Below are 115343 nucleotides of genomic sequence, written 5' to 3'. Positions count from 1 at the left end.
CTTTGGTTACGAGGCCTAAGGTTCCCTCCGCGCCAATAAAAAGCTGGTCCAAAGCGTATCCTGTGTTGTTTTTCCTGAGCGAAGAAAGGCTATCATATATTTCCCCGTCAGGCAGGATAGCCTCTATACCTATTGTTAAGGCCCGTGTTGTGCCGTAGCGCACCACATGAACGCCGCCAGCGTTGGTTGATACAACACCGCCCGCGGTGCAGCTCCCCTCTGATGCCAGCGATAGCGGAAAAAGTCTGTTGGCGGCCTTTGCTGCATCTTGAATGGCCGCGACAGTACAGCCCGCATCTACTGTCACGGAATAGTCTGCAGCATCTACACGAATGTTACTGTTCATGCGCTTTGTGCTGATAAGCACCTCATCGCGCCCATTAAGGCCGGGCAGGCTACCCCCCACAACCCCGGTGTTGCCGCCTTGTGGAACCAAAGCAATTTTATGCTCGTTGCAGTAGCGAACAACCTGTGCAGCCTCTACCGTGCTATCGGGCATAACCATAAGGCTGGTTTGGCCAAAGTATTTGCCGCGCCACTCTTTTATGTGGGGGGCAATGTCCGTTGGGTCCGTGGTCGCGCCTTTTGGGCCGAGCATGGTTATAAGAGCTTCAATGTGGTGCTGTGCTGGCATACTCGTATATTTCTCTGTTTAGCCTTGTCTTGGTGCTGCTGCGCGTTTTAAACGGTCGTTAATGGCAATGCCAATGCCTTCATTCGGTATTGGGGCCACAGCAATGGTTCTGGCGCCTGTTTCATCTGCCTTGCGAAGAAACGAAAATAAATTATGGGCTGCTTCTGCAAGGCTACCCTTTTCACTGAGGTTCAATGTGCCACTATAATCGCCAAAGCCAATGAATATTTCATGATCATATGCGTTTGTTGCATTCAGCCGGACATTGGCAGTGGGCGCATAGTGGCTTGCCAGCTGGCCGGGAGCGGTTATCTGGATGGTTTCTCTGTCAAACACCGCATGCCCTGTGGCAGCGGTAATATCATCAGCAGTTACACTGCCGGGGCGCAGCAAGGTAATGCGGTTATCAAGAACGGATACAATTGTTGATTCGATACCAACATCAGTGGTGCCGCCGTCGATAATGAGGGCAATTCGGGTGCCGAGTGTTTGGGCAACATCCATCGCAGATGTAGGGGATAATTTGCCAGAAGGGTTAGCACTAGGTGCTGCAATTGGTCTGCCCAAGTGCTTGATAATAGAAAGGGTTACGGCGTTAGAGGGGCAGCGAACAGCAAGTGTCTTTAAACCAGCCGTAACGGAAAGTGGTATTTCTGCCGTTTCTTTTTTTGGTAACACTAAAGTTAACGGGCCGGGCCAGAAAACTTCCATCAGTTTTTGGGCAAACGGCGAGACAGAAACATATTCCTTAGCCATTGATATATTTGACACATGGCAAATCAGGGGGTTATTTGACGGCCTACCTTTTGTTGTATAAATATCCGCAACAGCACTACTATTTAAGGCATCTGCTGCTAGGCCGTATACAGTTTCAGTTGGCACAGCAATTAATTGCCCTATTTCAAGTGTGCGAACGGCAAGTGCAATGGCTTTTTCACTGTTTGCCGGAATAATAAGAGGTGTTGTCGCCATACACAATGTCTCACTTGAGGGATAATGACCATGCTGTGTACCACAAAGAATGGCCAGTTTGGTGTTTAAGTAGCTGATAAGCCAGCTTTTGCTAGCTGGCAATGCTTTAATGGGAAGTTATTTTTTTATGAATGAATATAAAGCGCCACTTGAAGAAATTACATTTGTCCTTGAAACAATGGCTGACATGAAAAACTGGGATCATACGCCAGGTTTTGAAGATGCAGGCGAAGATCTTGTTACCGCAGTGCTTGAGGAGGCGGGCAAGCTTGCGCGCGATATTATTGCGCCAACGAACCGTATTGGTGACCTTGAACCTCCCGTTTTAAAAGACGGTGTTGTTACAACACCTGATGCCTTTAAGCCTATGAATGCTGCCTTTGTTGAAGGTGGCTGGCCCACACTCGCGGCTGACCCAGAGTTTGGTGGTCAGGGTTTACCCTCTGTGCTGGCGACAGCGGTTACTGAAATGGTGACATCCTCCAACATGGCTTATAGCCTGCAACCTTTGTTAACCAGCGGTGCGATTGAAGCAATTAATGCCCACGGCACAGACGAACAACGCCGTACCTATTTGCCTAATATGATATCGGGTATCTGGTCTGGTGCAATGAACCTCACTGAACCGGGCGCAGGCTCCGATGTTGGTGCGCTCAGGGCAAAAGCTGAAAAACAGGCTGATGGTAGCTATAAAATAACGGGTCAGAAAATTTTTATCACATGGGGTGAGCATGATCTTTGTGATAACATCATTCACCTTGTGCTGGCGCGCCTGCCGGATGCCCCGGAAGGCACTAAGGGCATATCCATGTTTGTTGTGCCCAAGTTCCATGTGAATGAAGATGGTAGCCTCGGTGCCCGCAACGATCTCAGATGCGTTAGCCTTGAGCATAAGCTTGGCATTCATGCCAGCCCAACATGTGTGATGTCTTTTGGTGATGAAGGTAACTGTGTTGGGTATATTGTCGGCGAAGAAAATAAAGGCATGCGTAATATGTTCACGATGATGAACCATGCCCGTATTGGTGTGGGCCTAGAAGGGGTGGCAATTGCAGAACGGGCATATCAGCAAGCTGTATATTATGCAAAAGACCGGGTTCAGTCTGCGGCGATTGGGGCAAAGTCTCGCGCTTCTGTTGCCATTATTGAACACCCAGATGTTCGCCGCATGCTGCTTAGCATGCGTGCTACATGTGAAGCTGCCCGCGCAATTATTTACCGCAATGTTTGGGCGTTGGACCGTGCGCATAAAACAAGCGATATGGAAGTAAAGAAAGCTGCCCTCGGTGAAGCTGATTTATTAACGCCTATTTCAAAAGCTTACTCTACAGACATCGGTGTAGAAGCAGCTTCACTTGGTGTGCAAATTCACGGTGGTATGGGGTTCATTGAAGAAACCGGTGCAGCCCAACATTACCGTGATAGCCGTATTGCCCCCATTTATGAAGGTACAAATGGTATTCAGGCCCTTGACCTTGTTGGGCGCAAGTTAAACTCAGAGGGCGGCGTGCACTGGAAGGCTTTGATTGCAGAAATGCGCGAATTTACAGCCGGTATGGACCGGTCGATGGCAGGCTCAAAGCCCGTGCTGGAAGAGGGTATTAATGCACTCTCAGACGCCGCAGAAACTCTGTTTGCCAACGGATTTGACCGTATCGTGGATACTGCAGGTGCTGCTACGCCGTACCTTCGTTTGTTTGGCACTGTTCTGGGCGGCTATCTGCTTGCACGGCAGGCTGTAGAAGCAGAGAGAAGGTTAGCAGCAGATGACGGCAACCCGGCATTTCTAAAATCGAAAGTCACTGTTGCAAAATTCTTCATTGAACAATTGCTCCCGCAAGCCACATCATTACTAGGGCCAATCAAAGCGGGTGCGGCTGAATTAATGTCAATGGATGCGGATGACTTTATCCGTACATAAGGGCTTGTTGAAAGCCCATGAGGGATAAAATGAAAAAAATCTTAGCACCGGATCAGGAGAACCCTGTTCCGGAAAATACTGAAGTTTCCGATCATACGACAAGTTACTCCAAGGGTGATGAAAACCTAAGCTATATATTTAATAATGTTCCACAAGATATTGAAATAATTGAAGTATCAAGTGGTATATTATGGGCTAGAATACCCCTGCCGTGGACACTGGATCATATAAATGTTTACCTGCTTGATGAAGGCGATGGCTGGACAGTTATAGATACAGGCGCGCAGGGCAAGCGCGGCCGTGCCATGTGGCAAAGGCTTGAGAAAAAAGTGATGGGTGCTAAACCCATTCTAAATGTGGTTGCAACCCACATGCACCCTGATCATTTGGGCCTTGCAGGCTGGCTGGTTAAACGGCACGGCGCAAAATTCTATTGTACACTCGGTGAATATCTAATGGCTCAAACGCTGTGGCTGGGGGCAAAACCCCATATGCCACAGCATGATATGGATTTTCTGTTCAGGTCTGGCGTGAGCCGCAAATATGAAGAAATGATCCGCGCTGCAGGGTTTGGGCGGTTTAAAAAAGGTGTGCACAAACTGCCTGAATCTTTTCAGCGCATGGAAGAGGGCATGGTATTAACTTTTGGTGGCCGCAAGTGGTCTGTGGTTATTGGGCGCGGTCATTCGCCAGAACATGCCTGTTTGGTGTGTCTGGACGAGCCTTTAATGATTTCTGGCGACCAGATACTGCCTGATATTACATCCAATGTATCAGTTTATGCCCGCGAACCCTATGCAAACCCGCTTGCACATTGGATTTCAAGCCTTGATCGGATGAAAGGCCTAAAGGGGGATCCTGTGGTGTTGCCATCACACGGTAAGGTTTTTACCGGCCTGCAAAACCGGCTCGAGACACTTATCAGTGGCCATATACGTAAGCTTGGCGGCTTGCATGCTTACTGTGATAGCCCTGTAACAGCTGTGGAAACATTCCCGGCGCTTTATCGGCGCAAAATTTCAGGGATGGAATTTTTTATGGCGCTCGGCGAAGCATTGGCTCACATTCATTTACTGGAATCACTTGATTTAATGACACGCACCATAGACGGCGATGTCTATAAATTCCAAGCCAAAGGCGCTATTGATAGTGTTGATATAACGGCGGCTGTAGCAAAGCTGCCGGGTATTTCTTTGCCTGTTTTGGATGCTTTGGTCGCGGAATAGTCTTTACGAGGCGGTCAGCCGGTGCCATATAGTCAGGGAATTAAGATATTAACGGGGGATAACCATGGCGGATACCGGGCTGGACACAAAAGATATTGCAAACCTTAGCTTTGAAGAGGCTATGGCTGCCTTGGAGCAGGTTGTAGCAAAGCTTGAATCCGGCAACGCGCCTTTGGAAGATTCTATAAACCTTTATACTTACGGTACAAAACTAAAGGCACACTGCGAAGCCAAGCTAAAAGATGCACAGGCGAAAATTGAAAAAATTACGCTTGATGCAGCTGGTAATGCTACGGGCACTGAACCCCTTGATGTAGAATAGGCTATTTAATCTAATGGCTTCTGATTTAATGGATACCATGGCTGCAACCTCTGTGGCTATTGGGCAGGTGCTTGATAAGCTTTTGGTGGTTCCGGCTGGACCTGAAGCACGTGTTCAGGAAGCAATGCGGTATGCTGTTTTTAACGGCGGCAAGCGCCTTCGCCCCCTTCTTGTGCTAGCAAGCGCAGATTTGTTTGGTGTTGAACGTCAGCACGCCTTGCATGTTGGGGCAGCGCTTGAGTGTGTGCACTGTTATTCGCTTATTCATGATGATTTGCCCGCTATGGACGATGATGACATGCGGCGCGGCCAGCCAACGGTTCATAAAAAATTTGATGAAGCTACGGCTATCCTTGCGGGAGATGCCTTGCTTACCCTTGCTTTTGAAATATTGGCAAGTACAGATACACACCCAGACCCCTATGTAAGACTTGAGCTGGTAAAAAGCCTTGCTGTTGCATCTGGTGGCCACGGTATGGTAGGTGGCCAGATGATAGACTTGACGGCCGATGATTATGATCTTGATGAAAGAGCTATTTTTCGTCTGCAGTATATGAAAACCGGGGCTTTATTGTCATTCGCGGTTGAGGCTGGGGCCATTATGGCCCATGCAGGTAAAAAGGTGCGCGCATCCCTTGCTGGATATGCGCGCGATCTAGGGCTTGCGTACCAGATTGCAGATGACCTTCTCGATGCTTTAGGCGATGCTAACGTTGTGGGAAAAGCAACAGGTAAGGATGCTGACGCGGGCAAAGCAACCATCGTTGGCATACTAGGAATTGAGCGGGCGCAACAACAAGCGGCCATTCTATCACAGCAAGCAATTGACCATTTGGCAGATTTTGATAAAAAGGCCGCGCTTTTACGCGAAATAGCAGAGTTTGCTATAAATAGGCGTGCGTGAATGCTACTAATGGCTTAGGCATAGCGCATATAAAGGAATAAACTTGAGCGTACGTCCTGAAACACCCCTCCTTGATAAGGTGCCAACCCCCAAGGAATTGAGAGCTTTGCCAAAGTCTAAACTTCGGCAAGTGGCAGATGAACTGCGTTCTGAAGTGATTAGTGCTGCCTCTATCAGTGGCGGGCATTTTGGTGCGGGGCTTGGTGTGGTGGAACTGACGGTTGCCCTGCATTATGTTTTTAATACGCCAGACGACAGGCTTATTTGGGATGTGGGCCATCAGGCCTATCCCCATAAAATTTTAACCGGCAGGCGCGCAGGCATTCGAACCATTCGCCAAGGTGATGGCCTTGCACCCTTCACCAAGCGTACCGAAAGCGAATATGACCCGTTTGGCGCGGGGCATTCTTCCACGTCTATAAGTGCAGCACTGGGTATGGCCGTTGCCAATAAGCTGTCTGGCAAGAAGGGCCGCTCTATTGCTGTTATCGGTGACGGTGCCATGAGCGCAGGCATGGCCTATGAAGCCATGAATAATGCAAAGCAGGCTGGTAACAGATTGGTTGTTATCCTGAATGATAATGATATGTCTATTGCCCCTGCTGTTGGCGGTTTAAGCGCATATCTTGCCAAAATTATCAGTTCTGAAACATTCCTGAGCTTGCGCGGGTTTGGTAAAAAGATTGTTGAGTTGCTGCCAAGGCCTTTGGCTGAGCGGGCGCGTTTGTGGGAAGAAAGCGCGCGCGGCCTTGCTATTGGCGGCGGCACGTTGTTTGATGAGCTTGGTTTTTATTATGTTGGCCCTATTGACGGCCACAATATGGACCACCTGTTACCTGTGCTTGAAAATGTGCGTGATACAGAAGAAGGCCCCATTTTGGTGCATGTAGTAACAGAAAAGGGCCGGGGACACCCGTTCGATACACCAAATCAGGAAAAATACCATGCTGTCCCGCAGTTTGACCTGATCACAAAAGAACAGAAAAAGTCGAAGCCTGTCGCCCCTACATATACCAATGTGTTTGCTGAGAGCCTGATTGCGGAAGCAGAAAAGAACGATAAAATCATTGCAATTACAGCGGCGATGCCGTCTGGCACCGGGTTGGACAAGTTTGAAAAACGTTTTCCTGATCGCACATTTGATGTGGGTATTGCCGAGCAGCATGCAGTTACTTTTGCGGCGGGTCTTGCCGCTGAGGGCTATATTCCGTTTACTGCGATTTATTCAACCTTCCTACAGCGTGCTTACGACCAGATTGTGCATGATGTGGCCGTTCAAAGCTTACCGGTAAGATTTGCAATCGACCGTGCAGGTCTTGTTGGGGCTGATGGCCCAACACACGCGGGCAGCTTTGATATTACGTACCTTGCAAGCCTGCCAAACATGGTTGTTATGGCCGCTGCGGATGAGGCAGAACTAAAGCATATGGTGGCAACGGCTGTCAGCATTACCGACAGGCCGTCTGCTGTACGCTACCCTCGCGGGGAGGGTGTGGGTGTTGAGATGCCGGTAAAAGGCGAGATACTGCCGATTGGTAAAGGCCGGATTGTTAAAAAAGGTAAGTCTGTTGCTATTGTTTCTCTGGGATCGCGCCTTGCTGAGGCCCTGAAGGCCGCAGAGGAACTGGAAACCAAAGGGCTATCTACAACAGTTGCTGATGCGCGTTTTGCAAAGCCGGTTGACGAACAAATGCTGAAAGACTTAGCGGCAAGCCATGATCTTCTGATCACGATTGAAGAAGGCTCCATTGGTGGCTTTGGTGCCCATGTGATGGACTATCTGGCAGGCGAAGGCATTTTGGATGGCTCCCTTAAAGTTCGTGCGCTTAAATTGCCTGATGTATTTCAGGATCATGATAAGCCAGAAAAAATGTATGAAGAGGCAGGACTGAATGCGTCTGGCATTGTGGCGGCTGTGCTAAAGGCGCTGGGCCGGAATGATCTGGGCCAATCTGTAACAACGCGCACATTATAGGCTGGGCACCCTTATGGCAGCCAAAATACGGGCAGATGTAGCACTTGTTGATCGCGGCCTTGTGGAATCGCGTGCCAAAGCGCAAGCGCTTATAATGGCGGGTGTTGTGTTTTCTGGTGAAAGCAAAATTACGAAGGCAGGCCAGCAGGTTAAGGATGAAGACCCGCTTGACGTGCGCGGTAAAGACCACGACTGGGTTAGCCGTGGCGGCTTAAAACTGGAAAAAGGTTTGGCGCATTTCGGTGTTATCCCCACAGGCTATACAGCGATTGATGTCGGTGCATCCACGGGCGGCTTTACGGATGTGCTACTTACAAACGGGGCCGCACATGTTTATGCGGTTGATGTGGGGCGCGGCCAGCTTGCATGGAAGCTGAGGGGCGATGAACGGGTTACTGTGCTGGAAAAAACCAATGCCCGCTATTTGACAGAGGCTGAAATTCCGGTGCCGGTTGATATGGTTGTGTGTGATGCTAGCTTTATCTCGCTCAAAACCGTATTGCCTGCTGCTCTTGGTTTTGTAAAGCCCGGCGGGTGCCTTATAGCGCTTATCAAGCCGCAGTTTGAGGTTGGCAAGGATAATGTGGGCAAGGGCGGTGTGGTGCGTGATCCCGCGCTGCACAAAGCTGTTTGCGGCGATATTGGCGACTGGTTGAACAGCCTTGATGGCTGGCAGGCTGTTGGTATAACCGAAAGCCCGATAAAAGGACCGGAAGGCAATATAGAATTCCTTATATACGGTACAAAAACTGGCGGTATCAGTGGCTGAAATAATTGAGCTTGAAATTATCTCGCTTGGGGCGCAGGGCGACGGTGTTGGCACACACGGTGATGTGCCAGTATTTGTGCCGCACACTGTGCCGGGCGACAGGGTGAAAGCCGTTGTTCGTGAAACCCGCAAAAACGGCATATACACTGATCTTAGCGAGGTTATATCGACAGGAAATAACCGCCGCACACCTGCTTGCACACATTTTGGCACATGCGGCGGTTGCCAACTTCAATATGTTGCGGATGATTATTACCGTAGTTGGCTGGTGGAACGTGCCCAAACGGCGCTTGCACACCACGGGTTTGATAGCGCCCTGATACAGCCTGCACACATTAGCCCGCCTGCAAGCCGTAGGCGTGTTGCCCTTAAGGCACTTAAAACTATTAGCGGTGTTGTGCTTGGGTTTAATGAGCAAAAAAGCCATCAGATTGTTGATTTGAAAGAATGCCCTGTTAGTCATCCTGATTTAACAAAACTTTTTGCGCCGCTGCGCACAATTCTGGGGGCAGTCTTACCGCAGCGTATGCAGGCAGAGGTGCACCTGACTTTAACCGCAAGCGGCGTTGATATGCTGGTTGAGGCTGCAATTAACCTTTCACTGGAAGCCCGTGAAAGCTTGGTTGGTTTTGCCAATGACCATGACCTGGCAAGTTTGCATTTTCGGGATGAAGGCTTTCTTGACCCAGTGGCGATCCGCTGTGAACCAGTGATGGACTTTGCTGGCGTTAAAGTAAGCCTGACACCTGCAAGCTTTATTCAGGCGACGGCAGAAGGCGAGGCCACGCTTGTTGCTGAAGTGCTGGCTGCAACAGAGGAGCACAAGCGCGTTGCAGACTTGTTTGCTGGCATGGGCACCTTTACCTTTCCTTTGGCGCGTCGCCACCAAGTGCTGGCGGTTGAGGGGGCAAAAGCGCCGCTTGATGCTTTAAAAGCCGCGGCCGACTTTGCTACAGGCCTGAAACAGATTATACCACTGCACCGCGACCTTTTTAGGCGACCAATGACAGCAAAAGAGTTAACGGCCTTTGATGCTGTGGTATTTGACCCACCGCGCGCTGGCGCAAAAGAGCAGGTGGCAGAAATAGCCCTCTCTGATGTTAAAACCGTGGTGGGTGTTAGCTGCAACCCTAACACCTTTGGCCGCGATGCCCGCATGCTGGCAGACGGCGGGTACACATTGACACGTGTGGTGCCTGTGGACCAGTTCCTGTGGTCGCCGCACCTAGAACTGGTGGGTGTGTTTAGAAAAGCCTGATTTTTTCATTTGGCCAAGCTATGCTACATTAGCCTATCTTAAAAAGAGGAGGTTAGCATGTTTGAAGGCTATCCACTGCTAAAACGTGTTGCTATGGGCAAACTTGTTGGCGCCTGTTTTGGGATTGCAGGCTTTTTTCTCATGCCGGTTTTGTGGCCTGATACGGGCATGATGATGCGCGTTGCCGTACTGCTGTGGTATATTACATTTGGTGCTGTTATTAGTCTGTTTGCACTCTTGACCTATAACCCAGTACTAAAGCTTAAGATGCCGTGGTGGTTTATTTGCAGCTTTACGGGCGCTTGGCTTGATCTGGTGCTGATGCTGTTTATTTACGGCGACCTGACAGCCATGTTGCAGGTGTGGCCGGGTGATGGCAGCGTGTGGGCATGCCCGTGGTGGTTTGTACTAGAAGGGGCACTGGTGGGCTTGGCTGTGGGCTTTTTTACCCACAACACATCACATCATGTGGTTGATGAAACTATATAAACCCTTTAAAAACTATAGGTTAGACCCAGACCTGCTTCAAAAATGTGATCTTTATTGATACCGGGGTTATCTGTAACGGTGGAACCAAGGAACTCTACCCCAGCAAGACCAACGAGCATCCACTGCTGAGCGAGTTGGTAGCGTGCCATAATATTTGTTTCAACAACCCAGGTATCGGAGTTTGGTGTATATACGGGCAGGATAGTTTTGTTATCCGAAATCATTTTAGCATTTTGTTCAGTTGTAACGCCCCATAGATAGTTGGTGAGCTTGCGGCTTTGCCATGCCACCTCAACAGACGGCGTAACCACCAGTTTACCAAATTGAATATCACGGCTGTATTCAGCGGAAACCTCAATGCCGTTACTTGTATCAGTGGCATCATGCAGAGCCATAAGCTCAAATTCGCCGAGGGCTGTTTCCAATTCGGCTATAATACCAATGTCAGCCGTTATCTTGTTGCGGCTTTCGCCGGGCAAGGTGCGCATGGCAGCAATTATGCTCACTTCAAGCTCAAGCTCGTCAGTGTCGCTATTGTCTTCGGTTGTTAGCCTATAACCAAGCATTGGGCCCTCAATAAAGAAGCGCTCCCCCCTGTAGGCGACAAAGGGAAAGGCTTCAAGTTCACTACCTTCTGCGGCAAAAGGGCTGGCTTCATACAAACCAATCGCACCAACAGACCATTTAGGTGCCGCATCCTGTGCTGCAAGCTCTGGCGCTTCACTTGCAAGAAAGGCAGCAGCGAGAAGGTGATGTGGTCGCATAAAGGTGTCTCCAGTTTGTGTATTTAAAGTATTCAAGTAGCAGAGTTTAAGGCCCAGTAAAATTATAAACATCATTAAGACATAAAGATGGCTTTACACTTTAGCATGCGTAAGGGTAATGCTGTTAACCATGAAATTAATTGATTATATAGTTATAGTTATTGCTGTTTTTGTGCTGTGGCTTTTAATGCGAAAGCCTGTGCGTGAAAACAGCTTGTGGCGTGCCACTGTCACGCCGCTTGCCTCCATTATTGGGAGTGGGTTCCTTATTGTGGCGCCCTTGCTTGCCGAGGTTGCTGGCAGTTTTGCGGCAAGTGCTATGGCGGGTATTATTGTGGTGGCATACGGGCTTGGTGCTGTTATTCGCTATAATATCAGGTATGCAGAACCCCTGATAAACGATGATGATGAACAGACTTTTGTGGAAAGGCTTGAGCACCTATCAAGGCTGGCGCTTGCTTTTGCCTATGTGATCTCTGTTACCTTTTACCTGCGCTTGCTGGCGTCGTTTGTGCTTGAAGGTGTGGGCATGCGAACAGAGCTGCTGGGGCAGGGTTTAACCACTGCGGTTTTGGTTTTCCTCGGTGTTGTTGGGGCGTTTCGCGGCCTTAAAATTATGGAACGGATGGAGGAATATGCCGTATCTATAAAGCTGGCGATAATTGCGGCGCTTGTTGTGGGGCTAGCATATTATGATGTTGGCAGCGGCTATGACTTGGGTAGCCTGAGCGCGGGGGACATGGGCTTGACCGAGCGCCTGCGCATGCTTGCAGGCATGCTACTGGTTGTGCAGGGCTTTGAGACATCACGCTACCTTGGGGCCACATACGGAACAGAAATGCGTGTTAAAAGTATGAGGTTTGCGCAGGGCTTGTCTGGCATTATTTATATTGCCTTTGTCGCGCTTGTTTTGCCCTTGTTGCAGTATGTTGCCACTGGGAACCCGGATGAAACCGCAATTATAGAGCTAACTGGTCGTGTGGCTGGTGCGCTTGCTGTTATGTTGATTATTGCGGCGATCATGAGCCAGTTCAGCGCGGCTGTGGCTGATACGATCGGCGCAGGCGGGCTGGTAGAGGAACAAACCAAGGGTAAGGTGAAAGCCCAGTACGCCTATATCGCTATTGTTGCGGTTAGTGTTGTGCTGGTATGGACAGTGGATATTTTCGCGATTGTTTCCTACGCATCCCGCGCCTTTGCGGCTTACTACCTGCTGCAAACCCTGATTGCGATTAAAGTCGCGAGCGTTAAAAGGCCAAGCACCCAGCGCCTTGTTGAGCTAACAGCACTGTCTTGCGCTGCAATGCTACTGCTGCTGATTACTATCTTCGCCATCCCTGCTGATTAGGTTTTGTGATTATTTTTTAAGTTCGTTATATGTGGCATTCATGGCTTCACTTAGAATCTGGTTTCTTTCGTCGCTTGGTTCCATTATGTGAAAATGATCTGCATATTCTTTAGCTGTGTCATACTTTTTGTCATGAAGTGCCAAGTGCGCTTGCAAGTATGTATTTTCAGCATTGAGGGTGCGAATTTTTTTCTGTTTACGAGCTAATTCTGAAATCAGTAATTGGACAAGGTAACTTTCCATATCCTCGGCGTCTTTTAAGAAAGGTTCTGAAGATTTATCGAGAAAATCTTTTAGATCATTATAATAATCTTTTGAAAGTTTAGAGTTGCTTTTCTCTAGAAAGGCCTCACTTCGCAAAAATTCTAGAACTGAGTCACCACAAAGATAGCTAAGCGCTTTATTTCTATTTCTTCCTTGTGGGCTTTTAGGAAGAAATGCCAATTGTCCACTGAATATAGATAGTTTAGAGATCTTTGGCTCTAGAAACGTATGTACTTGGTTTGGCCTGCGCGACAGGTATGCAACTTCTGCTTTAATCGGGGGTAAAATGTCGAACAAGTGAACTGCACTACCTTCACTCATAATCACTTTTTCTGCATTATAAAGTGTACTTAGTTGTTCTTTAATGCAGTGGTTTTCAGGGTAAAATGGTGTGTAGCCTTCTTTTTCTAAAAAAAATTCTAATTCTTTTTCTAAAGTAAGCCTACCTGAGCTTAAGTGACCTCGAAGAATACAGATTTTCTTTGGAGTGTTTTCCGAATGAAACGCTTTTTGGGTTATCAGCTTTGAAAGGAACGTTGAATACCAATGCTGTGTTTCTCCTCCCAAGTGTTTACCTTGCTCTCCTATGGTTAGCTCTTCCACGCAAGTAGGGTTATCAAGTATAAGCCAATGTTTTATCTGAAACAGTTCCATCAGCTCTATGAAAAAACTGGATGGTTTTATGTTCTTTCCATTGGTGATGAATAAAACCGTATGGTTACGATATTCTGTTTCCTAACACACCCATAATCTATGAACAAATTCTGCAATGAAATGCCCAAAATGTGGATGGTAGTGTCCTCCCCAGACATATTTACCTTTTAAGGTATGTGAGGGAGATTTGGCACCCTCTGCAGATATATCGGCAACCTTCTTGCCTCGGTGGTGTCTTGCAAACTTCGGGAAGTTTTCAGGATTAGCTAATCCGCCCGCAAATAAGGCTTTATTTTCTTTTTTGATAATTTTCCACGGAGCTAACTCAACATTAAGAAATGTTTCTAACTGCATGTTGCTTGCACCTATGGGTTAACCACACTGGGCTTTGTGCAGCATTTTATGGTCTGCGAGCACAAGGGCCATCATGGCTTCGGCAATGGGTACCGCGCGAATGCCAACACACGGATCGTGCCGGCCTTTGGTCATGATATCCACATTTTCGCCTTCGGCATTCATGCTTTTGCGCGGCGTTAAAATGCTGCTGGTGGGTTTTACGGCAAAGCGCACAACAACGGGTTGGCCGGTTGATATGCCGCCTAGTATGCCGCCTGCGTTATTCGATAGAAATTCTGGCTTGCCGTCTGGCCCTTTGCGCATTTCATCGGCGTTTTCCTCGCCCGTGAGGCAAGCGGCCTCAAAGCCCGCGCCAATTTCCACCCCTTTAACGGCATTAACGGTCATCATGGCGGCGGCTAGGTCACTGTCGAGCTTGCTATATATGGGTGCGCCCCAGCCTGCGGGAACGCCCTCGGCCACCACTTCAATGACGGCACCAATGCTGCTGCCGCTTTTGCGAATGGCGTCTAGTTCGGTTGCCCATGCTTCTGCGGTTACAGGGTCAGCACAGAAAAACGGGTTTTTCTTTACCTCAAGCCAGTCAAACCGACTGTAATCAATTTTATGAGCGCCCATTTGTACCATGCTGGCACGAATGGTAATGCCGTCCCCCAGTGTTTTGCGCGCCACAGCGCCAGCGGCTACGCGCGACGCGGTTTCCCGTGCGCTTGAGCGGCCACCACCGCGGTAATCGCGAATGCCGTATTTCGCCATATAGGTATAGTCAGCGTGACCGGGGCGGAAGCTTACGGCAATATCGCCGTAATCTTTTGAGCGCTGGTCCACATTCTCGATCATGAGCTGGATGGGGGTGCCGGTTGTTTTGCCTTCAAACACGCCAGACAGTATTTTAACCGTATCTGGTTCTTTGCGCTGTGTGGTGTATTTGCTGGTGCCGGGCTTACGCTCGTCCAAATACACTTGGATATCTGCTTCAGTGAGCGACAGGCGAGGCGGTACGCCGTCTACCGTACAGCCAAGGGCCGGGCCGTGGCTTTCACCCCATGTGGTGAAGCGGAACAGTTTTCCAAATGTATTATAGGACATAGTGTTTGCGTTTCCTAATCCAGAAGGCCGATATACTGCTTCATATGCTCTTCATTGTTGATCATGCAGGTGGTGTTAAAGCCTGCATCAACATAATGAATTTCACCTGTTACGCCAGATGACAGGTCAGACAGCAGGTAAAGACCAGAACCCGCTACATCATCCAGTGTGATGTTACGGCGCAGCGGTGCGTTTACCTCGTTATATTTCAAAAGCATGCGGAAATCCCCCACGCCAGAGGCTGCTAGTGTTTTCATCGGGCCTGCGGAAATAGCGTTCACACGAATACCTTTTTCGCCCAAGTCTTTTGCCATATAGCGCGTGCTGGCTTCAAGCGCAGCTTTTGCAACACCCATCACATTATAATGCGGGATCGCTTTATTAGCACCGTAATAGGTGAGGGTGATCATGCTACCGCCGGGGTTCATGATTTTCTCTAGACGCTGAGCAACAGCTACAAAACTGAAGGCAGAAATGTTCATGGTCATTAAGAAGTTGTCCATGCTGGTGTCAACATAGCGGCCGCGTAGCTCGTTTTTGTCAGAATAGCCAATGGCGTGAACAAAAAAGTCGATTGTATCCCATTTTGCTTTCAGTTTTTCATACATGGCATCAATGGAGGCTGGATCAGATACGTCACATTCTTCCACAAAATCAGAACCAACAGAGGCTGCGAGAGGGTCAACCCGTTTTTTCAGCGCATCACCCTGATACGTGAAAGCGATTTCCGCGCCTTGTTCAGCACAGGCTTTTGCAATGCCCCAAGCCATAGACCTATCATTGGCAACACCCATAATAAGTCCGCGTTTTCCTTGCATTAGTTTTGTCATAGTGGCCCCGTTTTTGTCGTTGAGCGATAACTGTTACACTGTTTTAAAAGTTGGCGCATCCTATAGCAAGTCTCGGGTACGTCAATCTGTCATATTTTCAGTGGTGCTATTTTAAGTTTTCTCATCTGTTTTAGTGATTTCTGCTTGCCGGGCTTCAGTATAGGCGGCATTGAGGGCGCCGCCCATCACAAAGCCAATCGCAACCATAAAGCAAAAAAGCTGAAGAATAACAACGCCTGCAAGCGAACCGTAGGTAACATCATAATTGCCTGCATATTTCAAATAGACAGACAGGCCTTTGGCAGTTGCGATCAAGACGGCAAGGCTTAAAAGCGTGCCGGGCAGGCGGTATGGCTTTTTAATGCGCCGGGGGGTGAGGGCAGCATAAACACTATAAAGGCCAAAAATAAGCAAAGCCGGGCTGATAAACAGATTTAAAAACTTCCAGATATTCTCGATATGCTCGGTATAAGATTCAGGAAACAGGCTTGCAAAGGCTTTTACAAGGGCAGGGCCAAGAACCAGCGTAGACATGGCTGCTATTACGGAAACACCGCCAATAACCACAACGCCGAGGCTTTCCAAGCGCCTGATCCACATGGCACGAGCATGCTCGCGGCCAAATGTTTTTATAAGCGCATTCCGGGATGCCTCAACGCCTGCCGCCGCTGTCCAGATCGCCAGCATGATCGAGCCGGTTAGAATTTCAGCGCCGGTGTTTTTAATAATGCCCTGAATAGGGCCGTCTATAACATTGGATACCTCTGGCGGTAGCAGCGAGAGCGCATAGGATATGGCTTCCAAGCCTTTATCTGTCTGGCCAAGGAAGCCAGATAAAGCAACCAGAAAAATAATAAAAGGAAACATGGAAAGCATGGCGAGGAATGCCATGTTACCTGCATCAGAAAAGGCGTCATTTCTCAGGAAAAGCACAAGTCCGCGCTGCCATATTTTGCCGTGGTGTAGGATTTTTTGCTTAAACATTGTCATAGGCGCTTAATTAAGTCCGGCTTTTTTCCTTATGGTATCCCCGCCTTTGGCTGGCCACTGTTTCATGAGCTTTTCAAGCTCTGGATCGCGGTCTTCCGGCAAAACAACCTTGAGGGTGACATACATATTGCCGTCTTCGGTATTTTTCTTTTTAACACCTTTACCTTTAAGGCGCAGGCGTTTACCAGATGAAGAGTTACGCGGAATACGGATTGTTAGCCTGCCGCTTGGGGTTGGCACCTGTATATCACCGCCGAGTACAGCTTCATCAAGCGAGATAGGAAGCTCAAGGTGAATATCATTACCTTCCCGGCGGTAATAGGGGTGTGGTGCCACACGTATTTCAATAAGGGCATCTCCTTTTGGGGAGCCACTAACACCGGGGCCGCCTTGGCCAGAAAGCCGGATAACCTGACCCGTGTGGATGCCTGCGGGTATTTTAATATCTACATTACGGGAATCGTTCAATTTCAGGCGGCGGGTGCTGCCTGTAATAGCTTCTTCAAAGCCAATGGTTATTTCATAGTTAATATCAAGGCCTTTGGGGCGAGCGGAGTTTGCATAGGGGTTTTGCGATTCTTGGTTCTTGCTACCCGGACCCCGGCTGTTAAAGCGGAAAAACTGTGAAAAAAGATCTTCGGCGTCTTCCATGCTGAAATCAGTTTGAGATGTCTGTGACCGAAATCCACCACCACCAAAGCCGCCGGGGCGCGCACCTCTGCCACCAAAGCCGCCAGCACCCATTGGCGGGCGCTCATTACCGTTTTCGTCCAGTTCGCCCCTGTCATATTTTTCGCGTTTTTCATCATCACCGAGAATATGATATGCGGCGGAAACTTCTTTGAAACGCTCTGCTGTTTTTTTATCGTCTTTGTTGTGATCAGGGTGATATTTTTTTGCAAGCGAGCGGTAAGCTGATTTTAGTTCAGCTTTCGTTGCAGTTTTATCAATGCCCAGTTTTTGATATAGATTTGTCATAAGTTTGCTTTGAACGACTATTGGATACTTGAAACGAGGTACCTGTTATATAAGAACTAATATCTGAATATAATATAGGAACAACCATCGATGGCACAATATTGTTCAGAAAACTATTAAGTAATTTTTATCACAAGCATTTTTATGTTTGCAAATAGGAGCGTCAAAGCAGTGACTTTAAAAACAGCGGCATTCAATATTCCTTTTCAGACAGTAGCGGAATGGTTGAAAGAAGCAGAAAAAACCGAGCCGAATGACCCAACCGCCATGGCCGTTGCAACCGTTGATGCAGACGGAGCCCCGAGTGTAAGAATGGTTTTACTGAAAGGCTGCGATGAAAACGGGCTTGTTTTTTACACAAACTTTGAAAGTCGTAAGGGGCGTGAATTGCTTCATACCCCGAAGGCAGCACTTTTGTTTCACTGGAAAAGCCTGCGGCGGCAGATTCGGGTGGAAGGCGCGATAGAGGTTGTGAGTGATGCAGAAGCTGATGCCTATTTTGCATCTCGCGCTAAAGCAAGCCAAATTGGTGCTTGGGCTTCTAAGCAGTCCCGCCCAATGGAGGGGCGGTTTGAGTTTGAAGCGGCGATTGCCAAATATACTGCCAAATTTGGTGCAGGCACTGTGCCACGACCTGACTACTGGTCAGGCTTTCGGCTTAAACCAACATATTTTGAGTTTTGGCGGGACCGGAAGTTTCGCCTTCATGAGCGCATGACTTATAGCCTGAATGATACAGGCTCATGGAATGTGTCAGAACTTTATCCTTAATTTTTTATTAATAAAATCAGGTGGATAGGATAAATATGTAAGAAAGTTGCAATGGAGTTGTCATAATTTGACCCTAAGGTAAGCACTAACCTTTTTGTAGCGTTTATGGTGCCTTTGCATAGGTGTTTCATGCAAAGTATCCTGAAAGGTAGTGTGCCTATGTCCGTTCGTCTTCGTATTATTTTTGGTTTTCTTGCGATTATTGCTATTTTGGGCGGTGTTAATATCACATCGGCTTTAAAACTGCGCAGTTTAACAAGCTCATCAGATCAGATTGTTAAAAAAACCGAAGTTGTCCGCCTTGTTAACAACTATACGACAAGCGTCTTGGCGCAGGCGCATTCGCTTCGGTCATTTGCATATTCAGGCCTTGATCTGGATAAGCAGCAGGTTGAACTAAGCCGTGAAAATGCATCGCTGTTGAAAGATCAGGTGGTTGAGGTGCTTATAGCGTCTGAAAATAAAGATCAGGCTGACAAGCTTACGGTGGCAGATGCTAAATTTGATGAAGTATTTACACGCATTGAAAACCGCCTTGGTAATGATAGCGATGCCTTGCAGGTTGTGCTTGTAGGGATTGGTAAACTAACGCAGTCCTCTGGTGCATTTACGGATGCGCTCCAAAAAATTGGTGGTGCTGCACACCATGATATTGGTAGTAAATTCCCGTCACTGGTAGAGCGTTTTACACAGTCAAGTATTGCTTATATAGCATCTGATAAACAATTGGATTTTAATGAAGCTATTGCTGCGGGGGAAGAAGTCGATGCGGCTATAGCGGCTGCAGGTGACTATTTTAAATCGCTTCCGCGCAAGGAAAGAACTGTTATTCGATATGTGCGCAGGGATGCAGATGTTATTAGACAAAGCTTGAGGCAGCGTAATGCTGTCTCTGTTGGGCTTAACGATGCAATGAATGAACTGGTTGTTGCAACCCGTGCCATTAATACACTTACTGACACGATAAGGCACCATACACGCAGCAGCCAGACTGACGCTTTATCACAGATGAATGGGAATGTTTCAGATACTATATCGTCCAGCTTTACCGGGCTGGCTATAGGCGGCATTCTTGCTATCATTCTTGCTTATATTATTGGTGTATCTATTGCGAAACCCCTTGCCCGCATCACGCAGTCCGTGGCGCAGCTTGCAAGTGGTGATAAGGATGTGATTATTCCCTACAGCGCAAGGCGAGATGAAATTGGCAAGCTGGCTTCAGCCGCCAATGTTTTTAAAGATAAAGCTTTTGAGCTTGAGATGCTGGCGCAAGAAAAGCTCAAGGCGGAACTGGAAGCTGCAGAAGCATTGCGGCACCGGGATGCAGAGCAGGCTGCTATTATAGAACAAAAGCGAAATGAAGAAATTGCGAACAGAGCGGCCCGGCGTGAAATTCGCCGCCGACAGCGTCTTGCTATGGCAGATGAGTTTGAACAAAGAGTTTCGGGGATTGTGCAGGCTGTTATGAGTGCAGCAAAGGAAGTGGGACAAGCTTCACGCTCTCTTGTTGCGAATACGGAGCAAACACAGTTTCAGGTTAAAAATACATATTCGACTACAACAGAGGCAACATCCAGCGTGAGCGCTGTCGCAGAATCGACAGAAGAACTCGCTGTTTCATTTGAATCTGTAAGTGACGAACTGTCAGTAAGTGCTACTGTGGCGGGAGATGCTGCTAAGGAAGCTGTGAAAACCACGGAAACTGTTGCTAGTCTTAATCAGGCGGCGCTGCAAATTGGCGAAATTGTAAAACTTATTAATGATATAGCAGAACAAACCAATCTGCTTGCTCTTAATGCAACGATTGAAGCAGCGAGAGCCGGGGATGCCGGTCGTGGTTTTGCGGTTGTTGCCTCTGAGGTAAAAAACCTTGCTGCACAATCAAGTAAAGCTACCGCGCAGATTGCAGGCTATGTTGACAAAATTCAGAATGTTTCTTCTGATGCTGGTAAGGCCATATCAAATATTAGCGCTATAATTACAAAAATGAATTCAGTTACGCAGTCGGTAGTTGCCGCCGTTAACCAGCAATCCTCAGCAACACAGGATATAGCAGCTAACATTCAACAGCTTGCAAGTGGTACAGAAATTATGCGGGAAAGTGTTGGTATAATGGGTGGTGCAGCAGAGGAAACACAGACTATGGCTGTGGGCCTGAAAGGATATGCTGATAGTCTAATGACCGAAGCAGAGGCCCTTGGGTCACAACTTGGTAGGTTTCTTGATGAAATTCGTAGTGATCGAGAAGACAGCACTCAAGAAGAGGACGGCCTGATAAAATATGAGAATGTTATTAGGTTAAAAACCGCATAATGAGTGCTGTAAGCCTATCTTTTTCTCTAGATATTTCCCCTGTTTTTTGACGATACCGTATCCCGGTCTATTATCTAGTAGGGTATACTTCCGGTTCTGGGCGCCCAAGCCTTAAGAATACAGAGTTATCAAGGGATGAGGAATGATGGATGAAGCGTCAGCGCAGGCTATACAAGTAATATTTGATAAACAAAAACACGCGTACCTGAAAGAAGGTGCCGTGAGCGCGGCTGTTAGAAAAGACAGACTGAAACGCGCTTTAAAATGCCTGATGGACTATAAAGAAGAGTATATCAGCCTGATTTCAGAAGATTTTGGTAACAGATCAGCGGATACCACGCTGTTTGCTGATATTGTGGCCAGCTGTAGTGCCCTTAAAGGCGCCATCAAGCATGTTGATAGCTGGATGAAACCATCTAAACGATCTTTGCAATTTCCGCTCGGGTTGCTGGGGGCTAAAGCTGAAGTTGTGCCGCAGCCAAAAGGGGTAGTTGGCCTTATTACGCCTTGGAACTTTCCGCTCACAATGGTGTTTGTGCCGCTTGCACAGATGCTTGCGGCAGGCAACAGGGTTATGATCAAGCCGTCAGAAGCTATTCCCAGAACGGCAGCTTTCCTGAAGGATGTATTTTCCAGGCATTTTGATGAAACTGAAGTTTATGTAGTAACAGGAGGTGTGGATACAAGCGAAGCATTTGCTCGCCAGCCATGGGACCATCTTATGTTCACTGGCGCTCCAGCTATTGGGAAGCTTGTTATGCGTGCAGCAAGTGAAAACCTAACGCCTGTTACCTTAGAACTTGGCGGGAAAAGCCCTGTTATTGTTGGCAAGTCTGCTGACTTGCACATGGTGGCTGAACGTGTTGCCACCATGAAACATTTGAATGCCGGGCAAATTTGCCTTGCCCCAGACTATTTGGCTATTGATGCCGGCAGGCAGGATGCTTTTGTGGCAGAATATACTAAGCAGGTACATAAGATGTACCCAAGAATGCTTTCAAACGATCAATATACATCAATCATTAGTAGCAGACACTATGATAGACTTGCTGGCTATATAGAGGATGCACGGGCAAAAGGCGCTGACGTGAGGATGATTAACCCGGCGTTAGAAGATTTTGAAGGGCAAAACAAATCGAACAAAATGCCGTCTGTGCTTGTTCTAAATCCAAGTGATGACATGAAGGTGATGCAGGAAGAGATTTTTGGGCCTATTCTTCCCGTGCGCACTTATGAAAAAGTTGAGGATGTGGTTGATTATATAAATGCGCGACCCCGTCCGCTGGCACTATATTATTTTGGGCATGATACTAAGGAGCAGAATACTATTCTGTCACGAACAACATCAGGTGGTGTGACTGTGAATGATGTTTTATGGCATGGGGCCCATGAAAGCCTGCCTTTCGGGGGCGTTGGTAATAGTGGGATGGGACACTATCATGGCTATGAAGGTTTTTTAGAATTTAGCCACCAAAAGTCTGTTCTAAGGCACCCAAAGCTAAGCATTGGCAAGCTTTTAGGCGTTGTTCCGCCTTATACGGACACGCTTCGTAAAAATATTAAAAGGCAAATAGGAAGCTAGGAAACTTTAGGGGAAAATAATGACTGGTTTTGGTTTTCTAAGTGTTGGATCACTTGTGGTTGAAGACGGTGCATCGGCGCGTATTGCCGAGATTGTAAGACAACGGTTTGTCATGCAGAAAGTTTTGCTAGTGACCGATGTGGGCCTCGTAAAGCTGGGTTTGGTAAAGCCTGTTGCTGCTGCATTGGAAGAAAAAGGCGTATCTGTTACTATATTTGATCAGGTTGAGGCAGACCCTAGTGAGATGATTGTTCAGCAAGCAATAACAGCGGCTAAAAGCTGTGCGGCTGATGTTATTATTGGTTTTGGTGGGGGAAGTTCACTTGATGTGGCAAAGCTGGTTGCCGTTTTGGCGCAGTCTGATCAAGACCTTGCTGATATATACGGGCTGGATAAAGTGCAGGCCCGTAAGGTGCCGCTTGTTCAAATCCCTACAACAGCGGGCACCGGGTCTGAGGTTACACCCATTTCTATTATAACGACTGCAAACGACACCAAAATGGGGGTCGTTGATAGGCATTTGTTAGCTGATATTGCTATTCTTGATGCGACTTTAACGACAGGCCTTCCCGCATCGATTACAGCAGCAACCGGCATTGATGCTATGGTTCATGCCATTGAGGCCTATACATCTGCCATTAAGAAAAACCCTATGTCTGATGCGCTTGCTTGTGGTGCCTTAAAGCTGTTGGGGGATAATATTGTACTGGCTTGCAAGGATGGCTCAAACCTTACCGCACGGCGCGCCATGTTAACGGGTGCCATGATGGCGGGCGTGGCTTTTACAAATGCCCCGGTTGGTGCTGTGCATGCCCTTGCATACCCGCTGGGCGGCAGGTTCCACATTCCACATGGGTTATCAAACGCGCTGGTTTTGCCGCATGTTTTACGGTTTAACGCCCTTGAAGCGGGCGATATGTATGCAGAGCTTTCAACTGTAATTGGGCTTTCTGGAAATACGAACGAGACAAAAACAGCGGCATTCATTGACTGGCTGGAGAGTATTGCAGACACCGTTGGTATTGAAAGGCAACTAAGGCAGATGCGTATTCAAGAAACAGATGTTGAAGGGCTGGCAGCTGATGCGATGCGGCAAACCCGGTTGCTTGTGAATAACCCACGAGAAGTAACACTGGCTGATGCACGGGCTATTTATGAGGCAGCATGGTAATGGGCGCGGCACAAAAACGACTATTATCAAGCTATCGTCACAGTGCAGAAATTCAGACGCGCTGGATGGATAATGACATTTACGGGCATGTCAATAATGTTGTGTATTATAGTTATTTTGATACGGCGGTTAACCGTTTTTTGATAGAAGGCGGTGTGCTTGATATTCATGAAGGCAAGGTTATCGGCCTTGTGGTTGAAACGGGCTGTCAATATTTTGCACCTGTTGAGTTCCCTAAAAAAATTCAGGCTGGCATTGGTGTTTCTCGCATAGGGAACTCAAGTGTGCGTTATGAGATTGGCCTTTTTGCAGAAGGGCAAAACGAGCCTGTAGCACAAGGTTTTTTTATTCATGTTTATGTGGACAAAGTGACACGTCGCCCCACTTCATTACCAGATGAGTTTCGCAGGCTTCTGGAAACCATAGAACTTGCATGGTGATACTGACTGGGGAGAGATCAGTGGACGTTAAAGATAAAATAATTGTGGTAACAGGTGCGGCCAGCGGTATTGGTACAGCGCTTTCAGAAATGTTTGTGGCGTCTGGCGCAAAGGCTATTGCTGTAGCCGACATTGATTTTGATGGAGCGCAAGCTGTTGCCCGGCGTATTGGCGACAAAGCAAAGGCCTATAAGCTTGATGTAACAGATGAAAAAGCTGTGCAAGGTATGGTGGGTGACTTTGAGGCAGCTTACGGTGATATTGATCTATATTGCTCTAATGCTGGTATTTTATTTACGGATGGACCTGACTGGACAACGATCAGCCAGACTAATGAGCAGTGGCAGAAGATATGGCAGGTTAATGTCTTTTCCCATGTGCTAGCATGCCGTGCTGTTCTCCCTAAAATGGTAGAGCGCAAAAGCGGCGGCTTTTTAATTACCGCGTCTGCCGCCGGCCTTCTAAGCCAGATTGGTGATACTTCTTATTCCACCACAAAACATGCAGCGGTTGGTTTTGCGGAAAGTCTGGCAATTACCCACGGGGATGATGGTATTTATGTTGGCTGTGTGTGCCCTCAAGCGGTGAAGTCAAAAATGACGGCTGGGGCAGGCGGCAAAAGCTCTGCCGCGGTAGACGGTGTTATGGAAGCAGATGAATTTGCCAGCCGCGTTCTTGCGCAAATGAGGGAAGGGCGGTTTATGATTAGACCCCACGCTTCTGTGGAACAGTATTTCCAGAATAAAGCTATGGATTATGACCGCTGGGTTGCGGGAATGCGTAAGTTACGTCGCATACAAATGGAAACCACAGGGCAGCCTATTTAGGAGTAAAAACATGGATTATACAAAATTACTGGATTTCACGGGGAAGGTTGTTTTTGTATCTGGCTCTTCCCGCGGTATTGGGGAAGCAATTGTACGGGCGTTTGCTGCAAACGGCGCCAGAGTTATTGTTTCATCGCGAGATCAGGAAGCCTGTGAAAAGGTTGCAGAAAGTATTCGAAACGATGGCGGTGATGCTGTAGCTAAAGCCGCCCACGCGGGCAAGATGCAAGATGTAACGGCTATATTTGAATGGATTAAAGCTGAATTTGGTAGTCTTGATGTGCTTGTTAACTGCGGCGGTACCAACCCTTTTTATGGGTTAGCGGGTGAAACGCCAGAGGCTGCCTTTGATAAAACAATTGATGTAAACCTTAAGGGGCCTTTTTACCTTTCGGCAGAAGCTGTGAAGCTTATGAAAGAGGCAGGTAAGGGGGCAATTGTGAATGTAGCCTCCATTGATGGAATCAGGCCCGGAAAACTTAGGGCAATATACTCTATGACAAAAGCCGCGCTTATCATGATGACAAAAGCATATGCACAGGAATATGGCCACAGCGGAATACGCGTTAATGCTATTTGTCCCGGGCTTGTGGAAACAAAAATGACCAAGGTGTTTACGGCTGATGAAAAGCAATTAAAAAGGATGACAGATACATTTCCTGTTCAGCGCTCAGGCCAGCCTCAAGATATGGTTGGCGGCGTGCTGTATCTGGCTTCAGATGCTGCAGACTATACAACCGGCACAACACTGGTTATGGACGGCGGCGTTACAATATAGGGGATGGTGGTGAGCGAAGAACTGAACAAAACGGTTAAGGTCCGTGAAGGTGAAGAACTTGATGCGAAGCAGATTGATACAATTCTAAAGGATCGTATCAGCGGGCTGGTGGGGACACCGGTTATTCGGCAGTTTGCTAGCGGTCATTCAAACCTTACATATTCCATTCAGTATAATGACCGTAATCTGGTGCTGCGCCGCCCACCCTTTGGCACGCGGCCAAAGTCTGGTCACAGCATGATCAGGGAATACCGGGTAATGAATGCGATTAAGCCTGCATTTCCCGCTGTGCCACACACCTATTTTCATATGACAGACGAAGAAAGCCCGCTTGGTGCAGAGTTCTATGTGATGGAGCAGGTAGAAGGCCGCAAGCTTGAGCGTGATATTCCCGCTGACTGGCACTTTGGTGCGGAAGAAGGCCGTAAATTGTGCCTATCCTTTTTTAACCGATTGATAGACCTGCATAAAGTTGATTTTAAAGCTATCGGGCTTGATGATTTTGGTAAGCCGGAGGGTTATGTTGAACGGCAGATTCTTGGCTGGAATAGCCGGTATGAACGTGCCGTAACCGACGATGTTGAGAGTTTTGAAGATGTGCGGAAATGGCTCGTTGAAAAGATGCCTTCTGGAGAGGTGGGGCATTCTATTTTACACGGTGATTACAGGTTGGACAATGTTATTTTATGTGAAAACAACCCCTTTGAAATAAAGGCTATTCTGGATTGGGAAATAAGCGCGCTTGGTGACCCCTTGATGGACCTAGGAAATACGCTGGCTTACTGGTCGCAGGACGGTGACCCGGAGGAGCTTATCAATATGCGTATGCAGCCATGCAATGCACCGGGTATGCTGCGGCGCGAGGAAATATGTGAGCTTTATGAAAAAGCGACAGGATATGACCTTAAAGGCTTTGCTTACTACCATGTTTACGGCGTTTTCCGGTTAGCCGTTATATTACAGCAAATCTATTACCGCTATTATCACGGGCAGACTAAAAACCCTGCCTTTGCAGCTTTTGGTAAACGAACCAATTTACTGGGTAATTATGCCCGTAGCCTAATTGAAAAATCAGATATCTAATTATTTTTCATAAAAATGTTCAATTGTCTGGATTTGTTTATAAAGTGCTAACGAACTATCCTGTACAAAGGGTGTATGACAGAACGTATCGCCTTTTCGCTAGCCCTTGACTTGCTCTTTAATGGGCAGGATATGGATTATTGCGAGCGCCCGATTAGCCTTTCAGTTTTTGAAACAATGGCTATGTTTCAGGATTTGAAAGAGCGATCCCAAATCGGGGTTATTGGCCCCGGTGGTGGCAGGCTTTTGAAAACGCTTCTTGAACGTGGCCATATTGTTGATGCCTATGAAGGGCGCGATGAGTGCACCAATCATATAAGGAAGCATTTCGGCGATATTGGTTCGCTTAAAATTTTGCCGGTAAGCCATTTGAATGAGCCAATAAGGCGCAGTAAAATGAGTTATTCAGCTTTGTTTTGTATGGATGACTTAAGAGCGTTCCGCGAACGGCAAGAATGGACTGCAGAAGTGCAGAGCATTATAAAACCGGGTGGGTATTTTGTATATTCCCAAGTTTCAAACAAGTTGCCTAAAAAAAGGAACACCCTTAGTAAATATTTTGAACATGTTGGTAATTATAATGTTTCGGAAGAAACAGCCCAGATGATCAGGGATAGCTATTTCAGTCTTGATGAGTGGGAACCCCAACACGATGAAAAGAAAATGGCCATGAAGACGCTTGATATGATTGAAGTGGCCTCTAACCTGCGCCGTAGTATTCGTAGTGGTGTTGAAATTCGCTATATGGTTTGGCGCAGGAATAAGACCTGAAGCGTCTTGTTAGGGTTTATTTTTTCAGCCTAAGCAGACACTCTTGTGATGTTGAAGCTAAAAGGGTGCCATTGGCCGCATAAAGCGCCCCACGAGCAAGCCCGCGCCCATGGCCAGACCAGTATCCTTCTGTTTGGTAATAAATCCACTCATCAACTCTGAAATTATCTTCATGGTACCACATGGTGTGGTCAAGACTTGCAACCGTTTTAAGCTTTGGGTCTAGCGGTGTCATGGCGTGAGGGCGAAGGCTACTGCTCAAGAATGCAAAGTCAGAGATATAAGCAAGTAACTGCGAGTGTAAATTTTGGTCGTCGCCTATTTTTTCTTTTAAGCGGAACCAGTAGCCCCCTGTGACCGGGTCTTTTGGCATGGGGTTGATAGGGTCTAGCCTGTCAATCGATCGCATTTCAAAGGGCATATACAGGTTTACTGGCGCTGTTTTGGTATAGGCCTCGAATAGTTTAGCATTATAGGCTTCGTCGTCATCGAGGTCTTCAGGTTTGGGCACCGATTTGGACATGTTGATCTGGTGAGAAAGGCCTTCTTCGCCGCTATGGTAGGATATGGCAATATTGAAAATGGCTTCACCGTTTTGAATGGCGACCACCCGGCGTGTTACAAAACTGCGGCCATCCCTAATGGGGTCAACATCGTAAATGATAGCCTGACCGGAAATGCCGGGGCGCAAAAAATAACAGTGCAGTGAATGGATTTTAAAGCTGGGGTCAACAGTGTGGTTAGCTGCTTCCATAGCCTGTGCCACAACATGCCCGCCAAATACATGGCTATTTGGCCATTCATTTGGGTGCCCACGAAAAAGGAGCGTGTCCAAGCGCTCCAGTTTCATTTTGGTAATTAGATTTTGTAGATAACTCATATACACCTTCAAAAGCGAAAACTGGAGTCTAGCCTGTCCATTTTACGCAGTAAAGCAGGCCAGACAAGGTTGTCGGCACCTTTAGCGCCTGCAACTACTCTAAGATCTCTAACGGCGTTGTCGACACTTTCTTTACTTGGCTGATAAAGTTTTTGCCCTGTTGACTGGCTTAATATCTGAATTCGGCAAGCTTTTTCAAGAAAGTACATTAACTCGAAAGCCTGCGGTATTGTAGATGCGGCTGTTAGGGTACCGTGATTGCGCAGAATTAAAGCATTTTTGCTTCCTATATCAGCTACAAGGCGCTGCTTTTCACCGTCATTGACAGCAAAGCCCTCATAGTCGTGGTAGGCAACAACAAGCCACGGCGGAATGGCTGACTGGCACATAGGTAAAAGGCCGTCTGCTTGATTGGAAACGGCAATACCATAATCCGTGTGCAGATGAATTATACAGTGCGCATCATCTCTTGCCTGATGGATAGCGCTGTGAATAACAAACCCAGCAGCATTTGGAAAGAGCGGTGTATCCATAAGTTTTTGGCCGTTTGTATCAACCTTTAACAAGGCAGAAGCTGTCATCTCTTCAAACATCACGCCAAGGGGGTTTATTAAAAACTGGTCTTCTGTGCCAGGTACGCGGGCTGATAGGTGTGTGTAAATAAGGTCATCCCAGCCAAAGTATGCACAGAGGCGGTATGCTGCGGCCAAATTTATCCGCGCTTCCCATTCTATATCCGAGACCTGATCTTTCAGTGATGGTATGTCTATTTTCCCCGTTTCCATTGCTTTCCCCTTTCGCTATTCAACATTTTCATAATCGCCATAATATTGGGCGAAACGTAAAAAATATACTTTCTATTCTTGACTTAGGGCGCTTGCGGACGATTTCACTCCTACAAGATAAAATCTTATAGGAATTGTGGATAAAATATGAGCGACTTGGAAAAATTCCGTAGTGAAACACGAGTATGGCTTGCAGAAAACTGCCCATCCTTGATGCGTACACCAATTCAGAATGATGCAGATACTTGCTGGGGCGGTAGAAAATTTGTTTTTCAGTCGGATGACCAAAAGCTGTGGTTAGAGCGTATGGGCGCAAAAGGCTGGACTGTTCCCACATGGCCAAAGGAATACGGCGGCGGCGGCCTAACAAAAGCTGAAGCTAAAGTTCTCTCGGAAGAAATGCAGCGTATTGGTGCCCGCTCACCACTCTCAAGTTTTGGTATATGGATGCTAGGGCCAGCATTGCTTGAATTTGGTACGGAAGAACAAAAGCTTGAGCATCTCCCGAAAATTGCGCGCGGGGAAATTCGCTGGTGCCAAGGCTATTCAGAACCAAACGCCGGGTCAGACCTTGCAAGTTTGGCGACAAAAGCTGAAGACAAGGGCGATCATTACTGTGTAACGGGCCAGAAAATATGGACCAGTTATGCAGATAAGGCAGATTGGATTTTTTGTCTGGTACGCACAGATTTTTCTGTCAGCAAGCATTTGGGCGTAAGCTTTGTCTTGTTTGACATGGAAAGCAAAGGCGTTTCTACCCGACCCATTACTTTGATCTCTGGTAATTCACCGTTCTGCGAAACCTTTTTCGATAGTGTGATGGTGCCCAAAGAAAACCGGGTGGGTGCAGAGGGTGCCGGCTGGACGATCGCTAAATACTTACTCACCCATGAACGTGCCTCTATTAGCGATATGTTTGGCACCGTATCCTTGAGTGACCTTGCTGTCGAAAAACGCGGCGTTGAAGGTGGTAGGCTTAAGGACGGCATGCTCAGGCACCAAATTGCCGAGCATGAAATAGACCGCGCTGCATTTCTTATAACGCTTGAGCGAGCCGCTGATGAAGCAAAAGCAGGCGCAAGTCTGGGCGCCTTTTCTTCTATGCTCAAATATTATGGAACAGAGCTAAATAAAGATAGAAACGAGCTGGTTTTAAAAGCTGCTGGCTCTGATGCGTTCGAGTGGGAAGGGCAGTTTTCCAACAATGGTGAACTGGCAAAAAGCTGGTTGCGCAGTAAAGGCAATTCTATTGAAGGCGGTACGTCAGAAGTGCAATTGAACATTATTTCCAAGCGTATTTTGGACCTGCCAGCTTAAGGGGTTGATAGATGGTATTATTATTAAACGAAGAACAACAGCTCCTTAAAGATTCTGCTGAAGGTTTTTTTGAAACGAAAGCACCGGTTTCAGAACTGCGCCGATTGCGCGATGATCGCAGTGAAACAGGCTATAACCCTGCTTTATGGCAGGAAATGGCAGAAATGGGCTTTGCCGGGCTATTGGTGGATGAAAACCACGGCGGGCTTTCTTTTGGGTATGTAGGGGCAGGTGTTCTTGCCGAAGAAATTGGTAAAAACCTCTCGGCGTCACCGTTTTTGGCAAGCGCGGTTATTGCTGCGCCGCTTATTTCCTTATTGGGAACAGACGATCAAAAAGAAACACTTTTACCGCTTTTGTCTGGCGGCGAAATAACAGCTACACTTGCTGTGGATGAAACAGGGCACCATAGCCCGGCATCTAGTACGCTGAAAGCTGAAGCTATAGCAGGTGGATATAAGCTATCTGGCATGAAAACATTTGTGCCAGAAGGTGCCACTGTAGATAAAATCATTGTACTAGCTCGCACACCTGACAAAAAGGGTAATGAGCATGGTGGCTTTAGCCTCTTCATAGTTGACCGTGGCACGAAGGGGCTCATTGTTGATCCTGTTGTTATGGCTGATAGCCGAGGATGGGCCAAACTTACATTTGAAGGTGTTGTGGTACAAGAAAGCGCTTTGCTGGGCAAAGAAGGCACAGCGCTTGATGCTTTGAACGTTATCCTGGAAAAAGCCAATGTAGTTATCGCAGCCGAACTGCTGGGCATTGCGCAGCACTGCCTTGATAAGACGGTCTCATACCTTAAAGAGCGCAAGCAGTTCGGTGTGCTTATCGGTAGCTTTCAGGGGCTTCAACACCGGGCAGCCAAACTTTTTAGTGAAATTGAAGTAACACGCTCCGCTATTTTAAAAGCATTACAGAGCTCTGACAGCCCGCAAGGCCCCGGTGCTCTTTCTAATATTGCAAAGGCACGTGCTTGCAAAACAGTTGAGCTTGCTACCAATGAGGCCATTCAGATGCATGGCGGTATTGGTATGACAGATGAATTTGACATGGGCTTTTATATCAAAAGGGCTCGGGTACTGCAAAACCTGTATGGGGATTATAATTACCATGCAGACCAGTTCGCCCGCAAAAGTGGTTATTAGAAAGGACAGGACTATGGATTTAGGGCTTTCAAAAAAGGCTGAAGAACTTCGGGGAAGGGTTCGCACCTTCATTGATACATATGTGGTTCCTGTTGAAGATGAATTTCATCATGAAGTTGGCAAGAATGGTAACCGCTGGGAATACACGGCTCGTATGACCGAAATTCTTGAAGGCTTGAAAAATCAGGCAAAAAAAGATGGTTTGTGGAATTTTTGGCTGACTGACTCTGACGCGGGCTTTGGCCTTAGTACTGTTGAGTATGCATATTTGGCAGAAGAAATGGGGCGCTCTCAGCTTGCCGCAGAATCGTTTAATTGTAGCGCGCCTGACACTGGTAATATGGAAGTGCTTGAACGTTACGGCACTCCTGAGCATAAAGAAAAATGGCTAAAGCCGCTTTTAAACGGTGAAATTCGCTCAGCTTACTTGATGACAGAACCCGATGTGGCGTCTTCTGACGCAACCAATTTGGAGATGAGCGCGGTACTGGACGGTGATCACTATATTCTAAACGGGGAAAAATACTGGGCATCAGGTGCAGGTGATCCACGCTGCAAAATCTATATTGTAATGGTTAAGACCGGCGATGAGAACACGCCGCGTAAAAACCTGCATAGCATGATTTTTGTGGAAGCTGGCGTGCCGGGTATTGAAGTACTGCGCCCCATGATGGTGTTTGGTCATGATGACGCCCCGCACGGTCATATGCACATTAGGTTCACAAATGTTAAAGTGCCGAAGGAAAACCTTATACTTGGTATTGGGCGGGGCTTTGAAGTGTCTCAAGGCAGGCTTGGGCCTGGCCGTATTCATCACTGCATGCGATCTATTGGTGCTGCTGAGCGTGCACTTGAATTACTGTGCCAGCGCGCTGTTACAAGGGAGGCTTTTGGTAGGCCGCTTGCGAAACTGGGCGCAAACTATGACATTATCGCCGAAGCACGTATCGAGATAGAAATGGCACGGTTGCTGTGTCTGAAAGCAGCTTACATGATGGACACGGTCGGCACACAGGCTGCGCAACCTTATATTTCGCAGATCAAGGTTGTTGCCCCGCGCATGGCGCTAAAGGTAATTGATGAGGCTATGCAGTTGCACGGTGGGCGTGGCATTAGTCAGGATTTCCCGCTTGCTGCTATGTGGCACGGTCAGCGCACACTTAGATTTGCTGACGGCCCAGATGCCGTTCACCGTATGGTTATCGCCCGTACAGAGCTTGCCAAATATCGTTCAAACAGCGTTTAGGATAGCTTTGTGGATATCAGTAAGCTTTTTGATGTCACAGGCAAGGTCGCACTCGTCACCGGGGGTGGGTCTGGTATTGGCACCATGGCGACAGAAGCGCTGGTGCGGGCAGGGTGCAAGGTTTACATCGCATCGCGCAGGCTGGCGAGCTGTGAAGCTGTTGCGGCGGAACTGAATGCGATTGGCCCCGGTCAGGTTATTGCATTGCAGGCAGACCTTATGACACCAACAGGTACAGACACGCTGGCTGCTGCCTTAAAAGAGCATGAAGACCATCTGAATATTCTTGTGAATAATTCAGGCATGGCTTGGGGGGCGCCTTTTGAGGAATTTCCTCGGCAGAAATGGGATGAGGTTCTAACGCTTAACGTGACAGCAATGGCAGACTTAACACGGCTGTTGCTGCCACTGTTAAAAAAAGCAGGCTCTGCAGAAGACCCGGCAAGGGTGATTAACCTTGGTTCTATTGCCGGAACGAGACCGCTCACGAACATGGCTTATAGCTACGGCGCGAGTAAGGCAGCTATTCACCATCTTACCCGCATGCTCGCGGCAGAACTTGGGAATGATCATATAACAGTGAATGCAATTGCACCGGGGCCTTTCCCCAGCCGCATGATGGCACATGTCACTGAAAATGAAACAAGACGTCAGGCAATGGAAGCCTATATTCCATTGCACAGGCTGGGCCAGCCAGAGGACATTGCTGGCATATTGCTTATGCTTACATCCCGTGCGGGCAGCTATATTACAGGCGGCATTATTCCCGTTGATGGCGGTATGTCTGCAACACCGTAACGAATCGAACGAATCGAATTTACTTTGATTCGAAATTTTAGCGTTTTTTTGAGTGCACTAGGTAAAATATAAAACTGGGAGCTGTGAGGCCAATGACAATAAAGGTCGATAAAACTGAAATAAATTCATATATTGGCAAAGAAACTGGTGTTTCTGATTGGTTTCATATTGATCAGGACCGCATCACCAAGTTTGCAGAGGTTACTGAAGATTATCAATTTATTCATGTTGACCCTGTCGCGGCTGCGGCAACGCCTTTTGGGTCAACGATTGCACACGGCTTTCTGACACTATCAATGCTTTCACACCTTGCAGCTGGTAGCAGTTTATATATCAATGGCACTGTAATGGGTATTAATTACGGCTGCGAAAAAATACGGTTTTTGGCGCCCGTTAAGGTGAACAGTGACATTCGTGCACGTGTTAAATTGCTCGCCGTAGATGAAAAACCCGGTAATCGCTTTTTGATGAAAAGCGAAATTACTATTGAAATTAAAGATGAAAAAACACCTGCATTGGTAGCCGAATGGCTAACGATGATGGTCGTTGAAGCATAAGATACAGTTTGGAGAAAATATAAATGAGCATTCGATATGATGATCAGGTAGCAATTGTAACGGGCGCTGGAGGCGGCCTGGGGCGTAGCCATGCTCTTGCTTTAGCGGCACGGGGCGCCAAAGTTTTGGTTAATGATTTGGGCGGCGATGTTCATGGTAGCGGAGCATCGTCAAGTGCAGCCCAAGCTGTTGTGAAAGAAATCATTGATGCGGGCGGTGAAGCCATTGCAAATGGTGCCAATGTTTGTGATGAAGCACAAGTGGCTGCCATGGTGAAACAGGCTATGGATACATGGGGTCGGGTTGATATTCTTATAAATAACGCTGGTGTACTGCGCGATAAAACCTTTGTTAAAATGGAAGCTGAAGACTTTAACTTTGTCTTGCAGGTGCATGTGATGGGGGCGGTCAACTGCACTAAGGCAGTGTGGGAAATTATGCGCGAGCAAAATTATGGCCGCATCGTTATGACCACATCTTCTTCAGGTCTGTATGGGAATTTTGGACAGTCAAATTACGGCGCGGCAAAAATGGCCCTTGTTGGTTTTATGAATACTCTGTGCCTTGAGGGTGCAAAATATAATATCCGTATAAACAGCCTAGCGCCTTTTGGCGCGACACGCATGACAGATGGTTTATTGCCAGAAGAAATTTTCAATATTTCAACACCGGAAGCTGTAACGGCAGGTTTGCTAACACTGTGCGATAAAGATAGCCCAAACCGGCTTATCTTGTGTGCTGGTGCGGGTGGATATTCAAAAACGGTTATTTATGAAACTGAAGGCATTTACCTAAAGCCGGAAGATCAAACACCCGAAAATGTTAGAGCGTCTTTTGGTGAGCTTTCAGATCCGGCTGATCAGCAAGAATATATTCAGGGCGGCCAGCAAGGCGCAAAATATGTTGGCAAGGCTGCAAAAGCCCTTGGCCTAAAACTTTAACAGGAGCAAAAATTATGCGTGAAGCAGTTATCGTATCCACGGCGCGTACCCCAATTGGGCGTGCCTATAAAGGCGCCTTCAATGCAACCCATGCACCGTCTCTAGGAGGGCATGCTATTGAACAGGCTGTAAAACGTGCAGGCATTGAGGGTGCTGAGGTTGAAGATGTGATTATGGGCTGTGCCTTAACCCAAGGTTCTGCCAGTATGAATATTGGCCGAATGGCTGCCCTTAAAGCGGGCCTGCCAGTTACTGTTTCTGGCATGACACTGGACCGCCAGTGCTCATCGGGCATGATGGCAATTGCAACCGCGGCTAAACAAATTATTAGTGATGGTATGGATGTTGCCGTTGGTGGCGGCCTTGATAGTATTTCACTTGTGCAAAATGAGCATATGAATAAGTTTCAGGTTGTAGACCCAAGCCTTGTTGCCATGCACAAGGATGTTTACATGCCTATGCTGCAAACTGCAGAAGTAGTAGCCAAACGCTATAATATTAGCCGGGATGTAATGGATGAATATAGCCTGCAATCACAGCAGCGAACTGCCGCCGCACAGCAGGCGGGCAAGTTTGATGATGAGATAGTGCCGCTTGCCACAAAAATGGCTGTTGTGAACAAGGAAACAAAGGAAATGACTTTCCATGATGTTACCCTTGAAAAAGACGAAGGCAACCGCCCTGAAACAACCCTTGAAGGCCTAAGCGGTTTAAGAACTGTAATTGAAGGCGGCACAATTACAGCAGGCAACGCTAGCCAGTTATCTGATGGTGCTTCAGCAGCAGTATTAATGGAAGCAAAGGTTGCTGAGCAAAAAGGCCTGGCACCTCTTGGTATATACCGTGGTATTGCGGTTGCAGGCCTAGAACCTGATGAAATGGGTATAGGGCCGGTTTATGCCATTCCAAAACTGTTGAAGAAAAATGGTTTGACCATGGACGATATTGGCCTTTGGGAATTGAACGAAGCCTTTGCTGTGCAGGTACTGTATTGCCGCGATAAATTGGGCATTCCAAATGACCTGCTGAATGTGAACGGCGGCGCAATTTCTATAGGGCATCCATACGGTATGTCTGGCGCCCGTATGGTGGGGCATGCTCTTATTGAAGGTAAACGACGCGGTGCAAAATATGTTGTTTGCACTATGTGTGTTGGCGGCGGTATGGGCGCAGCAGGCCTTTTCGAAGTCGTTTAATAGTGTTGAGAGCAGGTTATGATCCTGCTCTCATTTTATCTATAGGGGAAGATTATGAAAGCTGTACTGTGCCGCGAACTTGGAATGGCCGATAAATTAACGGTTGAAACTATTGATGCACCAAAGCTTGGTAAAGGCGAGGTTCTGATCGAGGTAAAAGCCGCTGGTTTAAACTTCCCTGACGTCTTGATTATTCAGGGAAAGTACCAGTTCAAGCCGGATATGCCATTTACGCCGGGCGGCGAGGGTGCTGGCGTTATTAAAGAACTTGGTGAAGGTGTAACCAATGTAAAGGTTGGTGATAAGGTTATTTTCACCAACCAGGTTGGCGGTTTTGCAGAACAAGCTGTTGCCAAGGCTGCTGTATTGATCCCTATGCCAGAAGGCATGCCTTTTGAAGTGGGTGCCGGTTTTACAATTACATATGCAACAAGCTATCACGCGCTTAAACAGCGGGCAAATTTGCAAAAAGGTGAAACAATACTGGTGCTTGGTGCAGCGGGCGGCGTTGGGCTGGCAACGGTTGAACTGGCAAAGGCTATGGGGGCAACAGTAATTGCGGCAGCCAGCAGCGATGAAAAACTGGAAGTCTGCAAAAAGGCTGGCGCAGATATGGTTATCAACTACACCACAGAAGACCTAAAAGAACGCATTGATGTGCTTACAGAAAGGCGCGGCCTTGATGTTGTGTATGATCCGGTTGGGGGCGACTATACAGAAGTTGCTCTTCGCCGTATGGCGCCGGGTGGGCGTTTGTTAGTTATTGGTTTTGCGGCCGGTGATATACCGCGTATACCGATTAATCTGTGTCTTCTGAAGCAGTGTTCAATTGTTGGTGTGTTTTGGGGGGCTTGGGCACGCGCAAACTCTGCGGGCCAAATCCAAAATATGCAGGAAATGTTTGGTATGTTTAAGTCTGGTATCATTAACCCATTGGTGAATGATGTATTTGCGCTTGATGATATAAAAGCTGCATATGATTGTCTCACAGAGCGTAAGGCAAAAGGCAAAGTTATTATTAAACCCTGATTAATTTCTAGACTGTTTAGTCTGGAAATGGATAGAGTATACGTAACCGTATTCTTCTTATAACACGTCGGGTATTTAATGAACGCACTTCGATTGATTGCAGGGAAAACTGCGCGAGCCAGAATTAAACAAGATGGTCTGACGCCAGAGATGATTAAGATGGTGCTGGGGGCTTCTGGCGGCCCTAAATGGCTTGTTCTTTTGGGTTTGGATAAGTTTGTTTTTGGGCACTGGCTTCATACCAGTACACATAAGATTGATTTAATTGGTTCCTCAATTGGTGCATGGCGTATGGCAAGTGCAGCACACCCTAATGCGCTCAAAACTATCGAAACATTTATAGGCCTTTATATGCAGTTTAGGTCTGAACATGCCGCTAATGCAGAGGTTTTGACCACAGCTTCCTATTCGTTTCTCCATAAACTCTATAGCCCAGCAGAAGCGACAAGACTTGTGATAAACCCTTTAAGAAACCTGAATATTGTAACCGCTAGAGTGAAGGGACTACGCGAAAATTCATCAAGATTTAAGGAAGCAGGGAGTATTATTGTATCTGCAGCTGCAAATTCACTAAGGCGTGATCATTTGGCAAAGTTTTATGAACGTGTGGTTTTTTATTCGGGGGAGCATGAGGCTTGCCCAGAAGCATGGAGTGGTTTTAGTCAGAGTAATGTTAAATTGAGCGGTGATATTTTAGCAGACGTATTAATGGCAAGTGGTTCTATTCCATTTGTGGGGGAGCCTGTTATCAACATTGAAGGTGCCCCAAAGGGTGTTTACCGTGATGGCGGTATTATCGATTATCACTTTGATACACCTTGGAATATTGATGATGGTATTATTCTGTATCCGCATTTTTATCCATACCTGATACCGGGTTGGTTTGATAAGCGAATAAAGTCACGAGTGGTTAAGGGTGCGGTTTGGGATAATATTCTACTTTTAGCTCCCAGTGAGGCTTTTATCCAGGCGCTTCCAAAAGGTAAAATCCCCGATAGGAATGATTTTATCTCTATGAATGATGCAGAAAGACTAAATTACTGGGCGGCAGTTACAAAGGAAAGCGAGCGATTGGCGGAAGAGTTTGCTGATTGTCTGGAAGAACCAGATAAACTTTATGCACGGCTTGAAATTGCACCTGCATAAGCATTGAAGATTAATGGGGAAGAAAATGGCAAATATTGAGTTTACAGCTGGCGATATGCTGGGCAAGCATATGGGAGATATTGTTAACAAAAGCGTTGCTGAATATGGTGATAGACCTGCATTTAGCTGTATTTTGCCGACTGGGCATTCAGCTACATTAAGTTACCGTGAACTGGGTGAGCTTTCTGACGCTGTTGCTGTTTACTTACGAGAAGAATTAAAGCTTGTACCTGATGATGTTGTTGCCATCCAATCTCCTAATGTTTTGGCATATCCTGTTTTGGCATTCGGCATTTTTAAGGCTGGATTAACCGTTACGAATGTTAACCCACTATATACCCCTGAAGAAACCAACCACCAGCTAAAGGATAGTGGGGCAAAAGTTTGGTTTATCATCGATGTATTTGGCAACAGGGTTGATGAATCTATTGTTGGAACTAAGGTTGAAAAGGTTTTTAAAATATCTTTGGTTGATTTCTTTCCGACGGTGCAGCGTGTTTTGCTTGGCTTTGCAATGAAACATATTAAAAAAATTGTGCCCGCCTTTACAGGCACTCTCGAAGGGACCATGCAGGATGTTATAAAAAAAGGCCGTGAGCTATTAACGACAGTAGCAGATATGAGCCTTTACACACAGCATGTTGGCTATGATACAATCGCGATTTATCAGTACACAGGGGGTACTACCGGAAGAAGTAAAGGCGCAGAGCTAACGCACGGAAATATTGTTGGTAATATATCGCAGTTCTCAAAACAGGGTAGTTTTGAAATTGAATCAAACGACATTTTATTGCTTATTTTACCCCTATATCATGTGTACGCATTGGCTGTCGGGGCGTTAAACAGCGTTACAAAAGGGCTTCATGTTGTTTTAGTTGCAGTCCCTAGGCCGCTCTCAAATTTAAAACCTGCCTTTGATAAGTTCGATATAACAATTATGCCGGGTGTGAATACATTGTATTTGGGGCTAATGCAGGAAAAGTGGTTCCTCGATAACCCGCCTAAAACATTACGGCTGTGTTCGTCTGGTGCTGCGCCGCTTCAGCCTGCTACGGCTAAGGCATGGGAAAGCCTGGTGGGCACTAAAATACGCGAAGGGTACGGACTTACTGAAAGTACCTGCGTTGTTTCGTCAACTCCGTTTAATGTAGAACCTAGGGCAGGCTCGTGTGGTTTACCGTTGCCGGGTACAGAGACACGCATAGTTGATAGTGAGGGCAACATAATGCCTACAGGGGAAGTCGGTGAGCTTCTTATTAAAGGACCGCAGATTATGAAAGGGTACTTGAATAATCCTGAGGCTACAAATGCAACAATCGTTGATGGTTGGCTTAAAACTGGTGATATCGCCAAGCTTGATGAAGATGGCTATATATATATCGTTGATCGATTGAAAGACATGGTGATTGTATCTGGTTTCAATGTGTACCCTGCTGATATTGAGGATATACTCACGCGCCATGATAAAATTGGTGATGCTGCTGTTGTTGGTGTCCCTGATGCCGAAACCGGAGAGCGTGTAATTGCCTACGTTGTTAGCAAAGACAAAGCTTTATCTGAGCAAGATATAATCGCATATTGTAAGCATCACCTGACCAGTTATAAGGTTCCAAAGACCATTGTTTTTCTGGATGAACTACCAAAATCGCCTGTCGGTAAAGTGTTGCGGCGTGAATTAAGGGACATGGCCTTAAAGTCTTTTTGCGGTACAAAATAGGACACACTATGGATTTGAATCTTGTGGGTAAACGCGTTCTTGTAACAGGTGGCACACGGGGGATCGGTGCTGCTATTGTGAAAACTTTCCTGATGGAAGGTGCTGACGTTGCCTTTTGTGCCAGAAATAGTGAGCAGGTTGACGCGGTTACAGCTACTTTACAGGTAGAAGGTTACACTGTTTACGGTGCAGTTTGCGATGTATCAGATACGCAAAGCTATATACACTGGATTGAGGAAGCCGTAGCAAAGTTAGGCGGCGTTGATATATTTGTTCCAAATGTTAGCGGCGGTGCCCATGCTGGCGATGAGGGCTGGAATAGCGCTTTTCAGATTGATTTGATGGGGGTTGTTAAGGGCTGCGAAACTATTTTACCGCATCTGGCAAGTAAAGGCGGATCAATTGTGGTTATTACCAGCATTGCAGGGTTGGAAGCGACAGGTGGGGTATCAGCTTATAATACAGTTAAGACGGGGCTAATTACTTACGCAAGCCAGCTTGGTGAAATGGTTGCAAGGCATAATGTCAGGGTAAACTGCGTGTCTCCCGGGCCCGTTTATGTTGAGGATGGCTTTTGGGGGCAGATAGAGAAAAATCAGTCCGACACATTCAAGGCAGTGTGTGCTGCTCACCCACTTGACAGAATGGCAACCACTCAAGAGGTTGCGAATGCAGTAGTTTTTCTAGCAAGTCCACTAGCGTCATGGGTTACACGCACAAATCTAATCGTTGATGGTGGCTTTACAAGGCGCGTTCAGTTTTAGTCATTTTGAAACATGCAGATAGTTTATATAGGCACCTGATTTTTAGGCCTTTATTGCTATGTTAAGATTTACGCGATAGGCTGCTTTCAGATTAGCTTTTATGGATAGTTTTCTATAGGTATGAGACATTTTCTAAGCACCATTCCTTGGATAACTGCTGTCGCTACGATGCTGGCGACCATGTTAATGTATTATCATATACATTCCACAGTACTCAGTTACATACCTGTTTTGTCTGTTGGCGTCATTGGTGGCCTTGTTGGTCTTGGAATACAATTCATTATTAAGTATTTCTGGATAAGGCCAGAGGCGATGTTTTTAGAGATAATTCGCGCTCATATTGAAGGTAAGCAAGATGATGAACTTTCAGTGGATGAAAGCGCCCTCCGAAATAGGCCTGATTTAATCTCTGCTGCAGAATTAGTGAGGAATGCTGTTTTAGAATCAGAAACCCTTCACATCAGGATTACGGGTTTAGAGAAAAACCTTCAGCAGGTTTTGCAAGATAAACGTAGAAACGAAGCAATTCTCAAAGAGCAGAGAGAAGCCTTTGCAAAACTTGCAAATGAATTATCAAAGGCACGTGATGCAGCAGAAACTGCAAATATTGCCAAGTCTGAGTTTCTTGCGACCATGAGCCATGAAATAAGAACGCCCCTTAACGGTGTTATAGGCATGATTGATTTGCTGATGGATACAGGGCTAGATGTTAGCCAACGCTATTTTGCAGAGACACTTCGACAATCAGGCCAAAGTTTGCTGGAAGTTATTAATGATATTCTTGATATTTCAAAACTTGAAGCGGGTAAGGTAGAGCTGGAACTACAATCAACGCGCTTAGGCTGGATTATGGCTGATACAGTGCGCTTTCTGGAGCCAAAAGCTAAAGAAAAAGGCCTTGATGTCACTTGGAATGCTGACCCGCAAATTCCGCTTGTTATTGTTTCTGATCCCACGCGTTTACGGCAAGTGCTGTTTAATCTTGTGGGTAATGCTATTAAATTCACAGAAAGTGGCGGGGTTAAGCTTCATGCTGAATATGTATCGCAGCATGGCAATGAGCACAAAATTAAAGTGTCGGTTAAAGATACAGGCATTGGTATATCAGAAGAAGCGCAGAATAAGCTATTTCAAAAGTTTTCACAGGCGGATGCCTCGACAACCAGACGTTTTGGTGGGACGGGGCTGGGGCTAGCCATATCCAAACAATTATGCCTATTACTTGGCGGTGAAATTGGTGTTGAAAGTGTTGAAGGCGAGGGGGCAACCTTCTGGTTTACCTTGACATGTACGGAAGGTACGGAAGCAGACCTACCAGAAGATAAAAATTTTGCACAATCATTATCTGCTGTGGGGGCAGTATCTACAGAATCTCTCAAGATACTGGTCGCAGATGATAATATTATAAACCAACGTATTCTTGCAAATATGCTGGGTAAATTAGGGCATGAGATTGAAGCAGTAGAAAATGGTGCCGAAGCTTGTATTAAGGCGGAGAGCGACCATTATGACCTTATTCTGATGGATGTGCATATGCCTGTTCTTGGTGGCATTGATGCAACTAAGTGGATAAGGGCAATTGACAACGATAAGGCTGACTTGCCTATCATTGGCTGCACTGCTGATGCGTTCCCCGAGCAGTTAGAAAAGTTCCGTGCTAGTGGCATGAATGATGTTGTGACAAAACCTATTAATAAGCGCGAATTATTATCGGTTATTAATAGGGTCCTTAAAAAAGAGATACACCAGTTTAATGAGGAAATGTCTGTACTGGAATCTATACCTGTGGAGCAGCAAAAAACAACGGAGATAAAGGCGAAGCCCAGTATGAAAACTAAAATGGCGCCTGAAAGTGATCCATTAGATTTGCTATTGGATGAACTTGGATAATAGTCGTCTACCTGAAGAGCTATGCTATGAAGAAGTTGGCATTGTCATCCAGACAATTATTATTAGGTTGATATCTCCGTTCAGGTTAGGAATAACCGCTTTTATATGACCATGTAATATACGGAGAAACTTATGCCTCGTTTAACCGGCGCTATTGCTGCAATCGGTAATACGCCTCTTATCAAGTTGAAGTACGCCTCTGAACTCACAGGCTGTACAATCCTTGGTAAGGCAGAGTATGCCAATCCAGGTGGGTCATTAAAAGACAGGCCAGCCCTTAATATTGTTGAAGAGGCTGAAAAGCGTGGTGATCTAGAGGGTGGCGGCCTTATAGTTGAAGGGACGGCGGGAAACACTGGTATTGGGTTAACCGTTGTTGCAAATGCCAAAGGCTACCGCACGCTTATTGTGATGCCAGAGACGCAGTCGCAAGAAAAAATTGATACTCTTCGTATTATGGGTGCAACGCTCAAGCTTGTTCCTGCCGCGCCTTATTCAAACCCTAATAATTTCCAGCATGTTGCAAAGCGGTTAGCTGAAGAACTTGCTGCAACAGAAAAACATGGTGTTATCTGGGCAAACCAATTTGATAATGTTGCCAATAGGGAAGCACATATTAAAACCACTGCATTAGAGATATGGCTACAAACAAATGGTAAAGTTGATGCCTTCATTACATCTGTTGGTTCTGGCGGTTCTCTTGTGGGTACAGCAATGGGGTTGAAGAAGTTTAACAGAGACATTGTTATTGGGCTTGCTGACCCGATGGGAGCATCAATGTATAGTTACTTTACATCAGGCACCTTACAATCAGAAGGTTCTTCTATCTCGGAAGGCATTGGTCAGTCTCGCATTACAGCTAATCTTGAGGATGCCCCGATTGATGAAGCATTTCAGGTTACGGATGAGGAAGCCTTGCCTCTTGCCTTTGATTTGCTGCGGAAAGAGGGCCTGTGTGTTGGTTCATCTACCGGTGTAAATCTGGCAGGTGCTATTCAACTTGCGAAAAAAATGGGACCAGGGAAAACCATTGTTACCCTTCTTTGTGATAGTGGCCTTCGGTACCAGTCAAAGCTTTTTAACCCTGAGTTCTTGAAAAGTAAAAACCTGCCTGTACCCGATTGGCTTTAAGCCTCAACGGCTAGGTTTTCGTTTCTCTGGTGCATGCAAGGGTAGGCGGGTACGTTTCAGTACAGACCGCAGCGCAAAGCTTGAATGAACACGGTCGACACCCGGTAACCGGGTGAGCTTGTTGTGGATGCGTTCATAATCAGGCGCATCTTTAACGACAACGCGCATCATATAGTCTACATCGCCGCTCATCAGGTAGCATTCCATAACTTCTGGAACTTCTGATACAGCAGCTTCAAATAAGCCGAGTTTTACTTCCTGTTGATGCTCAAGCGATACGCGCACAAACACCGTGCCGGGAAGCCCAATTTTGCCTGCGTCCACATGGGCAGCATAGTGGGTGATAACGCCTTTATCTTGCAGCGCCTTGACCCGGCGTAAGCATGCAGATTCAGATAATCCCACTTTAAGAGCAAGCTCCACATTAGAGAGCTTACCGTCAAGTTGCAGGGCTTCTATGATCGCATGATCAATCTTATCTAATTCAATCATTAGAATTTTCTTGCGTTATTTTGAATAATTTCCGCCTAAAGTTGCTTTAGGCTATCGACGAAAACATGTCTTTGCAAGGAAATTCTGAGGATTTTGTATTATAATGCGCGTGCGCTTGCCCCGTTTGGCAGACTTATAATTTTCAGGAGAGCGAAATGCTTGTTGGTGTTCCAAAAGAAATTAAAAACCGTGAATATCGTGTTGGTTTGACGCCAGCCTCAGTGAGAGAGCTGATAGTGAACGGCCATGACGTTATTGTTCAAAACAACGCCGGCTTTGAAATTGGTTTTACAAATGAAATGTATGTAGCCGCAGGTGCTACTATTATTGAAACTGCTGCAGATATATTTGCCAAAGCAGACATGATTGTAAAAGTTAAGGAGCCACAAGCCGTTGAATGTGCAATGCTGCGCCCGGGGCAAATTCTTTATACATACCTGCATTTGGCGCCAGACCCAGAACAGACACAAGCGCTTATTAAATCAGGCGCGGTCGCAATTGCCTATGAAACTGTAACTGATAACTTTGGCGGTCTGCCTCTATTGGCTCCAATGTCTGAAGTTGCGGGCAGAATGTCTATTCAGGCTGGTGCTCATGCACTTGAAATGAGCCAAGGGGGTCGTGGTATGCTTCTTGGCGGCGTGCCGGGCGTTGCACCAGCAAAAGTAACCGTTATCGGCGGCGGTGTTGTGGGCACAAATGCTGCTCGTATGGCTGTTGGTATGGGCGCTGATGTTACAATCCTTGATCGCTCTATTCGCCGTCTTCAACAGCTTGATGACATTTTTAAAGGCACTGTAAAAACAGTGTATTCCACACAAGATGCGGTAGAGGAAAACTGCCTTGCTTCTGATCTTGTTGTAGGCGCTGTATTGATACCGGGCGCTGCTGCGCCTAAATTGGTAACACGCGATATGATCTCTCGTATGATGCGTGGTAGTGTGCTTGTTGATGTGGCTATTGATCAGGGTGGTTGCTTTGAAACATCTAAAGCTACAACACACGAAAATCCAACATATATTGTTGATGAAGTTGTCCATTACTGTGTTGCAAACATGCCTGGCGGTGTTGCTCGGACATCCACGCTTGCTCTTAATAACGCCACTCTGCGTCATGCAGTTGCGATTGCCAACAAAGGCTGGAAGAAAGCCCTTGCAGACGATAAGCATCTGCTGGCTGGCCTGAATATATGTGAAGGTAAAGTTACGTACGAAGCGGTCGCACGGGACCAGAACCTTGCCTATGTATCAGCTGAATCGCTTGTAGCGGCATAAAGTTGTTTCATGTGGCGGCAGTTATGCTGCCACAAGCTCCAAACTGCCCCTTGCTTTTAGCGAGGGGCATTTTTTTACTCGGCTGCTGCTTTATCCATATTTGGTGAATGCCAACAAGCTAGTAAACGCTGTTTTTGTTCTGCGGCTTTTTGAATATTGCTATCTTTAACCGGCCCAAACCCACGTATCATATCTGGTGTTGCAGCTAGCTCAATGGCAAGAGAGAGTTTTTCTTTTGTGAGGTTGGCCACTATCCAGTTGATCATTTCTTCATATTCAGCGATTAGGGTTCTTTCCTGACGGCGTTCATGGGAATACCCAAAGGGGTCAAAAGCTGTGCCTCGCAGCCCCTTTAACTTTGACAAAATATTTAAAGCTGGGAATATCCATGCACCAAACTCGCGTTTTTGTGGGCGGCCTGTGGCTTTGTCTTTACCCGGGAAAATAGGTGGTGCCATGTGGATGGAAATGTTCATTTTCCCATGAAATTGGGCTTTTAATTTGCTCTTGAAATCTTTGCCACTATAGAGGCGGGCTACCTCATATTCATCTTTATATGACAATAACTTTGCATAATTTATAGCTACTGCTTTTGTAAGGGTAGTATCCCCATGATAAACAGCTTCTGCTTCACGGACATTACTGACAAGCGCCTGATATTTTTGAGCCAGTTTTGCATTTTGATAGGTAGTTAGGTGCTTGCTTCTATGGTCAATAACTTCTTCTAGTGTACGTGGTATAATAGGTTGTTCGGCGATGCTGCCTTTTAGCATTTTTATAACGGATGCTTCATCGTGTGCTGTCATTCTGCCCCAAAACAAGGTGCGTAAATTAATATCGATAGCGACGCCGTTTAAACGTATAGCCTCTTCTATTGATTCAAGAGAGAGGGGGATCAGGCCTTTTTGCCATGCATAGCCAAGCATAAATGTGTTTGTCGCAATAGAATCGCCCATTAAAGCGGCTGCTATTTCCTGTGCGGGGACCCTATAGCGGCTGTCATGCCTTGTAACAGCATCAAGCTGGCCTTCAATAGCAGCTTGTTTGAAATCGATATCCTGGTTTCTGACAAAATCGGCAATAGGCGTGAGGTTGGAATTAATAACCGCAGACGTTTTTTCTACATCCAGTATATTGGCGGCATCTTTGCTTGCAGCTACAATGCTGTCACACGCCAATAAAACATGCGCGCGGCCCGTAACAATACGGGATGATCTTAACCTGTCACTGCTTGATGATAGCCGGACGTGAGATAAAACTGAGCCACCTTTTTGGGCAAGGCCCATCATATCAAGTACAGAGCTTTCTTTACCATCAAGGTATGATGCCATACCGAGAATACTACCAATGGTCAAAACACCTGTGCCACCAATCCCGGTTACAAGGATATTATAATCATTATAAACTGGATCAAAAGCGGGGATACTGGGCTGTGGTAAATCGGGCAGTCCTAGGGTCTTAAGCTCACCAGTGCCAGCTTTTGATTTTCGTGGTGAGGCGCCGCCTCGCACACTGACAAATGAGGGGCAAAACCCTTTGATACAACTGTAATCTTTGTTGCATGAGGACTGGTTAATTCTGCGTTTGCGCCCAAGGGCAGTTTCCAAAGGTTCTATTGCAATACAGTTTGATTGCACGCTACAGTCGCCGCACCCTTCACACACGGCATCATTGATAAATATCCGGTGGTCAGGATCTGGCATCAAGCCACGTTTTCTGCGCCTTCGTTTTTCTGCTGCGCAGGTTTGGTCATAAATAATGGCTGTAACACCTTTAGTGTTTTTCAGTTCATTTTGCACCTGCATCAGCATGTCACGGTGATAAATATCTGTTTTTGCGGGAAGGTTAAGGAGGGTGTAATTAGCAGGCTTATCCGTGACCACTACAACCTTTGCTACACCTTCGGCTTTTAGCTGCGCACATATTTGTGGCACCGTTAAGTTGCCTTCAACATGCTGGCCGCCAGTCATGGCCACTGCATCATTAAAGAGAATTTTATATGTCATATTGACGTTGGCAATAACAGCCTGCCTGATAGCTAAAAGGCCTGAGTGCATGTAGGTGCCATCGCCCATGTTGGCAAATATATGCTTTTCTTTGGTGAAAGGCGCTTGACCGACCCACGGCACGCCTTCGCCGCCCATATGAGTGTATGTTTCGGTTGAGCGGTCCATGTTCATTGCCATAATGTGGCAGCCAATGCCTGCTGTTGCCCGGCTACCTTCGGGTACCTTTGTTGAGCTGTTATGAGGGCAGCCTGAACAAAAATATGGTACACGGTTAATGGCGGGCGTGTAGCCAATGGATGCGCGTTTGCGGTTCGAAAAATAATCGAGTTTTTTCTGTATATCAGCATTTTGATATAGTTTAGCCATGCGTGCAGCGATAGCCTGAGCAATCATACCGACATCAAGCTCGTTTTCAGGAGGGAGTAACCATTCATCATTTTCGTCATGTTTACCAACTACTGTTGGCCTGACATTTGGTTTCCAATTATAAAGTTGCCACCTTAGTTGGTGTTCTATCATTTCCCGCTTTTCTTCAACAACAAGAACTTCATCAAGCCCTTCACAAAAACGGCGTACGCCTTGTGGCTCAAGAGGCCATGGCATACCGACTTTATAGAGACGCAAGCCTATCTCCGTTGCAACCTCCCGAGTGATGCCCAGTTCATAAAGTGCTTGCCTGACATCCTGATATGATTTGCCGGATGTAATGATTCCGAACTTTGGTTTAGGGCAATCCCAAATTATTTGATCAATTTTGTTGGCACGTGCAAATGCCTGAGCCGCAAAACCTTTATAGCGCTGTAACCGCCAATCCTGTTCACGCCAGACATCAGGCCATCTAATATTAAGGCCTCCTTCAGGCATTTCAAAATCGGTTGGAATGATAATTTCGCGTTGTTCACAGGACAGGTCAACAGTGCAGGTTGTTTCTACTGTCTCACCTGTTGCCTTGAAGCCGACCCACGTGCCGGAATACCTGCTCATGGCAATACCGAGCAAGCCGTATTCAACAAACTCTTGCACCGAAGCCGGGTATAGTTCTGGCATAAAAGCAGCCATAAAATTGTGATCGGATTGATGAGGGATAGTGGACGATTTAGCGCCGTGATCATCGCCTGCAATACATAGAACACCACCATGTGGACTAGTGCCAGCAGCGTTGCCGTGCTTCACTACATCCATTGAACGATCAAGGCCGGGGTTCTTGCCGTACCATATCCCAAAAACACCATCATATAAGGCGTCTTTTTTGTTGATTTCCAGCATTTGTGTGCCCCAGACAGCGGTTGCTGCGAGATCCTCGTTTAATCCGGGCTCAAATTTTATACTGTTTTTTTCAAGTAATTTGCGTTGTTTATATAATTCGAGATCATACACCCCAAGAGGGGATCCTCTATAACCTGAGATAAACCCTGCCGTGTTTAAACCGTCTTTTTCATCGCGCCATTTTTGCACGATAGGCAGTCTGACAAGGGCGTGAATACCATTCATGAAGGTGTGACCTTCTTTTAAGGTATAACGGTCAGTAAGGGAGATTTTTTTTGTCATAAGATTTGTCTGCCTCATCTGTATAAGTTTATCAGCTCAGGGCTGATAATATGAGGTAAGATACACTAGTTTATCCAGCCTATCTGTTCTCATATGTGTAACACTTTTTTCGGATAAAGGGCACACCTAAAACGATCAGCTATTTGTCAGGTTATATTTTATACAAAGGGTAAAGTTAACGGGGATCGTATTGCTAGTATAGACTAAAGTTAAAGTGTGATTTCCCTCAAATTATTGTGTAGTGACAGTCTCTTGCTGGATTATGGCAATATTTTGTGGCAGATGAGTTTTATACGGCAGAATATCTTGGATACTGGGGCAATGGTTTCTGCAATAAATAAAAATATAGCGAGGTAACAGAGTGAATTCAGGAAGAGTGGTTTTTAGTATTATATTTTTGACATTGGCTGGAGCCTCGGCTTGGCTATTGCTGACGGATGTAAAAAAAGATGATGAAGGAGATAAGGTGCGGCCCGTTAGTGTTGTAACGGAACATGCCTCAGAGCGAAGCTTTTCTGATATTGTGCAGGCGATAGGAACGGCAAAAGCTGACGAATCTGTCACACTTACCTCTACTGTTGCAGACGTTATTGTGTCGGTTCATTTTCAGGACGGTGATATTGTTAAAAAGGGAGACTTGTTAGTTCAGCTTGAGAGTGCTGAGGAGGAGGCACAGTTTCAGGAGGCTGATGCCAATTTGCGTCAGGCAGAAAAGCAGTATGACCGCATTAATGATTTGGTGAAAACTGGTAATGCATCTAACGCAACACTTGATTCCGAAAAAAGGGGCCTTCAAGAGGCTCGTTACCGTGTTGCTGCCGCAAAAGCACGCTTAGATGACCTCTATATTACAGCTCCGTTTGATGGCCTTTTAGGTTTAAGGGAGGTAAGTGAAGGTAGTTATCTTTCTACCAGCACTAAAATTACAACAATTGATGCGATAGATACTATTAAGCTTGATTTTTATGTGCCCGAGCGTTTTGTGGCTACATTGGCTTCAGGGCAGAGTGTTGAGGCCACAGTTGAGGCCTATCCTGGCAAAATATTTAAGGGCATTGTTAAAACAGTCGATAGCAGAATAGACCCCGCTACGCGTTCCGTTTTGGTTCGTGCTGAAATTGACAATAGTCAACATACCCTCCGCCCAGGTATGTTGATGATGGTTGAGGTGACAAGTAGAAGCTGGAACGCGCTGTCTATTAGTGAAGAAGGAATAGTTCCTGCGAATAACAAGAATTATGTTTTTGTTATTGAAGATGGCATTGCTGTACGTAGGGAAGTAACAACAGGTATCCGGCGGCCTGGCTATGTTGAAATTACCAGTGGTGTAACGGCAGGTGACAAAGTGGTGGTTCAAGGAGCATTTCGTTTGGGCCGTATAGGGCAACCAGTACGCGAAGTTGAGCAAAAGCGTGCACCGATAAATGGTGATAAATCATGATTTTATCAGATATATCAGTTAAACGTCCGGTATTTGCTACAGTTATTAGTTTATTGCTTGTTGCCTTTGGGTTGATATCATTCTCTGATTTATCAGTGCGCGAGTTACCAGATGTTGACCCACCAATCGTAGGTATTAAAACCAATTATCCGGGGGCTAACGCTGCAATTGTTGAAACGCGGATTACGCAGATTATTGAGAGTGCGATCGCAGGTGTCGCAGGCATTAAAACCATTCAGTCAAGTAGTGAAGATGGTGAATCTAACATTAGCGTTGAGTTTGAACTTGAGCGAGATATTGATTCAGCGGCCAATGATATACGGGACCGCGTAAGCCGTGTTTTGAATAATTTACCTGAAGAATCTGAACCACCTGAAGTCTCAAAAGCGGATAATGATACTGAAGCGATAATCTGGTTTAACCTGACCAGCCCTTCAATGGATATTTTACAGTTAACAGATTATGCAGACAGAAATATTGTTGATCGTTTGTCTGTTGTTGACGGTGTATCGAACATTAAAATAGGTGGGCGCCAGCGTTATGCGCTGCGTATTCACTTGGACCGGCAAGCCATGGCTGCTCGGCAAATTACAGTTATTGATGTTGAAAATGCTTTAAGGCAAGAGAATGTTGAGCTGCCTGCAGGTAAAGTTGAATCTATCCAACGCGATACAATTGTTCGATTGAATAGAGAATATGAAAAGCCAGAAGATTTTAAAACGCTCGTTATCCGTGATGGTGGGCAGGGTGATCTGGTGCGACTTTCTGATATCGCTACGATTGAGATGGGTTCTGAGCGGGACAAGCGCTTTTTCCATGTAAACGGCGTAACGGCCATCGGGCTTGGTATTGTAAAGCAGTCAACAGCAAATACACTTTCTGTTGCAAATGGTGCTAAAGAAGAAGTTGAGCGTATTTTGGTAAACTTGCCAGAAAATATGTCTCTGGAGGTTGCGTTTGATTCCTCCATCTTTATTGAAGAAGCTATCTCGGAGGTTTATGTAACTCTGGGCATCGCTATGGGGCTTGTGATTTTAGTGCTCTATATGTTCTTGGGTAATATCCGAACAGTTTTAGTGCCTGCCGTTACAGTGCCTATTTGTATCATTGCAAGCTTTCTGGTTTTATCCTTAATGGGTGTAAGTATTAACCTGATTACGCTTTTGGGCCTTGTCATGTCTATTGGCCTTGTCGTTGATGATGCTATCGTAGTGTTAGAGAATATTTCACGACGTGTTGATCTTGGTGAACCGGGCTTGATTGCTGCATATCGTGGTTCTCGCCAGGTTGGTTTTGCTGTTATTGCCACAACGCTAGTGCTGATTGGTGTTTTTGTTCCGATTGTATTTTTGCCTGGCAATATTGGGCTGCTGTTTGGTGAGTTGGCGATAACAATGTCAGCCGCGGTTGGCTTCTCTAGCCTTATTGCGCTTACATTGACCCCAATGTTGTGTTCCAAGCTTGTACGTCGTCGTAATAAAAAAACTAAATTCTCTCATTTTCTCGATCGATCTTTTAAGCGGCTTGAAGCGAGTTATGGTGTGGCTATTGAATCATGCCTTAATAATAAAGCTCTTGTTATTTTGGCTTTTTGTACATGTTTTGCTCTTATTGCAGGCCTTATGCCGCGTATTCCAAACGAGCTTGCCCCTGCGGAAGACCGCAGTAATATTATGTTTAGGATTAAAGCCCCTGAAGGGTCGAGTTATCAATTTTTGGAAGAGCAGGCGTATCTTGTGGAGGAACAGCTTTTACCATATGTGAAAAAAGGCGATGAAATCGATCGTCTCCTTATTAGGGTTGATACGGGTGGTGGTTTTGGGTTTGTGACACTTGTTCCCTGGGGTGAAAGAGAACGAAGTGCCGAAGAAATTTTGAATGAAGTTAGGCCTAAGCTCATGCAAAATGTAACAGGCATGAATGTAATTCCCTTTATTCCTAAAGGCTTGTCATCGCGTTCTGGAGGTGGGGAAGACTTTAATATTGTGATTGGGGGTTCTACATACGAAGAGCTAAGCCGTTATAAGCAAGTAATTCTTGAACAAATTGCAGATTATCCTGGTCTTTTGAATGTTGACACTGATCTGGAAGAAAACCAGCCACAATATAGCGTGAAAATTGACAGGCCTCGTGCGGCAGATATGGGCGTTTCCATCCAGTCAATTGGTAGTACTCTTGAAACCATGATGGGAGGTAGAAAGGTAACAACCTTTGTACGCACCGGTGAAGAGTATGATGTTATTCTGCAGGCACAGATTTCTGACCGTCGGCAGCCGTTGGATATGGAAAATATCCACGTAAAGTCTAGCAGAACGGGAGAGTTGATACCGCTTTCTAACTTGGTTCGTGTTGATGCTGTTAGTGGAGCTGCTGAGCTTAACCGCTACAATCGGGTTAGGGCTTTGACCATTTCAGGTGTTGTGGCACCCGGTTATTCTATGGGTGAAGTAACAGACTATATGGAAAATACGATTAGGGAAGCTCTGCCTGATGTGATCAGTGTTGATTATAAAGGGGCTACTCTTGAGTTCAAGGAAGCTGGCAGCGATATATATTTTGTTTTCGTAATGGCCTTGCTCATTGTCTTTCTTGTTTTGGCGGCGCAGTTTGAAAGCTTCATTCACCCGTTTATTATCATGTTAACTGTGCCACTTGCTGTACTGGGTGGTTTAGTTGGTTTGTATCTATCGGGAAGCAGTATGAATATATATAGCCAGTTAGGGCTTATTATGTTGATTGGCCTTGCTGCTAAAAATGGCATTCTGATTGTCGAGTTTGCAAATCAAAAAAGAGATGAGGGCATGGTCATACGCGATGCCCTTATCGATGGTGCTAAAACACGCCTGCGCCCTATCATGATGACCGGGCTATCTACTGCCATGGGCGCGGTACCGCTTATGGTTGCTGCTGGGGCAGGGTCTGCCAGCCGCCAAACTATTGGGGTTGTGGTTTTCAGCGGCGTGATCGTGGCAACATTTTTTACGCTCTTTATCGTACCTGTTTTTTATGACCTGCTAGCAAAGTATACTAAAGCGCCAAGTCATGTGGCAGATCAACTTGATGAAATAGAGCGCAAAGAAAAAGCCGGTATTCCGGCAGAGTAGAGGCTAGCTCTAAAAGGCGCGATTTATATTTGACCACATAAAAATAGGCCCGAAATTACTTTCGGGCCTATTTAATTACTGGCACTGTTTGTTAAACGGTTTTGGCATAATCAACTTTAAAGCCACCTGCTTCAAGGGCTGTCACCAGTCGCATGGCGTGCTCTTGGTCTTTGGCTTCAATGACAAGCTCCATTTCTGTTTGTTTTAATGAAATTGCTCCAAATTCACGGTGATGGCGCATTTCAATAACATTGGCGCCGACAGTAGCCACAATAGCAGTCACTTTTGCGAGTGCACCAGGCTGGTCCATCATGGTGATCCTGAGCCTTGCTAGCCTGCCATCACGTGCCATACCGCGCATAATAGCGGAGGCAAGAAGCCTACTATCAATATTACCACCAGATAGTACCATGCCGACTTTTCGTCCTTCAAACTTTTCAGGGTATTGCATGACAGCACCCAGACTTATGGCACCTGCACCTTCCACAATAACCTTTTCAATCTCCATAATGGCAACAATTGCTGCCTCAATCTGACGTTCAGTAACTGTTACGATTTCATCAACCAATTCTTTGACAACAACACGGGTCTTTTCGCCTGGATTGTTGACGGCAATGCCTTCTGCAATACTGATATTGTTACCATCAAGCGAAAGCCCGTCGATAGTTTCCTTCATTGCAGGGAAGGCTTCTGTCTGAACGCCAACAATTCGAATATTAGGGTTTATAGATTTTGCAATAGTCGCAATACCCGATATAAGCCCACCGCCGCCAATTGGCACCACCAATGTGTCAAGGTCTGGCACATCTTCAAGCATTTCTAGGCCCACTGTGCCTTGACCGGCCATGACAAGAGTGTCATCAAAGGGGTGAATGAAGGTTAGGTTTTCAGTGTTTGCAAGCTCATAAGCGAATTTTGTAGCGGCTTCAAAGTCAGAGCCCTTTAAAACGACTCTTGCACCAAGTTCCTCTGTGCGTTTCACCTTATTAAAAGGGGTTCCTTCTGGCATAACGATAGTTGCGGGGATACCGAGCCTACCAGCATGGTAACTAATCCCTTGGGCATGGTTCCCTGCTGAAGCTGCAATAACACCCTTTGTGCCTTGAGGTAGAGATAACAGTCTATTGAGGGCACCGCGCTCTTTATAGGCTGCGGTAAACTGAAAAATTTCAAATTTAAGGTACAGATCGGCGCCAGTAATAGCGGACAATGTTTTAGAATGATTTGTAGGTGTGTGAATAACAGCACCTTTGATGCGTTCTGCAGCATTCCGAACATCTTGTGCTGATATGGGTAATAATTGTTCGTCCATTAACTGTACCTTGTAATATTATATCAAACGAGTAAGGCGGCTTTGTGCCATACTCGTTATGACAAGTCTACAGTTCCTGTCACTTTAGCTACATTTTTTCAGGAGCTCATCAATTGCTTTTTTACACTCAGGCTCTGTCATTAATGGCACATGCCCTTTGTCCGGTACGGTGACGGGGGTAAGATCAGGATGACGTTCTTCCATCTCTTTCAGTGTTTCAGCACTCAGAATGTCAGATAATGCACCTCTTAAAACCACGATAGGTACCATGGAAAGGGCATCAAAAAAGGGCCAAAGATCTGGTGAGGTCTGGTCTTTTGAACTTTCAAAGTTTTTACTAAGCGCGGGATCATATTCAATAATGGGCGTGCCATTTTCAATGTGGTAAAGTTTGTGTGTAAATTCTTCCCAGTTTGTATCTGTAAAGGTCGGATAAACACCGCGATTGGCAAATTTTACAGCGCGTACCGCTTCTTCCCATGTCTTAGGAGGTATGCCTTTGCCAACATATGACTTGATACGTGCGACACCAGTTTGGTCTATTTCAGGACCAATATCGTTTAATATGGCACCTTTGACACAGTCAGGCTTTACAGTTGCCATAAGCATTGTCATCATGCCACCGAGAGACGTGCCAAATGCTATAACCGTTTTAATGCCCAGATGTTCCAGTAGTGCCACCATGTCTGCAACATATACATCTGGCCTGTAGCGCTCTGGTTTTTGGTCCCATTCAGATTTACCTCGCCCTCGCTGTTCTACACAGATAACCCTGCACCTGTCGGCCATATAGGCGGCAATGTCAGCAAAATCTTTTGAATTACGTGTAAGGCCGGGCATGCAAAGCACCACAGGGCTTCCTGTGGCTACATGGTTATAATCACGGTAATACTGCTTTAAGCCATCAGGGTTAGTGAAAAAGCTATCCACATACTTGTTATAATGATCTGAATTAGTCAAAACTCATCTCTCCATATTGCGCTCGAAGATTTTTCTTTAAAACCTTACCATTTGGGTTTCGGGGTAGGACATCCGTGAATATAACATGGGTTATACGCTGTTGTTTCCCAAGTTTTTTGTTGGCCCAGTTTTTGATCTCATGGTCGCTTACTCTTGCTTGCGGCGATGTAACGATAATGGCAATGGGAGTTTCGCCCCACTTGGCGCTAAGTGCTCCTATAACTGCAACTTCACTGACTAAAGGGTGCTTTATAAGAACGGCTTCTATATCTTGCGGATAAATATTTTGCCCACCTGAGATAATCATGTCCTTTTTGCGGTCAACAATATAGAGAAAACCGTCAGCATCAAACGTGCCAATATCGCCTGTACGTAACCAGGCACGGCCTTCATTGTCGTACCACGCTGCTTCTGCTGTTATAGCCGGCTGGTTCAAGTATCCGGGCATAAGAATGCGCCCTCGCGCAACGATTTCACCCGGTTGCCCTTGTGGTGCTTCCTGATCATTATCTTGGATAAGCTTTATGTCAGTCCCTAAAATTGGTTTACCTACGGACGCCATGCGCTCTGCGGCGTCTTCAGGGTCGAGTGTGGTTATAACACCTTCGGTCAGGCCGTATAGTTCAATAATAACAGGGCCAAAACGGTTAAAGAGTATTTCTTTCAGGTCTGTATGAAGAGGTGACCCACAACTCATCACGGCTTGCAGGCTTGTCAGGTCATAGTTTGGACATGTTGGGGCCTCCATCAGGCGCTGAAACTGAATAGGAACCATCGATACATTTGTAATATGTTCATTTTGTATGGTTTCAAGAGTGTAAAGTGCTTCGAAAGCTTCATGCAGTACAAGTGTGCCACCCGTGAGCAAGGTACATAAAAAACTTACCCAACTGATATTGGAATAAAGCCCTATATTGATGAGGCTGATAGAGCTGCTATTATACCGAAGTGATAGAGCTAAGTCATATGCCCAATCTCTGCGACCAGCATGGGTGTGTACAATACCTTTGGGTTGACCGGTAGTGCCTGAGCTGTAAATAACATTTAAGATGTCGTTGTTTTTTAGTGCCACATCAGGTTTTGTCGCTGCATGCTGTTGTTTAAAAATCTCTAAGCCATCATCACTTGCGTTATGGCATTCAATTTGAAGCACACTAGGATGTGCACGATAAAATAAAGCTAATCTATGCTCTTGATCAGCTGTTGTAATAATAGCTTTCACATGAGCATCGCTTAACATTACGGCTATAGTGTCATCGCTAACGGAAAGGTTGATCGGAACACTCGCGGCACCAGCTTTCATAATTCCGATGATGACCTCAACCATTTGGCGGCCATTTTTCATAACGACGCCGACCATACTGCCACGACTGATACCACTTGCAATCAGGCCGTTGGCAATGCGATTTGTTGCATGATCAAGCTGTTGCCAGCTTAGTCGCTCATTACCAAAAATAAGGGCAGTCTTACTGGCTTTCCATTTACCGTGTAATGATATTATCTCAGGTATCAGGGGGGCACTTCTATCGAATACAGTCATTGCAAACACCCATAGCTCTGGACAGCAAAGGCTGCCTTTTTGGGGCAGCCTCCATCTGTCAGGGTATTAGAAGTTATATTTAAAGGTGGCCGTTACAGTGAGAGGTGGGCCATAAAAAGTTGTGATATTGTTTTCCAGCCCCAGAACTGTTGGCGGAAAATTATAACCAGCTGTTTTATAGCGTGTATCCAGCAGATTTTTAGCGTGAACACCAAACGACCAGACATTTTCTTCAGAGACATAAACGATACTGGCGTTTGTTATATCATAAGCTTTTTGGTCAATTTCTGGCAACGGCGTTTCAAACTGAACAACAGACCCCTTGTGTGACCAGTTAGCATTCAGGTTAAGGGTGCCTGAACCTGCGGGTGTGCTGTAGGTAAGGCCAACATAAGACATAAATTCAGGCGTGTTTTGCACGGCGCGTTGATCAGAAACATCAGCACCGTCCAATAACCACTCCTTGATATCTGCATCCAGCAGGTTAAGGGATGTTTGCAGGGTTAATTCCTCTGTGACAAGGAAGGTACCTTCAAACTCTATACCTTTGATAACAGCTTTCCCTGCGTTAGTAACAGTACCAACAAAGCTGTCATTCACGCCGTCATCGTCACTATCAACACCGAGAGAGCCTGGAATTTGCATATCTTTGTAATCACTATAGAAAACAGCGATATTTGTTCTTGCTCGGCCATCCATGAAGGTGGCTTTTACACCGGCTTCATAACTGTCGAGTGTTTCTGGTTTGAAACCATTTTCAACTTCGGGTGATGAAAAGTTAGCGCCGCGCGGGTCAAAACTGCCAGCCTTAAAGCCACGGCTGAATGATGCATAGGCAAGCGTATCATCATTAAGCTGGTAATCGAGAGCAATGCGCGGTGAAAAATCCTTAAAGGTTCTGGAATTTTGGTAATTGCTTGTTTCAGCAATAAGAATCGCATCTTGGTTCCCAAGGAAGGGTGACGCATTGCCAAAGTAGTTAGCCCTGAAAATGTCTGCGCTGCGTTTGTCATGTGTGTAGCGACCGCCCAGTGATAGGGACAGAGCATCTGTTATATCATAGGTTACATCTGCAAATAATGACCATGCCTTTGTATCAACAGTGCCGCCCGTGTAGGCTGCTAAGGGTAATCCGTAAAATATGCGGCCTGTTTGGCCAAGAACAACGTCAAAATCGTTCGCAGCAGATGCATCGAGATAGTATGCGCCCAGCACACCTTTCAACCGATCGCCTTCATAGAGCAGTTGAAGCTCTTGGCTGAACTGGCTGTTGTCGTAAATGGCAGGGGCGTCCATATCGTCAATGGGCAGGCTGTCAAAATCAATAACTGTTTCCGTATAGTCTTCACGGTAAGCTGTGATCGATTTAAGGGTGATATTTTCGTTTACAGACCATTCAATAGAGCCTTGAATGCCTTTTGCGGTTACTTCATTGTTGCCGTTAATACCGGCAGTTGAAGGTAGTTCACTTGCGCCAGCTTCAGTATCATATACATCCTCTAAAACTGGGTTGCCGCTGATCACTGCATCATAAACGCGGTGCCCAGAAACCGGGTTTGATGTATCTTTGGTATAATCGGCAGCAATGCGGATAAAGACATCTTCATTTGGCAGGATTTCGACGCTGGTGCGTGCTGCCATAATTTTTTTATTGTAGTGTTCATCGCTTGTCGTCAGGTTTTCACCAAAACCATCGCGGTTAAGAGAAGCAAAGGTACCGCCAATGCGGACCTTTTCACTTATGGGTGTTGACAACTGAACCACAGCATCCATCTGGTTATAGCTGCCATATGAAAGCTTTAGGCTAGCTTCGGTCTCATCCGATAGACGGCGTGTGACATATTTAATGGCACCCCCAACAGCGTTACGACCATATAAGGTTCCTTGTGGGCCACGTAAAATCTCAATACGTTCAATATCGTATATGTCAAGCAGGGCACCTTGTGGGCGAGCAAGATAAACGTCATCCATATATAGGGCTACGCCTTGTTCAAAACCTGCGAGAGGGTCTTGCTGGCCTACGCCGCGTATGAAAGCAGTTAGTGTTGAGTTTGTGGCACGAGATGGTTCAAGCGTTACACTGGGTGCGGACTGTGCCAAGTCTGTGATATCAGCAGCCCCTCGTAGTTCGAGAGCTTCGGCTGTGAATGCGGTAACAGCAATTGGAACATCTTGTAGGGATTCAGACCTGCGCCGCGCGGTAACTTGAATTTCTTCAAGCGCATATGGCTCATTGTCTGCAGCCAATACAGGCACAGTAAATGCGGTAGAAATAATTGTACCAGAAAGTAATGCTGCAAAAGCAGTTTGAGATAATTTCATGATATCCCTCCCCAGGAATCTATATGTGATAATGCTATCAGTAGTAAATTCAACGATCGTTGAAGTGTCAATGATAAAATTCATTGATTGTTGAAAAATGTATAATATGTGTATTATTGCCACAGTCTTTAATGTGACATCCTTCTGAGTGGAGATTTAAGTGAATAGTATAAGTAAAAACAAAAGGTTATCGCGTAAAGATAGAATTCTGGACGCTGCGGAAGAATTGTTTGCCAGACATGCATTTGATGGTGTTTCGATGCGTATGGTGGCAGATAAAGCATCGGTAGACCTTGCATTAGCCAGTTACCATTTTGGTAGTAAACGCGGTTTGTTTGATGCTGTTTTGTTGAGGCGTGCTGAAGTGTTGAATGAAAAAAGGCTGGAAGCTCTGGAGAAGTGTCAAAAGGATGCTGGTGAAAATGGCCCGGAAATTGAAGCTATTATTGATGCTTTTTTGTTTCCGCTTCTTGGGCGTGGCCTTCAAGACGATTCGGGCTGGCTGCATTACTTTGAACTAGTGGCTCAGGTTAACAACTCACCTGAATGGGGTGGTCAGCTCATGACAAAATACTTTGATCCCTTGGTGCGAAGATTTATTGATGCATTGAAAAAGGCTTTGCCTGATGCTGAGCCTGCCGACATTTACTGGTCATATCACTTTCTGTCTGGTGCCTTGACACTGACATTTGCAGACACGGGCCGTATTGATAAACTTTCTGGTGGTGCCGCAAAATCACATGACATGAAAGCTGCGTATGAGCGCATGGTTCCCTTTGTTGCGGCAGGAATTAAACAGGTGTGCCAGAAAAAATAAGTGGTTTTGACTAACCACTTTCTTAAAATTACAGAAAATATAACTGGTCATTGATGCTGCTATAACCAGTTTTGATTATGGCCGGGCTTTAGGAAAACCCGGCTCATGAAAGATATGGTTTGTTAAGCGGCAACACTTTCTTGTTCGGTGTGCCCAATTGCGGCTTCCAATATCGTTGCTACAGTTGTTCTAAACTGTTCAACATGGAACATGTGATCAGCATTAGGGATAGAAACAAAACGACCCCGTTTAAAGGCTTTAGCGACAGTTTTGTTATCCTCGACCGGGGTAAAGCTGTCGTGTTCACCGGTAAAAACAGTTGTTTCAATATCTGGCATTTTAGTTAAGTCAGTTTCGCCATACTGTAGTATTCTAAGCGTATTGTGGGTAAACTGTTCTTTCATGCCATTATTTGCGTGTAATAGCGCATGGCGCAATTTTTCACCTGTTATGCGACAAAGTTTATTGGTTTCACGCAGTTCAGGGTTTGTCATAAGATCGGTAAAGCCGTTCGCAAAATCATCCATCTTTTGCCATTTTAACTGGAATAAAAGCAGGTTGAAAATATACTCAATTCTATCCGGTATATGTGCCATCGCTGCGCCAACTACTAGGCGGTCAATGTTCGGAAACAGCTGGGCATACTTCATGGCAATAATGCTACCATAACTACATCCAAGAAGGTTTATTCTGTCAACGCCAAGGCTTTCAAGTCCGTGACGAATAGCTTTGCATATAAAGTTAAAATCATATTGGTGTGGTAAAACGCCTGTGTCGCCATTACCGGGTGTATCAACAGCTATAACCCAAGTTTTTTCTGCAAATGCTAGGCTGAGTTTTTCAATTTGGTTAATATTTTGGAAAGCTCCACCGATAAACACAAGTGGAATCTTTGATTTGCCACGGCCATACTCTTTCATATGCAGTGGAAAACCTTCAAAAGAAAAACGATGAAATGGACTCGAAACTGCTAAATTGTGTAAAGTATTCATTGCCAGCCTCTCCAATTATGAATTCGGTCCTTATGTTTTGAGCAGGGGCCAAATTCTGTAGCTTTTTCAATTATTAAACTGTTTGCTTTCGGCAAACCTTGCAGTGTTGTTTTGGTTGTAACGACACTACTGATACTGAAAGAGCAACAATCGAGCCAAAAGGCAGCAATGCTGTCTAAATTAGAACAAGCCTTTGTTTTGACTGAAAAAAATGGTTACCAATAATGTTTCTTAAGGTAAAGTATTACAGAGTTGGTAAGATTTTTTAATGTATTTATGGTCAATATTTGCCGGTATATAGGCATTTTTTGTAGTTACTTTTTTCATGCCTGATTAGAAATAGTTGTTAATGTTTTGTTAACTTCTTGAGGATGCTTGAATCACGTTTTCCTTTACATAAGAGACAAAACAGCTAGTGTGCGGCGACTTTTCAGCTGACAGAAATGATGGATGCTTTATGGCTTTTGCTGACGAAATTGATAAACGCCGAACATTTGCGATTATTTCGCATCCGGATGCGGGTAAAACAACACTTACAGAGAAGCTGTTGTTGTTTGGTGGTGCTATTCAGTTGGCCGGTGAAGTGAAGGCCAAAGGTGAGCGCCGACGTGCCCGCTCGGACTGGATGAAAGTGGAGCAGGAACGAGGAATCTCTGTTGCTTCATCCGTGATGACCTTCGATTTTGAGGGCAAAACCTTTAATCTTCTTGATACGCCTGGTCACGAAGATTTTTCTGAAGATACATACAGAACATTATCCGCTGTTGATAGCGCGGTTATGGTGCTTGATGCTGCAAAAGGCATTGAAAAACAAACGCGAAAACTGTTTGAAGTTTGCAGGCTGCGCGACATGCCTATTACTACCTTTATTAATAAGCTTGATAGAGAGGCTCGCGACCCTTTTGAATTGCTTGATGAAGTTGAACAAAAGCTTGCTCTTGATGTAACTCCGGCAAGTTGGCCCATAGGCATGGGGCGTGATTTTTTAGGGTGTTATGATCTCATTCATAACCAGCTTATTCTGTTTGATCGCGGTAAAGGTGCATCTCTGTCGCAGGGTATTAAATGTAAAGGCCTTGATGATCCAAAGCTAGCTACACTTTTGCCAGACTATGCCTTGGCAAAACTGCGTGAAGATGTGGAGATGGTGCAGGAACTATGCCCACCGTTCACGCTTGAGGATTATCTGGAAGGAACATTAACGCCCGTATTTTTTGGTTCCGCTATTAATAACTTTGGTGTTCAAGAGTTGTTAACTGGCCTTGGTAATGTGGCCCCTAAGCCCAGACCCGGCAAAGCTATTGAGCGCAGTGTTGACCCCTTTGAGGACAAGGTTTCTGGCTTTGTCTTTAAAATTCAGGCCAATATGGACCCTAAACACAGGGACCGCATTGCTTTTGTGCGTGTTGTTTCTGGTCGGTTTAGAAAAGGGATCAAGTTAAAACATATTCGCTCTGGCAAAATAATGGCTATCCATAATGCACAGCTGTTTTTGGCGCAGGACCGCGAAATTGCGGAAGAAGCTTTTGCTGGTGATATTATTGGTATACCAAACCACGGCAACCTTAGAATTGGGGATAGCCTTACTGAGGGGGAAACACTGCACTTTACGGGCATTCCATCTTTTGCGCCTGAAATCCTCCAAAAGGTAAGATCAGAAGACCCGATGAAGGCCAAACACCTTGGCAAAGCACTTGAGCAGTTGGCAGAAGAGGGCGCTGCGCGTGTGTTTAAACCGTATCTAGGCAGTGACTGGGTTGTCGGTGTTGTGGGCGCCTTGCAATTTGATGTACTGGCTGACCGGATTAGAACCGAATATCAGGTTCCAGTTAAGTTTGAATCAACTACCCTTTTAACGGCAGAATGGGTGGAGGGTGAAGCGCGTGAGATCAAACAGTTTATGGATCAGAATAGGGCCTCAATGGCAATTGATCATACTGGTTCCCCGGTTTATCTGGCCCGCAACAGCTGGCACCTTGATAAGGCCAAGGATGATTTTCCAAGCCTGAAATTCTTGCGCACGAAGGAAGAAGTAGTTTAAGTCGTAAAGTACTGTATCTCTGTCATTATGTGGGAAGTTAAATTAACTTCCCACTCCTGGTGGGGGTGTCTGGCCAAAGCTTTGCACTAGTGAGCCTGCTACCAAGTTCCAGCCGTCCACCATCACAAAGAAAATCAGCTTAAACGGCATCGCGATCATAATGGGCGGCAGCATCATCATACCCATCGACATCAGGATGGAGGCAACAACCATATCAATGACAACAAAGGGAATATATAAAAGAAACCCAATTTCAAACGCGCGCCGAATTTCGCTGATCATGAAGGCTGGGACAAGTGTTGTCATGGGAATTGTATCAGGCGTTACAGAAGATACGCTACTGCCTGATAGGTCTACAAATAAGGCTAGATCTTTATCCCTTACCTGCGAAAGCATAAAGTCTTTCATCGGTTTTGAACCGCGCTCATACGCTTCTGTTGCTTCAATTTCTTCATTCACTAACGGTTCAATAGCCTGATCATATACTTGGGAGAATGTAGGCGCCATAACATAGCCGGTTAAAAACAAGGATAATGACACGATAACCATGTTTGGCGGGCTTTGCTGTGTACCCATTGCACTGCGCAGAAAAGAAAAAACAATAACAATACGGGTAAAGCTTGTCATCATAACAAGGATGCTAGGGGCCAAGCTTAATACGCTTAGCAGCAAGATCATTTGAATAACCCGGCCGCTTATAGTTCCTTCCTGCCCTAGATCAAGGTTTAAGGACTGGGCGATAGCACCAGATGATATAGCAAGGCTACCTGCCACTAATATGGGTAGGAAAAAGACACAGGCTTTCACAAACAACTGTTTGCTGATTTTGAGTGAAGGTCGCTTAATCTGCAGTTTCATGATCTAGCATTTCCCCAAAATCCGGCGTTGATTTACTAATAGGTGTTATTCCGTTTGGGTTCGTGGCGAGAAGGTATTCTTGCCCCTGCCAGCGCACCACAACAAGTCTATTTCTACCATCAATCATTCGGCTTTCAAGTATTTCAATTTGCTTGGAGCCAGATTTGATCTTTGGGCTTCCTGGTATTAAACCAAAGTGACGAATAGCCCATGCCATGCCCCCCATAATCGCAAGGATGAAAAACAAGGCACTAAAAGCTGTTAGTGTTTCTGTAATCATGTAGAAGTGCTTTCGGCTTTGTCATCTGTAGCGAGTTTTTGGCCTTGAAGCCGGTTATTTTCAGCATAAACTCGCTCAAGAATAAGTGAAACAACATGCAACGCTTCAAGGGGGACAGGGCTTTCAACATTAAAGGCAGATAGTAGTTCTGTCAGGTCCTTATCTTGCCGAACTTTAACACCTTCAGCAAAAGCAATATCTAGAATACGCTCGGCAACCATCCCTTCGCCTTTGGCGGTGATGTGGGGTGTGTTTCCAGCGTTATCGCCTTTAATGGCAATAGCTTTGGTAAGGCTCTCATTATTATCAAGTTTATGATCCATGACTATATTCAGCGTCATGAAACCGGAAAAAGCAAGTCTTAGAAGAACGCGCAAAGAAAAAAGCACTCGTTTGCAACTTGTTAACTGCTGTTATGGCATGTTACTATAAAGGAACGCTATAGGTTGCTACGAACGTAAAGGCAGGTAATGAATTTAACATCAATACCCATAATGGCTGCACTCAAGGAGCGTATGAGCTGGCTTAATAATAATCAGAATGTTATTAGCCAGAATATTGCCAATGCTGATACGCCAAATTATAAAGCTAAGGAACTGGAAAAGCAGGATTTTTCCAGCATTCTAAGTAATCTGGTTACAGAAAAAGGTTCAGCAGGGTCAACCACGTCAATGCGTGTTACAAATAACAGGCATATGAACACAAGTGGTGCTATGGCAGGCGCTGAATCACAAGCACGTGAAGTTAAAGGCGGTGAAGAGACCCTGTCTGGTAACTCTGTGATTCTTGAAGAGCAAATGATGAAACTTGCTGATAACCAGATGAAATATAGTATGGTTGTTAACCTGTATAAAAAAAATGTCGGCTTGCTAAAGGCAGCCATGGGAAAAGGTTCTGGTGGACGCTAGTAAGGCGTACGTACCGTAGCTTTGTTTAAAGGAGCCAGATATGGATTTAGAAAAAGCAATGATTGCCTCTGCATCTGGGCTGCGTGCTCAGTCAGTTCGCATGCGTGTGATTTCTGAAAACATTGCAAACCAAAACTCCATTGCATCTGAACCCGGCGCTGACCCGTACCGACGTAAAATTGTGACATTTCAAACAGAAATGGATAGAGTAAACGGCGTGGAAATTGTGAAAGCAAGCGGGGTTGATTTTGACCAAAAGGAATTTGGTAAGCAGTATGATCCTGGTAATCCTGCTGCGGATGGTGCCGGTTATATTAAAACATCGAATGTGAACGGCCTCATTGAAATGATGGATATGCGGCAGGCTGAACGTACTTATCAATCAAACCTGAATGCTATGGAAGCGAGCCGACGCATGGCTACAATGACGCTTGATCTTTTAAGGTAGGCTTTGAAGCATGAATATAAAGCAACTAGACGCTGTTAGTGCCTATTCGCAGGCAACAAAACAGATGCAAGACGGGCTTGGTGCCCGGGACGGCAAAGACGGTATTTCTGGCGAGCCTAGATCAGCTTTTTCTGCTCTTGTAAGCGATGCTATTGGTAATGTTACTGCAGCAACACACAATACAGAAATTCAGTCAGCCAAAGCTCTGGTGGATGAAGCTGATATGGTTGACCTGGTAACGGCAGTGTCTAATGCAGAAATGGTTGTTGATACCGTCGTTACTGTTCGGGACAAAGTAATAGCGGCATATAATGATATTCTGAAAATGCCAATCTAATAGGGGTGCCGTGTGACTGAACTGGAAGTCATGGATGTGGCGCGCGATGCTCTAACCACACTTTTGTTGACCGTTGGGCCAATTTTGGCGGTAGCACTTGTTGTTGGCTTGTTCATTGCCTTTTTTCAGGCTTTAACGCAGTTGCAGGAAATGACACTTACTTTTGTACCCAAAATTATGGCAGTTTTTGCAGCGCTTATGTTCACGCTCCCTTTTATGGGGCGCAATATAAGTGATTTAATGACCAGAATTGCTGAACGCATCATTGTTGGCGGATAACCCATGCTGGGCGATGTCCTCCCTGCTGAAGCCTTTGCGTTCCTTTTAATTACAGTTCGTATGGCCGCACTGGTTATGGTGGTTCCTGTTTTTAGTGAAAGCAGTATACCCCAGCGTATGCGCGTTGCTTTTGCAATGGCGCTATCTCTGGTAATTTACCCGGTGGTTAGCAAGGTGTTGCCGCCAATGCCTGCTAATGTCTTGGTCTTGGCAGGCTTGTTCATAAAAGAATTAACGATTGGTCTTATTCTGGGCCTTACTATTAGGCTGCTCATGTCAGCAATCCACGTGGCAGGTACTATCATTGCTTTTCAGACAGGCCTCGCGGCTGCACAAACGTTTGACCCATCACAAGGCAGCCAGAGTGTACTAGTAGCGTCGTTTTTTAATCTATTGGCGATTGTGTTGATACTGGTAACAAACCTGCATCATATGATGTTAACGGGCATGGTTTTCAGCTATCAGAAGTTCCCTGTGGGAGAAGCTATACCCGTTGCAGACTTTGCCACAATTACAACTCAATATGTGTCGTCGTCTTTTGCTCTGGGCTTTCAGATGGCTGCACCTTTTATTGTTTACGGCATGATCTATAATCTTGGCCTTGGTCTTGTTGCGCGTATGGTTCCGGGCTTTCAGGTGTTTTTTATTGGTATGCCAATTAACCTGTTTATGGGCTTTGCCCTGATTATGGTTTTGATGGGTTCAATAATGAAATACTTTCTGCAGAATTTTCAGAGCCTCTTAGAAGCAATGATTGGATAGCTTGTGGCAGAAGAAGATGACAGCCAAAAAACCGAAGAGCCAACCAGTAAAAAACTTGAGGATGCTCATGAAAAAGGGGAGATGGCTAGCAGTCAGGAGGTTAAAACCCTTATAATGCTGGCTTCTGCGGCAGCGGTTCTCGCTGCGGGCGGTAACTATATTGTGTCAGGTGTGCGAGATCCGCTCAGGGTTTTCATGGGCCGTGTTCATGAGATGACAACGGATGAGCTTAACTTTACTGAGCTGTTGTTCAGTTTGTTAGCGCAGGTTTTTTGGGTTGTTTCCATTCCATTTGCTGTTTTTATAGCGGCGGCTATCATGTCTAATAGGGTGCAAAACTCTTTTATAATCACGACAGAAAAAATTAAGCCAAATATTTCAAACCTGTCGCTCCTGAAGGGGGCTAAAAAGATATTCTCTGCTCGATTTTTTGTTGAGTTTGGCAAAATCACTGCAAAATTGATCACCGTTGGTGGTGTTATTGTTTTAATTGTATACCCTGAGCGCGGCAGGCTTGATACAATCATGTCTTTATCACCGGCAGCAGTACTCGGGTTAATTCATGTTATGGCAATAAAGCTCATAATAGGTGTTTTGATTATTATGTGCATCATTGCAGCCATAGATTATTCGTATCAGCAATATCAGTTTCATAAAAAAATGAAGATGACAAAGCAGGAGGTTAAGGACGAGCGCAAGCAATCTGATGGTGACCCAAAAATAAAAGCAAGGCTTCGACAAATACGTATGGACCGACACATGCACCGAATGATGTCAAATGTTCCTAAAGCGGATGTCGTTATAACAAACCCAACACACTATGCTGTTGCACTTGAATATAAGCACGAGAACATGCAGGTGCCTGTATTGCTAGCTAAAGGTGTAGATGAGGTTGCAATGCGGATTAGAGAGGCCGCAGAAGAACATAAAATACCAATTATAGAGAATCCACCACTTGCTCGCGCGCTATTTGCCAGTGTTGATATTGATGATGAAATTCATCCTGACCACTATAAAGCTGTGGCTGAAGTTATCAGCTATATTATGAAGCTTCGTAAAGCAGGGTTGAAACCCCGTAAATAAGGCTCTTGTAACTGATATGAAAGCCCCGCTATGGTAGTAAAAATTTCAAATAAAGGATAATAGCAGGCGCTTTATGGAGAGCAGATTACCCCAACCCATCAGGGAGGCGCTTCTTGATAATGAGATGCGCTCTGGTATGCGTTTGCTGGCAACAGCACTTTCTGGCTTTATTGGTGCTGGCGGGGTTTCGCTGATCTTTTATTTAATATGGGGCAGCACTGCGGCTGTTCTTGTCGGCAGTTTTATCCTTATTTTAACTTCTTTTACTATTTTTAAGGCGCTTAGAAATCTTGATCAGCCACTTAGGCGGCGTGACATGATGGATAAGGAACTACTCAATACACTCGTGGAAATGGATCGTCGGGCGATATTGATTACTAGTCTGGATGGAGGTTTTTTAACCTCAAATCACGCCTTCGACAGGCTTTCAGGTGGCCAGATACGAACCTTATATGACTTAACCGGAGCCGAGAATAGTGATGACCAGATGGCAAAGCTATTGCAGCGAGTGGGTCAACATGGCTCTGCTGAAGAGTTTTTCAAAAAATCGGTAGCTGAGCAAAAGTCGTTCACGCTTTCAGGGCGTAGGATTGGGTCATATATTTTATGGCGTATTGTTGTAACTAACGCGCAGGAAAGGCTTGAATACGAAAAAAGCAATATTCAGGCATGGGCAGCCCCTATTTTTGAGAAGCTTGAGTGTGGTATTGTGCTGGAAGATTCAATCGGTCGCCCGCAGTATATAAATCAGGTGCTACGGGACTGGCTAGGACTTGAAGGTGACAACCTGCCTGCTAAAATTATTACAAAGTCTGGAAACAGTCAGCTTCTTATCGATAATAAACGGCGCATAGATGTTGATGTTATTGACGTTCCCTTAAAGACGCGAGAAGCAGACCGGGTAATTGGGAAATACAGGTTTATTCGTAAACTGGATCAAATGCGGGGAAGACTTATCCCTGAGGGGCGCGAATTTTTGATTGACCCAATTTTTGATGCTGCTCCTGTAGCAATTGCTGTTGTTGATCAGGATGGGGTTATCATTGAGTATAATCAAACGCTTAAACGGCATATTGCAGGCAAAGGAATTGCTATTGGCCATGCTGTTGTTGATATTGTGCAAGAACAGGACCGCGCCGTATTATCATCTCTTATCAAAAATACGTACGATGGTCAGCCATTTACACACCCTGTGGATATTGTATTTAATGGCCAACAAGAACGGGTTGGGCAAGTTTATTCAACATCAATAGCAAAAGCCAGTAATCGGTTCGCTATTCTCTATATTGTTGATACAACACAGGAAAAAAGCTTTGAACGCCAATTTGTGCAGGCACAAAAAATGCAAGCGGTTGGGCAACTGGCAGGGGGGGTTGCTCACGATTTTAATAATTTGCTCACAGCAATAATAGGGTTCTGTGACTTGCTTCTTGTTCGCCATGATGCTGGAGATCAATCTTTTTCTGATATTATTCAAATCAAGCAGAATGCAAACCGGGCAGCAAATCTAGTGAGGCAGCTTTTAGCTTTTTCTCGCCAACAAACACTGCGCCCCAAAGTGTTAATGCTAACGGATATTTTAGCTGAAATTTCCAACCTTATTCGGCGGTTGATTGGTGAAAACATTGATCTTCGCGTTATACATGGGCGTAATTTGGCTCCTGTGAAGGTTGATCAGGGCCAGCTAGAGCAAGTCATTATAAATCTTGCTGTTAATGCCCGTGATGCTATGCCAGACGGTGGGCGACTTGAAGTTCGTACAAGTATGATTGGCCCCGATCATGCGCTCATAGAACGTTATGATGTTATTATTCCGGATGATTATCTTTTAATTGAAGTAGAAGATACTGGTTGTGGTATTTCTACAGATAATCTGAATAAGATTTTTGAACCATTTTTCACAACAAAAGAAGTAGGGCAGGGAACAGGCCTTGGGCTTGCTACTGTATATGGAATTGTAAAGCAAACGGGCGGGTTTGTGTTTGTAGAGTCCGAAGTTGGTAAAGGTACAAATTTCCTATTGTTTTTAAAGGCTCATGCATCAGAAGCTGATGATAAAGAACCTGAGCCTGAGGTCATTGCTGCCCGTGATTTAACCGGTAAGGGCACTGTCTTAGTGGTTGAAGATGAGGATCCGGTTCGAATGTTTGCTTGCCGAGCACTAACAAATAAAGGGTATAAGGTTCTTGAGGCTGCATCCGGTGAAGCTGGGTTGGAGATTTTGAAAAACAGTTCAGAAACAATTGATCTTTTGATTTCTGATGTGATTATGCCGTCAATGGATGGTCCTACCTTGGTGAAAGAAGCCAGAAAAATGTTTCCGCATTTACCAGTTATATTTGTTTCTGGATATGCAGAAGATGTATTCCGTGAAAACCTTGAAGCAGAAGAGTTTTTATACCTTCCTAAACCATTCTCTTTGAATGAGCTTGCCGAAAAAGTAAAATCCATTCTTGGCTAGTATATATAGTAAATGCACAGAAAAAGAACAAAACAGGAATATAGCTATTGCAACATTGGAACAAATGGGGTACAAAACGATCATTGCAAGGCTAAACCACCTGTGGAATAAGGGAGCTAATAATGTCATTATCAGAACTGAAATTGGTCAAGGGAACTTCCATGGATAAAAATAAGGCGCTTGAAGCTGCGCTGAGCCAGATAGATCGTGCTTTTGGCAAGGGCTCTGTTATGAAGCTGGGTCAAAAAGATATTAGTGTTGATGTGGAAACAGTTTCAACTGGATCTCTCAATCTTGATATTGCTTTAGGTATCGGTGGTCTTCCAAAGGGGCGTATTATTGAAATATATGGCCCTGAAAGTTCTGGCAAAACAACGCTAGCCCTTCATGCTGTTGCTGAATGTCAGAAAGCAGGTGGTATTGCTGCATTTGTTGATGCGGAACATGCTCTTGATCCCCGCTATGCAAAAAAGCTTGGTGTTGATGTCAACGAGTTGCTTATTAGCCAGCCAGATACTGGGGAGCAAGCACTTGAGATTACAGATACACTTGTTCGCTCTGGAGCTGTAGATATTTTGGTTGTCGATTCTGTTGCGGCTTTAACGCCTCGTGCTGAGTTGGAAGGCGAAATGGGCGATAGCCATGTTGGTTTGCAAGCGCGCCTTATGAGCCAAGCTCTTAGAAAGCTAACAGGCTCGATTAGTAGATCAAATACGATTGTTATTTTCATTAACCAAATTCGTATGAAAATTGGTGTTATGTACGGTAGCCCTGAAACTACAACAGGCGGGAATGCCTTGAAGTTCTATGCCTCTGTTCGGCTTGATATTCGCCGTGTTGGAGCCATTAAGGATAAAGAAGATATCGTTGGAAACACAACCCGGGTTAAAGTGGTGAAAAACAAGCTCGCACCACCCTTCAAACAGGTTGAGTTTGATATTATGTACGGTGAAGGGGTTTCCAAAACCGGGGAAATTTTAGATCTTGGGGTAAAAGCTGGCGTTGTTGAAAAGTCTGGTTCTTGGTATAGTCATTCTAGCCAGCGGATTGGACAAGGGCGCGAAAACGCTAAAAAGTTTTTGCTTGAAAACCCTGACATTGCCAATGAGATTGAAAGCTCTATTCGCCAAAATGCGGGGCTCGTTAATGAAGCTATGTTGGTTGATCCAAGTACAGAAGACGATGAAAACTCTGGTGCTGACGAATAATAGACTGTAACTTTAATAACGCGGGCAAAGGAGCGGAATTTTTCGTTCCTTTGCCTTTTTCGTTACATTGGCTGGACAGCCTTGCTTCGGAACTGTAAAACAACTTCGCTACGCTATTCTGGCATCTTGAGCCGGTTGGCTAATATTTTTGTATGTGTGCAGAGGCTTTGTATGACAGGTTCCATGTCAGGTGCTAACGATATCCGGAAAACATTTCTGGAGTTTTTTAAACACAATGGTCATGAAGTTGTGCCATCAGCATCGCTTGTTCCGATTAATGACCCAACGCTAATGTTTACCAATGCAGGTATGGTGCCCTTCAAGAATGTTTTTACCGGCATTGAAAAGCGTCCTTATTCGCAAGCGACTTCTTCGCAAAAATGTGTGCGTGCGGGTGGTAAGCACAATGACCTTGATAATGTTGGTTATACAGCGCGGCATCATACATTCTTTGAAATGCTTGGTAACTTTTCTTTTGGTGACTATTTTAAAGAACAGGCAATAACTTTAGCGTGGGATCTTATTACCAAAGAGTATGCTCTTCCTAAGGAAAAGCTAACAGTTACGGTTTTCCATGAAGATGATGAAGCTTTTACTTTGTGGAAAAAGATAGCAGGGTTGCCTGACGAAAAAATTATCCGCATCGCGACGGCTGATAATTTCTGGTCAATGGGTGATACAGGTCCTTGTGGGCCGTGTTCTGAAATATTTTTTGACCACGGCGATCATATTTGGGGTGGACCTCCAGGGTCACCTGAAGAAGATGGTGACAGGTTTGTGGAAATCTGGAACCTAGTTTTTATGCAGTATGAGCAAACTGCTTCTGGTCGCAATGACCTGCCACGCCCCAGTATTGATACAGGTATGGGGCTAGAGCGAATAGCAGCGGTTTTACAGGGTACAAATGACAACTACGAAATTGACACTTTTAAGCGCTTGATTGCAGCCTCAGTTGAGGTAACCGGTGCAGCAGAAACCACACAAAATAGAGCATCTCACCGAGTAATTTCTGACCATTTACGTGCCTGTAGCTTTTTAATTGCAGATGGCGTTAGCCCTTCTAATGAAGGGCGTGGGTATGTATTGCGTAGAATTATGCGCCGCGCTATGCGCCATGCTCATATGCTGGGTGCCAAAGACTTGGTTATGTATAAGTTAGCGCCAACCCTAATTGGAGAAATGGGACAAGCATACCCAGAACTAGTTAGGGCAAAAAAACTAATTGAAGAAACGTTGAAACTGGAAGAAGCACGCTTTCGGCAAATGCTTGAAAAAGGCTTGAACCTTCTTGAGAATTCTTTGGTGGATCTAAACGGGGATACCTTGCCCGGAGAGACAGCCTTTAAACTTTATGACACGTATGGTTTTCCTCTTGATCTTACACAGGATGCGCTGCGTGAGAAAAAACTGAAGGTTGATATTGACGGTTTTAACCGTGCGATGGATGAGCAAAAAGCAAAAGCCCGTGCGGCATGGTCTGGTTCGGGGGATGCTGCCTCAGATGATGTCTGGTTTAATATTCAGGATAAATTTGGCAGCACAGAGTTTATTGGTTATTCAACCGAAAGAGCGGATGGGAAAATTGTTGCCCTTGTGAAGGACGGCGCACAGGTTACTGATGCTTCTGCAGGTGACGAGGTCGCTATTCTCACTAACCAGACTCCTTTTTACGGCGAATCTGGTGGTCAAATGGGCGATACGGGCAGCTTTGCAGCCCATTCGGGTGCGGCAACTATTATTGATACAGGGAAGGCTCTCGGTGCTCTCCATGTTCATAAAGCTAAAATCACGTCCGGCACGATTTCTGTTGGAGATACGGTTGATCAACAGGTTGATACTGAACGCCGCAGTAAGCTAAGAGCTAATCATTCAGCCACCCATGTGCTACACGAAGCTTTACGCAGAGTTTTGGGTGAACATGTCGCTCAAAAAGGCTCTTTAGTTGCAGCAGATAAGCTACGATTTGACATATCACACCCAAAAGCCATCAGCGCAGATGAACTACATCGTGCAGAGCAGGTTGTTAATAAAATCATTAGAGGTAATGCTGCAGTTGAAACGCGGTTATTAAGCTATGATGATGCCCTTGAGGCTGGTGCTATTGCTCTCTTTGGCGAAAAATACGGCGATGAAGTGCGGGTCGTCTCGATGGGCGATGAATTCGAGGTTGAAGGCCGTACTAGATACTCTGTTGAACTTTGTGGTGGAACGCACGTGAAACGATTAGGCGATATAGGCCTAATGGTTATTGTATCTGAAAGTGCTGTGTCTGCTGGTGTACGCCGTATTGAGGCTCTTACTGGTGAAAGTGCCTTGCAGTATCTCTTGCAGCAGCGAAGCATGCTTGCAGATGCGGCAGATGCGCTCAAAGCTAAGCCAGAAGAAGTACCTGAGCGCATTACTGCGTTACAGGCTGAACGTAAACAACTTGAAAAAGACTTATCCGAGGCAAAGAAAAAAGCTGCACTTGGAGGCAGCACTTCAGCGCCGGATGCTATTGATGTTTCAGGCATAAAGTTTCTTGGGCAAGTACTTGAGGGTGTTAGCCCTAAGGACCTTCGCGGCCTTGCTGATGATGCGAAGAAAAAACTGGGAAGTGCAGTGGTTGCTTTTGTTGCGGTTAATGACGGTAAAGCAGGGCTTCTTGTTGCTGTCACCGAAGATCTTACTAATCGCTTTAGCGCAGTTGATCTGGTTCGTGCTGGCACTGAGGCTGTTGGTGGCAAAGGCGGAGGTGGTAGGCCTGATATGGCACAGGCTGGTGGCCCGGATGGTTCAAAAGCTGCCGCTGCTATTGAGGCGATTAAAGCCTTGCTTTAGAGCAAGGCTTGCAATTGTGTTGTTAGGTGACTTTGGTATTTTTCCGCTCCAAAAATGTATAAGGGTTGGAAAGAAAAAGGCTGCATAAAGCAGCCTTTTTCTTATTGTTTTATTGGTTCTCTAACCTAAGGCCGCTTTGAGATTTTCATCAACTTTGTCAAAGAATTGAGCCGTTGTCATCCAGCTTTGGCTTGGGCCAATAAGCAGAGCCAAGTCTTTGGTCATTGATCCGGTTTCCACTGTTTGAATACACACTTTTTCAACAGCTTCAGCAAAAGCAACAACTTCCGGCGTATTATCCATTTGACCGCGATATTTAAGGCCGCGTGTCCATGCAAAGATAGAAGCAATTGGATTTGTTGATGTTTCTTTACCTTGCTGATGCTGACGGTAGTGACGTGTTACGGTACCGTGTGCAGCTTCTGATTCAACAGTTTTACCGTCTGGGGTCATCAACACTGATGTCATTAGGCCGAGGGAACCAAAGCCTTGGGCAACTGTGTCAGACTGTACATCGCCATCATAGTTTTTACAGGCCCAAACAAAACCACCAGCCCATTTCATGGCGCAGGCGACCATGTCATCAATCAGGCGGTGTTCATATAAAATGCCGGCATCTTTGAACTGTTGTTCAAATTCTGTTTCAAAAATTTCCTGAAACAGATCTTTAAAGCGGCCATCATATGCTTTTAAAATTGTATTTTTAGTCGATAAATAAACTGGATATTTCCGAGCAAGGCCATAATTCATACTGGCGCGGGCAAAATCCTTGATACTTTCATCAACGTTATACATGCCCATAGCGACACCAGATTCAGCAAATTCGTAAACTTCCCGTTCAATGGCTTCTCCGCCGTCAGCGGGATCAAAGCGCATTGTAAGTTTACCTGCGCCAGGAACAAGAAAGTCAGTCGCACGGTACTGGTCACCAAAAGCATGACGGCCAATAACGATTGGCTTTGTCCAGCCTGGAACCAAGCGAGGGACGTTTTTCATGATGATAGGTTCACGGAAAACGGTACCACCTAGGATGTTGCGAATTGTGCCGTTCGGGCTGCGCCACATTTTCTTGAGGTCAAATTCTTCAACGCGTTGCTCATCAGGTGTGATGGTGGCACATTTAACGCCTACACCGTGTTCTTTGATCGCATTAGCTGAATCAATTGTTATTTGGTCATCTGTTTCGTCGCGTTTTGTGACTGATAGATCATAATATAGCAGGTCGATATCAAGATACGGTTGAATTAATCGTTCACGAATCCATTGCCAAATGATCCGTGTCATCTCGTCACCGTCGATCTCAACTACTGGATTTTTTACTTTTATTTTACTCATAGGGTCCCTCAAAGTAACTGGTTGCCGGAAGGGCTTATATTAGCCGATCTTTAGAGTGGCTAAAATTGGGCGCACACTAGCATCAAGATCGTAAGAGTTGAAGTATAAAGGTACAGAAAGTCTGTGTTTCTCAGAGAATAATACTGTTTTATCAAAATTCATACCTTTTAAAGTCTTTTATTGTTCTGGTTGAGAAGTGATGTGTTGACGCCCACATAAAAAATCTATTGCTTCTTCGCCTGTTTCAACAACGGTGATGAGTTTTCCGTGTTCTTCTGATGCAAAGCCATCTTCTACAACATGCTTGATCAATTCGATTAACGGTGACCAAAAACCGTTGTGATTAACAAGAACAATAGGTTTTTTATGCAAGCTAAGCTGCGCCCATGTCATCATCTCCATGGTTTCATCCAGTGTACCAAGGCCGCCAGGCAATACAATGAACGCATCTGATCGATCAAACATCATCTTTTTGCGTTCATGCATATTATCAGTGATATGAAGCTCCGAGAGGCCATCTTGCGTGATTTCAACCGCATCCAAATGCTGTGGAATAATGCCTATTACAGGTGCACCAGCATCACGTGCTGCTCGGGCAACAACACCCATTAGGCCAATGCTGCCTGCACCATAAACCAACTGCATATTCTCCTGTGCAATAAGTTCACCTATTTTTGAAGCCAAAATTTTATACTCAGGCTTATTTCCCATGCGAGAGCCGCAATAGACACAGACTGATTGAATTGCGGAAGGGAGTGGTATAGAGCTTTTTTTCACAATATAAATCCAGTTATAAAGCTAAATGACAAAGTTTTGACATGATTTAGATAAAATCTATTTAAATATATCATCTTGATTGTTAAGGCTTTGTTAGAGCCGAGTAACGGGGTACTATGGGCAGAAAGAAAGTTACAGTATTATTATGCGCCCTAAAATTCTTATAGGCACAATAATTGTTGCCACTTTGATTATAGCTTTGGCTTTATGGTCGGGCTTTAAAGAAGATATGCCTTTGTCTCAAACAGAAAGCAATGAGACCACAGAGGCGGTTGATAATTTCAATCAGGATCAAGAAAAATCTGGCACGCCAGCTTTTGATCTGGTGCGTATATCAAGAGGTGGCACTGGTGTTATCGCAGGACGTATGTCACCGGGGGCGCATGTAGAACTTTTTGCGAATGGTAAAAAAATTGCTGAAGTGACTGCTGATAAAAACGGTGAATGGGTTATGATTCTTGAAGAACCACTAGAAGCTGGTTCTGTAGAGTTAAATCTTAAAGCTAAAGCCAGCGACAGTGATACGGTAATAGAGGCTGACAACGTGGTTGTTGTTTCTGTACCTGAACGTGAAAGCGATCGTTTCCTTGCTAGAGAACAAAATGGTGTTGTAGCTGTGCTTACACCAAAAGACGGTCAAGGGGGCAGTACTGTGCTCCAAAAACCCGGTGTTGCCGCTTATGCCGAGGTAGGAGAAAGCCTTAGCCTTGATACAGTTGATTTTGGTGAAGGTGGCGTACCAGTGTTTACAGGCCGATCACTTCCCAGAGTTGAGGTAAGGGTTTATCTGGATGATGTTTTTATAGGTTCTAGCCGTGCAGATGATGCTGGTCGCTGGTCTGTTAGCTTGTCGGAAGACCAGGAACTTACAACGGGCTCTCATGTAGCTCGGCTTGATCAAACCATTGGTGATGGCAAGGTCCAGTTACGAATAGAGCAACCTTTTGAAACTGGAGAACCAATTGATTTGTCAATGGCGAAAGGAGGGGTGTTTGTTCGCCCAGGCAATACCCTTTGGCAGATTGCAAGGCAACTATATGGCTCAGGGGTTCGCTATACGTTAATTTTTAAAGAAAATAGTGAGCAGATAAAAGATCCAGACCTTATATATCCGGGGCAAATGTTTGAGCTTCCAAAGAAAAAATAAGTCTACTGTGTAGGCTTTAAAAGGCTGCGCAATTGATATAAGTGCTTTTTGGATTCAAGTAAAATAAGGGTCAAGCAGTTTGTAAGGTTTAACCCTGTTTGATGATCTGCCGTGCTCGTTAAATTACGGTAATATATTGTTCCGTTTTGGTCCATTTTGTAGCTGCCATCACATGTTCGGTTTATTATGAAAAACTGCTGCAACGCCTGTGCTCGTTTTTCTGGAGCTTCTGCTGTGAAATAAAGCCGGCCCAGAACGGCGTTAACCTCAACAATATATGTACCAGACCTGTCTTTTGAGGATGTTGCTGAAAATTTTATACCGGCCCATTCAAAGTTTATGGCATCGAAGTTTTGTGCGTCAAGAGAGTGAAGATGTTGCTGAATTTGATCCAGTTTTCGTGCAAGTTTCATATTTCTTATGCCTGATAACTATGAAAATAACAGCACATCATTATGCGTTTATCTACAGCATGGCTAATTGTATTTAAACAAGAGTTAAAAAAGTGTCTAAAATTTTAAAGAGTAAGAAGATAATTAAAAGGTTTTGTGGGAGTGATGTACCTAGGAATCCAGTTTAACTGTTTATAAATCTTGACGCCAGCATTGCAAATCGCCAGTGTGCGGTAAATTTACACAAGAAAATAGGTGCTTCATGAAAGCGACAGACGCTGTTCTTACTCCCATCCATAAAGAGGGTCATATTTTTGTGGCTATCTTTTTTGTTATCTCAATGGTGTTGTTTTTTGTATGGGAGCCTTTAGGCTGGGTTGGATTGTTATTGTCAGCTTGGTGCCTGTATTTTTTCCGCGATCCTGAACGGTTTATTCCAGATGATGAAGCTGTTCTTGTAAGCCCGGCCGATGGCACAGTGTGTGCTATTGTGCAGGCAATACCACCTGCAGAACTTGATATGGGTAACGCGCCGCGTACACGTATTTCTATTTTTCTTTCGGTTTTTAATGTGCACGTGAACCGACTGCCTGCCGCTGGGGTGATTACTAAAACAGCTTATGTGCCGGGCAAATATTTAAATGCAGCAGCAACAGAAGCGAGCGAAGAAAATGAAAGGCAATTGATCCGTATGACTACGGTTGACGGAAATGACATTGCTTTTGCCCAGGTAGCTGGCCTTGTAGCGCGCAGAATCTTATGTGACCTTGAAACAGGCCAGGCTGTAGAGCGCGGTGCGCGTTTTGGATTGATCCGCTTTGGTAGCCGAACAGATATTTATCTTGATGACAAGCAAGTGGCCGCAGTAAAAGTAGGCCAAACCATGATTGGCGGCGAAACAATTATCGCTCGATAAAATATCAACAAGGGTAGTCTTGTGCGCGAACCTAAAAAAGCCTTGCTCTTTAAATCAATATCTATTCGGACAATTTTGCCGAATGTTGTTACGTTATTTGCTTTTATGGCAGGGCTAACTTCCATTAAGTTTGCCTTGTCAGGCAAGTGGGAGTGGTCTGTGGCTGCGGTCATTCTCGCTGGCATATTTGATGGTTTAGATGGCACTGTGGCAAGGCTTCTTAAAAGCACGAGTAAGTTTGGGGCAGAACTGGATTCTTTATCTGATGTTGTGGCTTTTGGAGTTGCCCCTGCCGTTATCCTGTATCTATGGGTTTTGCATGATTTGGATAGGCTTGGTTGGGCAGTTGCTTTGATTTACGCTATTGCTATGGCTTTAAGACTGGCAAGATTTAACGCTAAAATTGACGATGCTTCTGACCCACGTAAGCGGTTCGGCTTTTTAACGGGCGTACCAGCTCCAATGGGAGCAGGGCTTCTTTTAATGCCTATGATGATAGAGTTTGGTGTTGGCGATGGTACTGCAAGCTCGAACGGACTTCTCATCAGCTTTTATTCTGTCTGTATTGCCCTGTTAATGGTGTCTACTATACCAACTATTTCCTTGAAAGCGCTTCGAGTACCAAAAGAATGGTTCGTCCCGGTTATGTTGGTGATAGGAATCATTATAGCTGGACTATTTGTGCGTACATGGATTGTGTTCATGCTTATAGGTATGCTTTACATTGTTTCCATGCCTTTAACCTACTGGGCTTTTAAAAAGCGACTTGCTAGTAAAAAACGGTAAAATTTATAAGCTTGCGCGCTTGGCACCTTCTTTGCATTTCTAAAATCATATTTTAACCCTGTGGTTTGGCCGAAACATAACTAATTGTTATTATTCATGTTTTGGCATCATTGGAAAGGTAAAGTCATGTTGGGTGCAAAAAATGCCCGTAAGAACCGGCAAAACTATATAGGTAGACTTGCAGTTTATACCTTATCAGCATCATTGTTGGCTGCTTGTTCTTCTCAGCCAAAACTTTGGCAGGGTGATGATATTATAGTAGAAGCCAGACAAGAAGTGCTTGAACGTGATGTATACACGGTCAGTGATAATCACCGAGAATTGAAAGACCGATTTGACGCGCTTGAACGGCTGTATGTTGAACTGGTACAAAGTATGAGATTGCAAGAACAAAAAATGGCAACTCTACAGGACCATGTCTCCAAAGTTCAAAAAGACCCTGAAGTAGCCTCTTACATGAAAAGGGTGAGCGGAGACATAGCAACTGTGCGTCAACAAATGAAAAAACTTGAAAATAGGGTATTTTCAGTTGAGGCAACTGACAACATTAGCTCTATGATCAATGAAGCGGCGCCTACGGGAACAGCAATTACCGGTGCTACAGTCAGCCCTAATGCAGAAGCTGGTACACCGGTGAACAATAATACGCCGGCTACACAGCAAACGTTTTTTGGTATTCATCTGGCATCATATAGGTCACAGGATCAGGTTGCATCGGGGTGGGCAGGTCTTGAGCAAGCTTTCGGAAATGACCTTGAGGGGCTAACACCGCTTATTTATACCCAAAGTCAGGAAGGTATAGGAACATTTATGCGATTAATAGCTGGCCCGCTGATTACAGAACAGGAAGCCATATCACTGTGTGGCAGAATTCGTCAAAATGCTGCAGAACAATATTGTAGGGTTTCTGAATATCAGGGTGAGCCAATTGGATAACAGGCAGTGCTGTTTTTAGCCCGTTCAGTTGCCTCTATATTCAAGAAACAGACAAAAAAGTGCTTTTCAATACACACTTTATAAAAAAGCGACAATTTTATGTTTATCGGATCTTGACACTAAACGATAAATTTAGTCCCATGCTTATCCCTTGGTAAGATGGGTTATCCAGCTTGGGGAGGTTGGTTATCCCGGCGCCTTTTATATGGCAGCCATTCAAATCATAGGGGCCGAGCGCATTCCTGGGGGGAAGCTCGGATTAGGCGCGGTGCATCAGCTTTTAGCTTGTTCGCCGCGCCTTTCGTTTTAGCTGATTGAAGATAGCAGACCCCCCCCTTGACCCCTGCGTGAGAAGATATCCGCCTCTTTATCATGAGAAGCACTGCGATTGGTTCCGTTTATGTATTTGGTCCATTGTTGAATGCTATGGGAAGCCTTTTCGTTGGGATAGTGCACGCGGTGTGAATGACTACACGATAAGTTTTTATGAATTTTCATTGGCGTACGCAGTGTGCATACGCCGTATCACCACGATTTGTTTGTCGCTATTTGATATTCAATGCTCGGTATGAAATGTGCGCAGTATCAGTGATGCTAGGCTGTCTATGGGCACGAGGTGCCTTTCGGAATTGGCTGTAGAGACACATAAAAGCATCTTGCAGAAGTGCAAGCCCTGCTGCTCCTATAAGGATAAACATGGTAAGCGCGGCAATATGTTCAACTGTCATAGCAATATCTCCATATGTTCTTGGTATGTTCTATTTCGACTGCGCCGCCATGTCAAGAACATAATAAGAACATTTTCAAATATGGCAGTTTTGATACATTTATTTGCCTATCGCACATAGATGGTGGTAAGAAAGGGGTAAGTGAGCAGTTAAACTGCGATAAAAACATAATAATGAGATAGAGTATGCCATTGGATTCTGGGCAATGTAGCCCTCCAAATGTGCAATTGGGTGAAAATATAGCCAGTGATAACACTGAAAAGCCCAAGAGCACTGAAAAGCCCAATAGTACTGAAAAAACGAATGGTACTGGGAAGAAACAACAACGTGCCAGACGGCGAACTCGCCGATCTGGGGTGGATTCTAGCTCGTTAAAATCATCTCGCCAGCCTGGCGAGGAAAGCTCGCCGAAACCAAGCCGCCCTATACAGCGCTATGACACTATTTTTGATCGAGGCGTATATAGCGCTATTGATCTGGGTACTAATAATTGCAGACTTTTGATTGCTCGGCCAACACGGCATGGGTTTAGGATTGTCGATGCATTTTCCCGCGTTGTTCGGCTTGGTGAAGGCTTGTCACATACTAACATGCTGTCTGAAGCGGCGATGTCACGCACGATTGAGGCCTTGAAGGTCTGTGCAGAAAAAATTAACCGCCGTAATGTTACCTGCATGCGTCATGTTGCAACGGAAGCCTGTAGGGTTGCGGATAATTGCGACGAATTTATTCTGCGTGTGAAAGAAGAGACCGGCCTTAATATTGATGTTATTTCAGCGAGAGAAGAAGCTCGGCTTGCAGTGATGGGCTGTCAGTCACTGATTGCGCCAGGAAACCATAATGCTTTGGTTTTTGATATTGGTGGTGGCAGTACTGAGTTAATTTGGGTAAAAATGCACCCAGGTAGAGCAACTGAAATAGCTGGCTGGATGTCGATACCGTGGGGTGTTGTAAACTTATCAGAAAAATTTACGCCCAGTAATATTGATAGTGATTATATTTTGCCAACAGAAAAATACCGGGAAATGGTTGGTGCCGTTAAAGGACATTTAACGGCGTTCGAACAAGCGCACAAAATTTCCACTACAGTTAATCGCCGCAAAACACAGTTATTAGGCACGTCAGGCACGGTAACAACCCTTGCAAGCCTGCATATGAAATTACCACGCTATAACCGGGATAAGGTTGACGGTGCATGGATGAAGTCATCAGATATAGCCGCACTTTCACACAGTGTTGCGGGCATGAGTTACGGAGAAAGAGCAGCCCTTGCCAGCATTGGTCAGGAAAGGGCTGATTTGGTCGTTGCTGGTTGCGCTATTCTAGAGGCAATACTAGGCATGTGGCGTGTGCCAAGCCTCCGCGTAGCGGATCGCGGTATTCGAGAAGGTATTTTACGTGGCATGATGCAGATTGAGACAATGCCTGTACAAAATAGCGACAAAAAGAAACAACGAAATGTCTACGCTCCCCATAAACAAAACCATAAAGGAACCCCTAAATGACCAAAGACAAGGGGTGGAACAATACTGCCGATCCTAAAAGCCGGGCGCGTGGTGCAAAGGTTAGGGTTAAAACCGCGCGCGGTAGAAAAACATCTTCCACGCGCTGGCTGCAACGTCAGTTAAACGACCCATATGTGGCAGAGGCTAAACGGCTAGGTTATCGCTCACGTGCAGCTTTCAAGCTCATTGAGCTAGTCGACCGTTATAACTTGCTGCAAAATGTTCATAGGGTTGTTGACTTGGGGTGCGCCCCAGGCGGCTGGACACAGGTTCTTGCTGAGCGGTTGTCAAGCAAAAGCCAGATTATTGGAATTGACCTACAGGAAGTGGAGCCTGTGGCAGGTGCTAATATCTGGGTTATGGATTTTCTGGATATTGATGCGGAAGAAAAACTGATGGCAGCCCTTGATGGCGCTGCAGACCTTGTGCTTTCCGATATGGCAAACTCTTCAACTGGGCATAGGCAAACTGATCAGGTGCGTACGATGGCACTTTGTGAAGCTGCGCTTGATTTTGCGATAAAAGTATTGGCCCCAGGAGGTGCTTTTGCAGCAAAGGTTTTGGCGGGTGGCGCTGATAACCATCTTATGAGGCGTATGCAGTATCATTTTAAAACTGTAAAACATGCAAAGCCACCTTCAAGCAGGGCTGGTTCAAAGGAATGGTTTGTTGTGGCCCAAGGATTTAAGGGGCTCAGAGACGAAAAAGCCGACAGTTAACTAAAATTGTTTTCTGTATTAAGAAGATTAAGATTGTCTTTGTAATAACTTCACGTTATTGAACGGCGAACATCCAACCCCTGAACGGCAATGCAGTAGATTATTGCCAGCGCGCAAGCGTCAGATTTTTGAGCAGGAAAGAAAATGGATATTCGCCTCGGCCTTACTTTTGATGATGTTCTCCTTGTACCCGCTGCCAGTGATGTAATGCCTGCACAAGTTGATGTGCGTACGCGTATTACTAAAGAAATTTCACTGAATATGCCTTTATTATCCGCTGCTATGGATACTGTTACAGAATCTCCCATGGCTATTGCTATGGCGCAGGCTGGCGGTATTGGAGTTCTGCACCGTAATATGACAGATGATGAACAAGCCGCAATGGTTCGTCAGGTCAAAAAATACGAATCTGGAATGGTTGTAAACCCTGTAACAATGTACCCAGATCAAACACTTGCAGATGCAATTGCTTTGATGGCCGGGCATAAAATATCAGGTATTCCAATTGTTGAGAGATCAAACAACAGTGGGCCTAAAAAGCTGGTTGGTATTGTGACGCACCGAGATGTGCGCTTTGCAACAAAAATGGATCAGCCCGTTTCCGAGTTAATGACCCGTGATGTTGTGACTGTGCGAGAAGGTGTGTCCAGTGAAGAAGCAAAAAGGCTTTTTCACCAACATCGTATTGAAAAATTGATTGTTGTTAATGACCAGTATCTCTGTGTTGGTCTTATCACTGTTAAAGATATGGAAAAGGCCGTAACTAATCCGAATGCCTGTAAAGATGCACAAGGCCGTCTTCGTGTTGCAGCGGCTATCACGGTTGGGGATAAAGGCTTTGAGCGCGCTGGTGCGCTTATTAACGCTGAGTGCGACCTGCTGGTATTGGATACAGCACACGGGCACTCGGCACGTGTTATCGAGCAAGTTGCTAAAATTAAAAAGCAATGGGGTCATGTGCAGTTGGTTGCCGGTAATGTGGCAACAGCGGCTGCCGCCGAAGCACTGATTGATGCCGGTGCTGACGGCATCAAGGTGGGTATCGGGCCCGGGTCTATTTGTACCACGCGTATTGTTGCTGGTGTTGGTGTGCCACAGCTTACAGCCGTGCACGATGTAGCGAAAGCTGCTAATAAACACGGTATACCAATTATTGCTGATGGTGGCCTTAGAACATCTGGTGATGTTGCAAAGGCAATCGCGGCTGGGGCTAGTGCTTGTATGGTAGGTTCACTGCTCGCGGGTACTGAAGAGGCGCCGGGCGAAGTATTTTTATATCAAGGCAGGTCTTATAAGGCTTATCGTGGTATGGGGTCTGTGGGCGCTATGGCCCGTGGTTCTGCGGACAGGTATTTTCAGGATGATGTTAAAGATGCGCTTAAGCTCGTGCCTGAGGGTGTTGAAGGGCAGGTGCCTTATAAGGGACACGCGAGTAATGTTCTGCACCAACTCGTAGGCGGTCTCCGTGCTAGTATGGGCTATACAGGTAATGTGACTATTGATGAGATGCGGACCAATGCAGAGTTTATTAGAATCACCAATAGTGGTTTAAGTGAAAGTCATGTGCATGATGTTAGTATCACTCGGGAATCACCAAATTATCCGGGTAAGTAGATTTTATGCTGCCCGGTGCGCGCCTTGCTGCCTTTATTGAATTAGCTTGTGAAATTGAGCGTAGCATAGCTTGCCGGGCTAGACCTGCAGATTTACTGGTTAATCAGTATTTTAGAAGCAGGCGCTATGCTGGTTCAAAAGATCGCAAAGCAATTACAGCTTATATTTACGAGTATTTACGCTGCCGTGAGCTTTTAGTATGGGCTCAAAGCCAACTTGTTGTGCAAGAAACGGAGCGGCTTTTACCTCTCCTTTTTTTAACGCGGTATTATCCTGACCTCATGGAGCTTCTTGACGGGTCGTCACAGTATTCTCCCGAGGTTTTAGATGAAGTTGAAGCCGAACTTGTTCATAAATCATTAGACCTTGATTGGTCTAAAGCTCCAATGGAAGCAACACTCAATACACCAATATGGGCACTACATGGCTTATTGAAGCGCTTTCCAAGTAGTATTTCTACTGAAATGCTTGCCATGAACATGCCGGCCTTTTTTGACATAAGGGTGAATACTTTAAAGGCATCAATGAATATAATTTATCAGTTTAAAGAATCTGTACAATGTATTGAAAAAACAAATTTTTCTTCGGTTGGTGTTCGCGTTAAAACGCCTTTAAATTTAGGGGCACATGATACCTATAAAAAGGGTCAAATAGAAGTTCAAGATGAAGCTGCACAAATTGCTTCTGCTTTAATCGCGCCTCAGCCAGGTATGAAAATCATTGATTTATGCGCTGGTGCGGGCGGTAAAAGTCTCACTGTTTCCAGCATCATGAACAATAGCGGTAAAATCATCGCGTGTGACATATCAGAGCACCGGCTTGCCGAGGCAAAAAAGCGTGCTGTAAGGGGAGGTCATTCAAATATAACCACATGTTTACTACCTGAAGACCGTGTTCAGCGTGATGATATGTTGGCGCAGTATAAAGGTGCAAGTGACCGTGTGTTTATTGATTCACCGTGCACAGGCACTGGCACATGGCGTAGAAGCCCGGATCAGCGTTGGCGTTTTAATTCTGATACGTTAGCGGAAATTACCGAGATGCAACGCTCTTTGCTGTTGGAAGGCGCTAACCTTGTAAAAGCTGGTGGCCGCCTAATCTATATGACATGCTCTATGCTGCCGCAGGAGAATGAAGATATCGTTAAGCAGTTTCTTGAGGGACAATCATGCTTCGGTTGGAAACTTCTAGATTATCGTACTGTCTGGCGTGAAACGGACCTGAGCGATAGAATACCTGCCACAGCAGCCCTTATTCCTGAAACATTACAGCTAACACCAGCACAACACGAAACGGATGGTTTTTATATTGCAATATTTCAACGTGAAGAAGGTTAGAGACAATTAATCTTTTTTGGTTTAAAATCGCAGTATACAGTAGAGGTTGATTATGTTTTCAAAAGTAATTTTAGTTTCTGGTTTTGCTATAGCCCTTTCTTCAGTCGCGCTTGCAGAAACCAGCCCAAAGTTTCAGGCAATCTCGAAACAGCTTGTTGTTTCAGCAGAAGCAGCGCAAGTAGAAGAAAAGTCAGATGATGCAATGGTGCTATATGAGCGTGCACTTGTTGCTAATCCATCAAATGTTGATGCCTTGGTTGGTTTGGCGCGGACTCATGAAATATTGGGCAGTGTTGGCAAAGGCTTGAAGTATTATAGACAAGCCCTTGAAATTGAACCCGATGATACATCTGCCCTTGAAGGACAAGCTGTTGCCTTTATCAAGCGTGATATGACTGACCGCGCCAAAGATAACCTTGATAAACTGGTGAAGCTATGCCCAGAAGGCTGCGCCTCACTTAGCATTGTTGAGGCAGCGATCGCTGATTATGATGCCAAAACAGCAGCTAAAAATGATAATGCCGATACGCCAAACCCTAAAAGTTAAAAGCCGCTTCTAATAAAAGAAACGGCTCATATTTCTAGAATGCTAAAGATGCTTTCCATGCATCAATATCGGCTAGTGCACGTTTGCTCATCGCTGGTTTACGCTCTTTTTTATAAACTTTACCTTCAAGAGCCGGAAATAGACCAAAATTAACATTCATAGGCTGAAATGTTTTTGCATCTGCCCCGCCTGTAATGTGGCTTAGGAGGGCACCAAAGGCTGTTGTGGCTGGTGGCGGTGTTGGTGTAGCACCCAGCCGTTCAGCTGCCGAAAAAATGCCGGTTATCAAACCCATTGCAGCACTTTCAACATACCCCTCAACACCTGTAATCTGGCCAGCAAACCTGAGACGTGTATCTGCTTTCATGCGCATTAGGCCGTCTAGTACCAGCGGGCTATTAATAAAAGTATTACGGTGCAGGCCGCCAAGTCTTGCAAATTCTGCATTCTCAAGCCCAGGTATTTTTTTGAAAATACGTATTTGCTCCGCGTATTTAAGTTTTGTTTGAAAACCAACGATATTGTAAAGCGTGCCTAGTTTGTTATCTTGGCGTAGCTGGACAACAGCATAGGCTTTGTCGGTTGTGTGAGGGCTTTGCAGCCCAACGGGCTTCATGGGGCCAAAGCGAAGCGTTTCTGGGCCTCGTTCTGCCATTACTTCAATGGGCATACAGCCTTCAAAGTAAGGTGTATTTCCTTCCCATTCTTTAAAGTTCGTTTTTTCACCAGTATTAAGATCATGAATAAATTCTTCATACTGTGCTTTGTTCATTGGCAAATTGATATAATCAGCGCCGTCGCCTTTATCATAGCGACTTTGGTACCATGCGGTATCAAAATTGATGCTGTCTTTGTATATGATAGGGGCAATTGCATCAAAAAAAGCAAGGCTGTCTTCGCCGCAGAGATCAAGAACAGCTTTTGATAAGGCAGGTGATGTGAGGGGTCCTGTTGCAACAATTACATTATCCCAATCTGCTGGTGGAATTCCGTTAATTTCACCGCGTTCTATGGTGATATTCTGGTGGTCTTCAAGCTGTTTTGTTACATCTTCAGAGAAAGCGTCCCGGTCAACAGCAAGGGCAGAGCCTGCGGGTACTTTGTGTCGCTCTGCTGCTGCCATAATCAGTGAATTCATGCGCCGCATTTCTTCATGTAATAACCCAACAGCGTTATTTTCTGCGTCATCAGACCTGAAACTGTTGGAGCAAACCATTTCAGCCATGTTTTCGCTGTGGTGTGCATCAGTTTTCACAACCGGTCGCATTTCATGCAGAATAACAGGCACTTCACGGTTAGCCAGTTGCCATGCTGCTTCAGAACCTGCGAGACCGCCACCGATAACATGAACAGGTTTTATGCTTGCTGCCATAATGCTTACACTCTTTTTATTGATTACGTTTGGCAGTCTTTTAACTGAGGTATCCTGATTTTGTAAGCAAAAACTCTAGCATTTAGTGGGATTATAGGAGTTAATGAGGTTAAAGCATTGCCATAGCTTGCAAGGCGCCTCGGTGTCCCTCTGTCATAGCATGTGCCATGCTCATTAACCCGTGGAGTTCAGAATGTGCAAAGATAATACGCCCGTGTGGTTGGCGTAGCACCTCATGTGGGGCTTTATGGTTTGTTTTTCCCAAAAAGAAACCTGGCTGGGGTGCGCAAAAGGCATGACCCCACCGGTTTAAGATAATACCTGCTATATCGTGGCGTGCATCAAACCCTGCAACACTAAACAGTTCTGTCATTTTTAAGCGTATCTGATGTTCAATTTCAGCGTATGACTTAGCGAACATAGTTGCCCGTGCCGCCGGGCCTTGCGCTGAAGGTGGTAAATCAGGGCTGAGGAAGGGAATATAAAACGTAAGGATAATAGGATCATCAGGTGTCAATGGCTGTGTGTTTTCAAAGACCACATTGCGGCGAAGTGATACATGCCACCCAAGACCTTCAAACCACCGTGCTGCTGTAATACCAAGTTTGTCAAAAAAGCGCCAATTCCTTAAGGCAACATTTGCCGTTAGAACAGGGCCATGATGAAATTCGCTATATGCACTATAGAATGTCTCTGATAGGTCGGTCACGATGTTACGGTTAACCCATCCGCCAGAAGCCATAATTACGGATTTGGCGCGCGCCTTACGAATTACACCATCACGTACATAGGTAACAATCACATAGTCTGCAGAGCTGGGGTCACCTTCATGACTGACATTAACTGCTGTTGAGCCAAGGCGGAGGCGCAGTGGTGCACCAGCTCGGTCCAGCATATTAAAGTTGATAGCGGCGGATAATGTTTCAGTTACAGAGCCATTGCCGTTGATAGCATTAGGGATCATGCGTGCCAGCATCATACGCAAGATTGCAGCATTGCCACCAGGGAAAGACACAACCCCAATATCTGCAGAGCTTTCTCTCTCGTCGTTTCGCATTGTGCCCGGTAGCCCCAGGCGTTTTGCGGCATAGGCAGAAATCGCATTCCCGCACACGCCGAAGTTTGCAACAGCCATATAGGGGTCAATATATTGCCTGACCTGAGAGCCGTAGCCCAGCTTATCAAGCAGGTCAGTATAATAAACCGAATCAAGCCACGAATCTACGTTATCAGTGCCTGATACTATGCCCCGTCGATTGTTTACAAAATCGTCCATTTCCTTTTGAACATTGCTTGGCCAAGGAGTATTTTTAAATTGGGCATTTACTGGGTTTTTAACCCAGCCGTGGCCTAAAAAATGATAGCCGGTTTCGTAGTAGCTTTCTGATCCGGGTGCCATAGGGGCAAAGTGATAATTGGGGATATTATATCGCTCGGCCCCGCCAGATAACTGTTCCAAATCAAAGTGTGTTGGTATGCCTAGCTCTCGGTAATAATCAGTATATACGTTATAGGTGTCGCCGTCATAGCTGCCCTTTATAAAGGTATCTTTGAGGACAATTCCCCCATTTGATCCTTGTGGTGCAGTTAGTCGCTTGCCATCAACAATAAATTCATTCTGTTTAGCCTCACCTCCTATTACAGGATGGTTTTCCAACAGAAGGCAGGTTTGCCCATGGTTAGCCCGTTTGTTGAATTCGTAAGCTGCGGTCATGCCAGAGAAACCACCACCCACGATAATGAGGTCAAAGCTTTCATCAGCCGAGTTTTCTGTGGTGTTAGGGTAAAGCTGATCGCGAATACCGTGTGCGGCAGTTACTACAGCTTCAGTGTTTCCATTAGCCCAGCTATAATCACCAATGCCGCCGTATCCTGTCCAGGATGAGCCGGAGGGAGCATACGGTGTTTCCCTTATGGCTACAGCATACGCGTGTCGGCCCATCAATGCTGCACCAGCGCCGGCTAGTGTACCATTAACAAAATCCCGCCGTGTAATAGGGGATGACATTCCAAGGGTATCGTTTTTTGATTTAAAAAAACTCATGATAGCCTCATGAATACGTATTGTGGGCTTTACCACGTTCTATGAAGGTCAAAAAAACGCGTAAATTTTCGTCCGGGTGGGTATTTTCCACCCCGTGTGCCACCTCAAGGGGCGTATGAATGTGATCGCCTTTTTTAATTGGTACAATCTGGCCATCAATCTCCATCTGGCCTTGCCCGCTTATGATGTAATAGTATTCATCAAACGCCCCTTCTTTGTTGCGGTCATCAAGAAAATGAATGTGCACCCCTTCGCTTGCACCAGGCGGTAGGTCATAGATCATGAAATGCGCAGGCCAAGGCGTGTTGGCAAAACGGAAAAACTTTGCTTTGCCAACGCCTTTACCTTGATGAATACCGGTAATTTCGACCATCCCATCTACTTCAGCATCCTTTGTAAAGGTCGCTTTGGGGGCTATTGTATTCAAAGCCTTGCCCATGGGGGCAGGAAGCATGGTTGAAAGCGCTTGTTGGCTCATCATGGCAAAACAAGCACCGGTTGCAGCAAGCATGCTGCGGCGGCTAGTATTGATATAAGTATTTTTAGGTTTCTGTTTTTTGACCATTTTCTCGCCTTTCTAAGTTTACAACCGGCAACTTTAAGGCCAGCTAAAAGCAAAGCGTAAAGCTTGTGTAATAGAACGATTGGGTACGGTCATGTGCCCTTCACTTGCATAAATTTCAGACTGGGTTAGCAAGCCGTATGCCGATAGAGGTTCCATTCGTTTGATAAACGCCTCTGGGGCCCACAATTCAAGGCGTGTTTCTTCAAGCTCGCCAGCAACCACCATTAGCCGGCTAACTTTTGGAATTTCCCATGCTTTCAAGCGTGTGGTGAAATCCTGTTCTTGCTTCAACATTTCTTGCTCGTGCCAGAATAAAGACGGGCTGGCAGCGATAATAGCGTGGAAGGCACCAGGTTGAGTGAATAATACATGCACAGCAAACAAGCCACCTAGTGAGTGCCCGAATAATGCTTGTCGGTTCAGGTTGATTTTATAGCGTTTTGCAATTTCTGCTCGTAGTTGACCTGTCAAAAACTCGAGGAACTGATCTTGCCCACCGCTGCGCATGTTTGCTAAGGCTGCGTAAGCAAGCGAATCTGTTGGGCCTGCTGTGAAATCGTATAATCGTTGGGCATCATAAGGCTTGTTAGTCGGGTAACCGATGCCAACAATGATAGAATTGCCGATTTCAGATGCTTCTTGTATGCGGCGCGCTTCAGCAAAGCTTGCAAATACAGCGTTGCCGTCAAGCACATAGAGTACCGGCCACCCTTCAGTAGGTGCATCAGTCTCGGGGTATGACACAAAGATGCGGTATTTTTCCCCTTTGTTGGAGGTCATGTCCCATACTTGGGTGGAGGGCATAGTGTATTCTGCGGTATTATCACTGGCTAGCACTTGTTGAAGCCGTACTGACAGTAGACAAACAGCGAGAAGTATTAGAAGATTTTTTGTAACAAATTTCCCCCATAATCTGAGCATTTCAAGACCTCCTGTATTTTCATGCTATATCTAAAAATCAGCTATGTATTTTATGTGACGACAAAGTGAAACGAGCATCTTCGGTGCCTTCACCAAGGGCAAGGTTAGCAACATAACGCCCAACGGCAGGGCCATGTTTAAAGCCATGCCCGCTGCCCCCGCCCACGAACCAGACATTATCCCAAGCCGGGTGTTGGTCGATTAAAAACTCCCCATTATCGCTATTTTCATATTGGCATACTCTGGTCTCTGAAAGCGGGCACATAGAAAGGTCTGGAAAACGATGTGAAAGGTAGGCCCTAACGTCGGCAATTGCATTCTCAGGAACAAGGCGGTCGCCTTTATCTGGGTCGTATGCAGGGCCGTGCGCATCAAGTGCTATTTTAAAGCCTCTGGATTCAATGTTGGGGAAACCATAATGCAAATCCTTACTGCTTACATCAACCCATGCTGGGAGATGTGCTCCTTCGAAACGGGTATCCCCAGCGTGCGGTGCAAAGAAGAAAACATTTTGGCGTGTTGGAATAATTCGCTCACCAATCACATCAGGAAACAGCTTTGGTAGCCAAGGGCCGCAGGCAAAGATAAAACGGTTTGCATGCAGCATTTCACCGGCGGTGCCGGTAATTGCATCCAGTGATGCCTGTTTGGAATGTGGCGGGCTAACGGCGAACTGACGAAAGCTACCGCCAGCTTTTACAAATTCATTTACTAGGTTTTGAACACTTCGCCGGGCCATTAGAGCACCCATGGTTGGTTGCATGACACCAACTGCAATGTTGTCAAAATTGATCTGAGGCCAACGCCTTGACATCTCAGACACACTAAGCTTTTCAATAGGGATATTGAGTGCTTGTTGGACCGCGATGCTTTGGTCTATTTTGGTAGTGTCTTCAGGGTAGATATAAAGCGCTCCTACTTCGTGAAAGATAGGACTTTCATGCCGGTGAGATAGTGCTTTCCATTCACTGAGAGATTCCCACGCCCACTGTGTATAGAGCGGATTAGCGGCATATTCTGTTCTTATTAAACGTGTTTCACCGCCGGAAGAGGCGCGAGCATGGGCCGCGCCCCATGCGTCCACGAGGAGCACCTTATTGCCCCTGCGTTGCAAATTCCAAGCGGTCCATGCACCAAATACACCCGCACCAACGACAACAAAATCCCAGCTATTTGATGTTTTACTCTTTGTTGGCGCAGATAACCGATCAGCCCGCGTCGAAACTGTTGCCAGCAAACCTGCTGTAGCCATACCTCCTAGTATGTGCCGACGTGAAACCAATGTTTTTGTCATTGTCGTAGCCGGGCGTTCGTTATCAATATCTGTCATTGTTACTCCTTGGCTGCTTCAGGGTGCTCTGTCCGCCATGTATCAAGCCGCTCAATCCACTGAGCCGCAGAGACTGGGCCACGCGCCTTACTTTCTGTGTGCCATGCTACATTTTTTCGCACTTCAATGAAAAACGCGAGACCCGTCTTCAGATTCAACTCCTCGGCCTTTGCTGTCATGGCAGCTTGTTGATCTGGGGTGATGGGTGTTTTAGGATATGGTTTGAATAAAAGCACATCCCAGTCACCGCCGTGTTCATGAAGGAACATCTGCGTAGGAGGTTGCCCACCTACTGCTGAGACCTGATCCCATTTTTCTAATGTGCGTATGAAGCTTTCTAGCTTGCCTGGCGCCATTTTGAAGACTTCAAACTCTGCTTCAGGCCATGGCTTCCCATCATCGGCGATAGCTGTCTGTTGATGAGTAAGAGCCGCTATAAAGAGTGTGCACAGTAGATATATTGGTTTCATGAGACCCTCCTAAATATGTCTTTTTAACAAGGCAACTTAGTGGAAAGCTTGATACTTTCTTGTTAAAAGTAACGGCTGGCCGTTAGGGCTGCTATGTATTTGATGGGTGAAAACCAAGTATTTCGGGTATGTCTGATATTTTCATGATCAGACTTTGGTGATTGGGACATTATCTGAGGGTAGGATATGGGCAGGAGGTGCTTACTGATATCGGCTTTATACTTGAGGTGAAAGCTATTCCCTTATTTTATTTATCTTTTTCGAGTGTGTTATGTTTCTACGATGTAATGAAATTCTCAAAATTCTGTCAGAATGGCCTGTACGTACGTCTGGTTCAGAAGATGAAATGCTGGCTCGAGAAAGCATGGTTACCCTTCTTGAAAGCCAGACTGATGTTACTATTGTTGAGGAAGCATTCTGGTGCCCGGTTAGCAATCAGGCCTTATTAGGCATGATCAGTATTGGGGTAGTTCTTACACTTTGGGTGTCATCATATATGCCCTATATAGCCTTGCTGTCAGGACTATTTTTCTGGATTAGTTATTTGTTGCATCTTGATGGCCGGGCACATCCTTTGGTGTGGGTTTTGCCTAAAAAGCTGACCGCCAATATCTCTGCCAGTAAAGGTGCAGGGCAGGGCCTATATATTTTAATGGCACATCTTGACACAAAAAAATGCTTACTGTGGGATCAACAGGAAAACGATATATACCGTAAGTATGTAAATTACCTGACTATTGCTGTGATTGCCAGTTGCGTTTTAGTGCCTATCTTAAACATTATTGGTTATAATCTTTCATTTTTTGGCTTAGCATTTTTATCAGCTATTGTATTGTGCAGGCTATGTGCTGAATTTATTCCTGTGCTGCAGGCCAAAGAAGAAAATAATGATCTGGGCGTTGCTGCTGCTACGGTAGCTGCAAGTAAATTTTGGCATACCTTACCTAAAAATGCAGAGGTGCGGCTCCTCATAACAACAGGCCATGAGCAGGCTTTTAGTGGTGTGGCCCATTATATTAGGCAGCACAAGGAAAATTGGCATTTTAAAAGTGTGTTTGTTATCAACTTTGATGCCTTGACTACTAATAACCTTGGGTATAATTTACGAAGTGGTACGCTCACGCCTGTATTATATTCCAATGTTTTGAGTAAATTAGTAGCAGAAATCCCCTATCAGGATCATAGGTTTGTGACTGTCAAGCCGCAAACAAAGTCTTTTGTAAACTTTGAAACGGTTTATTTTTACCGTGCATCGATACCTTCATTAACACTCACATCAGAAACAGCTTCTGGTAATAGTATTTCTGAAGAAATGGCGGCTGAGAAAGCTGTGGTGTTGACAGAAAAACTTGTGGCGAAAATTGATATTAATTGACTATTGAGTTTTGGGGAGACCAAGGAAGCGTTGCTCGCGGTTGATCTTTGCTTAAAATTTGCTCGTGATATTTTCGCTCGATCTCATCGTATCTGCCACTTTTACGCATCATAGCTAAGGCTTGGTCAAAGAAACTGCATATTGCTGGATCTTGAAATCGTGCAGAATATAGCGAAGGCGGCAGAATGTGATGGGCATTTAGTTGTTTGAAAACACCGGATTTTTCTTGATATTTTTTTTGAATATACCAAAAAACCCACTCATCACCAACAACGACATCAAAGCGCTTCTTGTACAGTAATTCAATGTGTACAGATTGATCTGAAGATTCCAAATAGCGGGGGTTTTCTTTTACCGCATTCGTAAAATCAGAACCAAGGTATTTTTTGGCGCCATCAAACGAAACTATAGAATAGTTTTGAAGGTCTGAAAGATTGTCAATAAGAAAATTGTTTTCAGCAAGGCTAAAGGCAAAATTTTGATGAAAAAGGTACCAGTTTGTTACACAGCCTACGTTCGATGCTTGGCTGTTTTGTGTTAAAATACCGTCTATTTTGCTATCATCGAACATTTGTATCATTCTAATACGGGGCATTTGTATAAAAATGATATCTTGGTCAAATTCTCTGAAAATTTCTTTAATGATATCTACTTCAATGCCATTTGTTGCGGTGTTCATAACATACGGCGGTAGATCAATACGAGTTGCAAGGCGCAGGGGCTCCTTTGCATTTGCTGGGGCAATCGCAAATGTAGCAAGATTCAATAACAGGGCTATCCAGAAGGCTGGAAATGTTTCACACGCATACAGCCGCCAAAAACGGTACCAAATAATATGAGAGCATGCGACACCTATAACCATACAGTATCCGTCATGTTGGCGTTGACGGTAAACCCTGAGAGTATCTCAGGGTTTAGAAACTCTAAACTGCATGGAGGCTATAGGCAAGTCCAAGAAGGAATTGTGGCTTAGATTTTATTGCCAGCGTTTTGTTAGGTATTTGTCTGACGGATACTCTACCCGGTACTCATGTTTAATAGTCCATTCTTCACCAGGCTTGAGTGTTTTGTGCCAACTAATAACTCCGGGCTGATCTTTATTATTTTTTACATTTGGTTCTGTTGCCCCTTTAAGGGGAGTTACTTTAATATCTTCATGACCTGAAACGGGATATTGATCAAATATTTCAACCGTTGTTGCGCGCGTGTTATGATTGGTGACTTTGATAATATAATGTTTTTCCTCAACATTACGCTTATTAATAAAGCCGGTATCACCGTCTGCTGGCGCTTGTTCAATATATTCGATAGCTACATTTTCATCGCGGCCAAACGGCAATTCAAGTGCTGTGTTGCTTTCAAGGTTTGGCCAAGTGCCTGTGCCTACATATTGGCCATCACGCATAAGGGTTGCGTTCACATTTCGTAAACTTTCAAAGTCTTTTAGCGTGATATCAGCAAAAACATAAGCCGTTGCATTGTTTTTGGGAACAGCGCGCGTAACAATTTTGGCCGGTGCCGTTATGGAAGAGACCAATACTTTATGTGAACTGCTGTCGGCAGGAATTGTCGTGCTGCCTGTAATTTCATATAATCGATTATAGCCTGTTTCAACTGATCTGCCCCCAGTAACAGTTATTGCTTCTGCCATTGGTGCACGGGTTGCTTTGGCCATATCCTGTGCAGCATAGCGCATAGCCTGAGGGGTCTCTGTCAGGTTCAAAAATTCGGAATTAAGGTTTATACCACCTATGTAGGTGTTAAACTGTGTGTTAGTAAGAGACAGGTTAACTGAATCCCAGCTTTCACCTGTCGTTTGTTCGATATCAGCTGTGGTTTCAAGTGTGAGCTTTTGGTCTTCACTATCAAGACTTGCTGCAACATTCATCATCCATCCTGCGTCATTTACAAAATAGTTAAAGCTAAATTGCAAATCCTGCGTAGCGGGGGACACAACAGTAAATATACCTTGGGTATTGTCTTGTCTTTTTGTGCCACTTCTTGTCATTTCTCTTTCAAGTGCAGCGCGCTCTTGCTCAAGCAGGGTGATACCGCGTTGATCTACTTGAATTTTTTGCATTAATTTGCTGGCTGTTTCGCCAACAAATTCCATAGCCTTTTGTATGTCAGCAAAGTTCATCGCTGTGCCAGAAGACTTATGATCTCTTGTGTCACCCATTGAGCGAAGAAAGTCCAATTGCATTTGGATTACGGATATACGGCTATGTGCATCGGCTATTTTGCTATTAACTGCGTCAATTTCATCCTGTATTTTTTTTTGTAAATCAGATGCTGCAGCAGCTTCTGGCTGGCTATCATACCTAACGCCTTTTAGGGATGACTTACCACCTGTCACATGAGCACTGGGTGGGACATCAGTGTCTATGAGGCTGTCTGGCAAGTTTTTTAGAACAAGATCATGCTGCCCAGCGGGTATGGTTATTGTTGCTGTGCGCGTAATCATTGCGCCGCCATTTTGGTACACCATTACATTTGTTATCGGTGCATCAAGTAAAAACTCATCCGCTTGCAGGGCCGGAAAACCGGCAAGGATGCTTCCAGCTAGAAAACGTGCAAGGTGTTTATTCTTCATTTTGTGCCCACTTCTTTGGTTTATCTTTTCAAACTTACGGCATTTATTAGCTTAGTAATCAAAGATAATGCCAAAATTATGAACAGAGGCTGTACGATAAAATGAGAGCGGGTTAATATGTATTATTCCGCTGCTTGCCGCGACAATATTGGTGCAAGGTATTGCCCTGTATAGCTCTTTTTGTTCTCTGCGATATCTTCGGGTGTGCCAAAAGCAACAATTTCACCGCCGCCGTCGCCGCCGTCAGGCCCTAGATCAAGTATCCAATCTGCAGTTTTTATCACTTCAAGATTATGTTCGATAACAATAACTGTGTTTCCCTGTTCAACCAGCGCCTGTAAAACCTCCATTAATTTTCTGACATCTTCAAAGTGAAGCCCTGTTGTGGGTTCATCAAGTATATAAAGGGTTTTGCCTGTGGAGCGTTTTGCAAGCTCTTTCGCCAGCTTTACGCGCTGGGCTTCACCGCCTGATAGCGTTGTGGCTTGTTGGCCAATGCGAATATAACCAAGACCAACTTTTTCGAGCATTTCAAGTTTGGTTCGTATAGCAGGGACTGCTTTAAAGAATTTAACACCTGCTTCTACAGTCATATCTAGTACATTGGCAATTGACATGTCTTTGTAGCGTACCTCTAAAGTTTCGCGATTATAGCGTTTACCTTTACACTGATCACATTCGACATAAACATCAGGCAGGAAGTGCATTTCAATTTTTAAAACACCGTCACCTTTGCAGGCCTCGCACCGGCCGCCTTTTACGTTGAAAGAGAAGCGCCCAGCTTTGTAACCACGGGCTTGTGCCTCTGGCAGGCCGGCAAACCAGTCACGGATAGGGGAGAATGCCCCTGTATAAGTGGCTGGGTTAGAACGGGGTGTGCGACCAATAGGGCTTTGATCAATATCAACAATTTTGTCTAAATGTTCCAGGCCTTCAATTGAGCTATATGCACCAGGAACCACACGAGATCCGTTTAGGTGTTTTGCAACTGCCTTATATAGTGTTTCTATGGTAAAGGTTGATTTCCCTGACCCTGAAACACCTGTAATGCAGGTGAGAGTGCCAAGGGGAATGGTGCCACTTACATTTTTTAAGTTATTAGCGGATGCGCCGTTAACTGTTAAAAATTTCTTTTTGTGACCAGGCCTTCGGGTCGCGGGTATTGGAACCGAGCGTTTGCCAGTTAAATATTGGCCCGTTAAGCTTTTTTCTGAGGCCATAATAGCGTCGGGCGAGCCTTCAGCAACAATCTGCCCTCCATGCTCTCCTGCGCCAGGCCCCATATCTATCACATAGTCTGCTATTCTAATGGCATCTTCATCATGCTCAACAACAATAACAGTGTTACCAATATCACGCAGGTTTTTGAGGGTCTCTAACAGGCGGTCATTATCGCGCTGGTGCAAACCGATAGAGGGCTCATCAAGCACATATAAAACGCCCGTTAAGCCTGATCCGATTTGAGAAGCAAGGCGAATGCGTTGACTTTCGCCACCAGAAAGTGTTCTAGAAGAACGGCTTAAGCTAAGATATGAAAGTCCAACATTAACAAGAAAACCGAGGCGCTCTTGAATTTCACGCAGAACTTTTTCTGCAATAGCATTTTGTTTTTCGCTTAAATTTTCTGGTAACTGTGTAAACCATTCATGAGCAGCTTTAATGGATAGCTCGGTAATTTGCCCAACATGGCATTCATGAATTTTTACGGCGAGGGCTTCAGGCTTCAGGCGCATGCCATGGCACACTGTGCATTCTGTTGATGATTGATATTTGGATAGTTCTTCTCGCATCCAGTTTGAATCAGTTTCGCGCCAACGTCTTTCTATATTGTTTAAAACACCTTCAAAAGGTTTGTTTACTTCAAACTTGCGTTTGCCGTCAGCATATATGATCGCAACTGGCTTGGCACCTGTGCCAAACAAAAAAGCTTTTTGTGCCGCCTCCGGCAATTTTTCCCATGCTGTGTCCAGAGATACATCATAATGTTTTGCGACAGCATCAAGGGCCTGAAAGTAAAAAGGGGAAGGATTGTTCGCCTTATTAGCCCAAGCCGCTAACGCACCGTCGCGGATAGTTTTAGATGTATCAGGAACAACTAGTTCTGGGTTGAAATATAACTTTTCGCCAAGACCATCACAGTTTGGGCAAGCCCCAAACGGGTTATTAAAGGAAAACAACCGAGGTTCAATTTCTTCAATTGTAAAACCTGAAACGGGGCACGCAAATTTAGCAGACATTAAATGCCTTTTAGCGTCCGTATCGTTTTCTTTATTGGCTTCTTCAATAACCAGTAAACCATCTGCAAGCTCAAGTGCCGTTTCAATACTTTCGGCAAGGCGCTGGTCTATTCCTTGTTTCAGGATAAGCCTGTCTACTACAACATCAATTTCGTGTTTATATTTTTTATCAAGGGTAGGGGCTTCTTCAATAAGATAAAATTCGCCGTTTACTTTGATACGCTGAAAGCCACGCTTTTGCAGGTCTGCAAATTCCTTGCGAAACTCGCCCTTTCTGCCTCTCACAATTGGCGCAAGTACATAAAGGCGCGTTCCTTCTGGCATTGTTATAATGCGGTCAACCATTTGGCTAATAGTCTGGCTTTCGATAGGCAGACCGGTTGCCGGGGAATAGGGTACGCCGATACGGGCCCATAAAAGCCGCATATAGTCATATATTTCTGTAACGGTGCCGACAGTTGAGCGCGGGTTTTTACTGGTAGTTTTTTGCTCAATAGATATAGCGGGCGACAAGCCTTCAATGTGGTCAACATCTGGTTTTTGCATCAATTCCAAAAATTGGCGCGCATATGCACTGAGCGATTCCACATAACGGCGCTGTCCTTCAGCATAAATGGTATCAAAGGCAAGTGACGACTTCCCTGATCCTGATAGCCCGGTAATAACCACAAGCTTGTCGCGGGGAATATCAACATTGACAGACTTCAGGTTATGTTCTCTTGCGCCGCGAACGGAAATTTGTGTCAGCATCAGGTCCTCATGTACAATAGGCTGGTGTTGTTATCAGATGGTAATTGTGTATGGGCTTTCAAGCTGCTTGACAATAGATTGGTTTTTGGAACAAATAAAGAACAAATTGTTATAGGAGATACAAATGGCGGATTTAAGGGCGGGGGGGTGCTTGTGCGGGCATGCGAGGTTTGAAATCAATATAACGGACAGTAAAACAGGTACGTGCCATTGCCGTGATTGCCAAAAACATTCTTCTGCACCCTTCGCCATTTTTACAACGGTTGACCATGGCGCCTTCAGGTGGCTTGTAAAACCACAAGGCATCGCAAAATCCAGTGAACGGGCAATACGGCGATTCTGTGAAAAGTGTGGCTCTCCACTTTCATGGGAGGGATTGGAGTTTCCAGATGAAATTTCAGTGAATACTGCTACATTTGACGATGTGAGCAATATTATGCCCGTATATGAACTTTATGTACGAACAAGAATGGCAGGTATTGAACCCATAAAAGGGGCACGTCAATATGAAGCGGGCGGTGCTTATTAGGGCTGTTTTGCTAAAAGAGTTTCAAGTTGTTTATTATTTTTGCAGCTTTGGGGTGGTTAGTTTAATGTCACTGTGATACGCCCGTAGGGGTGTTTAGTATTCAATAAGGGGGCTTTGATGGCCGGTAGCATCAATAAGGTAATTTTAGTTGGAAATCTGGGGCGTGACCCTGAAGTGCGGACGATGAATGATGGCTCGCCTGTTGTTAACTTGTCTATTGCGACAAGTGAAACATGGCGCGACCGTTCATCGGGTGAACGCCGCGAGCGTACAGAGTGGCACCGGGTGGTGATTTTTAATGAAAACATTGCCAAAGTAGCTCAAAACTACCTGAAAAAAGGCTCTAAAGTGTATGTTGAGGGTGCGTTGCAAACCCGTAAGTGGACAGACCAGAGCGGTGTTGAGAAATACACGACAGAGATTGTTCTGCAAAAGTTCCGCGGTGAACTAACGATGCTTGATGGCCGTGAAGGTGGTTCTGGTGGCGGATTTGGTGATTCCCAGTCAGGATACGGTGATTCAGGTTATGATAGTGGCTTTAGTGGCGGCAACCAAGGTGGTTCGGCACCAGCCTCCGGCGGCGGCATGGGCGGTAGTGCTGCAGATCTGGATGATGAAATTCCATTTTAAAATATAGATTAACTTTCTTTCTTAAGGCCGGGTAATTCCCGGCCTTTTTTAGTTAAATTACATATCTTGTAAGACGACTTTCTAAAACCCACATACATTTAAAGGAGATTGTATGGCAAGAATTGGCATTGCACTGGGAGGCGGAGCAGGACTTGGATGGGCTCATATCGGCGTTATCAGGGTACTAGAAGAAGAAAATATACCAATTTCAGCTGTTGCAGGAACCAGTATTGGTGCAATTGTTGGTGCCTGTGTTGCCGACGACAGGGTTGATGATCTTGAAGAAATAGCGCGGTCTATCTCCTTAAAGGAAATGCTTGCCCTTGGTGAGTTTGGCTTCAATAAGGGGAGCCTTATCGGCGCTGGTAAAATTGAGCGCAAACTGAGAGAGCATTTTGGTACTCGCACCATCCAGCAATTACAAAAGCCTTTTGCCGCGATTGCAGCAGATCTTTACACCGGGACTAAGATAGTACTGGAGGACGGCGATATTGTTACAGCTCTTAGGGCTTCATCCGCTGTGCCGGGTGTGTTACCCCCCGTTAAAACTGAAACCATGTGCTTGGTAGACGGCGGTGTGATTGACCCAATTCCAATTGGAGCAGCGTATGACCTAGGGGCTGATGTTGTTATCGCTGTTGATTTGCAGGGTGATTATGTTGGCCGTGCAAAACGCTTTGGCTTTGACCCTGATACAATGCGCCGCCAGAATATGGTTGTGCTTAAAACCGCAAGGGCAGGCTGGTCTTTGGCCCTAAAGTCGCTCGGGCAAGCCGCGATAGAACAGTATAAGCCAGAAGTTATTATCACCCCTAAAATTGGTCATATTGATATGGGGGATTTCACAAAAGCAGAAGAACTTATTGTTTTAGGCATGGAAGCGACAAAGGCCATTTTGCCTTCCATTCATGCGCTTCTCACAAAAAAAAGCCGGGCATGATGCCCGACTTTTCTTAATGAATTTGTTATAGCCTAGCAGAGTTCGATAGCAACAGCGGTTGCTTCGCCGCCGCCAATACAGAGGCTGGCAACACCTTTTTTAAGGCCGCGTTTCTTAAGTGCGTTAATGAGCGTTACACAGATGCGGGCACCAGATGCCCCAATGGGGTGACCTAGGGCACATGCACCGCCGTTTACGTTAACCTTTGCGTGATCTAGGCCTAGCTCTTGAATGGCCGCCATAGGGACAACAGCAAAAGCTTCATTCACTTCAAAAAGATCAACGTCATCAATAGACCAACCAGCTTTCGCGAGCACTTTTTTCATCGCATCTACTGGTGCTGTCGTAAACCATTCAGGTGCTTGTGCATGCGAGGCATGGGCAACCAGCTGTGCAAGCGGTGTAAGGCCGCGTTTGGTAGCTTCAGATGCTTTCATAAGGACAAGAGCTGCAGCACCGTCAGAAATTGAGCTTGCATTTGCTGCTGTCACAGTGCCGTCTTTTTTAAAGGCCGGCCGCAGCGAGGGAATTTTGTCCAGTTTGGCTTTGCCGGGCTGCTCGTCAATCGCAACTTCAGAAATACCGGCGCGGGTTTTAACTTCAACCGACACTATTTCGCCTTCAAAACTGCCATCGGCTATAGCGCGCTGAGCCCGTTTTGTAGATTCAATGGAATAGGCATCCTGTGCTTCGCGGCTAAATTGATAGTGCTCAGCGCAGAGTTCGGCATAAACACCCATTGGCTCGCCGCCGTATGCATCTGTTAAACCGTCAAGGGCCATATGGTCGAATAACTGTGTTGAGCCGTAGCGTGTACCAGTTCTGCCAGAAGGCAGAAGATGAGGTGCTAAGGACATGCTCTCCATACCACCAGCAACGACAACAGAGTTAGTGCCCGCATAAAGGCTGTCGTATGCCTGCATCATGGCTTTCATGCCAGAACCACACATTTTATTAAGGGTGACTGCGCCGGTGTTTTTATCAATGCCGGCTTTAAGGCTAGCTTGGCGCGCAGGCGCCTGGCCTTGGCCTGCTGGCAACACACAGCCCATAATAGTTTCATCAATGCTGTCTGTTGGTTTCATGCCTGCACTGGCAAGAGCACCTTTAATAGCCGTAGCACCAAGAGAAGAAGCTTCGATCGTGGACAGATCCCCAAGCATTCCACCCATTGGTGTGCGTGCCATGCCAACAATTACAATTGGATCTTGAGACATTGAGTAACTCCCGTTCTTTGTTGTTTAGGTTATAATGGTAGCCTCTGTTTATGGCGCACAATGTGACAAATAAATTTTATTTCGCAAGTGCAAAATAACTTGATTTGCAGTTGATATTTTATTGTTTATGAGTTTTCCGCTGGTGAGGCAGGGGTTTTGGCCTGTTCTCGCAGTTGCCATTCGCGGCGAATCATGTCGCTTGTTTGCCGGCTTTCGTCATGTGTCCAGCCCGGTGGTGCAATAAGATATAGCAATTTTGCCTTAATGTTTGGTGCGTGCCAGATATCTTTTAGTATCCCCCACCATTCATGGAATGCTATGCGCAGGGGGTTATAGGTTCCAAGGTCGGTAACGAGGCCATAATTACAAGGGTCACTTTTTTCCTCCGGTATATAGGTGCCGAAGATTTTGTCCCAGATAATGAAAACCCCGGCATAATTAGCATCAAGATAGCGAGGGTTTTTGGCATGATGAACACGGTGATGGCTCGGCGTATTCATAATAGCCTCAAACCAGCGTGGCATTTTCCCTATAGCTTCAGTGTGAATCCAAAACTGGTATATCAGGTTAAGGCCTGCACAAAAGAAAACAATTGATGGATGAAACCCTAATAAAAACAGCGGTGTACGAAAGAGTATGCCGGGGGTGAATTGGCCTGTCCATGTCTGTCTTAAGGCTGTTGAGAGATTATAATGCTGACTAGAGTGGTGAATGACATGGGCGGCCCACATCCAGCGCATTCTATGCCCAAACCTGTGCACCCAGTAATAAGCAAGGTCATCCAGTATAAAGGCTGCAACAAAAACCCAAATCGATGTTCCTAGATCAAATACCCTAAAATTATCATAAACCCAAAATGCAAAACCAAGTGTTAAGGTGAGGGTGATTGCGCCCGCTATTGTACTACCAAGGCCCATAAACATGGATACAAATGTGTCTTTACTTTCAAATTTAACACGCCGCGTTTTCCAGCCATAAACCATCTCTGCTAATACAAGGACAACAAATAAGGGAACAGCCCACTGCGTTGGTTCTGGCAAATCAAGCGTCATACTCGTTTCCCATGTGTTGCAAGTGCGGCCAGAATTGCAGTTCCTCGCTTTATACCGCTAGGCGTTAAAGACAAAACGATACGGGGCTGGGTAAAATCATTGATCGTTATGATCAGTTTATGGTTTTTTACGGCCCACCTTACCGAGTCTCCTTTTTTTAGAATACGACAAACCATATGGTTTCCGAGCTTTGAGACAATGCCAATGATTTCTGGGGTATTCTTAAAAGTTGCAAGAGCTGCTACCTTGTCTTCAGATATCAATATATCGGCGGGTGTTAAATTTGGCGCATAACGGCTGATTTCATCCCGGATACCTTCTTCCGCAAAATGTACTGAAATTGGGAAAAAATAATATGCTGCTGCTGACAGTAAGATAATTGCCATCAAAGATGGTATAAGCTGCAAAAGTGACATCCCCGATTCCTTAAGAACATAACTGGACTATAGAGTATGACAATTGTAGCTGGAATCCAATTTATATCTGATAATAGTGAGACTAAACTATGATCAATCTATCTTTTAAGGCGTTTCTGAGTGTAGTATTGGCGACTTCAATGAGCATGCTGGCTGGTGCCTATATGGAAGATAAACATGAAATTATTGTCATTGGTCACCGCGGGGCCAGTGGTTATCGGCCTGAGCACACGCTGATGTCATATGAACTGGCTATTCAGCAAGGTGTTGATTTTATTGAGCCAGACCTTGTTTTAACAAAAGACGGCAAACTGGTTGCGCGCCATGATATGTATCTGTCTGGAAGTACGGATGTGTCCAGCCGCCCCGAGTTTGCAGCTAAAAAACGCACTCTTGAAGGCCATACAGACTGGTTTGCTCAGGATTTTACATTAGACGAAATTGAAACACTGAAAACAGTTCAACCAAGGCTAACGCGCGGTCAAATGTATGATGGTATGGAGCCAATACCAACGCTTGAGGATATTGTTACGCTGTTGAAGCAGCACCAAAAACAAGGTAAAGCCGTTGGTGTTTATATAGAGTTGAAACACCCCTCTATTATGGAAGCTATTGTTCCTGATATTGCAGAAAAACTGGCTGTGGAATTAAACTCTATCCAGAAAATGGGGTTTCCTGTTTATTTTCAGTGCTTTGATGCTGATTTTTTATTAAAAATATCTAGCTATACATCTGTCCCGCTTATTTATCTTGTTGAGGGAAAACCTGATGCAGATGGGCACTATTATCTTAATGAAGATCTCAGCCATTATTTTGGTAAGTTTGCAGGCTTTGGTTTATATAAAGCACTGCTGATAAACAAAGATGGCTCTCTAAATAATGTTGTAGATACGATCCATAATGGCGGCGGGCTTGTGCATGTATGGACAGTTAGAGATGACAATGTACCCAAAATGTTCAATAGTGTTCAGCAAGAGGTAAAATTTCTGTTTGAAGCAGGTGTTGATGGTATTTTTACTGACTTCCCTGATACAGCAATAGCTGCTCGTGAAAGTAAGCGATTAACGGATAAGGGCCGACTGGATGATTGATTTTGTAAAAGGATTGTTAACCGCAATCGTGGCGGTTGTTGTTATACGTTTAGGTGTTGAAGTGTTGTTTGCAAACGCAGGGATATAACCTGCGTTTATGCCTTATTGCTTGGGTAAATCACGCCCAAAAGGGAAGGGGAGTTCTTCTGTCTTGAAACTAAGAAACTCTAAAACTTCTTTGATATAATTTCCGGCTATATTGATGCCATTTGTTAAGTTTTCATTTGGTTTGTCTAAAATAAGAGCAACACAGAACTGTAACAGGGCCATGAAAAGCGTGAAGAGCATCACCACATGACCAATAACACCAAAAACAAACATAAACAGACCGCGTTTTAGAATTGTTAGCCAGTCTTTTGTTTTTAAATTGTCCACAAAGCTGGCAGGGCTTTCTTGCTTGGTGTTTTCAGTTTTCTTTGCATTGTCAGCACCTGCATTAGCTGCAGCATTTTTTATTTCTGGGGCTTTTTTTGTAGCAGGCTTCGTGGCCGCAGTTTTTTTCGGGGCAGCTTTTTGTGCCACCATAGTTTTTGCCGGTGCTTTCGGTGTAGGTGTCGTTTTTGCTTTTGCCGCTGGCTTAGACGCAGGAACACTGGTTTTAGGCGCGGCTGCTTTTTTTACAGGTTTTGCTGTGCTGGTTTTTACAGCAGACTTACGAACTGTGGGTTTCTTGGCTGAAGCGGCGGGTGCTTTTTTTACAGGCGCCGCTTTTTTAGGCTGTGCCGCCGGTTTTGCTTTATCATTTGTATTGTCAACCACGATGTACCCCTATCTGTTTGTCACGTATCTTCATATTGTAGATAAATGCCAATTGTTCAAGTGTTATAGCATGGTTAGGGTCTATATTCGCGCTTGGTTAGCTTGTTTGAAGAAACTTTAGCGCCGATTAGTAGATGTTGCAAAAAAAGGGGGAAGGCGAACCTTCCCCTAGATTGCCATCTACCGGGACGGGTTGGTAGATGGGATTAAGATAGCTCGATTAGCTACATCCGCTTGTGCCGCCACATGTGTTACACTTAAGGCAGGTGCCATTTCGTACTAAGGTAAAGTTGCCGCATTCGCCGCACGCATCGCCTTCATACCCCTGCATTTTGGCGGCAACTCTGGCATTAGGTGTCGCATCCATTGAGCCATTAGCCATACCGCTTCCCATGCCAGCACTGCTGGAGGTATCAGCGGTTGCGGCAACGGCCAAAGCTGCGTCAGGTGTTTTACTCTCCGGCTTTGGTGTGTTTTTTAAAACGACGAGATTACTGCCTCGCACATACCCTGAGGATGCCATTTTCTGAACCCTTTCTAAGGCTTCTGAAACATTTTCATCCAGATCAGGAAGGCCGTCTGCTTTATCGCCACGACCTGTTGTATCGTGGGCAAAGTCCGCTGGCATAACATGGGCAAGGTCATCACGGCCCAAATAAGATATTGCCAACTCTCTGAAAATATAATCCAAGAGAGATGTTGCCATTTTGATGGTTTCATTGCCTTCCACTCTACCAAAAGGTTCGAAGCGTGTGAAAGTGAAGGCGTCGACAAATTCTTCAAGTGGTACACCATATTGAAGGCCAATTGAGATTGCGATGGCAAAATTATTCATAAGAGAACGGAAAGCTGCGCCTTCCTTATGCATATCAATGAATATTTCGCCTACAGAACCGTCGTCATATTCACCCGTTCGCAAGTAAACCTTGTGCCCGCCAACAATAGCTTTTTGTGTGTAGCCTTTTCGGCGCTCAGGAAGCCTGCGGCGCTTAACCGGGCCATCTACATGCCGTTCAATGATCCGCTCAACAATACGCTCTGCAACGACAGTTGCTTTTTCTGGCAGGCTTTTTTCTTCTATATCTTCATCCAGAATATCATCAAGTATCGAGGAGTTCAGTGGCTGACTGAGTTTTGAGCCATCCCGGTATAAGGCATTAGCTTTAAGAGCAAGAGACCAGCTTAACTCGTATGCCGCCATGCAGTTTTCTACGTCGGCCTCATTGGGCATATTGATTGTTTTGGATATAGCCCCTGAGATGAAAGGTTGGGCAGCAGCCATCATGCGAATATGGCTTTCCCATGATAAATAGCGTTTCCCAATTTTCCCGCATGGGTTGGCACAGTCAAACACGGAATAATGCTCTTCTTTAAGGTGAGGCGCTTTTTCAAGTGTCATTGCGCCGCAGCAGTATAGGTTTGCCTCGCTGATAGCTGCTTTGCTAAAGCCAAGGGCTGCCAGCATATCAAACTGATAATCATTCAGTTGTTCATCTGTTAAGCCTAAGGTTTCTTTGCAGAATTTCGACCCAAGGGTCCATTGGTTGAAAACAAATTTTATGTCAAAAGCACTTTTTAACTGCGCTTCAACCAAGCCAATTTCTTTTTCGGAAAATCCAACCTTTTTTAGGTCAGCATGATTTACACCGGGTGAATCCGCCAGTGTATTGTGCCCAACAGCATAATGTTCAATCTCTTCAATTTGGTTGGCCGAGTACCCAAGTACAGTTAAGGCCTGAGGAACAATTCTGTTAATGATTTTGAAATAGCCACCACCGGCAAGCTTTTTAAATTTTACGAGCGCAAAGTCTGGTTCAATACCTGTGGTATCGCAGTCCATCACAAGACCAATTGTACCTGTCGGCGCAATGACGGTTGCCTGCGCGTTTCTAAAACCATGTTCTTCACCCAAATGTAAGGCGCGGTCCCATGCTTCTGCTGCTGCCGTTACAATCGCGGTGTCTGTACAGTTTTTGATATCCAGAGCAACGGGGAGGGTGTTTAATGCTTCATAGCCATCTGCTTGGCCGTATGCAGCCCGCCTGTGGTTACGAATAACCCGTAGCATATGGTCTGCGTTTTTTGTGTAGCCGGGAAAGGCACCAAGCTCAGACGCCATTTCGGCAGAGGTTGCGTAGGCTTGCCCCGTCATGAGAGCCGTAATTGCACCACATAGTGCGCGGCCTTCATCGCTATCATATGATATACCAAGGCTCATTAATAAGCCGCCAATGTTAGCGAAGCCAAGGCCCAGCGTACGGTACTCGTAAGAAAGCTTGGCAATTTCTTTTGATGGGAACTGCGCCATCATCACAGATATTTCAAGCACCATGGTCCAAAGCCTTACAGCATGTTGGAAGGCTTCAACTTTAAAGTCCCCACCATCTGAACGGAATGTCATAAGGTTTAGGGACGCAAGATTGCAGGCGGTATCATCGAGAAACATATATTCCGAGCAAGGATTGGATGCTCTTATTTCGCCAGACGCAGGGCAAGTATGCCAATCATTAATGGTTGTGTGAAACTGAATGCCTGGGTCAGCGCAGGCCCAAGCTGCATGGCCAACATCTCGCCATAAGTCTTTGGCTTTGATTTCTTTAGCGATAGAACCATTAATGCGGTTTTTAAGGTGCCAGTCACTATCTTGTGCGACGGCTCTCATGAAATCATCTGTTACGCGGATAGAGTTATTTGAGTTTTGGCCTGAAACCGTTAAATATGCGTCTGAATCCCAGTCAGTATTGTAGGTTTTGAAATCAATAGAGGTATAGCCTTGCTTGGCGAATTGTATTACGCGCTGCACATAATTTTCTGGGATCATAACTTTGCGGGCAGCAAGTATTTCTTTTTTCAGCGCTTTGTTTTCTTTTGGGTTAAAAGCTTGCTCGGCTAAGTCTTTTTTACCTTCATGGCATGCCTTGATAATGCGGTTTAAATGAATTTCGTTTAATTTAGATCCTGAAACAAGGGCCGCAACCTTTTGTTCTTCAATAACTTTCCAGTTAATAAACTCTTCTACATCTGGATGGTCTATATCAACCACGACCATTTTAGCTGCCCGGCGCGTTGTGCCGCCTGATTTAATTGCGCCGGCTGCGCGGTCACCAATTTTTAAAAAGCTCATGAGGCCGGAAGATTTCCCGCCGCCAGACAGGCTTTCGCCGTTGCCTCGTACATTTGAGAAATTTGACCCTGTACCCGACCCATATTTAAATAGGCGTGCCTCACGGGTCCATAGGTCCATTATGCCGCCTTCGTTTACAAGGTCATCGGCAACTGACTGGATGAAACAAGCATGTGGTTGTGGGTGCTCGTATGCGCTTTTGGATTTAACAAGCTTGCCTGTTTCAAAATCGACATAGTGGTGGCCCTGAGCAGGGCCATCTATGCCGTAAGCCCAGTGCAGGCCCGTATTAAACCACTGCGGGCTATTGGGCGCACACATTTGATTGGCAAGCATATATCGCATTTCATCAAAGAATGACTTTGCGTCTTGCTCTGTATCAAAATAGCCGCCTTTCCAGCCCCAATATGTCCATGTGCCTGCGAGGCGGTCAAAAACCTGCTTGGCGCTGGTTTCTGCGCCGTAGCGTTTTTCTGCGGGAATGCTTTCTAAAGCCGCGGTGTCAGCTTCTTTGCGCCACAACCAAGAAGGCACGGTGTTTTCTTCAACGCTCTTCAGGGCTTGCGGAACACCAGCTTTTCTAAAATACTTCTGCGCAATTATGTCGGTTGCCACTTGGCTCCAAGTCTCAGGGACTTCAACCTGATCCATGTGGAAAACGATCGAACCGTCCGGGTTTTTAATTTCGCTTACTGCGTGGCGCCATTGCATACCGCTATATGGGCTGCTTGTGTCGTTAGTAAAATGGCGTTGTATCCGCATTAGTTCCCCCTGAGGTCATATATATTTGTCGAACCAGAATCCCGACATTAAACAGACTGGGTCTGCTTTCAAAAAATTGCTCTGTTTGTGAGTAGGCCCCATGCGTATATAGCTTTGGTCCACGTCTCACCCTTGATACAGAAACTTTACGGTGATAAAGGGGCGAGATACAAGCTCAATTTCAATATATAGTTATTGACCAAGTTTTATGCACTAATTATAGATCCGTCGACTCATTCAAGATCAACGAGTCGACATCGCGCCTTATTTTTTCCACAAATATTACCTAATGAAGACGAGTTTGGTGCTAAACTTAAGGCTATATAAAGAATCGAATTGCTATTCTAATTTGAAGAAAGCTGAAACGGTGGCTTTTCCTGCATATATAAACATGCTAAACGGTTCCAAACATTGATTAATGTACAGGTATTTATATGGGCTCTCTGATCAAAAGTATTTTCACTTCGCCAATTTTCACTTGGTGGAACAGCGCAACATTCGGAACACGACTTTTCACCAGCCGTAAGGGGGAAAAAGTTGGGACCGATGATCAGGGCAATATTTATTACCGTGAAAAAAATGGCAAACGCAGATGGGTGATCTATAAAAATGGCCCTGTTGAAGCGTCGCGCGTTCCTGCTGAATGGCATGGGTGGCTACATTATACCCATGATATACCCCCAACAGAACAAATGCCTGTTGTGAAAGCTTGGGAAAAAGAGCATCTGCCCAACCTGACTGGAACTGTTGATGCCTTTAAAACCACACCTCGGCGCGTCGAGCCTGAATATGAGGCTTGGCATCCGTAAGGGTAAAAGAGAACTTTATGTCTGGTAATCTTGTTGAAAGTATCATTGGGGCTATCGTTTTACTTGTAGCCGGATGGTTTCTTACATTCGCTTATGAGCGCACTGATATGGCCGCCGTGGATGGCTATGTTCTTCAGGCTAAGTTTGATAGCGTTAGCGGCCTTGCAATTGGTAGTGATGTAAGGGTGGCTGGCATCAAGGTTGGGTCTGTTGTTGAAAATAGGCTTGACCCTATAACATATCAGGCTGTTGTAACTTTTTCTATCAACTCTACTATTGATCTACCCACAGATACAGCTGCTGCCGTTACATCAGAAAGTTTACTGGGCGGTACTTACTTGAGCTTATTGCCGGGTGGCATGGAAGAAATGCTGGTCGACGGCGACGAAATCTCTGAAACTCAAAGTGCGGTAGATTTGCTGAGTTTAATTGGTAAATTTGCATCAGGTGGCAGCAATAGTAGTGAAAAAGAAAATTAAGCTTATTGCCATTTCCGCTGTTTTCAGTGTTCTTTCGCTGGATACAAGCTTTATGCCTGCATATGCTCTTCAGGATGATACGGAACAATCAGACAGCGGGGAAAATCTTTTGCCTCCTGAAAATGCAATTCAGCATAATTCTGTTGTTTTACGTCTTCTTGATAAAATTACAGCGCGGGTAACAGAGGTTTCTATTGAAATTGGATCAGAACACCGTTTTGGCACGCTTTCAATAACGCCTCGTTATTGTCGCACTCGCCCACCTGTTGAACCCCCTGAAACATTTGCATATCTTGAAATTGATGATGTGAAGCATAACGGCCAGCATGACCGTGTTTTTGAAGGTTGGATGATTGCCTCTAGCCCAGCTCTAAATGCGCTTGAGCATCCTGTTTATGACGTTTGGGTGATTAAATGCATAATGGTTGCACCAGACACTGTATCATCTAACTGATCAAATCTTACATTTTCTACCGTCAACGCTTCGTGGAGGCGCTTGCGATATTCCGTGCGGGAAATTTCGAGCGCTCCAAACTGTTTTAAGTGGTCGGTTATAAACTGGGTATCAAGTAATTTATACCCACCTCTGATCAACCGTGCGACCAAATATACGAGCGATACTTTACTAGCGTTTGTTGCAGTACTAAACATACTTTCCCCGAAGAATGCGCCTGCAAGAGACACACCGTATAGACCGCCTACCAAATTCCCTGCTTCCCAACATTCAATAGAATGGGCATAGCCCCGTCTATGTAGCTCGCTATAGAGAGCCTCAATACGTTCGCTTATCCATGTAGTTTCACGGCCACGTGTAGGCTTGGCACATGATTGCACCACCGTTTTAAAGCAGGTATTCGCTGTAATGCTGTAGCGTTCCTGACGTATTACTTTTGCTAGGGACTTGGGTATATGAAAAGAGGTGAGGGGCAGAATGCCGCGCTCTTCCGGGTCAACCCAAAAAAGCTCATCATCCTCTCGGCCCTCAGACATAGGAAAAACACCGCTGGCATATGCCTGCAACAGTAAATCCGGGGTTATTGTGTCGTGTGTCATAACCCCGAATTAACCTTTATTTTCCTTTTTGCTCTAAAAACTTTTCCAGCCAATGAATGTCATAATCACCATTCTGGAAATCAGGATCCTTCATAAGTTCCTGATGAAGCGGTATTGTTGTTGTGACACCGTCAATCACATATTCTTCAAGTGAGCGTCTGAGGCGCAGTAAGCAGCCCTCGCGCGTATAACCAGAAACAATAAGCTTCGCTACCATGCTGTCATAGTAAGGTGGTATTTTATAACCGGTGTAAACGGCACTGTCGCAGCGAACATTAAGACCACCTGGTGGATGGTACTGTGTCACTGTTCCCGGGCTAGGCATGAAAGTGAAAGGGTGCTCGGCATTAATACGACACTCAATAGCATGGCCAAAAAAGCGGACCATGTCTTGTGTATAGGAAAGCTTTTCACCGGCCGCTACGCGAATTTGCTCACGTACAATATCAATACCCGTAATCATTTCTGTGACAGGGTGTTCAACTTGAAGTCGGGTATTCATTTCAATGAAATAAAACTCACCGTCCTCATAAAGAAATTCAATAGTACCTGCGCCGCAGTAGCCAAAGTTAGCCATGGCTTTGGCAACAACACCGCCCATATGCATGCGAGTTTCTTCGCTAATGACTGGGGAAGGGGCTTCTTCAAGAACCTTTTGGTGTCGCCGTTGAAGAGAACAATCCCGTTCGCCTAAATGAATACAGTTACCGTAACTATCACCGATAATCTGAAATTCTATGTGGCGTGGTTTACCAAGAAACT

General features: G+C 45.4%; 103 protein-coding genes (2 of these 103 cut by a window edge). 62 read left to right on the top strand and 41 right to left on the bottom strand.

Translation table 11 applies throughout. From position 1 onward, the window contains the following. Positions 1 to 634, bottom strand: the beginning of a protein-coding gene (locus ICL80_RS11825; RefSeq protein WP_194212516.1) for an FAD-binding oxidoreductase. The gene continues 785 nt to the left of window position 1, outside the view; 634 of the gene's 1419 nt are visible here — the first part of the coding sequence; the start codon lies at positions 632 to 634; its stop codon lies beyond the left edge, outside the window. A gap of 18 nt (positions 635 to 652) precedes the next feature. Beyond that, positions 653 to 1606 carry an L-threonylcarbamoyladenylate synthase gene (locus ICL80_RS11820; protein WP_194212514.1) on the bottom strand — a complete coding sequence of 318 codons (954 nt, stop codon included), beginning with the start codon at positions 1604 to 1606 and terminating at the stop codon, positions 653 to 655. A gap of 127 nt (positions 1607 to 1733) precedes the next feature. Here ICL80_RS11820 and ICL80_RS11815 point away from each other — a divergent pair, with 127 nt between their 5' ends. From ICL80_RS11815 to ICL80_RS11780, 8 genes are all read left to right on the top strand, one after another. Further along, positions 1734 to 3527 carry an acyl-CoA dehydrogenase gene (locus ICL80_RS11815; protein WP_194212512.1) on the top strand — a complete coding sequence of 598 codons (1794 nt, stop codon included), beginning with the start codon at positions 1734 to 1736 and terminating at the stop codon, positions 3525 to 3527. Between the two features lie 29 nt (positions 3528 to 3556). Next, positions 3557 to 4753, top strand: a complete 1197-nt coding sequence (locus tag ICL80_RS11810) for an MBL fold metallo-hydrolase (protein WP_194212510.1) — start codon at positions 3557 to 3559, stop codon at positions 4751 to 4753. Positions 4754 to 4817: 64 nt separating this feature from the next. Then, a complete protein-coding gene (locus ICL80_RS11805; RefSeq protein WP_194212508.1) occupies positions 4818 to 5075 on the top strand; it encodes an exodeoxyribonuclease VII small subunit in 258 nt (85 codons plus the stop codon). 13 nt (positions 5076 to 5088) lie between these two features. Continuing rightward, entirely contained in the window at positions 5089 to 5979 is an 891-nt protein-coding gene (locus tag ICL80_RS11800) for a polyprenyl synthetase family protein (protein WP_194212507.1), read from the top strand. 43 nt (positions 5980 to 6022) lie between these two features. Further along, positions 6023 to 7954, top strand: coding sequence for a 1-deoxy-D-xylulose-5-phosphate synthase (gene dxs / locus ICL80_RS11795; RefSeq protein ID WP_194212506.1), 1932 nt, complete (start codon positions 6023 to 6025; stop codon positions 7952 to 7954). A gap of 13 nt (positions 7955 to 7967) precedes the next feature. Beyond that, on the top strand, positions 7968 to 8723 hold the full coding sequence (locus tag ICL80_RS11790; protein WP_194212505.1) for a TlyA family RNA methyltransferase: 756 nt from the start codon (positions 7968 to 7970) through the stop codon (positions 8721 to 8723). Continuing rightward, positions 8716 to 9981 (top strand): 23S rRNA (uracil(1939)-C(5))-methyltransferase RlmD, encoded by a 1266-nt coding sequence (gene rlmD, locus ICL80_RS11785; protein WP_194212504.1) that lies wholly within the window; start codon positions 8716 to 8718, stop codon positions 9979 to 9981. Before ICL80_RS11790 ends, rlmD begins: the two co-directional genes overlap by 8 nt. A 57-nt stretch (positions 9982 to 10038) precedes the next feature. Next, the gene (locus ICL80_RS11780) at positions 10039 to 10470 is read left to right on the top strand and encodes a hypothetical protein (protein WP_194212503.1); all 432 of its coding nucleotides are present in this window, start codon (positions 10039 to 10041) and stop codon (positions 10468 to 10470) included. A 5-nt stretch (positions 10471 to 10475) separates the two neighbouring features. Here the strand turns inward: ICL80_RS11780 and ICL80_RS11775 are convergent, their stop codons facing one another. Continuing rightward, positions 10476 to 11234, bottom strand: coding sequence for a MipA/OmpV family protein (locus tag ICL80_RS11775; RefSeq protein ID WP_194212502.1), 759 nt, complete (start codon positions 11232 to 11234; stop codon positions 10476 to 10478). A gap of 130 nt (positions 11235 to 11364) precedes the next feature. Here ICL80_RS11775 and ICL80_RS11770 point away from each other — a divergent pair, with 130 nt between their 5' ends. Further along, complete coding sequence (locus ICL80_RS11770; protein WP_194212501.1) at positions 11365 to 12582, top strand: hypothetical protein; 1218 nt, start codon at positions 11365 to 11367, stop codon at positions 12580 to 12582. A gap of 9 nt (positions 12583 to 12591) precedes the next feature. On the opposite strand, the gene ICL80_RS11765 is transcribed toward ICL80_RS11770, so the two are convergent. From ICL80_RS11765 to ICL80_RS11740, 6 genes are all read right to left on the bottom strand, one after another. Continuing rightward, positions 12592 to 13500 carry a glycosyltransferase family 61 protein gene (locus ICL80_RS11765; protein WP_194212499.1) on the bottom strand — a complete coding sequence of 303 codons (909 nt, stop codon included), beginning with the start codon at positions 13498 to 13500 and terminating at the stop codon, positions 12592 to 12594. Positions 13501 to 13581: 81 nt separating this feature from the next. Continuing rightward, a complete protein-coding gene (locus tag ICL80_RS11760) occupies positions 13582 to 13854 on the bottom strand; it encodes a hypothetical protein (RefSeq protein ID WP_194212497.1) in 273 nt (90 codons plus the stop codon). An 18-nt stretch (positions 13855 to 13872) separates the two neighbouring features. Next, positions 13873 to 14946 (bottom strand): chorismate synthase, encoded by a 1074-nt coding sequence (gene aroC, locus ICL80_RS11755; protein ID WP_194212495.1) that lies wholly within the window; start codon positions 14944 to 14946, stop codon positions 13873 to 13875. A 14-nt stretch (positions 14947 to 14960) separates the two neighbouring features. Next, positions 14961 to 15776 carry an enoyl-ACP reductase FabI gene (locus tag ICL80_RS11750; protein WP_194212492.1) on the bottom strand — a complete coding sequence of 272 codons (816 nt, stop codon included), beginning with the start codon at positions 15774 to 15776 and terminating at the stop codon, positions 14961 to 14963. 111 nt (positions 15777 to 15887) lie between these two features. Next, entirely contained in the window at positions 15888 to 16760 is an 873-nt protein-coding gene (locus ICL80_RS11745; RefSeq protein WP_194212490.1) for a YihY/virulence factor BrkB family protein, read from the bottom strand. A 12-nt stretch (positions 16761 to 16772) separates the two neighbouring features. After that, positions 16773 to 17744, bottom strand: coding sequence for a DnaJ C-terminal domain-containing protein (locus tag ICL80_RS11740; protein WP_194212488.1), 972 nt, complete (start codon positions 17742 to 17744; stop codon positions 16773 to 16775). 171 nt (positions 17745 to 17915) lie between these two features. On the opposite strand from ICL80_RS11740, the gene pdxH reads away from it, so the two are divergent. The 9 genes from pdxH (at position 17916) to ICL80_RS11695 (ending at position 27480) form a co-directional block, all read left to right on the top strand. Continuing rightward, positions 17916 to 18515 carry a pyridoxamine 5'-phosphate oxidase gene (gene pdxH, locus ICL80_RS11735; protein ID WP_228073457.1) on the top strand — a complete coding sequence of 200 codons (600 nt, stop codon included), beginning with the start codon at positions 17916 to 17918 and terminating at the stop codon, positions 18513 to 18515. Positions 18516 to 18674: 159 nt separating this feature from the next. Next, positions 18675 to 20828, top strand: coding sequence for a methyl-accepting chemotaxis protein (locus tag ICL80_RS11730; protein ID WP_194212474.1), 2154 nt, complete (start codon positions 18675 to 18677; stop codon positions 20826 to 20828). Between the two features lie 142 nt (positions 20829 to 20970). Continuing rightward, the gene (locus ICL80_RS11725; RefSeq protein WP_228073455.1) at positions 20971 to 22410 is read left to right on the top strand and encodes a coniferyl aldehyde dehydrogenase; all 1440 of its coding nucleotides are present in this window, start codon (positions 20971 to 20973) and stop codon (positions 22408 to 22410) included. Between the two features lie 19 nt (positions 22411 to 22429). Then, complete coding sequence (locus ICL80_RS11720) at positions 22430 to 23581, top strand: iron-containing alcohol dehydrogenase (protein WP_194212472.1); 1152 nt, start codon at positions 22430 to 22432, stop codon at positions 23579 to 23581. Further along, a complete protein-coding gene (locus tag ICL80_RS11715; RefSeq protein ID WP_194212469.1) occupies positions 23581 to 24021 on the top strand; it encodes an acyl-CoA thioesterase in 441 nt (146 codons plus the stop codon). Before ICL80_RS11720 ends, ICL80_RS11715 begins: the two co-directional genes overlap by 1 nt. 20 nt (positions 24022 to 24041) lie before the next feature. Further along, positions 24042 to 24848, top strand: coding sequence for an SDR family NAD(P)-dependent oxidoreductase (locus ICL80_RS11710; RefSeq protein WP_194212468.1), 807 nt, complete (start codon positions 24042 to 24044; stop codon positions 24846 to 24848). Between the two features lie 10 nt (positions 24849 to 24858). Further along, positions 24859 to 25626, top strand: a complete 768-nt coding sequence (locus ICL80_RS11705) for a glucose 1-dehydrogenase (protein ID WP_194212466.1) — start codon at positions 24859 to 24861, stop codon at positions 25624 to 25626. 3 nt (positions 25627 to 25629) lie between these two features. Beyond that, a complete protein-coding gene (locus tag ICL80_RS11700; protein ID WP_194212464.1) occupies positions 25630 to 26709 on the top strand; it encodes a phosphotransferase family protein in 1080 nt (359 codons plus the stop codon). Between the two features lie 75 nt (positions 26710 to 26784). After that, on the top strand, positions 26785 to 27480 hold the full coding sequence (locus ICL80_RS11695; protein ID WP_194212462.1) for a methyltransferase domain-containing protein: 696 nt from the start codon (positions 26785 to 26787) through the stop codon (positions 27478 to 27480). Positions 27481 to 27496: 16 nt separating this feature from the next. Here the strand turns inward: ICL80_RS11695 and ICL80_RS11690 are convergent, their stop codons facing one another. Then, positions 27497 to 28360, bottom strand: a complete 864-nt coding sequence (locus ICL80_RS11690) for an acyl-CoA thioesterase (protein WP_194212460.1) — start codon at positions 28358 to 28360, stop codon at positions 27497 to 27499. An 8-nt stretch (positions 28361 to 28368) separates the two neighbouring features. Then, on the bottom strand, positions 28369 to 29145 hold the full coding sequence (locus ICL80_RS11685; RefSeq protein ID WP_194212458.1) for a class II aldolase/adducin family protein: 777 nt from the start codon (positions 29143 to 29145) through the stop codon (positions 28369 to 28371). Between the two features lie 147 nt (positions 29146 to 29292). Here ICL80_RS11685 and ICL80_RS11680 point away from each other — a divergent pair, with 147 nt between their 5' ends. The 13 genes from ICL80_RS11680 (at position 29293) to ICL80_RS11620 (ending at position 44028) form a co-directional block, all read left to right on the top strand. After that, positions 29293 to 30462, top strand: a complete 1170-nt coding sequence (locus ICL80_RS11680; protein ID WP_194212456.1) for an acyl-CoA dehydrogenase family protein — start codon at positions 29293 to 29295, stop codon at positions 30460 to 30462. Between the two features lie 11 nt (positions 30463 to 30473). Continuing rightward, positions 30474 to 31613 carry an acyl-CoA dehydrogenase family protein gene (locus tag ICL80_RS11675; RefSeq protein WP_194212454.1) on the top strand — a complete coding sequence of 380 codons (1140 nt, stop codon included), beginning with the start codon at positions 30474 to 30476 and terminating at the stop codon, positions 31611 to 31613. Positions 31614 to 31626: 13 nt separating this feature from the next. Continuing rightward, a complete protein-coding gene (locus ICL80_RS11670; protein WP_194215842.1) occupies positions 31627 to 32859 on the top strand; it encodes an acyl-CoA dehydrogenase family protein in 1233 nt (410 codons plus the stop codon). A gap of 9 nt (positions 32860 to 32868) precedes the next feature. Continuing rightward, a complete protein-coding gene (locus tag ICL80_RS11665; RefSeq protein ID WP_194212452.1) occupies positions 32869 to 33657 on the top strand; it encodes an SDR family oxidoreductase in 789 nt (262 codons plus the stop codon). A gap of 92 nt (positions 33658 to 33749) precedes the next feature. Beyond that, a complete protein-coding gene (locus tag ICL80_RS11660; RefSeq protein ID WP_194212450.1) occupies positions 33750 to 34214 on the top strand; it encodes a MaoC family dehydratase in 465 nt (154 codons plus the stop codon). Positions 34215 to 34237: 23 nt separating this feature from the next. After that, positions 34238 to 35155 (top strand): SDR family NAD(P)-dependent oxidoreductase, encoded by a 918-nt coding sequence (locus ICL80_RS11655; protein WP_194212448.1) that lies wholly within the window; start codon positions 34238 to 34240, stop codon positions 35153 to 35155. 14 nt (positions 35156 to 35169) lie between these two features. Then, on the top strand, positions 35170 to 36351 hold the full coding sequence (locus tag ICL80_RS11650; RefSeq protein WP_194212437.1) for an acetyl-CoA C-acyltransferase: 1182 nt from the start codon (positions 35170 to 35172) through the stop codon (positions 36349 to 36351). Positions 36352 to 36405: 54 nt separating this feature from the next. Further along, the gene (locus ICL80_RS11645) at positions 36406 to 37380 is read left to right on the top strand and encodes an NADPH:quinone oxidoreductase family protein (RefSeq protein WP_194212435.1); all 975 of its coding nucleotides are present in this window, start codon (positions 36406 to 36408) and stop codon (positions 37378 to 37380) included. 78 nt (positions 37381 to 37458) lie between these two features. Then, positions 37459 to 38526: a patatin-like phospholipase family protein gene (locus tag ICL80_RS11640; RefSeq protein WP_194212434.1), complete on the top strand. Its 1068-nt coding sequence runs from the start codon at positions 37459 to 37461 to the stop codon at positions 38524 to 38526. Between the two features lie 25 nt (positions 38527 to 38551). Continuing rightward, positions 38552 to 40243: an AMP-binding protein gene (locus tag ICL80_RS11635; RefSeq protein ID WP_194212431.1), complete on the top strand. Its 1692-nt coding sequence runs from the start codon at positions 38552 to 38554 to the stop codon at positions 40241 to 40243. Positions 40244 to 40251: 8 nt separating this feature from the next. Further along, complete coding sequence (locus ICL80_RS11630) at positions 40252 to 41007, top strand: SDR family NAD(P)-dependent oxidoreductase (protein ID WP_194212420.1); 756 nt, start codon at positions 40252 to 40254, stop codon at positions 41005 to 41007. A 120-nt stretch (positions 41008 to 41127) separates the two neighbouring features. After that, complete coding sequence (locus tag ICL80_RS11625; protein ID WP_194212418.1) at positions 41128 to 42897, top strand: ATP-binding protein; 1770 nt, start codon at positions 41128 to 41130, stop codon at positions 42895 to 42897. Positions 42898 to 43029: 132 nt separating this feature from the next. Then, positions 43030 to 44028 carry a cysteine synthase A gene (locus ICL80_RS11620; RefSeq protein WP_194212416.1) on the top strand — a complete coding sequence of 333 codons (999 nt, stop codon included), beginning with the start codon at positions 43030 to 43032 and terminating at the stop codon, positions 44026 to 44028. A 3-nt stretch (positions 44029 to 44031) separates the two neighbouring features. Here the strand turns inward: ICL80_RS11620 and ICL80_RS11615 are convergent, their stop codons facing one another. Then, positions 44032 to 44520, bottom strand: coding sequence for an Lrp/AsnC family transcriptional regulator (locus tag ICL80_RS11615; protein WP_194212415.1), 489 nt, complete (start codon positions 44518 to 44520; stop codon positions 44032 to 44034). 155 nt (positions 44521 to 44675) lie between these two features. Here ICL80_RS11615 and ald point away from each other — a divergent pair, with 155 nt between their 5' ends. Further along, the gene (ald, locus tag ICL80_RS11610) at positions 44676 to 45794 is read left to right on the top strand and encodes an alanine dehydrogenase (RefSeq protein ID WP_194212414.1); all 1119 of its coding nucleotides are present in this window, start codon (positions 44676 to 44678) and stop codon (positions 45792 to 45794) included. Positions 45795 to 45868: 74 nt separating this feature from the next. On the opposite strand, the gene ICL80_RS11605 is transcribed toward ald, so the two are convergent. Further along, on the bottom strand, positions 45869 to 49351 hold the full coding sequence (locus ICL80_RS11605) for an indolepyruvate ferredoxin oxidoreductase family protein (RefSeq protein ID WP_194212413.1): 3483 nt from the start codon (positions 49349 to 49351) through the stop codon (positions 45869 to 45871). Between the two features lie 361 nt (positions 49352 to 49712). Here ICL80_RS11605 and ICL80_RS11600 point away from each other — a divergent pair, with 361 nt between their 5' ends. Both ICL80_RS11600 and ICL80_RS11595 read left to right on the top strand, forming a co-directional pair. Beyond that, positions 49713 to 50792: an efflux RND transporter periplasmic adaptor subunit gene (locus ICL80_RS11600; protein WP_228073449.1), complete on the top strand. Its 1080-nt coding sequence runs from the start codon at positions 49713 to 49715 to the stop codon at positions 50790 to 50792. Beyond that, positions 50789 to 53896: an efflux RND transporter permease subunit gene (locus tag ICL80_RS11595; RefSeq protein WP_194212411.1), complete on the top strand. Its 3108-nt coding sequence runs from the start codon at positions 50789 to 50791 to the stop codon at positions 53894 to 53896. Before ICL80_RS11600 ends, ICL80_RS11595 begins: the two co-directional genes overlap by 4 nt. A 91-nt stretch (positions 53897 to 53987) precedes the next feature. Here ICL80_RS11595 and ICL80_RS11590 read toward each other — a convergent pair whose 3' ends face one another. From ICL80_RS11590 to ICL80_RS11575, 4 genes are all read right to left on the bottom strand, one after another. Beyond that, entirely contained in the window at positions 53988 to 55208 is a 1221-nt protein-coding gene (locus ICL80_RS11590; protein WP_194212410.1) for a threonine ammonia-lyase, read from the bottom strand. Positions 55209 to 55292: 84 nt separating this feature from the next. Continuing rightward, positions 55293 to 56168 carry an alpha/beta fold hydrolase gene (locus ICL80_RS11585; RefSeq protein ID WP_194212409.1) on the bottom strand — a complete coding sequence of 292 codons (876 nt, stop codon included), beginning with the start codon at positions 56166 to 56168 and terminating at the stop codon, positions 55293 to 55295. Beyond that, positions 56161 to 57708 carry a class I adenylate-forming enzyme family protein gene (locus tag ICL80_RS11580; RefSeq protein WP_194212408.1) on the bottom strand — a complete coding sequence of 516 codons (1548 nt, stop codon included), beginning with the start codon at positions 57706 to 57708 and terminating at the stop codon, positions 56161 to 56163. Before ICL80_RS11580 ends, ICL80_RS11585 begins: the two co-directional genes overlap by 8 nt. Positions 57709 to 57774: 66 nt before the next feature. Then, positions 57775 to 60030: a TonB-dependent receptor gene (locus ICL80_RS11575; protein WP_194212407.1), complete on the bottom strand. Its 2256-nt coding sequence runs from the start codon at positions 60028 to 60030 to the stop codon at positions 57775 to 57777. Between the two features lie 160 nt (positions 60031 to 60190). Between ICL80_RS11575 and ICL80_RS11570 the strand changes: the two genes are divergently transcribed. After that, positions 60191 to 60847 (top strand): TetR/AcrR family transcriptional regulator, encoded by a 657-nt coding sequence (locus ICL80_RS11570; RefSeq protein ID WP_194212406.1) that lies wholly within the window; start codon positions 60191 to 60193, stop codon positions 60845 to 60847. Positions 60848 to 60969: 122 nt separating this feature from the next. On the opposite strand, the gene ICL80_RS11565 is transcribed toward ICL80_RS11570, so the two are convergent. Beyond that, the gene (locus ICL80_RS11565; protein ID WP_194212405.1) at positions 60970 to 61839 is read right to left on the bottom strand and encodes an alpha/beta fold hydrolase; all 870 of its coding nucleotides are present in this window, start codon (positions 61837 to 61839) and stop codon (positions 60970 to 60972) included. Between the two features lie 457 nt (positions 61840 to 62296). Here ICL80_RS11565 and ICL80_RS11560 point away from each other — a divergent pair, with 457 nt between their 5' ends. Then, on the top strand, positions 62297 to 63880 hold the full coding sequence (locus tag ICL80_RS11560; protein WP_194212404.1) for a peptide chain release factor 3: 1584 nt from the start codon (positions 62297 to 62299) through the stop codon (positions 63878 to 63880). Between the two features lie 42 nt (positions 63881 to 63922). Here the strand turns inward: ICL80_RS11560 and fliP are convergent, their stop codons facing one another. From fliP to ICL80_RS11545, 3 genes are read right to left on the bottom strand one after another with little or no spacing between them, the layout of a single operon-like run. Then, positions 63923 to 64738, bottom strand: coding sequence for a flagellar type III secretion system pore protein FliP (gene fliP, locus ICL80_RS11555; RefSeq protein WP_194212403.1), 816 nt, complete (start codon positions 64736 to 64738; stop codon positions 63923 to 63925). After that, positions 64722 to 65018, bottom strand: coding sequence for a flagellar biosynthetic protein FliO (fliO, locus tag ICL80_RS11550; RefSeq protein WP_194212401.1), 297 nt, complete (start codon positions 65016 to 65018; stop codon positions 64722 to 64724). The genes fliP and fliO overlap by 17 nt, the downstream gene beginning before the upstream one ends. Further along, positions 65015 to 65341 (bottom strand): EscU/YscU/HrcU family type III secretion system export apparatus switch protein, encoded by a 327-nt coding sequence (locus ICL80_RS11545; protein ID WP_194212399.1) that lies wholly within the window; start codon positions 65339 to 65341, stop codon positions 65015 to 65017. Before ICL80_RS11545 ends, fliO begins: the two co-directional genes overlap by 4 nt. Before the next feature lie 147 nt (positions 65342 to 65488). On the opposite strand from ICL80_RS11545, the gene flgB reads away from it, so the two are divergent. The 9 genes from flgB to alaS all read left to right on the top strand — a co-directional run bounded on the left by flgB (position 65489) and on the right by alaS (position 75324). Next, positions 65489 to 65926 (top strand): flagellar basal body rod protein FlgB, encoded by a 438-nt coding sequence (gene flgB, locus ICL80_RS11540; RefSeq protein WP_228073447.1) that lies wholly within the window; start codon positions 65489 to 65491, stop codon positions 65924 to 65926. A gap of 40 nt (positions 65927 to 65966) precedes the next feature. After that, a complete protein-coding gene (gene flgC, locus ICL80_RS11535) occupies positions 65967 to 66374 on the top strand; it encodes a flagellar basal body rod protein FlgC (protein WP_194212396.1) in 408 nt (135 codons plus the stop codon). A 10-nt stretch (positions 66375 to 66384) separates the two neighbouring features. Next, the gene (locus ICL80_RS11530; RefSeq protein ID WP_194212395.1) at positions 66385 to 66711 is read left to right on the top strand and encodes a flagellar hook-basal body complex protein FliE; all 327 of its coding nucleotides are present in this window, start codon (positions 66385 to 66387) and stop codon (positions 66709 to 66711) included. Positions 66712 to 66723: 12 nt separating this feature from the next. Next, the gene (gene fliQ / locus ICL80_RS11525; protein WP_194212394.1) at positions 66724 to 66990 is read left to right on the top strand and encodes a flagellar biosynthesis protein FliQ; all 267 of its coding nucleotides are present in this window, start codon (positions 66724 to 66726) and stop codon (positions 66988 to 66990) included. Positions 66991 to 66993: 3 nt separating this feature from the next. After that, positions 66994 to 67752 (top strand): flagellar biosynthetic protein FliR, encoded by a 759-nt coding sequence (fliR, locus tag ICL80_RS11520; RefSeq protein ID WP_194212393.1) that lies wholly within the window; start codon positions 66994 to 66996, stop codon positions 67750 to 67752. A 3-nt stretch (positions 67753 to 67755) separates the two neighbouring features. Next, the gene (gene flhB / locus ICL80_RS11515) at positions 67756 to 68835 is read left to right on the top strand and encodes a flagellar biosynthesis protein FlhB (protein WP_194212392.1); all 1080 of its coding nucleotides are present in this window, start codon (positions 67756 to 67758) and stop codon (positions 68833 to 68835) included. A gap of 73 nt (positions 68836 to 68908) precedes the next feature. Then, complete coding sequence (locus ICL80_RS11510) at positions 68909 to 71296, top strand: ATP-binding protein (protein WP_194212391.1); 2388 nt, start codon at positions 68909 to 68911, stop codon at positions 71294 to 71296. 122 nt (positions 71297 to 71418) lie between these two features. Further along, complete coding sequence (gene recA / locus ICL80_RS11505) at positions 71419 to 72504, top strand: recombinase RecA (RefSeq protein ID WP_194212390.1); 1086 nt, start codon at positions 71419 to 71421, stop codon at positions 72502 to 72504. A 183-nt stretch (positions 72505 to 72687) separates the two neighbouring features. Further along, a complete protein-coding gene (gene alaS / locus ICL80_RS11500) occupies positions 72688 to 75324 on the top strand; it encodes an alanine--tRNA ligase (RefSeq protein WP_194215841.1) in 2637 nt (878 codons plus the stop codon). Between the two features lie 120 nt (positions 75325 to 75444). Here the strand turns inward: alaS and ICL80_RS11495 are convergent, their stop codons facing one another. Beyond that, complete coding sequence (locus ICL80_RS11495) at positions 75445 to 76659, bottom strand: NADP-dependent isocitrate dehydrogenase (protein ID WP_194212389.1); 1215 nt, start codon at positions 76657 to 76659, stop codon at positions 75445 to 75447. Positions 76660 to 76836: 177 nt separating this feature from the next. Next, complete coding sequence (locus ICL80_RS11490; RefSeq protein ID WP_228073443.1) at positions 76837 to 77436, bottom strand: LOG family protein; 600 nt, start codon at positions 77434 to 77436, stop codon at positions 76837 to 76839. Positions 77437 to 77671: 235 nt separating this feature from the next. Here ICL80_RS11490 and ICL80_RS11485 point away from each other — a divergent pair, with 235 nt between their 5' ends. Further along, positions 77672 to 78583 (top strand): LysM peptidoglycan-binding domain-containing protein, encoded by a 912-nt coding sequence (locus tag ICL80_RS11485; RefSeq protein ID WP_228073441.1) that lies wholly within the window; start codon positions 77672 to 77674, stop codon positions 78581 to 78583. Positions 78584 to 78585: 2 nt separating this feature from the next. On the opposite strand, the gene ICL80_RS11480 is transcribed toward ICL80_RS11485, so the two are convergent. Next, positions 78586 to 78996 (bottom strand): hypothetical protein, encoded by a 411-nt coding sequence (locus ICL80_RS11480; protein ID WP_194212385.1) that lies wholly within the window; start codon positions 78994 to 78996, stop codon positions 78586 to 78588. Between the two features lie 241 nt (positions 78997 to 79237). Here ICL80_RS11480 and ICL80_RS11475 point away from each other — a divergent pair, with 241 nt between their 5' ends. The 3 genes from ICL80_RS11475 (at position 79238) to ICL80_RS11465 (ending at position 81613) form a co-directional block, all read left to right on the top strand. Continuing rightward, positions 79238 to 79891, top strand: a complete 654-nt coding sequence (locus tag ICL80_RS11475) for a phosphatidylserine decarboxylase (protein WP_194212383.1) — start codon at positions 79238 to 79240, stop codon at positions 79889 to 79891. Between the two features lie 21 nt (positions 79892 to 79912). Continuing rightward, positions 79913 to 80677 carry a CDP-diacylglycerol--serine O-phosphatidyltransferase gene (gene pssA, locus ICL80_RS11470; protein WP_228073439.1) on the top strand — a complete coding sequence of 255 codons (765 nt, stop codon included), beginning with the start codon at positions 79913 to 79915 and terminating at the stop codon, positions 80675 to 80677. A gap of 126 nt (positions 80678 to 80803) precedes the next feature. Continuing rightward, positions 80804 to 81613: a kinetochore Spc7 family protein gene (locus ICL80_RS11465; protein ID WP_194212381.1), complete on the top strand. Its 810-nt coding sequence runs from the start codon at positions 80804 to 80806 to the stop codon at positions 81611 to 81613. A 545-nt stretch (positions 81614 to 82158) separates the two neighbouring features. Here ICL80_RS11465 and ICL80_RS11460 read toward each other — a convergent pair. Then, entirely contained in the window at positions 82159 to 82341 is a 183-nt protein-coding gene (locus ICL80_RS11460; protein WP_194212379.1) for a hypothetical protein, read from the bottom strand. Between the two features lie 185 nt (positions 82342 to 82526). On the opposite strand from ICL80_RS11460, the gene ICL80_RS11455 reads away from it, so the two are divergent. From ICL80_RS11455 to ICL80_RS11435, 5 genes are all read left to right on the top strand, one after another. Next, positions 82527 to 83846: a Ppx/GppA phosphatase family protein gene (locus tag ICL80_RS11455; protein WP_194212377.1), complete on the top strand. Its 1320-nt coding sequence runs from the start codon at positions 82527 to 82529 to the stop codon at positions 83844 to 83846. After that, a complete protein-coding gene (locus ICL80_RS11450; RefSeq protein WP_194212375.1) occupies positions 83843 to 84565 on the top strand; it encodes an RlmE family RNA methyltransferase in 723 nt (240 codons plus the stop codon). Before ICL80_RS11455 ends, ICL80_RS11450 begins: the two co-directional genes overlap by 4 nt. A gap of 144 nt (positions 84566 to 84709) precedes the next feature. Next, positions 84710 to 86179, top strand: a complete 1470-nt coding sequence (guaB, locus tag ICL80_RS11445; protein WP_194212372.1) for an IMP dehydrogenase — start codon at positions 84710 to 84712, stop codon at positions 86177 to 86179. Between the two features lie 5 nt (positions 86180 to 86184). Then, a complete protein-coding gene (locus ICL80_RS11440) occupies positions 86185 to 87516 on the top strand; it encodes an RsmB/NOP family class I SAM-dependent RNA methyltransferase (protein WP_194212371.1) in 1332 nt (443 codons plus the stop codon). A 52-nt stretch (positions 87517 to 87568) separates the two neighbouring features. Beyond that, positions 87569 to 88063 carry a tetratricopeptide repeat protein gene (locus tag ICL80_RS11435; protein ID WP_194212369.1) on the top strand — a complete coding sequence of 165 codons (495 nt, stop codon included), beginning with the start codon at positions 87569 to 87571 and terminating at the stop codon, positions 88061 to 88063. A gap of 34 nt (positions 88064 to 88097) precedes the next feature. Here the strand turns inward: ICL80_RS11435 and trmFO are convergent, their stop codons facing one another. From trmFO to ICL80_RS11405, 6 genes are all read right to left on the bottom strand, one after another. Continuing rightward, complete coding sequence (gene trmFO / locus ICL80_RS11430) at positions 88098 to 89435, bottom strand: methylenetetrahydrofolate--tRNA-(uracil(54)-C(5))-methyltransferase (FADH(2)-oxidizing) TrmFO (RefSeq protein ID WP_194212367.1); 1338 nt, start codon at positions 89433 to 89435, stop codon at positions 88098 to 88100. 109 nt (positions 89436 to 89544) lie between these two features. Next, entirely contained in the window at positions 89545 to 91479 is a 1935-nt protein-coding gene (locus tag ICL80_RS11425) for an NAD(P)-binding protein (protein ID WP_194212365.1), read from the bottom strand. Positions 91480 to 91486: 7 nt separating this feature from the next. Further along, positions 91487 to 92044, bottom strand: coding sequence for a cupin domain-containing protein (locus tag ICL80_RS11420; RefSeq protein ID WP_194212363.1), 558 nt, complete (start codon positions 92042 to 92044; stop codon positions 91487 to 91489). A 33-nt stretch (positions 92045 to 92077) separates the two neighbouring features. Further along, positions 92078 to 92824 (bottom strand): alpha/beta hydrolase, encoded by a 747-nt coding sequence (locus tag ICL80_RS11415; protein WP_194212361.1) that lies wholly within the window; start codon positions 92822 to 92824, stop codon positions 92078 to 92080. A gap of 178 nt (positions 92825 to 93002) precedes the next feature. After that, positions 93003 to 94295 (bottom strand): FAD-dependent oxidoreductase, encoded by a 1293-nt coding sequence (locus ICL80_RS11410; RefSeq protein ID WP_194212359.1) that lies wholly within the window; start codon positions 94293 to 94295, stop codon positions 93003 to 93005. A gap of 2 nt (positions 94296 to 94297) precedes the next feature. After that, positions 94298 to 94765: a hypothetical protein gene (locus tag ICL80_RS11405; RefSeq protein WP_194212357.1), complete on the bottom strand. Its 468-nt coding sequence runs from the start codon at positions 94763 to 94765 to the stop codon at positions 94298 to 94300. 271 nt (positions 94766 to 95036) lie between these two features. Between ICL80_RS11405 and ICL80_RS11400 the strand changes: the two genes are divergently transcribed. Next, positions 95037 to 96140 (top strand): M28 family peptidase, encoded by a 1104-nt coding sequence (locus tag ICL80_RS11400; RefSeq protein WP_194212355.1) that lies wholly within the window; start codon positions 95037 to 95039, stop codon positions 96138 to 96140. On the opposite strand, the gene ICL80_RS11395 is transcribed toward ICL80_RS11400, so the two are convergent. The 3 genes from ICL80_RS11395 to uvrA form a co-directional block, all read right to left on the bottom strand. Next, positions 96133 to 97002 (bottom strand): substrate-binding periplasmic protein, encoded by an 870-nt coding sequence (locus tag ICL80_RS11395; RefSeq protein WP_194212353.1) that lies wholly within the window; start codon positions 97000 to 97002, stop codon positions 96133 to 96135. The genes ICL80_RS11400 and ICL80_RS11395 overlap by 8 nt on opposite strands. A gap of 114 nt (positions 97003 to 97116) precedes the next feature. Continuing rightward, positions 97117 to 98733, bottom strand: a complete 1617-nt coding sequence (locus ICL80_RS11390; protein ID WP_194212351.1) for a mucoidy inhibitor MuiA family protein — start codon at positions 98731 to 98733, stop codon at positions 97117 to 97119. 122 nt (positions 98734 to 98855) lie between these two features. Then, a complete protein-coding gene (uvrA, locus tag ICL80_RS11385) occupies positions 98856 to 101720 on the bottom strand; it encodes an excinuclease ABC subunit UvrA (RefSeq protein ID WP_194212349.1) in 2865 nt (954 codons plus the stop codon). 124 nt (positions 101721 to 101844) lie between these two features. On the opposite strand from uvrA, the gene ICL80_RS11380 reads away from it, so the two are divergent. From ICL80_RS11380 to ICL80_RS11370, 3 genes are all read left to right on the top strand, one after another. Further along, positions 101845 to 102249, top strand: coding sequence for a GFA family protein (locus ICL80_RS11380; RefSeq protein WP_194212347.1), 405 nt, complete (start codon positions 101845 to 101847; stop codon positions 102247 to 102249). Positions 102250 to 102366: 117 nt separating this feature from the next. After that, positions 102367 to 102879, top strand: a complete 513-nt coding sequence (ssb, locus tag ICL80_RS11375; RefSeq protein ID WP_316242965.1) for a single-stranded DNA-binding protein — start codon at positions 102367 to 102369, stop codon at positions 102877 to 102879. Positions 102880 to 102991: 112 nt separating this feature from the next. Then, positions 102992 to 103819, top strand: coding sequence for a patatin-like phospholipase family protein (locus ICL80_RS11370; protein WP_194212343.1), 828 nt, complete (start codon positions 102992 to 102994; stop codon positions 103817 to 103819). Positions 103820 to 103851: 32 nt separating this feature from the next. On the opposite strand, the gene ICL80_RS11365 is transcribed toward ICL80_RS11370, so the two are convergent. From ICL80_RS11365 to ICL80_RS11355, 3 genes are all read right to left on the bottom strand, one after another. Continuing rightward, positions 103852 to 105036, bottom strand: a complete 1185-nt coding sequence (locus tag ICL80_RS11365; RefSeq protein ID WP_194212341.1) for a thiolase family protein — start codon at positions 105034 to 105036, stop codon at positions 103852 to 103854. 125 nt (positions 105037 to 105161) lie between these two features. Further along, positions 105162 to 106088 carry a sterol desaturase family protein gene (locus ICL80_RS11360; RefSeq protein ID WP_194212339.1) on the bottom strand — a complete coding sequence of 309 codons (927 nt, stop codon included), beginning with the start codon at positions 106086 to 106088 and terminating at the stop codon, positions 105162 to 105164. Further along, entirely contained in the window at positions 106085 to 106504 is a 420-nt protein-coding gene (locus ICL80_RS11355) for a hypothetical protein (protein WP_194212336.1), read from the bottom strand. Before ICL80_RS11355 ends, ICL80_RS11360 begins: the two co-directional genes overlap by 4 nt. An 89-nt stretch (positions 106505 to 106593) precedes the next feature. Between ICL80_RS11355 and ICL80_RS11350 the strand changes: the two genes are divergently transcribed. Next, the gene (locus ICL80_RS11350; protein ID WP_194212334.1) at positions 106594 to 107595 is read left to right on the top strand and encodes a glycerophosphodiester phosphodiesterase family protein; all 1002 of its coding nucleotides are present in this window, start codon (positions 106594 to 106596) and stop codon (positions 107593 to 107595) included. Positions 107596 to 107697: 102 nt separating this feature from the next. Here the strand turns inward: ICL80_RS11350 and ICL80_RS11345 are convergent, their stop codons facing one another. Together ICL80_RS11345 and ICL80_RS11340 are read right to left on the bottom strand one after the other, a co-directional pair. After that, a complete protein-coding gene (locus ICL80_RS11345) occupies positions 107698 to 108354 on the bottom strand; it encodes a DUF4389 domain-containing protein (protein ID WP_194212332.1) in 657 nt (218 codons plus the stop codon). Positions 108355 to 108574: 220 nt separating this feature from the next. After that, positions 108575 to 112240 (bottom strand): vitamin B12-dependent ribonucleotide reductase, encoded by a 3666-nt coding sequence (locus tag ICL80_RS11340; protein ID WP_194212330.1) that lies wholly within the window; start codon positions 112238 to 112240, stop codon positions 108575 to 108577. A gap of 434 nt (positions 112241 to 112674) precedes the next feature. Between ICL80_RS11340 and ICL80_RS11335 the strand changes: the two genes are divergently transcribed. The 3 genes from ICL80_RS11335 to ICL80_RS11325 are packed head-to-tail and all read left to right on the top strand — an operon-like array spanning position 112675 to position 113982. After that, positions 112675 to 113049 (top strand): NADH:ubiquinone oxidoreductase subunit NDUFA12, encoded by a 375-nt coding sequence (locus tag ICL80_RS11335; RefSeq protein ID WP_194212328.1) that lies wholly within the window; start codon positions 112675 to 112677, stop codon positions 113047 to 113049. A 17-nt stretch (positions 113050 to 113066) separates the two neighbouring features. Then, on the top strand, positions 113067 to 113528 hold the full coding sequence (gene mlaD / locus ICL80_RS11330; protein WP_194212326.1) for an outer membrane lipid asymmetry maintenance protein MlaD: 462 nt from the start codon (positions 113067 to 113069) through the stop codon (positions 113526 to 113528). Then, on the top strand, positions 113512 to 113982 hold the full coding sequence (locus ICL80_RS11325) for a DUF2155 domain-containing protein (RefSeq protein ID WP_228073437.1): 471 nt from the start codon (positions 113512 to 113514) through the stop codon (positions 113980 to 113982). Before mlaD ends, ICL80_RS11325 begins: the two co-directional genes overlap by 17 nt. On the opposite strand, the gene aat is transcribed toward ICL80_RS11325, so the two are convergent. Together aat and accC are read right to left on the bottom strand one after the other, a co-directional pair. After that, the gene (gene aat, locus ICL80_RS11320; protein WP_194212324.1) at positions 113922 to 114581 is read right to left on the bottom strand and encodes a leucyl/phenylalanyl-tRNA--protein transferase; all 660 of its coding nucleotides are present in this window, start codon (positions 114579 to 114581) and stop codon (positions 113922 to 113924) included. The two genes, ICL80_RS11325 and aat, sit on opposite strands and share 61 nt — an antisense overlap. 16 nt (positions 114582 to 114597) lie before the next feature. Continuing rightward, positions 114598 to 115343 carry the 3' portion of an acetyl-CoA carboxylase biotin carboxylase subunit gene (accC, locus tag ICL80_RS11315; RefSeq protein ID WP_194212322.1) on the bottom strand. 601 nt of this gene lie beyond the right edge of the window, so 746 of the gene's 1347 nt are visible here — the last part of the coding sequence; the start codon falls outside the window, past its right edge; the stop codon is at positions 114598 to 114600.

Origin of the sequence: Kordiimonas pumila, assembly GCF_015240255.1 — a bacterium.
GTDB lineage: Bacteria > Pseudomonadota > Alphaproteobacteria > Sphingomonadales > Kordiimonadaceae > Kordiimonas > Kordiimonas pumila.
This window is presented reverse-complemented; position numbering and strand designations above follow the sequence as displayed.

Bases quoted from the DNA above. Each gene is read 5' to 3' on its own strand.
- ICL80_RS11590 (WP_194212410.1), bottom strand. From the start codon at position 55,208: ATGGACGAACAATTATTACCCATATCAGCACAAGATGTTCGGAATGCT.
- ICL80_RS11780 (WP_194212503.1), top strand. From the start codon at position 10,039: ATGTTTGAAGGCTATCCACTGCTAAAACGTGTTGCTATGGGCAAACTT.
- uvrA (WP_194212349.1), bottom strand. From the start codon at position 101,720: ATGCTGACACAAATTTCCGTTCGCGGCGCAAGAGAACATAACCTGAAG.
- ICL80_RS11595 (WP_194212411.1), top strand. From the start codon at position 50,789: ATGATTTTATCAGATATATCAGTTAAACGTCCGGTATTTGCTACAGTT.
- ICL80_RS11815 (WP_194212512.1), top strand. From the start codon at position 1,734: ATGAATGAATATAAAGCGCCACTTGAAGAAATTACATTTGTCCTTGAA.
- ICL80_RS11700 (WP_194212464.1), top strand. From the start codon at position 25,630: ATGGTGGTGAGCGAAGAACTGAACAAAACGGTTAAGGTCCGTGAAGGT.
- ICL80_RS11810 (WP_194212510.1), top strand. From the start codon at position 3,557: ATGAAAAAAATCTTAGCACCGGATCAGGAGAACCCTGTTCCGGAAAAT.
- ICL80_RS11660 (WP_194212450.1), top strand. From the start codon at position 33,750: ATGACAATAAAGGTCGATAAAACTGAAATAAATTCATATATTGGCAAA.
- mlaD (WP_194212326.1), top strand. From the start codon at position 113,067: ATGTCTGGTAATCTTGTTGAAAGTATCATTGGGGCTATCGTTTTACTT.
- ICL80_RS11405 (WP_194212357.1), bottom strand. From the start codon at position 94,765: ATGAAACCAATATATCTACTGTGCACACTCTTTATAGCGGCTCTTACT.
- ICL80_RS11565 (WP_194212405.1), bottom strand. From the start codon at position 61,839: ATGAATACTTTACACAATTTAGCAGTTTCGAGTCCATTTCATCGTTTT.
- ICL80_RS11455 (WP_194212377.1), top strand. From the start codon at position 82,527: ATGCCATTGGATTCTGGGCAATGTAGCCCTCCAAATGTGCAATTGGGT.
- ssb (WP_316242965.1), top strand. From the start codon at position 102,367: ATGGCCGGTAGCATCAATAAGGTAATTTTAGTTGGAAATCTGGGGCGT.
- ICL80_RS11460 (WP_194212379.1), bottom strand. From the start codon at position 82,341: ATGACAGTTGAACATATTGCCGCGCTTACCATGTTTATCCTTATAGGA.
- ICL80_RS11635 (WP_194212431.1), top strand. From the start codon at position 38,552: ATGGCAAATATTGAGTTTACAGCTGGCGATATGCTGGGCAAGCATATG.
- ICL80_RS11335 (WP_194212328.1), top strand. From the start codon at position 112,675: ATGGGCTCTCTGATCAAAAGTATTTTCACTTCGCCAATTTTCACTTGG.
- ICL80_RS11675 (WP_194212454.1), top strand. From the start codon at position 30,474: ATGGTATTATTATTAAACGAAGAACAACAGCTCCTTAAAGATTCTGCT.
- aroC (WP_194212495.1), bottom strand. From the start codon at position 14,946: ATGTCCTATAATACATTTGGAAAACTGTTCCGCTTCACCACATGGGGT.
- ICL80_RS11410 (WP_194212359.1), bottom strand. From the start codon at position 94,295: ATGACAGATATTGATAACGAACGCCCGGCTACGACAATGACAAAAACA.
- ICL80_RS11690 (WP_194212460.1), bottom strand. From the start codon at position 28,360: ATGAGTTATCTACAAAATCTAATTACCAAAATGAAACTGGAGCGCTTG.
- ICL80_RS11365 (WP_194212341.1), bottom strand. From the start codon at position 105,036: ATGTCTCAAGATCCAATTGTAATTGTTGGCATGGCACGCACACCAATG.
- ICL80_RS11680 (WP_194212456.1), top strand. From the start codon at position 29,293: ATGAGCGACTTGGAAAAATTCCGTAGTGAAACACGAGTATGGCTTGCA.
- ICL80_RS11390 (WP_194212351.1), bottom strand. From the start codon at position 98,733: ATGAAGAATAAACACCTTGCACGTTTTCTAGCTGGAAGCATCCTTGCC.
- fliR (WP_194212393.1), top strand. From the start codon at position 66,994: ATGCTGGGCGATGTCCTCCCTGCTGAAGCCTTTGCGTTCCTTTTAATT.
- ICL80_RS11620 (WP_194212416.1), top strand. From the start codon at position 43,030: ATGCCTCGTTTAACCGGCGCTATTGCTGCAATCGGTAATACGCCTCTT.
- trmFO (WP_194212367.1), bottom strand. From the start codon at position 89,435: ATGGCAGCAAGCATAAAACCTGTTCATGTTATCGGTGGCGGTCTCGCA.
- ICL80_RS11770 (WP_194212501.1), top strand. From the start codon at position 11,365: ATGAAATTAATTGATTATATAGTTATAGTTATTGCTGTTTTTGTGCTG.
- ICL80_RS11685 (WP_194212458.1), bottom strand. From the start codon at position 29,145: ATGGAAACGGGGAAAATAGACATACCATCACTGAAAGATCAGGTCTCG.
- ICL80_RS11560 (WP_194212404.1), top strand. From the start codon at position 62,297: ATGGCTTTTGCTGACGAAATTGATAAACGCCGAACATTTGCGATTATT.
- ICL80_RS11450 (WP_194212375.1), top strand. From the start codon at position 83,843: ATGACCAAAGACAAGGGGTGGAACAATACTGCCGATCCTAAAAGCCGG.
- ICL80_RS11615 (WP_194212415.1), bottom strand. From the start codon at position 44,520: ATGATTGAATTAGATAAGATTGATCATGCGATCATAGAAGCCCTGCAA.
- ald (WP_194212414.1), top strand. From the start codon at position 44,676: ATGCTTGTTGGTGTTCCAAAAGAAATTAAAAACCGTGAATATCGTGTT.
- ICL80_RS11350 (WP_194212334.1), top strand. From the start codon at position 106,594: ATGATCAATCTATCTTTTAAGGCGTTTCTGAGTGTAGTATTGGCGACT.
- ICL80_RS11695 (WP_194212462.1), top strand. From the start codon at position 26,785: ATGACAGAACGTATCGCCTTTTCGCTAGCCCTTGACTTGCTCTTTAAT.
- ICL80_RS11800 (WP_194212507.1), top strand. From the start codon at position 5,089: ATGGCTTCTGATTTAATGGATACCATGGCTGCAACCTCTGTGGCTATT.
- ICL80_RS11725 (WP_228073455.1), top strand. From the start codon at position 20,971: ATGATGGATGAAGCGTCAGCGCAGGCTATACAAGTAATATTTGATAAA.
- ICL80_RS11480 (WP_194212385.1), bottom strand. From the start codon at position 78,996: ATGAAACTTGCACGAAAACTGGATCAAATTCAGCAACATCTTCACTCT.
- ICL80_RS11645 (WP_194212435.1), top strand. From the start codon at position 36,406: ATGAAAGCTGTACTGTGCCGCGAACTTGGAATGGCCGATAAATTAACG.
- ICL80_RS11465 (WP_194212381.1), top strand. From the start codon at position 80,804: ATGTTGGGTGCAAAAAATGCCCGTAAGAACCGGCAAAACTATATAGGT.
- ICL80_RS11510 (WP_194212391.1), top strand. From the start codon at position 68,909: ATGGAGAGCAGATTACCCCAACCCATCAGGGAGGCGCTTCTTGATAAT.
- ICL80_RS11355 (WP_194212336.1), bottom strand. From the start codon at position 106,504: ATGTCACTTTTGCAGCTTATACCATCTTTGATGGCAATTATCTTACTG.
- ICL80_RS11545 (WP_194212399.1), bottom strand. From the start codon at position 65,341: ATGGATCATAAACTTGATAATAATGAGAGCCTTACCAAAGCTATTGCC.
- aat (WP_194212324.1), bottom strand. From the start codon at position 114,581: ATGACACACGACACAATAACCCCGGATTTACTGTTGCAGGCATATGCC.
- ICL80_RS11420 (WP_194212363.1), bottom strand. From the start codon at position 92,044: ATGGTCAAAAAACAGAAACCTAAAAATACTTATATCAATACTAGCCGC.
- fliP (WP_194212403.1), bottom strand. From the start codon at position 64,738: ATGAAACTGCAGATTAAGCGACCTTCACTCAAAATCAGCAAACAGTTG.
- ICL80_RS11750 (WP_194212492.1), bottom strand. From the start codon at position 15,776: ATGACAAAACTAATGCAAGGAAAACGCGGACTTATTATGGGTGTTGCC.
- recA (WP_194212390.1), top strand. From the start codon at position 71,419: ATGTCATTATCAGAACTGAAATTGGTCAAGGGAACTTCCATGGATAAA.
- ICL80_RS11360 (WP_194212339.1), bottom strand. From the start codon at position 106,088: ATGACGCTTGATTTGCCAGAACCAACGCAGTGGGCTGTTCCCTTATTT.
- ICL80_RS11760 (WP_194212497.1), bottom strand. From the start codon at position 13,854: ATGCAGTTAGAAACATTTCTTAATGTTGAGTTAGCTCCGTGGAAAATT.
- ICL80_RS11790 (WP_194212505.1), top strand. From the start codon at position 7,968: ATGGCAGCCAAAATACGGGCAGATGTAGCACTTGTTGATCGCGGCCTT.
- guaB (WP_194212372.1), top strand. From the start codon at position 84,710: ATGGATATTCGCCTCGGCCTTACTTTTGATGATGTTCTCCTTGTACCC.
- ICL80_RS11370 (WP_194212343.1), top strand. From the start codon at position 102,992: ATGGCAAGAATTGGCATTGCACTGGGAGGCGGAGCAGGACTTGGATGG.
- ICL80_RS11640 (WP_194212434.1), top strand. From the start codon at position 37,459: ATGAACGCACTTCGATTGATTGCAGGGAAAACTGCGCGAGCCAGAATT.
- ICL80_RS11395 (WP_194212353.1), bottom strand. From the start codon at position 97,002: ATGGTTATAGGTGTCGCATGCTCTCATATTATTTGGTACCGTTTTTGG.
- ICL80_RS11745 (WP_194212490.1), bottom strand. From the start codon at position 16,760: ATGTTTAAGCAAAAAATCCTACACCACGGCAAAATATGGCAGCGCGGA.
- ICL80_RS11580 (WP_194212408.1), bottom strand. From the start codon at position 57,708: ATGACTGTATTCGATAGAAGTGCCCCCCTGATACCTGAGATAATATCA.
- ICL80_RS11605 (WP_194212413.1), bottom strand. From the start codon at position 49,351: ATGACAAAAAAAATCTCCCTTACTGACCGTTATACCTTAAAAGAAGGT.
- ICL80_RS11630 (WP_194212420.1), top strand. From the start codon at position 40,252: ATGGATTTGAATCTTGTGGGTAAACGCGTTCTTGTAACAGGTGGCACA.
- fliO (WP_194212401.1), bottom strand. From the start codon at position 65,018: ATGATTACAGAAACACTAACAGCTTTTAGTGCCTTGTTTTTCATCCTT.
- ICL80_RS11805 (WP_194212508.1), top strand. From the start codon at position 4,818: ATGGCGGATACCGGGCTGGACACAAAAGATATTGCAAACCTTAGCTTT.
- ICL80_RS11720 (WP_194212472.1), top strand. From the start codon at position 22,430: ATGACTGGTTTTGGTTTTCTAAGTGTTGGATCACTTGTGGTTGAAGAC.
- ICL80_RS11495 (WP_194212389.1), bottom strand. From the start codon at position 76,659: ATGAGTAAAATAAAAGTAAAAAATCCAGTAGTTGAGATCGACGGTGAC.
- ICL80_RS11400 (WP_194212355.1), top strand. From the start codon at position 95,037: ATGTTTCTACGATGTAATGAAATTCTCAAAATTCTGTCAGAATGGCCT.
- alaS (WP_194215841.1), top strand. From the start codon at position 72,688: ATGTCAGGTGCTAACGATATCCGGAAAACATTTCTGGAGTTTTTTAAA.
- ICL80_RS11730 (WP_194212474.1), top strand. From the start codon at position 18,675: ATGTCCGTTCGTCTTCGTATTATTTTTGGTTTTCTTGCGATTATTGCT.
- ICL80_RS11765 (WP_194212499.1), bottom strand. From the start codon at position 13,500: ATGGAACTGTTTCAGATAAAACATTGGCTTATACTTGATAACCCTACT.
- flgC (WP_194212396.1), top strand. From the start codon at position 65,967: ATGGATTTAGAAAAAGCAATGATTGCCTCTGCATCTGGGCTGCGTGCT.
- ICL80_RS11435 (WP_194212369.1), top strand. From the start codon at position 87,569: ATGTTTTCAAAAGTAATTTTAGTTTCTGGTTTTGCTATAGCCCTTTCT.
- ICL80_RS11625 (WP_194212418.1), top strand. From the start codon at position 41,128: ATGAGACATTTTCTAAGCACCATTCCTTGGATAACTGCTGTCGCTACG.
- ICL80_RS11715 (WP_194212469.1), top strand. From the start codon at position 23,581: ATGGGCGCGGCACAAAAACGACTATTATCAAGCTATCGTCACAGTGCA.
- ICL80_RS11340 (WP_194212330.1), bottom strand. From the start codon at position 112,240: ATGCGGATACAACGCCATTTTACTAACGACACAAGCAGCCCATATAGC.
- ICL80_RS11775 (WP_194212502.1), bottom strand. From the start codon at position 11,234: ATGCGACCACATCACCTTCTCGCTGCTGCCTTTCTTGCAAGTGAAGCG.
- ICL80_RS11380 (WP_194212347.1), top strand. From the start codon at position 101,845: ATGGCGGATTTAAGGGCGGGGGGGTGCTTGTGCGGGCATGCGAGGTTT.
- ICL80_RS11705 (WP_194212466.1), top strand. From the start codon at position 24,859: ATGGATTATACAAAATTACTGGATTTCACGGGGAAGGTTGTTTTTGTA.
- flgB (WP_228073447.1), top strand. From the start codon at position 65,489: ATGAATTTAACATCAATACCCATAATGGCTGCACTCAAGGAGCGTATG.
- ICL80_RS11655 (WP_194212448.1), top strand. From the start codon at position 34,238: ATGAGCATTCGATATGATGATCAGGTAGCAATTGTAACGGGCGCTGGA.
- ICL80_RS11530 (WP_194212395.1), top strand. From the start codon at position 66,385: ATGAATATAAAGCAACTAGACGCTGTTAGTGCCTATTCGCAGGCAACA.
- ICL80_RS11650 (WP_194212437.1), top strand. From the start codon at position 35,170: ATGCGTGAAGCAGTTATCGTATCCACGGCGCGTACCCCAATTGGGCGT.
- ICL80_RS11670 (WP_194215842.1), top strand. From the start codon at position 31,627: ATGGATTTAGGGCTTTCAAAAAAGGCTGAAGAACTTCGGGGAAGGGTT.
- ICL80_RS11425 (WP_194212365.1), bottom strand. From the start codon at position 91,479: ATGAGTTTTTTTAAATCAAAAAACGATACCCTTGGAATGTCATCCCCT.
- ICL80_RS11575 (WP_194212407.1), bottom strand. From the start codon at position 60,030: ATGAAATTATCTCAAACTGCTTTTGCAGCATTACTTTCTGGTACAATT.
- ICL80_RS11820 (WP_194212514.1), bottom strand. From the start codon at position 1,606: ATGGCGACAACACCTCTTATTATTCCGGCAAACAGTGAAAAAGCCATT.
- ICL80_RS11415 (WP_194212361.1), bottom strand. From the start codon at position 92,824: ATGACCTCCAACAAAGGGGAAAAATACCGCATCTTTGTGTCATACCCC.
- ICL80_RS11475 (WP_194212383.1), top strand. From the start codon at position 79,238: ATGAAAGCGACAGACGCTGTTCTTACTCCCATCCATAAAGAGGGTCAT.
- ICL80_RS11740 (WP_194212488.1), bottom strand. From the start codon at position 17,744: ATGACAAATCTATATCAAAAACTGGGCATTGATAAAACTGCAACGAAA.
- ICL80_RS11440 (WP_194212371.1), top strand. From the start codon at position 86,185: ATGCTGCCCGGTGCGCGCCTTGCTGCCTTTATTGAATTAGCTTGTGAA.